Annotated in this window: 86 protein-coding genes and 1 pseudogene (1 of these 87 running past the window's edge); 38 read left to right on the top strand and 49 right to left on the bottom strand. The window is 66.1% G+C overall.

Translation table 11 applies throughout. From position 1 onward, the window contains the following. Window positions 1–865: 865 nt before the first annotated feature. The 3 genes from ACYZGB_RS02420 to ACYZGB_RS02410 form a co-directional block, all read right to left on the bottom strand. Window positions 866–1,066, bottom strand: a complete 201-nt coding sequence (locus ACYZGB_RS02420) for a hypothetical protein (protein ID WP_462386608.1) — start codon at window positions 1,064–1,066, stop codon at window positions 866–868. A 159-nt stretch (window positions 1,067–1,225) separates the two neighbouring features. Continuing rightward, complete coding sequence (locus ACYZGB_RS02415; RefSeq protein WP_462386607.1) at window positions 1,226–1,429, bottom strand: hypothetical protein; 204 nt, start codon at window positions 1,427–1,429, stop codon at window positions 1,226–1,228. Between the two features lie 538 nt (window positions 1,430–1,967). Continuing rightward, the gene (locus ACYZGB_RS02410) at window positions 1,968–2,711 is read right to left on the bottom strand and encodes a zf-TFIIB domain-containing protein (protein WP_462386606.1); all 744 of its coding nucleotides are present in this window, start codon (window positions 2,709–2,711) and stop codon (window positions 1,968–1,970) included. Window positions 2,712–2,862: 151 nt separating this feature from the next. Here ACYZGB_RS02410 and ACYZGB_RS02405 point away from each other — a divergent pair, with 151 nt between their 5' ends. The 3 genes from ACYZGB_RS02405 to ACYZGB_RS02395 all read left to right on the top strand — a co-directional run bounded on the left by ACYZGB_RS02405 (window position 2,863) and on the right by ACYZGB_RS02395 (window position 7,119). Continuing rightward, window positions 2,863–4,152 carry a solute carrier family 23 protein gene (locus ACYZGB_RS02405; protein ID WP_462386605.1) on the top strand — a complete coding sequence of 430 codons (1,290 nt, stop codon included), beginning with the start codon at window positions 2,863–2,865 and terminating at the stop codon, window positions 4,150–4,152. 114 nt (window positions 4,153–4,266) lie between these two features. Next, on the top strand, window positions 4,267–5,808 hold the full coding sequence (locus ACYZGB_RS02400) for an acetyl-CoA hydrolase/transferase family protein (RefSeq protein WP_462386604.1): 1,542 nt from the start codon (window positions 4,267–4,269) through the stop codon (window positions 5,806–5,808). Between the two features lie 159 nt (window positions 5,809–5,967). Beyond that, complete coding sequence (locus ACYZGB_RS02395; protein WP_462386603.1) at window positions 5,968–7,119, top strand: ABC transporter substrate-binding protein; 1,152 nt, start codon at window positions 5,968–5,970, stop codon at window positions 7,117–7,119. A 76-nt stretch (window positions 7,120–7,195) separates the two neighbouring features. Here ACYZGB_RS02395 and ACYZGB_RS02390 read toward each other — a convergent pair whose 3' ends face one another. Beyond that, window positions 7,196–8,350, bottom strand: coding sequence for an ABC transporter substrate-binding protein (locus tag ACYZGB_RS02390; protein ID WP_462386602.1), 1,155 nt, complete (start codon window positions 8,348–8,350; stop codon window positions 7,196–7,198). A gap of 175 nt (window positions 8,351–8,525) precedes the next feature. Between ACYZGB_RS02390 and ACYZGB_RS02385 the strand changes: the two genes are divergently transcribed. Further along, window positions 8,526–8,948, top strand: coding sequence for a hotdog fold thioesterase (locus ACYZGB_RS02385; protein WP_015011965.1), 423 nt, complete (start codon window positions 8,526–8,528; stop codon window positions 8,946–8,948). 201 nt (window positions 8,949–9,149) lie between these two features. Here ACYZGB_RS02385 and ACYZGB_RS02380 read toward each other — a convergent pair whose 3' ends face one another. Then, window positions 9,150–9,719, bottom strand: a complete 570-nt coding sequence (locus ACYZGB_RS02380) for a cob(I)yrinic acid a,c-diamide adenosyltransferase (protein ID WP_462386601.1) — start codon at window positions 9,717–9,719, stop codon at window positions 9,150–9,152. Window positions 9,720–9,958: 239 nt separating this feature from the next. Here ACYZGB_RS02380 and ACYZGB_RS02375 point away from each other — a divergent pair, with 239 nt between their 5' ends. Next, window positions 9,959–10,321 (top strand): EF-hand domain-containing protein, encoded by a 363-nt coding sequence (locus ACYZGB_RS02375; RefSeq protein WP_462386600.1) that lies wholly within the window; start codon window positions 9,959–9,961, stop codon window positions 10,319–10,321. A gap of 129 nt (window positions 10,322–10,450) precedes the next feature. On the opposite strand, the gene ACYZGB_RS02370 is transcribed toward ACYZGB_RS02375, so the two are convergent. The 11 genes and pseudogenes from ACYZGB_RS02370 to ACYZGB_RS02320 form a co-directional block, all read right to left on the bottom strand. Further along, window positions 10,451–11,248, bottom strand: coding sequence for an amino acid ABC transporter ATP-binding protein (locus ACYZGB_RS02370; protein WP_462386599.1), 798 nt, complete (start codon window positions 11,246–11,248; stop codon window positions 10,451–10,453). Then, on the bottom strand, window positions 11,232–11,885 hold the full coding sequence (locus ACYZGB_RS02365; RefSeq protein ID WP_462386598.1) for an amino acid ABC transporter permease: 654 nt from the start codon (window positions 11,883–11,885) through the stop codon (window positions 11,232–11,234). Before ACYZGB_RS02365 ends, ACYZGB_RS02370 begins: the two co-directional genes overlap by 17 nt. Before the next feature lie 6 nt (window positions 11,886–11,891). Further along, window positions 11,892–12,566, bottom strand: coding sequence for an amino acid ABC transporter permease (locus ACYZGB_RS02360; RefSeq protein WP_462386597.1), 675 nt, complete (start codon window positions 12,564–12,566; stop codon window positions 11,892–11,894). A 68-nt stretch (window positions 12,567–12,634) separates the two neighbouring features. After that, window positions 12,635–13,456, bottom strand: coding sequence for a transporter substrate-binding domain-containing protein (locus ACYZGB_RS02355; protein WP_462386596.1), 822 nt, complete (start codon window positions 13,454–13,456; stop codon window positions 12,635–12,637). Further along, complete coding sequence (locus ACYZGB_RS02350) at window positions 13,453–14,250, bottom strand: GntR family transcriptional regulator (RefSeq protein WP_462386595.1); 798 nt, start codon at window positions 14,248–14,250, stop codon at window positions 13,453–13,455. Before ACYZGB_RS02350 ends, ACYZGB_RS02355 begins: the two co-directional genes overlap by 4 nt. Window positions 14,251–14,476: 226 nt before the next feature. After that, complete coding sequence (locus ACYZGB_RS02345; RefSeq protein WP_462386594.1) at window positions 14,477–14,890, bottom strand: DUF2752 domain-containing protein; 414 nt, start codon at window positions 14,888–14,890, stop codon at window positions 14,477–14,479. A gap of 21 nt (window positions 14,891–14,911) precedes the next feature. Further along, window positions 14,912–15,484, bottom strand: a complete 573-nt coding sequence (locus ACYZGB_RS02340) for a hypothetical protein (RefSeq protein WP_055396165.1) — start codon at window positions 15,482–15,484, stop codon at window positions 14,912–14,914. A 100-nt stretch (window positions 15,485–15,584) separates the two neighbouring features. Then, window positions 15,585–16,223: a carboxylesterase family protein gene (locus ACYZGB_RS02335; RefSeq protein ID WP_462386593.1), complete on the bottom strand. Its 639-nt coding sequence runs from the start codon at window positions 16,221–16,223 to the stop codon at window positions 15,585–15,587. A 190-nt stretch (window positions 16,224–16,413) separates the two neighbouring features. Further along, a pseudogene (locus ACYZGB_RS02330) lies at window positions 16,414–17,094 on the bottom strand (carboxylesterase family protein); the annotation flags it as partial. Then, complete coding sequence (locus ACYZGB_RS02325; protein WP_462386592.1) at window positions 17,091–18,089, bottom strand: Bug family tripartite tricarboxylate transporter substrate binding protein; 999 nt, start codon at window positions 18,087–18,089, stop codon at window positions 17,091–17,093. The pseudogene ACYZGB_RS02330 and the gene ACYZGB_RS02325, both read right to left, overlap by 4 nt. Before the next feature lie 67 nt (window positions 18,090–18,156). Next, window positions 18,157–18,843 carry a TetR/AcrR family transcriptional regulator gene (locus tag ACYZGB_RS02320; protein WP_462386591.1) on the bottom strand — a complete coding sequence of 229 codons (687 nt, stop codon included), beginning with the start codon at window positions 18,841–18,843 and terminating at the stop codon, window positions 18,157–18,159. Window positions 18,844–19,013: 170 nt separating this feature from the next. Between ACYZGB_RS02320 and ACYZGB_RS02315 the strand changes: the two genes are divergently transcribed. From ACYZGB_RS02315 to ACYZGB_RS02300, 4 genes are all read left to right on the top strand, one after another. Then, complete coding sequence (locus ACYZGB_RS02315; RefSeq protein ID WP_462386590.1) at window positions 19,014–20,438, top strand: FAD-binding oxidoreductase; 1,425 nt, start codon at window positions 19,014–19,016, stop codon at window positions 20,436–20,438. A gap of 236 nt (window positions 20,439–20,674) precedes the next feature. After that, window positions 20,675–21,043, top strand: a complete 369-nt coding sequence (locus ACYZGB_RS02310; protein ID WP_462386589.1) for a DUF1801 domain-containing protein — start codon at window positions 20,675–20,677, stop codon at window positions 21,041–21,043. A gap of 305 nt (window positions 21,044–21,348) precedes the next feature. Beyond that, window positions 21,349–22,098: a hypothetical protein gene (locus ACYZGB_RS02305; protein ID WP_462386588.1), complete on the top strand. Its 750-nt coding sequence runs from the start codon at window positions 21,349–21,351 to the stop codon at window positions 22,096–22,098. A gap of 39 nt (window positions 22,099–22,137) precedes the next feature. Continuing rightward, window positions 22,138–22,878, top strand: coding sequence for a metallophosphoesterase family protein (locus tag ACYZGB_RS02300; RefSeq protein WP_462386587.1), 741 nt, complete (start codon window positions 22,138–22,140; stop codon window positions 22,876–22,878). A 27-nt stretch (window positions 22,879–22,905) separates the two neighbouring features. Here ACYZGB_RS02300 and ACYZGB_RS02295 read toward each other — a convergent pair whose 3' ends face one another. Both ACYZGB_RS02295 and ACYZGB_RS02290 read right to left on the bottom strand, forming a co-directional pair. Then, window positions 22,906–23,250, bottom strand: coding sequence for an antibiotic biosynthesis monooxygenase family protein (locus ACYZGB_RS02295; RefSeq protein WP_462386586.1), 345 nt, complete (start codon window positions 23,248–23,250; stop codon window positions 22,906–22,908). Further along, complete coding sequence (locus tag ACYZGB_RS02290; RefSeq protein ID WP_462386585.1) at window positions 23,247–23,591, bottom strand: NIPSNAP family protein; 345 nt, start codon at window positions 23,589–23,591, stop codon at window positions 23,247–23,249. The genes ACYZGB_RS02295 and ACYZGB_RS02290 overlap by 4 nt, the downstream gene beginning before the upstream one ends. 78 nt (window positions 23,592–23,669) lie before the next feature. Between ACYZGB_RS02290 and ACYZGB_RS02285 the strand changes: the two genes are divergently transcribed. Both ACYZGB_RS02285 and ACYZGB_RS02280 read left to right on the top strand, forming a co-directional pair. Beyond that, window positions 23,670–24,416, top strand: coding sequence for an ArsR/SmtB family transcription factor (locus ACYZGB_RS02285; protein ID WP_462386584.1), 747 nt, complete (start codon window positions 23,670–23,672; stop codon window positions 24,414–24,416). Beyond that, entirely contained in the window at window positions 24,413–24,736 is a 324-nt protein-coding gene (locus tag ACYZGB_RS02280; protein ID WP_462386583.1) for a YnfA family protein, read from the top strand. Before ACYZGB_RS02285 ends, ACYZGB_RS02280 begins: the two co-directional genes overlap by 4 nt. 125 nt (window positions 24,737–24,861) lie before the next feature. Here ACYZGB_RS02280 and ACYZGB_RS02275 read toward each other — a convergent pair whose 3' ends face one another. Next, the gene (locus tag ACYZGB_RS02275; RefSeq protein ID WP_462386582.1) at window positions 24,862–26,448 is read right to left on the bottom strand and encodes an ABC transporter substrate-binding protein; all 1,587 of its coding nucleotides are present in this window, start codon (window positions 26,446–26,448) and stop codon (window positions 24,862–24,864) included. A gap of 398 nt (window positions 26,449–26,846) precedes the next feature. Between ACYZGB_RS02275 and ACYZGB_RS02270 the strand changes: the two genes are divergently transcribed. Next, on the top strand, window positions 26,847–29,081 hold the full coding sequence (locus tag ACYZGB_RS02270) for an NADP-dependent isocitrate dehydrogenase (RefSeq protein WP_462386581.1): 2,235 nt from the start codon (window positions 26,847–26,849) through the stop codon (window positions 29,079–29,081). A gap of 251 nt (window positions 29,082–29,332) precedes the next feature. Here ACYZGB_RS02270 and ACYZGB_RS02265 read toward each other — a convergent pair whose 3' ends face one another. Then, complete coding sequence (locus tag ACYZGB_RS02265; protein ID WP_462386618.1) at window positions 29,333–30,652, bottom strand: hypothetical protein; 1,320 nt, start codon at window positions 30,650–30,652, stop codon at window positions 29,333–29,335. 243 nt (window positions 30,653–30,895) lie between these two features. Here ACYZGB_RS02265 and ACYZGB_RS02260 point away from each other — a divergent pair, with 243 nt between their 5' ends. Continuing rightward, entirely contained in the window at window positions 30,896–31,855 is a 960-nt protein-coding gene (locus ACYZGB_RS02260) for a LysR family transcriptional regulator (protein ID WP_462386580.1), read from the top strand. A 70-nt stretch (window positions 31,856–31,925) separates the two neighbouring features. On the opposite strand, the gene ggt is transcribed toward ACYZGB_RS02260, so the two are convergent. Further along, a complete protein-coding gene (ggt, locus tag ACYZGB_RS02255) occupies window positions 31,926–33,803 on the bottom strand; it encodes a gamma-glutamyltransferase (protein ID WP_462386579.1) in 1,878 nt (625 codons plus the stop codon). Between the two features lie 229 nt (window positions 33,804–34,032). Here ggt and ACYZGB_RS02250 point away from each other — a divergent pair, with 229 nt between their 5' ends. Then, window positions 34,033–34,494: an Lrp/AsnC family transcriptional regulator gene (locus ACYZGB_RS02250; protein WP_063462278.1), complete on the top strand. Its 462-nt coding sequence runs from the start codon at window positions 34,033–34,035 to the stop codon at window positions 34,492–34,494. Between the two features lie 37 nt (window positions 34,495–34,531). Here ACYZGB_RS02250 and ACYZGB_RS02245 read toward each other — a convergent pair whose 3' ends face one another. Further along, complete coding sequence (locus ACYZGB_RS02245; RefSeq protein WP_462386578.1) at window positions 34,532–35,044, bottom strand: DUF1993 domain-containing protein; 513 nt, start codon at window positions 35,042–35,044, stop codon at window positions 34,532–34,534. 188 nt (window positions 35,045–35,232) lie between these two features. Next, window positions 35,233–36,504 carry an MFS transporter gene (locus ACYZGB_RS02240; RefSeq protein WP_462386577.1) on the bottom strand — a complete coding sequence of 424 codons (1,272 nt, stop codon included), beginning with the start codon at window positions 36,502–36,504 and terminating at the stop codon, window positions 35,233–35,235. A gap of 64 nt (window positions 36,505–36,568) precedes the next feature. Here ACYZGB_RS02240 and ACYZGB_RS02235 point away from each other — a divergent pair, with 64 nt between their 5' ends. From ACYZGB_RS02235 to ACYZGB_RS02225, 3 genes are all read left to right on the top strand, one after another. Further along, window positions 36,569–37,519, top strand: a complete 951-nt coding sequence (locus tag ACYZGB_RS02235) for an AraC family transcriptional regulator (RefSeq protein WP_462386576.1) — start codon at window positions 36,569–36,571, stop codon at window positions 37,517–37,519. A gap of 38 nt (window positions 37,520–37,557) precedes the next feature. Beyond that, the gene (locus ACYZGB_RS02230; RefSeq protein ID WP_462386575.1) at window positions 37,558–39,141 is read left to right on the top strand and encodes a PilN domain-containing protein; all 1,584 of its coding nucleotides are present in this window, start codon (window positions 37,558–37,560) and stop codon (window positions 39,139–39,141) included. A gap of 156 nt (window positions 39,142–39,297) precedes the next feature. Next, the gene (locus ACYZGB_RS02225; protein ID WP_462386574.1) at window positions 39,298–39,933 is read left to right on the top strand and encodes a flavin reductase family protein; all 636 of its coding nucleotides are present in this window, start codon (window positions 39,298–39,300) and stop codon (window positions 39,931–39,933) included. Window positions 39,934–39,946: 13 nt separating this feature from the next. Here the strand turns inward: ACYZGB_RS02225 and ACYZGB_RS02220 are convergent, their stop codons facing one another. Continuing rightward, a complete protein-coding gene (locus tag ACYZGB_RS02220; protein WP_462386573.1) occupies window positions 39,947–40,351 on the bottom strand; it encodes a tautomerase family protein in 405 nt (134 codons plus the stop codon). A gap of 167 nt (window positions 40,352–40,518) precedes the next feature. Between ACYZGB_RS02220 and ACYZGB_RS02215 the strand changes: the two genes are divergently transcribed. Beyond that, entirely contained in the window at window positions 40,519–41,454 is a 936-nt protein-coding gene (locus ACYZGB_RS02215) for a LysR substrate-binding domain-containing protein (RefSeq protein WP_462386572.1), read from the top strand. 157 nt (window positions 41,455–41,611) lie between these two features. Here the strand turns inward: ACYZGB_RS02215 and ACYZGB_RS02210 are convergent, their stop codons facing one another. From ACYZGB_RS02210 to mnmG, 15 genes are all read right to left on the bottom strand, one after another. Next, on the bottom strand, window positions 41,612–42,673 hold the full coding sequence (locus ACYZGB_RS02210) for an alpha/beta hydrolase (RefSeq protein WP_462386571.1): 1,062 nt from the start codon (window positions 42,671–42,673) through the stop codon (window positions 41,612–41,614). Window positions 42,674–42,699: 26 nt separating this feature from the next. Further along, the gene (locus ACYZGB_RS02205; protein ID WP_462386570.1) at window positions 42,700–43,662 is read right to left on the bottom strand and encodes a hypothetical protein; all 963 of its coding nucleotides are present in this window, start codon (window positions 43,660–43,662) and stop codon (window positions 42,700–42,702) included. Window positions 43,663–43,682: 20 nt separating this feature from the next. After that, window positions 43,683–44,300 (bottom strand): penicillin-binding protein activator LpoB, encoded by a 618-nt coding sequence (gene lpoB / locus ACYZGB_RS02200; RefSeq protein WP_094289960.1) that lies wholly within the window; start codon window positions 44,298–44,300, stop codon window positions 43,683–43,685. 42 nt (window positions 44,301–44,342) lie between these two features. Continuing rightward, window positions 44,343–44,750, bottom strand: coding sequence for a YcfL family protein (locus ACYZGB_RS02195; protein WP_056056988.1), 408 nt, complete (start codon window positions 44,748–44,750; stop codon window positions 44,343–44,345). 36 nt (window positions 44,751–44,786) lie between these two features. Beyond that, the gene (locus ACYZGB_RS02190) at window positions 44,787–46,325 is read right to left on the bottom strand and encodes a COG3014 family protein (protein ID WP_462386569.1); all 1,539 of its coding nucleotides are present in this window, start codon (window positions 46,323–46,325) and stop codon (window positions 44,787–44,789) included. A gap of 343 nt (window positions 46,326–46,668) precedes the next feature. Continuing rightward, window positions 46,669–47,415 carry a class I SAM-dependent methyltransferase gene (locus tag ACYZGB_RS02185; RefSeq protein ID WP_462386568.1) on the bottom strand — a complete coding sequence of 249 codons (747 nt, stop codon included), beginning with the start codon at window positions 47,413–47,415 and terminating at the stop codon, window positions 46,669–46,671. Between the two features lie 20 nt (window positions 47,416–47,435). After that, window positions 47,436–48,794 carry a hypothetical protein gene (locus ACYZGB_RS02180; protein ID WP_462386567.1) on the bottom strand — a complete coding sequence of 453 codons (1,359 nt, stop codon included), beginning with the start codon at window positions 48,792–48,794 and terminating at the stop codon, window positions 47,436–47,438. Between the two features lie 235 nt (window positions 48,795–49,029). Further along, a complete protein-coding gene (locus ACYZGB_RS02175; RefSeq protein WP_094289955.1) occupies window positions 49,030–49,947 on the bottom strand; it encodes a ParB/RepB/Spo0J family partition protein in 918 nt (305 codons plus the stop codon). A 42-nt stretch (window positions 49,948–49,989) separates the two neighbouring features. Continuing rightward, window positions 49,990–50,286, bottom strand: coding sequence for a cupin domain-containing protein (locus ACYZGB_RS02170; RefSeq protein WP_462386566.1), 297 nt, complete (start codon window positions 50,284–50,286; stop codon window positions 49,990–49,992). 25 nt (window positions 50,287–50,311) lie between these two features. After that, window positions 50,312–50,482 (bottom strand): hypothetical protein, encoded by a 171-nt coding sequence (locus ACYZGB_RS02165; RefSeq protein WP_462386565.1) that lies wholly within the window; start codon window positions 50,480–50,482, stop codon window positions 50,312–50,314. Window positions 50,483–50,580: 98 nt separating this feature from the next. Next, window positions 50,581–51,126: an RBBP9/YdeN family alpha/beta hydrolase gene (locus ACYZGB_RS02160; protein ID WP_462386564.1), complete on the bottom strand. Its 546-nt coding sequence runs from the start codon at window positions 51,124–51,126 to the stop codon at window positions 50,581–50,583. A 34-nt stretch (window positions 51,127–51,160) separates the two neighbouring features. Beyond that, entirely contained in the window at window positions 51,161–51,973 is an 813-nt protein-coding gene (locus tag ACYZGB_RS02155) for a ParA family protein (protein WP_462386563.1), read from the bottom strand. A gap of 24 nt (window positions 51,974–51,997) precedes the next feature. After that, complete coding sequence (locus tag ACYZGB_RS02150) at window positions 51,998–52,612, bottom strand: LysE family transporter (RefSeq protein ID WP_462386562.1); 615 nt, start codon at window positions 52,610–52,612, stop codon at window positions 51,998–52,000. Window positions 52,613–52,729: 117 nt separating this feature from the next. Then, window positions 52,730–53,407, bottom strand: coding sequence for a 16S rRNA (guanine(527)-N(7))-methyltransferase RsmG (gene rsmG / locus ACYZGB_RS02145; RefSeq protein ID WP_462386561.1), 678 nt, complete (start codon window positions 53,405–53,407; stop codon window positions 52,730–52,732). Continuing rightward, complete coding sequence (gene mnmG, locus ACYZGB_RS02140; RefSeq protein ID WP_462386560.1) at window positions 53,404–55,389, bottom strand: tRNA uridine-5-carboxymethylaminomethyl(34) synthesis enzyme MnmG; 1,986 nt, start codon at window positions 55,387–55,389, stop codon at window positions 53,404–53,406. Before mnmG ends, rsmG begins: the two co-directional genes overlap by 4 nt. A gap of 150 nt (window positions 55,390–55,539) precedes the next feature. On the opposite strand from mnmG, the gene ACYZGB_RS02135 reads away from it, so the two are divergent. From ACYZGB_RS02135 to ACYZGB_RS02120, 4 genes are all read left to right on the top strand, one after another. Then, window positions 55,540–56,139: a Crp/Fnr family transcriptional regulator gene (locus tag ACYZGB_RS02135; RefSeq protein WP_462386559.1), complete on the top strand. Its 600-nt coding sequence runs from the start codon at window positions 55,540–55,542 to the stop codon at window positions 56,137–56,139. Window positions 56,140–56,195: 56 nt separating this feature from the next. Next, window positions 56,196–56,729 (top strand): anthrone oxygenase family protein, encoded by a 534-nt coding sequence (locus tag ACYZGB_RS02130; protein ID WP_462386558.1) that lies wholly within the window; start codon window positions 56,196–56,198, stop codon window positions 56,727–56,729. A gap of 113 nt (window positions 56,730–56,842) precedes the next feature. Next, window positions 56,843–57,454, top strand: a complete 612-nt coding sequence (locus ACYZGB_RS02125) for an NADPH-dependent FMN reductase (protein ID WP_462386557.1) — start codon at window positions 56,843–56,845, stop codon at window positions 57,452–57,454. A gap of 81 nt (window positions 57,455–57,535) precedes the next feature. Beyond that, window positions 57,536–57,814 carry a YkgJ family cysteine cluster protein gene (locus tag ACYZGB_RS02120; RefSeq protein ID WP_462386556.1) on the top strand — a complete coding sequence of 93 codons (279 nt, stop codon included), beginning with the start codon at window positions 57,536–57,538 and terminating at the stop codon, window positions 57,812–57,814. 37 nt (window positions 57,815–57,851) lie between these two features. On the opposite strand, the gene ACYZGB_RS02115 is transcribed toward ACYZGB_RS02120, so the two are convergent. The 4 genes from ACYZGB_RS02115 to ACYZGB_RS02100 form a co-directional block, all read right to left on the bottom strand. Beyond that, window positions 57,852–58,220, bottom strand: coding sequence for a VOC family protein (locus ACYZGB_RS02115; RefSeq protein WP_462386555.1), 369 nt, complete (start codon window positions 58,218–58,220; stop codon window positions 57,852–57,854). 75 nt (window positions 58,221–58,295) lie between these two features. Then, window positions 58,296–58,640, bottom strand: a complete 345-nt coding sequence (locus ACYZGB_RS02110; protein ID WP_108615758.1) for a hypothetical protein — start codon at window positions 58,638–58,640, stop codon at window positions 58,296–58,298. Window positions 58,641–58,647: 7 nt separating this feature from the next. Beyond that, the gene (locus ACYZGB_RS02105; RefSeq protein ID WP_462386554.1) at window positions 58,648–59,055 is read right to left on the bottom strand and encodes a VOC family protein; all 408 of its coding nucleotides are present in this window, start codon (window positions 59,053–59,055) and stop codon (window positions 58,648–58,650) included. 120 nt (window positions 59,056–59,175) lie between these two features. Then, entirely contained in the window at window positions 59,176–59,592 is a 417-nt protein-coding gene (locus tag ACYZGB_RS02100) for a DUF4087 domain-containing protein (protein WP_462386553.1), read from the bottom strand. A gap of 184 nt (window positions 59,593–59,776) precedes the next feature. Between ACYZGB_RS02100 and ACYZGB_RS02095 the strand changes: the two genes are divergently transcribed. Further along, window positions 59,777–60,688, top strand: a complete 912-nt coding sequence (locus ACYZGB_RS02095) for an RNA polymerase sigma-70 factor (RefSeq protein WP_462386552.1) — start codon at window positions 59,777–59,779, stop codon at window positions 60,686–60,688. Window positions 60,689–60,726: 38 nt separating this feature from the next. On the opposite strand, the gene ACYZGB_RS02090 is transcribed toward ACYZGB_RS02095, so the two are convergent. Beyond that, window positions 60,727–61,188, bottom strand: a complete 462-nt coding sequence (locus tag ACYZGB_RS02090) for a DUF4265 domain-containing protein (protein ID WP_462386551.1) — start codon at window positions 61,186–61,188, stop codon at window positions 60,727–60,729. A 193-nt stretch (window positions 61,189–61,381) separates the two neighbouring features. Between ACYZGB_RS02090 and ACYZGB_RS02085 the strand changes: the two genes are divergently transcribed. Both ACYZGB_RS02085 and ACYZGB_RS02080 read left to right on the top strand, forming a co-directional pair. Next, window positions 61,382–61,843: a carboxymuconolactone decarboxylase family protein gene (locus tag ACYZGB_RS02085; protein WP_462386550.1), complete on the top strand. Its 462-nt coding sequence runs from the start codon at window positions 61,382–61,384 to the stop codon at window positions 61,841–61,843. 169 nt (window positions 61,844–62,012) lie between these two features. Beyond that, window positions 62,013–62,783 carry a class II aldolase/adducin family protein gene (locus ACYZGB_RS02080; protein WP_462386549.1) on the top strand — a complete coding sequence of 257 codons (771 nt, stop codon included), beginning with the start codon at window positions 62,013–62,015 and terminating at the stop codon, window positions 62,781–62,783. Between the two features lie 9 nt (window positions 62,784–62,792). On the opposite strand, the gene ACYZGB_RS02075 is transcribed toward ACYZGB_RS02080, so the two are convergent. Then, on the bottom strand, window positions 62,793–64,031 hold the full coding sequence (locus ACYZGB_RS02075) for a YbfB/YjiJ family MFS transporter (protein ID WP_462386548.1): 1,239 nt from the start codon (window positions 64,029–64,031) through the stop codon (window positions 62,793–62,795). 197 nt (window positions 64,032–64,228) lie between these two features. On the opposite strand from ACYZGB_RS02075, the gene ACYZGB_RS02070 reads away from it, so the two are divergent. Then, entirely contained in the window at window positions 64,229–65,332 is a 1,104-nt protein-coding gene (locus tag ACYZGB_RS02070) for an alkene reductase (protein ID WP_462386547.1), read from the top strand. A 127-nt stretch (window positions 65,333–65,459) separates the two neighbouring features. Here ACYZGB_RS02070 and ACYZGB_RS02065 read toward each other — a convergent pair whose 3' ends face one another. The 3 genes from ACYZGB_RS02065 to ACYZGB_RS02055 form a co-directional block, all read right to left on the bottom strand. After that, window positions 65,460–66,047 (bottom strand): hemerythrin domain-containing protein, encoded by a 588-nt coding sequence (locus tag ACYZGB_RS02065; RefSeq protein ID WP_462386546.1) that lies wholly within the window; start codon window positions 66,045–66,047, stop codon window positions 65,460–65,462. Between the two features lie 207 nt (window positions 66,048–66,254). After that, window positions 66,255–67,925, bottom strand: a complete 1,671-nt coding sequence (locus ACYZGB_RS02060; protein WP_462386545.1) for a methyl-accepting chemotaxis protein — start codon at window positions 67,923–67,925, stop codon at window positions 66,255–66,257. 118 nt (window positions 67,926–68,043) lie between these two features. Then, a complete protein-coding gene (locus tag ACYZGB_RS02055; protein WP_462386544.1) occupies window positions 68,044–70,305 on the bottom strand; it encodes a heavy metal translocating P-type ATPase in 2,262 nt (753 codons plus the stop codon). 167 nt (window positions 70,306–70,472) lie between these two features. Between ACYZGB_RS02055 and ACYZGB_RS02050 the strand changes: the two genes are divergently transcribed. The 6 genes from ACYZGB_RS02050 to ACYZGB_RS02025 all read left to right on the top strand — a co-directional run bounded on the left by ACYZGB_RS02050 (window position 70,473) and on the right by ACYZGB_RS02025 (window position 74,274). Continuing rightward, the gene (locus ACYZGB_RS02050) at window positions 70,473–70,676 is read left to right on the top strand and encodes a heavy-metal-associated domain-containing protein (RefSeq protein WP_029414201.1); all 204 of its coding nucleotides are present in this window, start codon (window positions 70,473–70,475) and stop codon (window positions 70,674–70,676) included. A gap of 36 nt (window positions 70,677–70,712) precedes the next feature. Then, a complete protein-coding gene (cueR, locus tag ACYZGB_RS02045) occupies window positions 70,713–71,237 on the top strand; it encodes a Cu(I)-responsive transcriptional regulator (RefSeq protein WP_462386543.1) in 525 nt (174 codons plus the stop codon). A 325-nt stretch (window positions 71,238–71,562) separates the two neighbouring features. Beyond that, window positions 71,563–72,882, top strand: a complete 1,320-nt coding sequence (locus ACYZGB_RS02040) for an AAA family ATPase (protein WP_462386542.1) — start codon at window positions 71,563–71,565, stop codon at window positions 72,880–72,882. Then, window positions 72,879–73,448 (top strand): hypothetical protein, encoded by a 570-nt coding sequence (locus tag ACYZGB_RS02035; RefSeq protein ID WP_462386541.1) that lies wholly within the window; start codon window positions 72,879–72,881, stop codon window positions 73,446–73,448. The genes ACYZGB_RS02040 and ACYZGB_RS02035 overlap by 4 nt, the downstream gene beginning before the upstream one ends. Window positions 73,449–73,638: 190 nt before the next feature. Beyond that, on the top strand, window positions 73,639–73,797 hold the full coding sequence (locus tag ACYZGB_RS02030; protein ID WP_462386540.1) for a hypothetical protein: 159 nt from the start codon (window positions 73,639–73,641) through the stop codon (window positions 73,795–73,797). A 30-nt stretch (window positions 73,798–73,827) separates the two neighbouring features. After that, window positions 73,828–74,274, top strand: a complete 447-nt coding sequence (locus tag ACYZGB_RS02025) for a hypothetical protein (protein ID WP_462386539.1) — start codon at window positions 73,828–73,830, stop codon at window positions 74,272–74,274. Between the two features lie 69 nt (window positions 74,275–74,343). Here the strand turns inward: ACYZGB_RS02025 and ACYZGB_RS02020 are convergent, their stop codons facing one another. Then, a complete protein-coding gene (locus ACYZGB_RS02020; protein WP_462386538.1) occupies window positions 74,344–75,195 on the bottom strand; it encodes a TetR/AcrR family transcriptional regulator in 852 nt (283 codons plus the stop codon). 155 nt (window positions 75,196–75,350) lie between these two features. Here ACYZGB_RS02020 and ACYZGB_RS02015 point away from each other — a divergent pair, with 155 nt between their 5' ends. The 6 genes in view from ACYZGB_RS02015 to ACYZGB_RS01990 are tightly spaced (at most 17 nt apart) and all read left to right on the top strand, a layout consistent with a single transcriptional unit that may run on beyond the window. Further along, on the top strand, window positions 75,351–76,214 hold the full coding sequence (locus ACYZGB_RS02015; RefSeq protein WP_462386537.1) for an ABC transporter ATP-binding protein: 864 nt from the start codon (window positions 75,351–75,353) through the stop codon (window positions 76,212–76,214). Next, complete coding sequence (locus ACYZGB_RS02010) at window positions 76,211–77,092, top strand: branched-chain amino acid ABC transporter permease (protein ID WP_462386536.1); 882 nt, start codon at window positions 76,211–76,213, stop codon at window positions 77,090–77,092. Before ACYZGB_RS02015 ends, ACYZGB_RS02010 begins: the two co-directional genes overlap by 4 nt. Next, window positions 77,092–78,129 carry a branched-chain amino acid ABC transporter permease gene (locus tag ACYZGB_RS02005; protein WP_260665753.1) on the top strand — a complete coding sequence of 346 codons (1,038 nt, stop codon included), beginning with the start codon at window positions 77,092–77,094 and terminating at the stop codon, window positions 78,127–78,129. The genes ACYZGB_RS02010 and ACYZGB_RS02005 overlap by 1 nt, the downstream gene beginning before the upstream one ends. A 17-nt stretch (window positions 78,130–78,146) precedes the next feature. Further along, a complete protein-coding gene (locus tag ACYZGB_RS02000) occupies window positions 78,147–79,328 on the top strand; it encodes an ABC transporter substrate-binding protein (protein WP_462386535.1) in 1,182 nt (393 codons plus the stop codon). 13 nt (window positions 79,329–79,341) lie between these two features. Beyond that, complete coding sequence (locus ACYZGB_RS01995) at window positions 79,342–80,160, top strand: ABC transporter ATP-binding protein (protein ID WP_462386534.1); 819 nt, start codon at window positions 79,342–79,344, stop codon at window positions 80,158–80,160. Beyond that, a protein-coding gene (locus ACYZGB_RS01990) for an AMP-dependent synthetase/ligase (protein WP_462386533.1) crosses the window boundary here: on the top strand, window positions 80,157–81,378 show its 5' portion. It continues 578 nt past the right edge of the window; only the first 1,222 of its 1,800 coding nucleotides appear in the window; the start codon lies at window positions 80,157–80,159; the stop codon falls past the right edge of the window. Before ACYZGB_RS01995 ends, ACYZGB_RS01990 begins: the two co-directional genes overlap by 4 nt.

Raw genomic sequence — 81,378 nt, 5'->3', positions numbered from 1 at the left:
TGCAGGTCAATGGCTGCGTACAGTGTCATGTCGGTCTCCTTCGGGGGCTTGCCCGCTTGATCTGGAAACCAAACGGTAGGCCCGTGAACGGGGATCGACAACTCGGGCTAGATGATTCTTCAGGTCTCAATACTGTTTAGCTATGTGGATGGGAATCCCATGTCATTTATTGATCCGGAAGGATTGCAGGCATATATGTGTGCAGCCGGCTTACCTGCTTGGTGCCCGCCAGTTAAACCGCCATCACCATCGGCACCTCCAGAAAGCCCTTCCTGTGACTGTGATAATGCTCTTCGAATGTGCAAACGCATGGTGGACTTGCTGCCTGCTTGGTTTGTTCCAGCAGGGGCAGGATCTAAGATCGTCACCGTTGTTGGAGGAGCCGGAGCTGCAGGTGCGGCTGGACTTAATGAAGATCTAAAACGAGGCTGCGAGAACGGCTATAAGCAATGTAAGAGTCGGTGTGAACCAATTTGCAAACCATGATTCGATATATATTATTTCTAATTTTATGCACCATCTCTGTTATCAATATTGATATTGATAATATTGCCTCGATGATTGGAATATTTTTCCCGATAGCAATTTTGATGATTGCGTGGGATTTGAGCAAGCTGCAGAAGAAAGTAGATAGCATTAATGATGAGAATTTACTTATCAAGACTAGAATCGAGGCCCTGGAGCAGGGGGGGAGCCATCAAAATAAAAGGTAGCCTGAGTCTAAATCCGAGGCACGCGGGGCATAGGGATCAAGCCTTGACTTTTTTCTAATTCACGAAAGGGGGATTCAAGACTGAAATGCAACCCGCCCCGCACATGCTGGCTTGTAGCTGCCCAAGACTCCTAAATTGATAGCTATCCACACTTACTCATCAGGCGGAAACGCCCAATTTGACTCAAAGCCAGCAAGACCAACGGCCTGCTGGGCCTTGAGCAGTCCGCTGCCGCCGGAGGCAACAGCGCCGCAGGCAAACCCGCAAGCACCAAGAACCTGAACAACCTGCTGGCCGATGACGGCGACGACAACAAGCACACCCAGGGCGAACAGCCCGGCCTTATCCAGCAACTGCTCAACTTCTTCTTCAGCAAGCTCTGGAGCCCCGCCACCAGCGATGCCGAGAAGCTGGGCTGGACCTTCGGGTATTCGAGGCGCTGCTCAACCCGCGCTGCACTGCGAGGCCTTGAGCGCGCGCGCAGCGCCATGACACACCAGGGTGTACCGGCCTCAGCCACTCACTGAAGCCGTGGCTTGTTCAAACACAAACCCCAAAGCGCGGATCTCGTCCTCGCTCATATGCACCTCTATCAGCTCTGGCTGCCTCGCTTCGACTGCGCGGCGACGCTCATAGTTGGTGGGAGGGCCACTGTCGATCTGGCGGCGATCTTTGCCGCTGCGCCGCTCCGCGCTTCTTCTGTGTTCGACGGTCATGCTGCTGGTGGGTTGATTGGGATGAGTGTTTGGATGTGTCTTGGAGACTCCCCTTTGCGCCATTTGGCTGAGCCCCATGCAACGCCTTGTCGTTTCTTGGCGGCCTGCAACGGGTCGGGAAGTGCGATTTGAAAGATACCTCTGCCCAACACCTGTGAGAAGGAGGCATGACATTTGTTGACGATCTGCGCCGCCGGAACATGTCAACGATGTGAAGCTAGCTGTCGCATCCCGAAGCGGAGGATTCAAGCTGAATTGCAATGCGCCCTGCATCAGCAGGCAGCTGTTAAAAACTCCTAAATTGATAGCTATTGACGCTTATCCAGCAGGCGGCAACGCCCAATTTGGCGCTCAAAACGGCAAGGCCAGCCCGGCTGCTGGGCTTTGAACAGACCGCGCACACCACGGGGGAAGGGGCAGACGCCCCCCAAAGCAAACACGCCCACAACGCCCTGGGCCAGCGCGTATTCAAGACCGAGAGCCGCTGACCGCGCCACAGGCAAGCCCGCCAACGGCTTGGAAGGTCTGGGCGCCCGCGCTAGTTCTTCACCAACGCCCACACCAGCGCCACCCCCGCCGCCACCAGGTCGCCCGTGAATGAGCTGTCGTCGGCGCTGCTGGTGCTGGTGAATGCACGCTTTTGCCGCTCGCGTTCGGCGCGGCTGCGGTCGCGTTCCAGGGCCACCAGGGCGTCGCCGATGTCTACCGGGGTGGCGGGGTGGGCAGCGCGCTGGCTGCTGGCCTTGGCGTAGCCCTCCATGGCGCGCACCACGGCGTCGGGGTCGATGAGGGAGAACGCTGCGCGGCAGTAGGGGCAGGCGTGGTCCTTGCGGATGTCCACGGGGGCGCCGCAGCTGGTGCAGTAGATGGCGCCCACGCGTTTGGCCAGGTCGTCGATCTCGGGGCGCGTCATGTGGCGCACAAAGCCTTTTTCGACCATGAAAGACGAGAAGGTGCTGAAGCGGCCATGCAGGCGCCCGCAGCGGTAGATCATGTAGCGGCCGCTGCGCACCACGTCAAAACCTTTGGCCAGGCTGGTGTTGCAGCGCGGGCAGGCCATGCGTTCTGCCAGGGGCTGGTGCTGGTCGGTGCGGTGTTCATGCAGCAGACGGAACAGCTCGACCACCGACTGGGGCGCGAGCTTGAGGTTTTCGTGCCGGTCGAACCACAGGCCCTGGCAGGCAAAACAGATGTCCAGCTCCAGCGAGTGCCCCTGGTTGCTGGTGAAACGGTGTACCTCCATGGGTTGGCGGCAGGAGGGGCAGGAAGGCAGAGGGTGCATGGCGGCGGTGCCTGTAGGAGGCAGAGCGGGGATTGGTCCAAATGCTAACCCGGCGCAAGGCGGGCGGTCGCCTGGCGAATGACGCGCAGGCTCAAGGCAACGCCATGCCCATCCACTAGCATTCGCGCCTCAACAACAAGGAACCAACAACATGGGATTCATGAACTGGCGCGCAAAAAGCGCCGATGTGCTGCAACAAGGCGGGGTGATTGCGCCCGACGAGCGGCTGCCCTGGCCGCAGACGGCGGTGATGGGCGTGCAGCACGTGATTGCGATGTTTGGCGCCACGGTGCTGGCGCCCATCCTGATGGGCTTTGACCCGAACGTGGCGATCTTGATGAGCGGCGTGGGCACGCTGATCTTCTTCCTGGTCACGGGCGGCAAGGTGCCCAGCTACCTGGGGTCGAGCTTTGCGTTCATTGGCGTGGTGATTGCGGCCACAGGCTATGCGGGCCAGGGGCCCAATGCCAACATTGCCGTGGCGCTGGGCGGCATCATCGCCTGCGGTTTGCTCTACACGCTGATTGGCGTGCTGGTGCAGGCGGTGGGCACGGGCTGGATCGAGCGCTTCATGCCGCCCGTGGTCACGGGCTCGGTGGTGGCGGTGATCGGCCTGAACCTGGCGGGCATCCCCATCAAGAACATGGCGGCCAGCAACTTTGACAGCTGGATGCAGGTGGTGACCTTTGTGAGCGTGGGCCTGGTGGCCGTGCTCACGCGCGGCATGGTGCAGCGCCTGCTGATTCTGGTGGGCTTGATCGTGGCGAGCATCATCTATGCGGTGCTGACCAATGGCCTGGGCCTGGGCAAGCCGATGGACCTGGCCGCGCTGGCCAACGCCGCATGGTTTGGTTGGCCCAACTTTGCTGCGCCGGTGTTCGAAGCCAATGCCATGCTGCTGATTGCGCCCGTGGCCATCATCCTGGTGGCCGAGAACCTGGGCCACATCAAGGCCGTGACGGCCATGACGGGCCAGGACCTGGACCGCTACATGGGCCGCGCGTTCATTGGCGATGGTGTGGCCACCATGGTGAGCGGCGGCGCGGGCGGCACGGGCGTGACGACCTATGCCGAGAACATTGGTGTGATGGCGGCCACCAAGATCTATTCCACCGCCGTGTTTTTGCTGGCGGGCGTGTTTGCGCTGGTGCTGGGCTTCAGCCCCAAGTTCGGCGCGCTGATCCAGACGATTCCGCTGCCGGTGATGGGCGGCGTGTCCATCGTGGTGTTTGGCCTGATTGCGGTGGCGGGGGCCAAGATCTGGGTGGACAACAAGGTGGATTTTTCGCAGAACAAGAACCTGATCGTGGCGGCCATCACGCTGATCCTGGGCACGGGCGACTTCACGCTCAAGTTCGGCCAGTTTGCGCTGGGCGGCATTGGCACGGCCACGTTCGGGGCGATCCTGCTGTACGCCTTGCTCAATCGCAAAGCCCGATGAAGTTTGTAAGGGTTAACCCTTAATTTGTAAGCAACAAAGGCTAGCATCCTGGCTTTGTTCCGGGCCGTTCGCCTGCGAGGCGCACGGCCCTTTTCTTTTTGCGGAGCCTGTTCCATGTCCCTGGCCGATCGGGTGCTGTACCCCGACTTTCTCTCCCGCACGATGTCTGCCGACGAGGCGGCCGCGTTGATTCCTGCCGGTGCCCATGTGGGCATGAGCGGATTCACCGGCGCGGGCTACCCCAAGGCCGTGCCCGGCGCGCTGGCGCGCCGCATCGAGCGCCTGAACGCGCAGGGCCATGGCTTCAAGATCGGCCTGTGGACGGGCGCCAGCACCGCGCCCGAGCTGGACGGCGCGCTGGCCCAGGTGGACGGCATCGAGATGCGCTTGCCCTACCAGTCCGACCCCACGGTGCGCCGCCAGATCAATGCGGGGCACATGCAATACGTGGACATCCACCTGTCGCACGTGGCGCAGTTTGTGTGGTTTGGCTTTCTGGGCAAGCTCGATGTGGCGGTGGTCGAGGTGGCGGGCGTGTTGCCCGACGGGCGGCTGATTCCCTCGTCCTCGGTGGGCAACAACAAGACCTGGCTGGACCAGGCCGACAAGGTGATCCTGGAAGTGAATGCCTGGCACAACCCGGGGCTCGAAGGCATGCACGACATCTACTACGGCACCGATGTGCCGCCACACCGCAAGCCCATTCCGATGACGCGGCCCGACGAGCGCATTGGCGAGCCCTACCTGCGCTGCGACCCGTCCAAGGTGATCGCCGTGGTGGTGACGAACCAGCCCGACCGCAACAGTGTCTACGCCGCACCCGACGACACCTCCAACCGCATTGCGGGCCACATCATCGAATTTTTGCAGCACGAGGTGAAGAAGGGCCGCCTGCCCCAGGACCTGCTGCCGCTGCAGTCGGGCGTGGGCAACATCGCCAACGCGGTGCTGGCGGGGCTGAACAACGGCCCGTTCGAGAACCTCACGGCCTACACCGAGGTGCTGCAGGACGGCATGCTGGACATGCTGCGCTCGGGCACGCTCGCCAGCGCATCGGCCACCGCCCTGTCGCTGAGCCCGGCGGCCATGCAGGATTTCAACGAGCGCATCGACTTCTACAAGCAGCGCATCGTGCTGCGCCCGCAGGAGATCAGCAACCACCCCGAGCTGATCCGCCGCATGGGCCTGATCGCGATGAACGGCATGATCGAGGCCGACATCTACGGCAATGTGAACTCCACCCACATCATGGGCTCGGCCATCATGAACGGCATCGGCGGCTCGGGCGACTTTGCGCGCAACGCCTACCTGTCGATCTTCATGACACCCTCGCTGGCCAAGAACGGCAGCATCTCCTGCATCGTGCCCATGGCCTCGCATGTGGACCACACCGAGCACGATGTGCAGATCCTCGTGACCGAGCAGGGTTTGGCCGACCTGCGTGGGCACTCGCCCTCGCAACGGGCGCAGATCATCATCGACCGCTGCGCGCACCCGGACTTTCGCCCTGCGCTGCACGACTACGTGGCCCGGGCGAAGAGGGGCGCAGTGGGCCAGCACACGCCGCACCTGCTGAATGAAGCGTTGTCGTGGCACCAGCGGTATGTGGAGACGGGCGATATGCGTCTACCAGCAGCCCTTTCGAGCCCCGCGTAGAGGGCGCCGCCAGAGACGCCCCGTCCATGTGCAGCTGACAGCTAATTGGCAGTTTGGGCAGATAAAATTAGGGTTAACCCTGTATTCATCAACCTCCCTAGTCACCCTCCGCCATCCCCTGCCCGGGGCTGGTGAGTTTTTTTCTGCCCGTTTTTCACCATGCAACGCCGTCAATTCACCCAATCCCTCGTGGCCGCCAGCACCGGCCTGCTGCTTGCTACTTCATCGCGCGCCGTGGGCGTGCAAGACCCCATGGATGCCAAGAGCGTGACCATTGGCTGCTCGCTGGGCACCAGTGGCGCGCTGGCCAGCCTGGGCAAAGAGCTCAAGCAGGGGCTGGATGCAGGCATTGCACAGGCCAATGCCAAGGGCATCCACGGCCGCGAGATCAAGCTGCTGGCCATGGACGATGGCTACGACGCCGCGCGCTCTGAAGACAACGTGCGCAAGCTGATTGCCGATGCCAATGTGGTGTCGCTGATCTCCTGCATGGGCACGGCCAACAACCAGCGCATCCTGCCGCTGGTGGACGAGGCCCAGATCCCCTACGTGGCGCCCCAGAGCGGCGCCTCGTCGCTGCGCAAGGCCGAGTACCGCTCGGTGTTCCACGTGCGCGCCAGCTACGCCGACGAGGCCCAGCGCCTGGCGCAAAAGCTGGTGTCCATGGGCATCACCGAGCTGGCCGTGGTGTACCAGGACACGGCCTTTGGCCGCGAGTTTCTGGCCGACGTGAGCAAGGCCCTGGCTGCGGCCAAGCAGCCCGCGCCCAAGGCCTTCAAGCTCGATGCACAAGGCGCGCAGGTGGCCGACGTGGTGGGCAAGGCCGTGGCCGCCAAGCCCAATGCGGTGCTGCTGGGCACGGCTGGCGACATCACCGCCACGCTGGTCAATGAGTTCAAGAAGGTCTCGCCCAGCACGCCGCTGGCCGCCACCAGCGTGGCGCTGTCGGGTGACAACCTGCGCCAGCTGGGTGGCAAGGCCTCGGGCATTGCGCTGTCCATGGTGCTGCCCGACGCGGCCCGCACCAGCGTGGCCTTGGTGCGCGACTACCAAAAAGCCATGCGATCCCTGGGTTTCCAGGAGTTCTCTTCACGCAGCTTTGAAGGCTATGTGAACGCCCGCGTACTGACCGAAGGCCTGGAGCGCACTGGCCGCGACCTGACCCGCGCCAAGCTGCGCAACGCTCTCGCAGGCATCCGCAGCAATGACCTGGGCGGCCTGTCCATCGACTACGCAGGCGGCGCGCCCTATGTGGGATCGCGTTATCTGGACCTGGGCGTGATGGGCGCCAACGGCCGCTTTATCGGCTGATCGGCTGAACAACCTGGGCGGGGCCAACCCGCCGCAGCTTGCCGCGCCCGGCGCCGGGCGCGGCCGGGCAGAGAAATCAGCCTAGGAAGCGGCCCGCGCCGTTGAGCACCCCAAGGTCGATGAAGCGCGAGCCCACAAAAGGTGACTGGCCGCTGTAATCGACCACAAAACCGCCCATGTCCCAGTTGCGAATGCCCGCCAACGCATTGCGCAGCTTGGCGCGGCTGGGGTCCGAGCCCGCGCGCTCCAGACCCTCGGCCAGCACGCGCGTGTTGACGTAGGCCTCCAAGCTGCCGAGCGTCAAGTCCTGCTGGCCCTTGGCGCGCATGGCAGCCTGGTAGTCGCGTACCAGCTGGGTCTTGGCACGGTTGGGGTCGGGCATGACCATGGTCACGGCAATGCCGCTTCCTGCATCGCCCAGCTGCTTGAGGCCGTCGCTGGTCAGCGTAGCGCTCACCCCGGCCATCAGCACGCCCGGCACGGTTTTCTTGACGCCGCGCACCAGCTCCACCGAGGCCGCGCCCGCCGTGGCCAGCAGCACGGCGGCGGGGCGGGCCTCGGTCACCTTGGCCAGCACATCGGCCAGATTCTTGCCATCAGTGGCGAGTGCGGCCTGGACGGTGGGCTTGATGTTCTGCTCGGCCAGCGAGCGCGTGGCGTCTTCCAGCATCTCGCGGCCATAGCCGTTGTCCAGGTACACCACACCAATGCCTTTGAGCCCCATGCCCGCCAGGCGCTGCACCAGGCGGCGCACCTCGTCGGTGTAGCTGGCGCGCACATGGAACACGTTGCGCCCGCCCTTGCGCAGCGAAGACGCACCCGTGAGCGGCGCCACATAAGGGATGCCGGCCTCTTCGATCAGCGGCAGGATGGCCGTGTTGTTGGGCGTGCCCACGCAGGACAGCAGCGCAAAGGCGCTGCCCTGGCCAATCATCTGCTTGACGTTGTCGGTGGTGCGCTGGGGCACATAGCCGTCGTCCACCATGTTGAACTGCAGCGTGCGGCCATGCACGCCGCCCCGGCCGTTGATGTGCGCGAGCGCCGCTTCGGCGCCCTGCTTGATGTCCTGCCCAAAGCCCGCCAGCGGGCCGCTGAGCGCGGCCGAGCAGCCGATGGTCAGCGTCTTGCCGGTGATGCCGCCCTCTTGCGCCCATGCGTTGCGCATGAAGACGGGGGCAGCCAGGACGGCCGTGGTGTGGGAGGCAAGGGTGACAAACTGGCGACGCTGCATGATGGGAAACCGACTCCGGGAAAAAGCACAATGCACAACCCGGGCATGCAGATGAGACACTCAATGCATGCTGACCCGGCAAGCCGCCGACCCCCGGGGGAATCCGGCATTCTATGGAGCCGAAGCGCCGCGCAGTAGTGTGCTGCCTCTACCCCGCCCCCTTTTCGAGACCGCCATGCCCATCTGGAAAAAACCCATCGATCTGGCCCTGCTGAAGGCCGCCAACCGCAACACCGCCGTAGAGCACCTGGGCATCGAATTTGTCGAGGTGGGTGACGACTTTCTGCGCGCCCGGGTGCCGGTGGACCACCGCACCATCCAGCCTTTTGGCCTGCTGCACGGCGGCGTCAGTGTGGTGCTGGCCGAGTCCATGGGCTCCACAGGCGCCTACTATGCCCTGCCCGAAGGCTACCGCGCCGTGGGCCTGGACATCAACGCCAACCACCTGCGCTCTGCCACCAGCGGCTGGGTGACCGGCACAGCCAAGCCTGTGCACATCGGCCGCACCACGCATGTGTGGCACATCGATCTGCACAACGAAGCGGGCGAGCTGACCTGTGTGTCGCGGCTGACGATGGCGATCCTCGCGCCCCGGTAGAGGGCTTCCCCCTGAGCGGCTGCGCCGCTTCCCCCTTCTCTCGAATCGCTGGCGCGATTCGAGAGAAGGGGGACGATGCCCTCGCTGCGGGGCGGCCCTTGCTCGGCATCCCTGGCCCTGGGGCGCGCCGGTTTCAAACGGCTGGTGGAAATTTGAGTGAAATTGGCCGCTACCGCTCGACCATCATGCCTTGATAGCTATTTATTCAGTAGCATTCTGCTGTGCCAAGCGCTCGCTTTTCCAGTACACATCGTCGCCGCCGTCCATGCGGTTGAGCACGCGGGCGAGCACGAACATCAGGTCGGAAAGGCGGTTGAGGTACTGGCGCGGGGCGTCGTTCAGGGCCTCTTCGTTGCCCAGGGCGACCACGGCGCGTTCAGCGCGGCGGGCCACCGTGCGGCAGATGTGCGCCTGGGATGCAGCGCGTGTGCCTGCGGGCAGGATGAACTCCTGCAGACGCGGCAGCGCGGCGTTGTGGTGGGCCAGGGCGTCGTCCAATGCCAGCACCGCATTGGCCTTGAGCAATTCAAAGCCCGGAATTGACAGCTCGCCACCCAGGTTGAACAGCTGGTGCTGCACCTCGACCAGCAGGGTGCGGACGTCATCGGGCATGGGCTCGCACAGCAGCAGGCCGATGTGGGAATTGAGTTCATCCACATCCCCCATGGCGTGGATGCGCAAGCTGTTCTTGGAGACGCGCTGGTTGTTGCCCAGGCCCGTGGTGCCTGCGTCGCCGGTGCGTGTGGCGATCTGTGAGAGTCGGTTGGCCATGGCGGTGCCTTGCTGAAAACGTGGAAGAAAGAGAAGCGTGATTCTCCGCCAGCCGCGCCACATGGCTATTGTGCTACGTCTTGGCACATCCCGGCCACACAACAACACACAACGCGCCCCCACCGTTACATGGCGCAGGCAAATGTTGGCCCAGGCAACAGCAGGCAAGAGTGCTGGCGTGTGCGGCCTGGCTGCGGTGCAATGAAACCCTGTTCAACTTCGAAGGAGCTTCGCTTCCCATGAAAGCACTGCAACGACGCACTTATTCGTTCGACACCCGCAGCGTGATGCTTTTTGCGGCCCTCTCCCTGGGCGGCATGGGTGCATTGCATGCGCAGACCGCCGCGTCTTCGTCTCCCCCGCAGTTAGGCCCCCAAAGCAAGGGCACGACCCAGTCGGGCGCGGGTTTCACCGTCGGGCCCAGCGGCAACGCCACCACGGCTGCTGCGGCCTTTGAACGGGCCGACACCAACAAGGACGGCCAGTTGAGTGCGCAGGAAGCCGCCACCCTGCCTGCCATCAGCCAGCGCTTCAAGGAGCTGGACACCGACAAGAACGGTGCGCTGTCACGTGCCGAGTTCGACAAGGGCGTTCAATCCTGACCTCGTTCCACAGCCCGCGCTGAGCCTCGCACCAGCGCGGGTGCAACTACCCAACGCAAGGCCTGCCTGCGCCGGATCTCCAGGGCGTGGGCAGGCCTTTGCGCTTTTCTCGCGTTCTGCGCAGCCCGGTCAATCGTGCAGCGACGACAAGAACTGCTGCAGCTCCGGCGTCTGCGGATTGCCAAACAGCGCGGCGGGCGCTCCGGTCTCGTGCACCCGCCCCTGGTGCATGAAGATCACACGGTCGCTCACCTTGCGGGCAAACGCCATCTCGTGTGTGACCATCATCAGCGTCATGCCTTCTTGCGCCAGCGACTCCACCACGCGCAGCACTTCGCCCACCAGTTCGGGGTCCAGCGCCGAGGTGATCTCGTCGCACAGCAGCACCTGCGGCTCCATGGCCAGCGCGCGCGCAATGGCCACGCGCTGTTGCTGCCCGCCCGAGAGCTGGTCGGGCATGGCGTCAAACTTTTCAGCCAACCCCACGCGCGCCAAAAGCTGACGCGCCTGCGCCTCGGCCGCCTTGGCATCGCGCGCCTTCACCAGCGTGGGCGCCAGCATGATGTTGCGGCCCACAGAGAGGTGCGGAAACAGATTGAAGCTCTGGAAGATCATGCCCACCTGCTGGCGCAGCGCGCGCATGGCGGCGGGGCTGTCGTGCAGCAGCTTCTGGCCGTTGACGCTGAGGGCGCCTTCCTGGAACTCCTCCAGCCCGTTCACGCAGCGCAGCAACGTGCTCTTGCCCGAGCCACTCTTGCCGATGATGGCGATGACCTCGCCGCGCTGCACTTTCAGGTCAATGCCCTTGAGCACCTCGTTGCTGCCATAGGACTTGCGCAGGGCCGTGATGTCCACGATGGGCGGTTCGCCCACCGCAATGCCGTCGTGCGCAGCAGCGCGGGTTGTTGGATCAATGGCGGTTGCCATGGAGTTTCCTTTCAAGCGACTGCGCCACCAAACTCACTGGGAAGCACAAAACAAAGTACAGCAGGGCGACACAGGCGTAGACGAGGAAGGGCTGGTAGGTGGCGTTGGAGATCATGCTGCCCGCCTTGGTCAGCTCGACAAAACCAATCACCGAAGCCAGCGCCGTGCCCTTGATCACCTGCACCAGAAAACCCACCGTGGGCGGCACCGCAATGCGCAGTGCCTGCGGCAGCACCACATGGCGCAGCTGCTCGCCAAAGTTGAGCGCCAGGCTCTGCGCTGCCTCCCACTGGCCCTTGGGGATGGAGGCCACACAGCCGCGCCAGATCTCGGTGAGGTAGGCGCTGGTGTAGAGCGTCAGCGCCACGGCCGCGGCCGTCCATGGTGAGGTCTTGATGCCAAAAAGCGCAATGCCGAAGTACGCCAGGAACAGCTGCATGAGCAGCGGCGTGCCCTGGAACACCTGCACATAGGCGCTCACCGCGCGGTCCACGCCACGCACTTTGGACAGGCGCAGCACCAGCAGCACCAGACCTACCAGACCGCCACCGATGAACGCGATGAGAGACAGGGATACCGTCCAGCGCGCTGCCAGCAGCAGGTTGCGCAGGATGTCCCACAGAGAGAACTCGACCATGGCGGCTTACCTCCCGACCAGGAAACGTGCACCCGCCCACATCAGCAGGCGGCGGGTGAGCATGGACAGCACCAGGTACACGGCAGTGGTCAGGATGAAGGCCTCGAAAGCGCGGAAGGTGTTGCTGGAGATGAGGTTGGCGGCGTAGCTCAGCTCGGGTGTGGAGATCTGCCCGCACACGGCCGATCCCAGCATCACGATGATGATCTGGCTGACCATGGCGGGCCACACCTTTTGCAGCGCGGGCGGCAGCACCACGCGCCGGAAGGTCTGGCCCGGCGTCAGCGCCAGGCTGTGCGCGGCTTCGATCTGGCCGCGTGGCGTGGCCTCGATGCCCGCGCGGATGATCTCGGCCGAGTACGCGCCCAGGTTGATCACCATGGCCAGCACGGAGGCGAACTCGGGCGAGAGCTTGAGCCCCAGCGCGGGCAGCCCGAAGAACAGGAAGAACAGCTGCACGATGAAAGGCGTGTTGCGCACCAGCTCCACATAGCTGGCCACGGCCCAGCGCAGCGCAGTGGGCCGGTGGCCCAGGTTGCGCGCACGCGCCCAGGCGCAGACCGTGCCCAGCAGCAGGCCCAGCACGGTGCCCACAATGGTGAGGGCTATGGTCCAGGCCACGCCACGCACCAGCAAAGGCCACGACGCGAGGACGGCAGAAAAATCGAGCGCAATCAGCATGCTTGTGCCCTGCGCCGCTTGTCGCGCCGCAGGCCCTTGGGTTTCAGCAATTCATCCTGTACGCAGCATCACAGGGGCAGATCGCCCGCAGGGCGGCCCAGCCACTTGCTGGACATCTTGTCGATGTCGCCGGATTTGCGCGCCTCGGCAATGATTTCGTTCACACGCAGCCGCAGCTTGTCCTCGCCCTTGGCCACGCCGATGAAGTTGGGGCTGTCTTTCAGCAGCAGCTTGTATTCGGTCTGCAGGTTGGGGTTCTTGACCATGATGGTGCCGGCCGTGGAGGCGCTGGTGGCAATGGCCTGCGTCTGGCCCGACACGAAGGCCGAGATGCTGGCCGCGTGGTCTTCAAAACGCTTCACGTCCACGCCGGGAGGCGCGACCTTGGCCAGCTCCTGGTCTTCCATGGCGCCACGGGTCACGGCCACGCTCTTGCCCGTGAGGTCGGCAAAACTCTTGATGTTCAGGCTCTTGCTCGCAAACACGGCCTGGAAGAACGGTGCGTAGGCCGCAGTGAAGTCGATCACCTTCTCGCGCTCGGGGTTCTTGCCCAGCGTGGAGATCACAAGGTCTGCCTTCTGCGTTTGCAGGTACGGGATGCGGTTGGCGCTGGTCACGGGGATCAGCTCGACCTTCACGCCCAGCTTGGTGGCGATGTAGTTGGCCATCTCCACGTCCAGGCCCTGGGGCTTGAGGTCGGTGCCGACAAAGCCGTAGGGCGGGTAGTCGGTGGGAATGGCGATCTTGATTTCCTTGGCCTTGAGGATGTTGTCCAGCGCGTTCTGCGCGTGGGCGGCGGGCGCCATCACGGCCGCAGACAGGCCTGCGGCGGCGAACACGCCCAGGGTCAGGCGGCGGGTGGACGAGGTGACGGTGCGGACGGTGGTCATAGCAGGGCTCCTAGGTAGGTGGATGCGTCGGCAGGGGCGTCTGGGTCAGACGCTGGGGGGGTGGAACTCTTGGGGGTGGCGCGGGGCTTGCGCGCGCGAGCCGGTGGGGTGGCTTGTGCGGGGCTCTTGCGCACCGGTGCCAGCGCGTCGCGCAGCCCGGCCAGCGGATCGCTGCTGGCCTGCAGGCGCAGGGCCGACTGCACCGTGCCGATGTGCTCGGACATCAGCGCTTCGGCGCGGGCAATGTCGCCCGCCTCCAGCGCCTCGACGATGCGCACGTGGTCGGCGCAGCTCTGCGCCGCATCGTGCGACGACTGGTAGAGCATGGCGATGAGCGTGGTGCGCGCCGTGAAGTCGCGCAGCGTGTCGGCCAGCAGGCTGTTGCCCAGGCACTCGGCCAGGCACACGTGGAAGTCGCCCAATAGAAAGCTGCGCATGCCCACGTCGGTGCCCGCCAGCGCGGCCTTTTCGCGCTGCAGATGGCTTTTGAGCTGGCGCAACGCGGCCTTGTCCACCACCTTGAGCTGGTGCAGCAGGCCCAGTTCGATCACGCGGCGCGCCTCGAAAGCCTCGCGCGCTTCGTCTTGCGAAGGCTCGATCACGTACCAGCCACGCCGGGCGCTGACGGTGACGATGCCCCGCGTGGCCAGCCGCGTGAGCGCCTCGCGCACGATGGTGCGACTGCAGTCGAACAGCATGGCCAGTTGCTGCTCGCCCAAGCGGGAGCCGGGCGCGAGTTTTTGCGCCATCACGGCTTCGATGATGCGGTTGCTGATCTCGGTGGCGGTGGTCATTGCCTGCGGTTACGCAGGTTCCGTGCCAACTGGTATACAAGCCGAATGCACCAGTCTGGCGCACGGATGCTGTGCACCGGGCGGTTCCCTGGCACCACGGACACGCGCCTTTGCATGCAAGTGGTGCGCGCACATCACAAGCGGTGCACGCGCGTACCCGAAAAGCTGGAAGGGAATTGAGAGAGAGAGAGAGAGAAAAGAACGAGAAAGAAGGCTGCGCACCCGGCTACGCCAGACTCGTAAAGCGCAGCAGCCAGGGCAGCAGCAATCCACCGCCCACCGCCACCGGCACTGCCGGATGCCACCACGGCCAGCGCACCGTGCGGCGGTGGCCCAGCGTGCCTTCCACCACCGCCTGGCCCGCCAGCAGCACCAGCCACACCAGCAACAGCACCGCGCCCGGGTTGGCGGCCCAGGCGGCCGCCCAGTCGCCCTGCACCAGCGCCGCACACGCATGTGTGCCGCCACACAGCGGGCAGGGCACGCCCGTCAGCGCGCGAAACCCGCAGCCCAGGCCCAGCCCGCCCTGCCCCAGCCACCAGGGCGTGGCGGCCATGGCCAGTGGCCAGCCCAGGCCGAACGCCAGCCGCAGCCGCCGAGCGTTCCCGTCCAGCGGCAGCCAGGCGGGCGATCTGCTCACCGGCACCACTACAGGCCCGGGTCAGAGGGGAGGGAGTGCCACCGGTTCATCGCCCACCAGCTGGCGCGCCATGTAGTAGGAGCCGATGGTGGACAGCGGCAGCGTCAGCAACGCGCCCACCCCGCAGAGCAAAAAGCCCAGCGAACCCACGATGCCCAGCACCAGTGAACAGAAAAACGCCGAGCCCAGGTTCTTCGTCACGATGCTCCAGGCCTGGTTGAAGGCAGCCACACCATCGCGCTCGCCGCGCGCCACGAGGAACAGCGCCACCGGGGGCAGCGCCATGACCAGCAGGCCGGGGATGAAACACAGCATGAAGCCCAGCGACACCACCAGCGAGCTGATGAGCCCGGCCACGAACGCGGGCACAAAGTCGTCAAAGCCCCGGAAGATGTCGCCGATCTGCACCGCCTCGCCACGCGCCTCGCGCTCGATCATGCGCATGTAGCCCACCACCATGGGCCCGGCCAGCAGGCCCGCGCTGATGCTGGCCACCACCATCACCAGCAAGGTGCACACCACATGGGTGATGGCGTTGTTCTTGAAGATGCCCCAGGCACCCGACAGGCAATCCCCCACATTGGCTGAAGCCATGGCAACCCCCTCTGTTTGAAGTCGTCAGAAAGACGCCAAACCAGTGTAGCGAGCCGCCGCTCCGGCATCTACCTCTGCAGCCACCTCGGCGGCTACTTTGTCAAAGAAGACCGTCCCACAGCGAGAGCCGCACAGGCTCCGGGTGGGGGGCACACGCAGGCGACGCCGCATCGAACCGCTGGACCAGCGGTTGCACGCCCGCATGCGCCGCCCATCCAGGGTCGCCCCTTTGTGCAAACGCCACCCAGTGCCGGTGCATGGTTGCGGCCAGCGCGGCGGGTGGCCTGGGCCCTGTCAGTTCCTGCCCCGTGGCGGTGTGGAGGTTGCCGAACACAAACGGCAGCTCCACCCCATGCGCCGCCCCCAGGAGCCCCCGCCACTGCGGCGAAGGCCAGGCGAATTCGTAGGCATGGGCACCGCGGGCCCAGCGGCTGGCCAATGCGGCAATGCGCTGGGCGGGCACGCGGTAGTAGAAGTCAGACTGCAGGGCACACAACAGCTCGCCGGGCTTTTGGTGTGTGGGCGGCAATGTGGTGCGCAGGGCCTGCACCGCGTCCGCGCCCAACCCCACCTCCTGCGCAAAGGCCAGCACCTGCGCCTCGGTCACGCGGTCCATCGCGCCGCCCGGCACGTGGTACAGGCGCATCTCCTCGGCATTGCTGCCCACCAGCACCTGCAAGTCTGGCGGGTGCGCCGCCCACTGCTGCGCCAGCGCCTGCAGCGGCGATGCAACAAGCACCTGCCCGTCCACCACGGGCCGCAGGGGAAAGAAGTTGCGGATGCCCAGGCCGTGTTGCTGCCGCAGGGCCGGGTCTGCCGCGATGCGGTGCACCGCGTGCAGCACCCAGCGCAGCCAGAGAGGGCGCCACCCCCACCAGTGCGGCCACGGCGCGGCGTGCAGCGGCGGCCTCTTGCAGCGTCTGGCAGGCCACGCTCGGGCTTTGCAAGATGGCGCGCAACAAGAGCCCACGCGATGCGGGCATGCCCAGCACACAGGCCAGTGCGCCCGCACCGGCCGACTGGCCGAACACCGTGACCTGCGCCGGGTCGCCGCCCCAGGCGGAGATGTGCTCGCGCACCCATTGCAGCGCGGCCAACAGGTCCAGCAGGCCGCGATTGGCGGGCGCTGCACCGCCTGGCGAACCAGCCTCAGCCTCGTCCTCGAAATGCAGGAAACCGTCGATGCCCAAACGGTACTGCAGCGACACAAACACCACGCCCTGGCGCGCAAACGACGCCCCGTCGTACAACGGCTCGCTGGCCGCGCCGCGAAAGAACCCGCCGCCATGCACCCACACCATCACGGGCAGGCGGGCGCCGGGCTCTGCAGGCGGGGCCCATACGTTCACGGCCAGGCAGTCTTCGCCCCCCAGCATGGGCGCATCCGCACGCGCGGTGCGGGGCAGCTGCGGTGCCATCGGCGCAAACTCGGTGGCATCGCGCACGCCAAGCCACGGCGATGCAGGCACCGACGCCGCAAACCGCAGCGCGCCGCTCGGCGCCTGCGCATACCGCACACCCCGGAACACACGCACACCCTGCTCCCACAGGCCGCGCAGCTGCCCGCCATGGGGCAGCGTGACCAGCGGCGCCGCTGTGCTCGCATTCATTCCGTGGCCAGGCCCAGCTTGTCGATCAGCGGGCGCCACACGGCCGCATCGCGGGCCGCCCAGGTGCGGGCATCGCCGGGTGCGGAAGTGGTCAGCGTGACGTTCATGGCTTCCAGGCGGGACTTGTACTGCGCATCACCACCACGGCATTTTTCGGTGACGGCATTGAGCCGGTTCAGCAGCTCGGGCGGCGTGCCTGCCTTGGCCACCACCGCAATCCACGCGGGGCGCGCCAGATCGCTGGCGGCGGGCAGGGCCTCGGCGATGGTGGGCACATCGGGCAGCAGCGCCGAGCGCTGGGCACCGAACAGCGCCAGCGGCACCAGCTTGCCCGCCTTGACCTGCGCCGCCGCCGTGCCAATCACCAACGTCATCGCATGGATCTGCTGGCCCATGAGCGCAGTCAGGCCCGCACCCTCGCCCACAAAGGGCACATGGGTGCCGGGCACGCCCAGCTTGTCCACCAACGCCGAGGTGAGCAGGTGCGCAGGGCTGCCTTTGCCTGGTGAGCCAAAGTTGATCCCGCCGGGCGTGGACCGCGCCAGCTTCTGCAGGTCAGCCAGGCTGGCGATGCCCATGCCGGGCGGCACGGCCAGAACCAGGGGCGATGTGCCCAGCACGGCCACACCGTCAAAGTCGTGTTGCGGGTCATACGGCGGCTGCTTGTAGACATAGGGCGTGATCGTCATCTGCGACATGCCGATGCTCAGCAGGTTGTAGCCGTCCGCGGGCTGGGACTTGAGGTAGTTGATGGCCAGGATGCCATTAGCCCCGGGCTTGTTCTGCACCACCACGGCCTGGCCCAGCTCGCGCGCGGCGCAGTCGGCCCACACGCGCGTCATCGCGTCCGAGCCGCTGCCGGGCGGTTGCTGGGCGATGAGCTGGATGGGCTTGGTCGGATAGCCGCCCGGCTGCTGCGCCAGGGCGCCACCGGCCAGGCAAACGAGTGCGGCGAGCGCGAGGAGGCGCGGAGCGCGCGTGGAAGCCGAAGTCATGGTGTGTCTCCTGGTGATGTTTTAAGCGAGGGATGCCTGATCGGCGCGGCGTGCAGGCAAAGACGGGTCAGCGGCGGCGCGTGCGCACCTTCGCGGGCGTGGCCGCAGAGGCTGCTGCGGCCTCGCACCGGGTGGCGATCCAGTCGGCCAGGCAGGCCAGCTGCGCCTGCTGGACAGCATCGGGCGCTGATGGCTGTGCTGGCGCAAACAGTTGCAGCATCCCCAGCCCGCGCAACGACGACAACACCAGGCCCAGCAGACCATCGCGGTCGGGTTCTGCCGCCAGCTCGGGGAAGGCCGTGAAGAAGCCTTCGTGCATGCGCGCCTGCACACTCTGGCGCAGCTCGGCAATGTGGCCCAGCACCTCGGGCTGGTTGCGGCAGCCCAGGTAGATGTTCCAGGCCACGATGAAGCGCGGCTGCGCATAGACCAGGCTCCACACCGCCTGCACAAACTTCGCGGCCCGTTCGCGCGCGGGCAGCGCGGGGCTGGGCCAGAGTTCGCCCGAGCGCACGGTGGACTCGATCAGCTCGCTCAGCACATTCATCATCAGCACCGCCTTCGACTCGAAGTGGTGCTGCACCGCGCCCGAGGTCATGCCCGCCGACTTGGCCAGCTCGTGGATGGACATCTCCTCCAGGCTGCGGTGCTGGATCACGTCGATGGCCGTGGCGATCAGGTGCTGGCGGGTGGCGGCGCTGCGCTCGGCATGGGTGCGGCGCACCCCGGCCCTGGGGGAAACACGGTGGTTCATGGCGCTTTCACAATATACATTTCGAACGTAATGTATTTATGCAGACCCCGACCAACAAGCCCGTGAATACCCGCATCCCCGCACAGGCCCAAGTTGGATCACCCAGAGCCCTTGCACGGGGCCGAACCTAGAATGCTTCTCACTGATCGCACCCACCGGAGACAGACACCATGAACGCCCCCACCGCTGCCGCCCACCTGCTGCCCGAAATCAAACTGCGCGACGTGCCCCAGGCCCTCATCGATGCGCTGCAGGCCCGCTTTGGCGCGCAGTGCTCGCTGGCCCAAGCCGTGCGCGAGCAGCACGGGCGCGACGAAGGCTCGCTGCAGGCCCCGCCGCCCAGCGCCGTGGTGTTTGCCGAAAGCACGCAGGATGTGGCCGATGCGGTGAAGCTGGCCAGCCAGTACGAAGTGCCTGTGATCCCCTACGGCGTCGGCTCGTCGCTCGAAGGCCACCTGCTGGCCGTGCAGGGCGGCATCAGCATCGACGTGAGCCGCATGAACCAGGTGCTGAGCATCAACGCCGAAGACCTCACGGTGACGGTGCAACCCGGCATCACGCGCAAAGCGCTGAACGACGCCATCAAGGACACGGGCCTGTTCTTCCCCATCGACCCCGGCGCCGACGCCAGCATTGGCGGCATGTGCGCCACGCGCGCCAGCGGCACCAACGCCGTGCGCTACGGCACCATGCGCGAGAACGTGCTGGCGCTGGAGGTGGTGACCGCCAGCGGCGAAGTCATCCACACCGGCACCCGCGCCAAAAAGAGCAGCGCGGGCTACGACCTGACCCGCCTGATGGTGGGCAGCGAAGGCACGCTGGGCATCATGACCGAGATTACCGTGCGCCTGTACCCGCTGCCCGAGGCAGTAAGCGCCGCGATCTGCTCCTTCCCCAGCATCGAAGCGGCCGTGCGCACCACCATCCAGACCATCCAGATCGGCGTGCCGATTGCACGTGTGGAACTCATCGACCACCACACCGTGCGCATGGTGAACGCACACAGCAAGCTCAATCTGCGCGAAGAACCCATGCTGCTCATGGAGTTCCATGGCTCGCCCGCCAGCGTGAAGGAGCAGGCCGAAATGGTGCAGGACATCGCCAGCGAATTCGGCGGCCAGGCCTTCGAATGGGCCAGCACGCCCGAAGAACGCACCCGCCTGTGGACCGCGCGGCACAACGCCTACTTTGCGGCCGTGCAAAGCCGCCCCGGCTGCCGCGCCATCAGCACAGACACCTGCGTGCCCATCAGCCGCCTGGCCGACTGCCTGCTCGAATCGGTGGATGAGGTGGAAGCCAGCGGCATCCCCTACTTCCTCGTCGGCCACGTGGGCGACGGCAACTTCCACTTCGGCTACCTCATCGACCCCAACAGCGCCGAAGAACGCACCAAGGCCGAGGCCATGAACCACACCCTGGTTGCCCGCGCCCTCAGCATGGGCGGCACCTGCACCGGAGAGCATGGCGTGGGCATCCACAAGATGGGTTTTTTGCTGGACGAGACCGGCACGGGCGCGGTGGACATGATGCGCGCCATCAAGCGGGCACTGGACCCGAAGAACATCCTGAATCCGGGGAAAATCTTCGCCCTGTGATTGCTATTTTATTTATAGCTACAAACACAATACCATCAGGCGCAGAAGGCCATTTATTCTAATATTCTTGGCAGCGCATGGAGGGCCGCTGGATTTTCCTGCCAACCGGCTCTCCACGCTTAGGAGCTGCGGCGTCTCTCCCGCCCCTCGGATCGCGACGGGCGCCCCCTGCTGCCACCCCGTTGTCAGCAGCTTCGCCTAAGCTGCGCCCTGTCCGCAGCCCTCACACATGCTCCATGGCCACACGCTCTGTCTCCGCATTGCTTGAAGACATCCGCTTCCTCGGAGAAACCCAGTACGCCATCGTGCAGGCCGTGCGCGCCCTGGTGCTGCAGCCGCCTTTTGAAGCGCCCACCGAAGAGGTGAAGTACGGCGGCCTTCTGTTTGCCGCGCAGGGGGTGTCGTTCTGCGGCGTGTTCGCCTACCAGGCGCATGTGTCGGTGGAGTTCGGACAGGGCGCGCGCATCAGCGACCCCTTCGACCACCTGGAGGGCGCGGGCAAGGGGCGCAGGCACCTCAAACTGCGCTCCGTAGACGACCTGGCGCACAAGCAGCTGGCGCAGTACCTGCCGCTGGCGCTGGCGGCGGCGCAGGAAAACGCCTAGGGCCCCTCTGCACGAATCGAGTGGCAAGTGTGCGCTGCGGATCGGGATGGGCTGCAAGACGCAAAACGCAGCAATGGCCGTAGCTATTGCGAGTATTTGCAACGCCGCAGACCGCCCGGGGCCACAGATGCACACGGCGCGGTGATTCGTGCGGAGGGTCCCTAGGGGTCGCAGCCCGCCCCTGTTCCATTTTTCCATGCTGGATCGGCGGGCAAAAGTCACAAACTCCGCTGGAGTGGTACGGGCATCAGCACCCTTTCTGGCATAAGGTGGGCGACCCGGCCCCATTTATTGCTCCGCCTGCCATGCACACTGTCATCCGCCCTCTGGTCCTGTTTATCGCCCTCGCGGGCGGCTTGTTTTTTAGCGCACTGCTCACAGCGTCGCTGGCCCGGCCCGCATGGGTTGAGCAGACGGCCCGCACCATGATCCGGGTGCAGATCGAGAAAAAGACCGGCGAGCAGATCGCGGCGCTGGATGCTCGCTTTCTTGATGGCAAGGCCCGCGCACTGCTGCGCGAAGGTGAACGCGAGATCGCTGCCGCGCGCAGGGCGCTGACCGATGGCCTGCCCGCGCGCATCGCGGCCATCGCCGCCGAGATGGGCATCCCCGACTGTGAATGCCGCAAACGCCATGCCGAGCGCGCGCAACTGCGGTTGGGCAGCCTGCAGCAGATGCAGGCGCAACTCTCAGACCTCATCCGCACGCAGTACCTGGACACGGCCGACCAGCTGCTGCGCGAGCTGCGCATCTTCAGCGGCGCCAACGCGCTGGCCTTTGCCCTGCTGGGTGTGGCCGCCTTGCGCCGCCCCGACGCCCGCCTGCAGCTGCTGCCCGCCACGGCCACCCTGCTGCTGGCCACCCTGGCCACCAGCGGGATGTATCTGTTCGGCCAGAACTGGTTGCACACCATCGTCTTCGGCGACTACATGGGCTGGGCGCTGCTGGGCTACATTGCGCTGGTCTACGCATGGCTGTGCGACCTGCTCTTCAACCGGGCGCAGCTGACAGCGCACCTGCTCAGCAGCGCGGGCGGCGCCGTATCACCGTGTTGACCCCCCACCCGTAGCCCACCCACCCCCTCCTTTTTTCCCATGCGCATCGCTTTTGTCTCCGACATCCACGGCAACCTCGCGGCCCTTGAAGCCGTGGCGGCCGACATCGCCCGGCATGGTGCCGACCGCGTGGTGAACCTGGGCGACAACCTCTCGGGCCCGCTGCTGCCACGCGAGACGGCGCAGTGGCTCATGGCGTCAGACTGGCTCTCGCTGGCAGGCAACCACGAGCGCCAGGTGCTGCAGCTGCGCCCGGGCCACGGCGGCCCATCGGACCAGTACGCGCATGCGCAGCTCACCGAGGCGGAGTTCACCTGGATGCGCAGCCTGACGCACACCCTGCGCCTTAACGAAGACGTGCTGCTGTGCCACGGCTCGCCGCGCAGCGACCACGAATACCTGCTTGAAACGCTGGACGGCCCCACGCTGCGCGCCGCGACCCCGGCCGAGATCGATGAGCGCCTGTCAGGGCAATACGCACCGCTGATTGCTTGCGGCCACACCCATGTGCCACGCCAGGTGCGGCTGGGGGCGGGCATCTTGCTGGTCAACCCCGGCAGCGTGGGCCTGCAGGCCTATGGCGACGACCACCCTGTGGCGCACAAGGTAGAGAACGGCACGCCGGATGCGTGTTACGCCATCGCGGAGCGCACAGCCCAGGGCTGGCAGGTGGTGCACCACCGGGTGCCTTACGACCACGAGCCCATGGCGGTACTGGCGCAAAGGAACGGCAGGCCGGAGTGGGCCCACGCGCTGCGCACGGGCCTCATGCCGGTGTGAGAGCCTGTTCAAAGACACTGCGCGCGGTCAGCCGTGCACCGCGCGGGAATCGGCGGGCGCCTGCGCCCGGTCGTTCATGCCGTAGTCACGCACCACCGCCGCCACGCGCAGCCGGTAGTCGGCAAACACATGGTCGCGCCCGGACGCCTGGGTGCTGCGGTGCGCCTCCTGTTGGCGCCAGCGGGCCACTGCCTCCTCGTCGCGCCAAAAGGACAGCGACAGCAGCTTGCCAGGCGCGCTCAGGCTTTCGAAGCGCTCGATGGAAACAAAGCCGTCGATCTGCGCCAGCAGCGGCTTGAGCGCTGCGGCTGCATCCAGATAGGCTCCGCGCTGGCCCGGCGCGGGTGTCACCTCGAAGATCACCGCCATCATGTGGCGGCCCCCTGCGGGTGGGCGGGCAGGCCCAGCGTGCCTTCCACGCCCTGGGTGAAGGTGCGCTCCTCGCGCAGGATGAAGCGCTTGTCCTGCGCCATCGCAAAGTTGGCGCGGCCTTCGGGGTCGGCGCGCAGACGCGCGCGGTAGGCCTCGTAGGCGGCCAGCGAATCAAAGCCGATCAGGCCCCAGGCCTCGTAGTTGCTGCCCTCGTGTGGCAAAAAATAGCCCAACAGGTGGCCGCCGCAGCGGGGAATGATCTGGCCCCAGCGGCGCGCGTATTCGGCAAACGCCTCGCGCTGGAAGGGGTCGATGTCGTAGCGGATGAAGCAGGTGATCATGGCGTGCAGAAGTTGTTGGTGGACAGGGCTTCACGATAGGCGGTTGACGGGCAGAGATGGTTCGCCCAAGATCGAACCATGAAAGACGGCCCCCACATCGCGCGCATTGCCGCGCTCATCGGCGACAGTGCGCGCGCCGAAGTCCTCACCGCCCTGATGGCCGACCGCGCGCTCACGGCCACCGAGCTGGCCGACATCGCGGGCGTGACCAAACAGACCATCAGCGCCCACCTGGCCAAGCTGCTTGACGCCGGTTTGCTGGCGGTGGAAAACCAGGGTCGGCACCGCTACTTCCGGCTGGCGGACCGGGACGTGGCGCAGCTGCTGGAGTCGCTGATGAACGTGGCCTTCCGCGCCGGTGCTGTGCGCCTGCGTAGCAGCCCGCGCGAACCCGCTCTGCGGCGCGCCCGCGTGTGCTACGACCACCTGGCGGGCGAAGTGGGTGTGCAGTTGCACGAGGCACTGCTGCGCCAGGGTTACCTGCGCGCTGCCGATGACGGCCTGGCCGTGACGCAGGCGGGCGCCGAGTGGTTCGCCCACCAGGGTATCGACACCGCGGTGGTGGCACGCCAGCGGCGCATGCTGTGCCGCCCCTGCCTGGACTGGAGCGAGCGGCGCCACCACCTGGGCGGCGCCTTGGGCGCGGCACTGCTGCAGCGCCTGCTGGAACGCGGCTGGGCCCGGCGCGACAAGGATTCGCGGGTGCTGCATTTCTCCGCCGAGGGCGAACTGGCCCTGCGTGCCTGGCTTGCACCCGCTGCAGGCGAGGCCGCCAGCAATGATCCACCCCGCACCCTTGCGGCCCGGGGCCGGTCCGGCCGATGAAAACCTTGGCACTTTTTCTGGCCACCGCCTTGGCCGAGATCGTGGGCTGCTACCTGCCGTGGCTCTGGCTGCGCCAGGGCAAGCCGGTGTGGCTGCTGCTGCCTGCGGCCGTAAGCCTGGCGCTGTTTGCCTGGCTGCTCACGCTGCACGACACAGCGGGTGCAGGCCGCGTGTATGCCGCCTACGGCGGCGTCTACATTGGCGTGGCGCTGGCCTGGCTGTGGGCCGTAGACGGCATCCGACCCACGCCGTGGGATGTGGCGGGGGTGCTGGTGGCGCTGGCGGGCATGGCGATCATCATGCTGCAGCCAGGGGATTGAGTGCCCCCTGAGTCGCCTTCGGCGCCTTCCCCCGAGGGGGACGCACCCGGTGGCCCGGCAGAGCCGGTTCCACGGGTGCACTGGCCTGGGCCGCGTCAGTCTCAAGGACTGTGGCGCCCAAAACCTCAATTCACCTTGATGAGGCGCCAGTCGATGCGGTTGTCCGGCCGCTGCACCAGCTCCACGTTTTTCTTCATGGCCCAGGCCAGCATCTGGTTGTGCAGGGGGATGTTGGCCACGGTGTCGTTCTGCAGCTGCAGGCCTTCGGTGAGCAGGCGGTTGCGTACGGGCAGGTCGGTTTCGGTCTTCACGCGGTCCACGATGTAGTCCATGCGTTCGTTGCTGTAGCGGCCCAGGTTGTAGTTGCCGTCGCCGCCCGTGGTCTTGGTGCGGGTGAGCGACTGCAGGGTGTACAGCGCATCGAAGGTGGGCACGCCCCAGCTGAGCAGCGCAATGCTGGCCTCGTGCCGCTGGGCCATGGGGTAGTAGGTGACCGAGGGCAGCGTGCGCAGCTTGGCCTTCACGCCCACGCGCGCCCACATCGAGGTGATGGCCTGGCACAGCTCTTCGTCCTGGATGATGGCGTTGTTGCTGCAGGCAAAGTCCACCTCGAAGCCGTCCTTGTAGCCTGCCTCGGCCAGCAGCGCCTTGGCGGCGTTGGGGTCGTAGGGCAGGCGTTTGTCTGCGGCTTCCGTCCAGCCGTTGACCAGCGGCGACACGATGGCCCCCGTGGGTTTGGACATGCCGCGCATGGTCACGCGCTGCAGCGTTGCGCTGTCGATGGCCTGGTAGAGCGCCTTGCGCACGCGCAGGTCCTTGAGCGGGTTCTTACCCTTGACGTTGCTGCCCACCAGCTCGTCGCGGAACTGGTCCATGGCGAGGTACACGGTGCGGTTCTCCACCATCTCCATGACCTTGAGATTGGGGTTGGCCTTGATGCGGGCCAGGTCCTGGATGCTGGTGTCGCGCACCATGTCCACCTCGCCCGAGAGCAGTGCGGCAATGCGCGTGGCTTCGGACTTGATGGGGGTGAAGGTGATCTCCGTGACGTTGCCTTCGGCCTTGCCTGCGTTCCACCAGTGGGGGTTGGCCATGAACACGATCTTCTGGTCGGGCACCCATTCCTTGAGCACAAACGGCCCGGTGCCCATGGCATTGCGGTGGGAGAAGGTTTCTTCCTTGGCCTTGATGTCCTTGGGCTCGACCGAGTTGTGTTTCTCGGCCCAGGCCTTGCTCATCACGCGCAGCTCGGTGAGCTGGTTCAGGATCACCGGGTTGGGGTTCTTGAGGAAGATGTCGATGGTCTCGCCGTCCACCTTGGCAATGCGGTCCATGCCCTGGGTGTAGATGGAGTAAGTGGAGGTCTTGCTCATCGCGCGCTGCAGCGAATAGACCACGTCATCGGCCGTCATGGCCGAGCCGTCGCTGAACTTCACGCCCTGGCGCAGCTTCACGCGCAGCTGCGTGGGGCTGACCTGCTGCCACGAGGTGGCCAGCAGCGGCTCGACCTTGAGCGTGCGGCTGTTGAACATGACCAGCGACTCGTACACGGCCGCATGGATGCCGTTGCCCAGGGCGCTGTTCTGCGAATGGATATCCATGCTCTGGATATCGGTGGAGCCTGCCCACTTGAACGGTTTTGCCGACACAGCGGGAGCAACGGTTGCCAGGGCCAGGGTGGCGGCCGCAAGCAGGGAACGCTTGAATTGCATGGCGAAATTTCCTTGATGAAATAGGAGAACCGGCAATATGCAGCAGGAAACAGGCCAGCCCAAGTCCCTGCGGCACCGATGTGGTGCGCGGCAATCAGGGGCGCGTCACTGCCGATTGCGCAATCCCGGGGACTGCGCTATGAAGCCAGGTCTGTGGCGTCAGGCCCGCAGGGGCGCCAGGGCACCGCAGGGCAGGCCATGGGCCCGGCAGCCCCGTCAATCACGCCAGAGGCTAAAAAAAATGGACTTGCCTGGCAGAAAATTCCGCATCATGAGATTCGATTGCAAAAACGGCGCGCACAGACAGCCCCGAGCAAGGAGAATCAGAGAGCATCCGCGTTTGGCCCCGCTGTAACCCAGCCGGGGGCATTTACATACTCTGTTTCGTGAGACAAGCCATGACGACCCAGCAACCCACCATCATCTACACCCTGACCGACGAAGCCCCCCGTCTGGCCACGGCTTCCTTCCTGCCCCTGATCCGCACGTTCGCCGCGCCTGCGGGCATCAACGTGGTGGAGTCCGACATCTCGGTGGCCGCCCGTGTGCTGGGTGAGTTCCCCGAGTTCCTGAAGGAAGAGCAGCGCGCCCCCAACACCCTGGCCGAGCTGGGCAAGAAGACGCTGCAGCCCGATGCCAACATCATCAAGCTGCCCAACATCAGCGCATCTGTCTCGCAGCTCAAGGCAGCCATCGCCGAGCTGCAGTCCAAGGGCTACGCCCTGCCCGACTACCCCGACCAGCCCAAGGACGACAAGGAAAAAGAGATCAAGGCCCGCTACGGCAAGTGCATCGGCTCCGCCGTGAACCCCGTGCTGCGCGAAGGCAACTCTGACCGCCGCGCGCCCAAGGCCGTGAAGGAATACGCGCGCAAGAACCCGCACAGCATGGCCGAGTGGAGCCAGGCCTCGCGCTCGCATGTCTCGCACATGCACGCTGGCGACTTCTACCACGGTGAAAAGTCCATGACGCTGGACCGCGCCCGCGACGTGAAGATGGAGCTGATCACCAAGAGCGGCAAGACCATCATCCTCAAGCCCAAGGTCAGCCTGCTCGATCGCGAAGTGATCGACAGCATGTTCATGAGCAAGAAGGCGCTGCTGGAGTTCTACGAGAAGGAAATCGAAGACGCACGCAAGACCGGCGTGATGTTCTCGCTGCACGTGAAGGCCACGATGATGAAGGTGTCGCACCCCATCGTGTTCGGCCACTGCGTGCGCATCTTCTACAAGGACGCGTTCGAGAAACACGCCAAGACCTTTGAAGAGCTGGGCGTGAACGTGAACAACGGCATGGTCGATCTGTACAGCAAGATCGAGACGCTGCCACAAAGCCAGCGCGACGAGATCAAGCGCGACCTGCACGCCTGCCACGAGCACCGCCCCGAGCTGGCCATGGTCGATTCGGCCAAGGGCATCACCAACTTCCACTCACCCAACGACATCATCGTGGACGCCTCCATGCCCGCCATGATCCGCAACGGCGGCAAGATGTGGGACGCCAACGGCCGCCTGAAGGACGTGAAGGCCGTGATGCCTGAATCGACCTTCGCCCGCATCTACCAGGAGATCATCAACTTCTGCAAGTGGCACGGCGCGTTCGACCCCAAGACCATGGGCACGGTGCCCAACGTGGGCCTGATGGCCCAGCAGGCCGAGGAATACGGCAGCCACGACAAGACCTTCGAGATCGCCGAAGACGGCGTGGCCAACATCACCGACCTGGCCACGGGCGAAGTGCTGCTCTCGCAGAACGTGGAGCAAGGCGACATCTGGCGCATGTGCCAGGTCAAGGACGCCGCGATCCGCGACTGGGTGAAGCTGGCCGTGAACCGCGCCCGCAACTCCGGCATGCCCGTGGTGTTCTGGCTCGACTCGTACCGCCCGCACGAAAAGGAACTCATCACCAAGGTGAAGATGTACCTGCACGAGCACAACACCGTCGGCCTCGATATCCAGATCATGAGCCAGGTGCGTGCCATGCGCTACACGCTGGAGCGCGTGATCCGTGGCCTGGACACCATCAGCGCCACCGGCAACATCCTGCGCGACTACCTCACCGACCTGTTCCCCATCATGGAACTGGGCACCTCGGCCAAGATGCTGTCCATCGTTCCGCTGATGGCCGGTGGCGGCATGTACGAAACCGGTGCGGGCGGCTCTGCCCCCAAGCACGTGCAGCAGCTGGTGGAAGAAAACCACCTGCGCTGGGATTCGCTGGGTGAGTTCCTGGCGCTGGCCGTGTCGCTGGAAGACCTGGGCCTGAAGACCGGCAACGCCAAGGCCAAGATCCTGGCCCAGACGCTGGACGCCGCCACGGGCAAGCTGCTGGACAACAACAAGAACCCCAGCCCCAAGACCGGCCAGCTGGACAACCGTGGCAGCCAGTTCTACCTGGCCATGTACTGGGCGCAAGAGCTGGCCGCGCAGACCAGCGATGCCGACCTGGCCGCCAAGTTTGCGCCCCTGGCCAAGCTGCTTACCGCGAACGAGCAAAAGATCGTGGACGAGCTGAACGCCGTGCAGGGCCAGCCCACCGACATCGGCGGCTACTACATGCCCGACGTCGCCAAGCTGGACGCCGTGATGCGTCCCAGCAAGACGCTGAACGAGGCGCTCAACACGGTGAAGTAAACGGTGGTGGCGTGAGCCGCTGGGTTGCTGCGCGCCTGCGCTTGCGGGAGGCGCGCAGCAACTGCGCAAGGGGTGCGCTGGTGGGTTTAAGGCATCAAAATGGCCTCCACCGCGCGACCACATTGCCCACATAGCTATATATTTAATAGCAAATCAAAAAAAAGGGGCCCCGCCCAACGCGGGGCCCTTTTGTTTTGGGTGGCACCGTGGGGGTTGTTGGAGCCACGGGTCGGCCCTTCAGGCCTGGGGCATCACGGCCGGTCGCGGTCCACCACCCGGCTGGCCAGCGGCGCGGGCACATAGGCGGGCAAAAAGGCGCAGCCCTTGCCAAACTCGGCCTCGTAGGCAGGGCATTGCTGAGCGATGCCTGCAGGCGCGGGCTTGGCGCCCTCCCCCTCATTCACCCAGCGCAGCAGCGCCGCCATCAGCGTGGGATAGGTGGGGTCGCTCAGGTAGCTGTGGCCGCTGTGGCGCGTGAAGGTCTGCACCAGCCGCGCGCCGCTGCCCGCCTTGTCCATGGTGGTCTTGAACTGCGCATCCAGCTCGACAAAGGCCGTGGGGTCGTCCACGCCCTTCACGGTGAGCACGGGCACGGGGATCTGGCCGGTCGGGTCCGAGTCCTCGGCAAACCGTGCCACGGCCTGCGGGTCGGCCCGGTAGCGCAGCACGCCCGCATTGAGCGCCGCATCGTCCGGCGAGCCCTTGTAGACCGCGCCCCGGTTGCCAAACGGGCTCGCGCCCCCGGTGCGGTGCTGCACCACATCGCGGTAATGGAAGGTCGCCCAGTTCATGTGGCCCGGGATGGCGCTGGCCGGGATGCGCAGCACATCCACCAGCGTCTGCACCTTGCGCTGCTGCTCGGGCGTACGCTCGGCCACGGGCTTGTTCAGGGCCAGGCATTCGTTCAGGCGCGCCGCCAGGTCGGCCTGGGTCATCGCGGCATCGCGCGGCAGGCCGGTGTTCAGCGGGTACTGCGCCTCGGTGGGCCGGGGGTGGTTGTTGCAGAGGTACTGGTAGACCACGCGCAGGTCGGTGCGGAAGTCGTACGAGCGGCTGCCGCCCGCGAGCACGCCGCTGGTGAGCAACACGGCGTCGTACGGGCGCTTGCCATCGGCCGTGCGCTGGAACATCTCGGCCCCCTTGGCCGCCACGCTGGCGCCCCACGACTGGCCGTGCAAAACGGTGCGCTGCGGCTTGGCCACATGCTGCACAAAGATCTGCCGCAGGCGCTCGGTGTCCTCGGCCGCCGCACGCACCTCCACCCCGCCCTGGCGGAAGGTGCTGCCCGCCCAGGCATACCCCGCGCGGACCATGATGGACCAGCGCTCCAGGTCTTCCACCGCACGCTCGGCCTTGGGCGCGCCCAGCGTGGGCCCGCCGTGCGCATGCAGCACCAGGTGGCCGTTCCAATTCTGCGGGATGGCAATGAGGTAGTAGGCCCCGGCCGAGTCGCGGCCCGCCAGGCACCGGGCGATGGCGGCCAGGTCCTTGGGGCAGGCCGCCGCCACAGGCGCCGCCTCGGCCGTGGCGACAGGCGGGTGGGTGGTGGCCATGGGTGCGCAGGCCACCATCGCCAGGCAGGCCAGGCCCGCGAAGGCCCAGCGCGGCCCCCGGGGCAAAAGGTGCAGAAGGGGTGGCAGGGAATGGGGCTGCGGTGCAGTCATGGCGGGGGTGTCTCCTGAAAGGTTCTTGGGGGTGCGAGCCGGATGCCGCTGCATCGTAGAAACCGGCTTCCAATACGTCAAATAGGAAAAAATGGCCCTGGCGATACGATTTGCATATGACCACCCTCCCAGCCACCCGCAGGCACTGACATGGACATCCGCCAGTTGCGCTACTTTCTGGCCGTGGCCGAGGCCGGGCACATGACCCGCGCGGCCGAGCTGCTGGGCATGGCCCAGCCGCCGCTGAGCCAGCAGATCAAGGCCCTGGAAAACACAGTGGGCCTGGTGCTCTTCAAGCGCCACGCCAAGGGCGTCACCCTGACCAAGGCCGGGCACGCCTTGCAGGCCGATGCCGCCCGCCTGGTGCATGACTTCGACGCACTGCAAAGCCGCATGCAGCTGCTGGCCGAGGGCAAGACGGGGCGGCTGGTGATCGCCTTCACCAGCTCGGCCGCCGCGCACGAGTTCACCCCGTTTGCACTGCGCGCATGCCGCGCACGCCACCCCGGCCTAGTGCTGGAGATTGGCGAGAACAACGCCGCCGAAATCACCGAGGCCGTGGCCGATGGCCGCCTGCACTGCGGCCTGCTGCGCGTACCCGTGGCACGGCCTGCGGGCCTGGTGTTCGAAACCCTGCAGCACGAGCCGGCCATGGTGGCCCTGCCCATCGACCACCCGCTGGCACAACGCCAGCGGCGCGGCAAGCCGCTGCCCATCCAGATTGCCGACCTGGAAGGCGAGCCCATGATCCTGGTGCGCCGCCCGGGCGCGCCCGGCCTGTATGCCAACCTGCTAGCGCTGTGTGCCGAGCAGGGCGTGCGCCCCCGCGTGGTGGCCGAGGTGGCGCGCATGCTGACCAACCTCAACCTGGTGGCGGCAGGCACCGGCATTTCCGTGGTGCCGTCGTCCATGCTGGGCGTGCACCGGCATGCGATTGCCTACCGCCCGCTGGTGGATGGCGGGCGGCTGGATGTGCCGCTCACCCTGGTCTACCGAGCGGACGACAACGTGGGACCCACGGCCACGTTCACCACCCTGCTGCGCACGCTGGCAGACGAAGCACACCCGGCGGTGGCCACGGAGCCCCCACAAAAAAAGGCTGCCCGGTAGTCCACCCGGCAGCCTCTTCCTGTACCGGTGCGGGCCCTCTCGGACCGCAACCGATCAACCTCAGCACACTTCAGTTATTGCCCTGCGCAATCCCCTCACGGCGGGGGTCGGCACCCCCGGCGTAGGTACCCGCACCCGGGTTGCGCGCCAGCAGGCCCACATTGCCGTTGGACCGCACGCCGTTGAACACCGCGCCATGCAGGCCGCTGGTGAACGCGTCGGTCTGCGCCACGGTGTGGCCGCGCGCCTTGAGGCCGTCGCGGATCGCGGCGGTGTCGATCACCGAGCCCTTTTCGATGGACGTGGTGGCATTGGTCTGCGCGCCAAAGTTGGGCAGGTTGATGGCTTGCTGCACGTTCAGGCCCCAGTCCGTCATGCCCAGGATGGTCTTGGTGGTGTACTGGATGATGGCGCTGCCGCCGGGCGAGCCAACCACACCTTCCAGGTCACCCGTGGCGGCGTTGAAGACGATGGTGGGCGCCATGGAGCTGCGCGGGCGCTTGCCCGGCTGCACGCTGTTGGCAATGGGGTTGCCCGCCGCATCGGTGGCCGTGAACGAGAAGTCGGTGAGCTGGTTGTTCAGCAGGAAGCCGCGCACCATCTGCAGGCTGCCAAAGCCGTTCTCGATCGTGGTCGTCATGGACACCGCATTGCCTGCGCTATCGATGATGGACAGGTGGGTGGTCGATGGCAGGGCCAGCGAGTTGTCCCGCCCCTTGGCGCCACTCACACCCGGCGGTGTGCCCGCCACGGGCGTGCCGATGCTCTTGCTCAGGCTGATGAGCTTGGCGCGCTCCTTGAGGTAGTCGGCGTTGATCAGGCCGGCCTGGGGCACGCTCACGAAGTCGGGGTCGGCCACATACAGCGCGCGGTCGGCATAGGCCAGGCGGTAGGCCTCGGACACCACGTGCACCGAATCCAGCGTGTTGGGCTTCATGGCTGCCAGGTCAAAGCCCTGCAGCAGGCCCAGGGTCTGCAGCACGGCAATGCCGCCCGAGCTGGGCGCGGGCATGCCACACACGCGGTATTGCACGCGGTAGACGCCGCACACGGGCTCGCGCACCTTGGGGGTGTAGCCGCTCAGGTCATCCAGTGCGAGCTTGCCGGGGTTGGTGGGGTGGCTGCTGACCTTGGCCACGATGTCCTTGGCGATGTCGCCCTTGTAGAACGCGTCGGCACCGCCCGCTGCAATGGCCCGGAGGGTGGCCGCGAGTTCGGGGTTCTTGAGCAGCGTGCCCGCCGCCTTGGCCGTGCCGTCGGCGTTGAGGAAGTAGCTGGCGCCGGGCTCGCCCTGGGCCTTGATGCGCGCGGCCGATCCGGCAATCGACACGCTCATGCGCGGCGAGATCGCAAAGCCGTTTTCACTGAGCTGGATGGCGGGCTCGAACAGGTCCTTCCACGGCAGCTTGCCGTGGGCCTTGTGTGCGGCTTCGAGCATGCGCAGCACGCCCGGCGTGCCCACCGACAGGCCTCCATCCACCGCCGCCAGAAACGCCAGCGGCTTGCCATCGGCGCCGATGAAGAGGTTGGGCGTGGCGGCCTTGGGCGCGGTCTCGCGGCCATCGTAGGCCAGCAGCTTGTTGGCGCCCTTGTCAAAGTGCAGCATGAAGGCGCCGCCACCGATGCCCGACGACTGCGGCTCCACCAGGTTCAGCACCATCTGCACCGCAATGGCGGCATCGGTGGCCGTGCCGCCTTTGGCCAGGATGTCCACGCCCGCCTTCGCCGCCAACGGGTTGGCCGCCGCCACCATGTCCTTGTTGGCATAGCTGATGGACTTGGGCGTGTAGCCCGAGGGCGGCTCGGGCGGCACGTACTGCTCGACGGGTTCGGGGGTGGCCACCGGCGTGGTGGGGCCATCGCTGCCGCCACAGGCCGCCAGCACCGCCAGTGCGGCGATGCTCAGACCCAGGGCATAGGGTTTGCGTCGAAAAACAGAAGCCGTCATGGATGAAGTCCTTGGAAAAAAGCAAAGGAAGGGGAACGCGGGTCATCGGGCGCAAAGCACACTGCACCACGGTGGATGCAAGGCCCCGGAGCTGCAGGCACAGACCGCAGATTCCGTGCCAGAAACACCCGTCCAGTATGTGACACGGCCATGAAAATCATTTTGCTTTAATGCCCCATATATCGCCAAATACGAGAAACGATTTTTCTTATTTGCCGTGAAACAGAATCTGGATTCCATTGACCGCCAGTTGCTGGCGATGCTGCAGCAAAACGCCGAGACGCCGCTGGCCGAGCTGGCCGATGCCGTGCACCTTTCCAACACACCCTGCTGGCGGCGCATCCAGTGGCTGCGCGAGAAGGGCTACATCACCCGCCACGTGGCCCTGGTGGACCCGCGCAAGGTGAATGTGGGCGTGACGGTGTTCGTGGCCGTGAAAACCAGCCAGCACCACCAGCAGTGGTTCGACACCCTGCGCGACGTGGTGATGGGCATCCCCGAGATCGTGGAGTTCTACCGCATGAGCGGCGATGTGGACTACCTGCTGCGCGTGGTGGTGCCCGACATCCGCGCCTACGACGCGGTCTACAAGCGGCTCACGCAGGCGGTGGCGCTGTCGGACGTGAGTTCGAGTTTTGCGATGGAGGAGATCAAGTTCACCACCGCGCTGCCGCTGAACTACGCGCAGTAGCCACACCGGGTGGTGGCCGCCTGCGCGATGGCTCGGATCAATACTGGCCCATGTAGTCGCGCTTGCCCAGCTCCACGCCGTTGTGGCGCGCAATGGCGTAGGTCGCGTTCACGTGGAAGAAGAACTGCGGCAGGCCGTAGTGCAGCAGGTAGTGTTCGCCCACAAACTGCTTTTCGCGCGGCGTGCCGGGCTGGATGGTGATGGCGCGCGTGGCGGCATCGGCAAACGCGGCCTGTGGCAGGCCTTCGATGAACGCCAGCACGGTGGCGATGCGTTCGTTCAGATCGGCAAACCCGGGACGCTCGGCGTCGGGGAAGGACGGCACCTCCACCCCGGCCAGGCGTGCGGCCACGCCCTTGGCGAAGTCGCAGGCAATCAGCACCTGGCGCGCCAGCGGAAACATGTCGGGGAACAGGCGCGCCTGCAGCAAAGCGTCAGGTTCGATCTTGCGCGCCGCGGCATGGGCCTCGGTCTTGGCCAGCACGTCTTTCAGGGAACCCAGCATCTGGCGGAAAACGGGGATGCTGGCGTTGTAGATGGGGTGGGTCATGGGTTGTCCTCGGAGTGGTGTGGGGGCTGCGCGTTGCGGGCCATGCAAAGGCCCCTGCGCAGTCGCAGCGATTGCAACACAAGCCCGCCAAGCCTGTTGGCGGGCACGCAGAAGCCCCGGCGCACCCGGCCCATTGATGGATGCCCCGCCGACGATCCACCAACGAGAGAGCGCTTCGCCTCTCCCGATCAGGCAGCGGTTGCCAGGGGCCGAGCGGCCCGTGCTGCCACGCCCACCCCCACCAGCGCCGCCGACACCACACTCAGCACCAGCGTGAAGGCCGAGCCGTAGAAGATGCCCGAGGTCATGCCGTGGTCCAGCATCGCACCAAACACCGGGGCGGCCAGGCAAAAGCCCAGGTCCAGGCCCGAGTACACCGTGCCATACACCCGGCCCGTGGCTCCGGGCGGCGCAGCGCGCTTGATCAGCATGTCGCGCGAGGGGCCCGCCAGGCCTGTGCCCAGCCCCGCCACCGAAGCCACGGCCACCGCCGCCATGCCGGGCAAAAAGCCCATGCCCACCACCACCAGCAGCGCCGCCGAACCCAGCAGGCACACCGAGATGATCTTCTCCAGCCGCTGCACACGCCCCACCAGGAACCCACCCACCAGCATGCCTGCCGCGCCGCACAGCATGTAGCCCGTGACCACCATGGCCGTGATGCTGAGCGGCAGGCCGTACATGGACTGCAGCGCGGGGCTGGCGAAACTCTGGATGGCGCTCAGGGCGCAGGTGCTCCAGAAGAAGAACGAGAAACACAGCCACACCGAGGGCAGCTTGAGGAAGGCCATGGGGTGCTCGGGCTTGGTCGCCCCGGCCCCGCCCTTGGTCTGGTGCGCCCAGGCGCCCTGGCGGTCGTCCAGCGCATCGCGGTTCCAGGCCATGATGGCCAGCACCACCAGGGCGAACAGCCCACCGCACAGGCAGGCCGTGCGCCACGAGCCCGTGGCCGTGGCAATGCCCGCCATGAACACGGGCGCCGTGGCCCAGCCCAGGTTGCCGCTGATGCCGTGCACCGAAAAGCCATGCCCCAGGCGCTGCGGCGACACGCGTTTGTTCAGGATCGTGAAGTCCACCGGGTGGAACGGCGCATTGCCCAGACCGGCCAGCGCGGCCGCCAGCAACAGGCCCCAGTAGCCCTGCGCGGTGCCCGCCGCCAGGCCCGCTGCCGCAAAACTCGACAGCGCAAAAAACATCACCGGCCGCGCGCCCACGCGGTCCACGATGAAGCCCGACAGCGCCTGGCCCACGCCCGAGATCACAAAAAACACCGACACCAGCAGGCCCAGCTCGGAGTAGCTGAAGCCGAACTCGCCGATCAGCCACGGGAACAGCGGCGGCAGCAGCATGTGGAAGAAATGCGAGCTGCCATGGGCCAGGCCAACGAGGCCGATGGTGCGGGCGTCCTGCCGCAACGGGACAGGGTTGGCGAGGGTGCCAGAGGAAGAGGAAGCGGTCATGGGCTGATCATAGGCAGGGCAGCCCCGGCAGGTTTACGATAGGCAGACAACTTTTGTCGCAAACATGCCAAACCCGCGCACTCTGCCCGCCACGCCCACGGCGCCCACCGAACCGGTGGTGGAACACTTTGCCGCCCAGGTCGTGCCGCGCCCCCAGGCCGGCAAGCCACGCGGCCTGTCGTACGTGGACTCGCTCACGCCCGAGCTGTTTGTGCCCACCACCGCGCGCCCGGTGCGCGCCAAGCTGCGCTGGCTGGCCACCGACACCCAGGTGATGCCGCACAGCCACCCCTGGGCGCAGGTGGCGATATCGACCACGGGTGTGATCCGGCTCACGGTGGACCACGGCACCTACATCGTGCCGCCCTCGCGCGCGCTGTGGATTCCGCCCGGTGTGGAACATGCCGTGACCATGGTGGAAGACGCCGACCTGCGCACGCTGTACTTTCACCAGCCCCGGGGGCGCTGCGGCCCCGGTGTGCCGCGCGACCAGGAAGACGCCTGGCGCCAGTGCCGCGTGCTGGAGGTGTCCGACCTGCTGCGCGCCCTGGTGCGCGAGATGCCCACCGCACCCGATGGTGGCCCCGCGATCAGCCCCTCCGACCTGCGGCGTGAACAGCATTTGAGCGCCCTGGTGCGCGACGAACTGGCCCGCGCCGCCGCCGTGAAGCTGGGCGTGGACCTGCCCCAGGACAAGCGCCTGCGCCACCTGTGCGAAGCCGTTCTGGCCGACCCCACGCGCCACGACACCCTGGCCGACTGGGCGCAGGACACGGGCGCCAGCCCCCGCACCGTGGCGCGGCTGTTCCGCTCCGAATTGGGCAGCACCTTCACCCAATGGCGCCAGCAGGTGATCCTGGCCAAGGCCGTGTCGCTGGCCGCCGGGCGCATGCCCATGGGCCAGATCGCCGCCGAACTGGGCTACAGCGCCAGCGCCTTCAGCGCCATGGTGCGCAAGTCGGTGGGGCAGCCGCCGGGGCGGTTTCTGGGGCAGCAGCAGCCAGTGCCGCAGTGACGGAGGTGAGCGCAGGGTGTCAGTACCATGCGGACAGCATGAGCCACCTTCACACTCCACGCGCTCTTCGTTCTCTGCTCCTGGCGGCGTTGGCGTGCACCACCACCGCGCTGGCCCACGCCGCGCCGCTCGACGTCACACCCGACACGCTGATCGAACGTGCCAACCTGCTGCGCGACGCCCATGAGCGCCCGTGGGACCCTGTAACGGGCCGCCTGGGGAATCTGCGGCTGGTGCACATCATCGCCAACGACTGCACGGTGCGCGTGGTGTCGGGGGCCGAGAACCGGCTGTTTCTGGGGCGCGGGTCCTTCAGCGTGACGGAAGACACCCCGGCGGCCGACCGCCAGCGCCGCGCCCTGCCCCCGGTGCGCGACGTGACGATCACGGCCGGACCTGCTGCGTCGGCCATCCCCCGCGTGGGCACGGACAAAAGCGCCGTCTGCTTCACGCTGCAGCTGGCCACGGCGCACGAACTGCTCATCCGCGGCGACCGGTTGGCGCTGCTGTTCGATCGCGTGGACCTGCCCGCGCTGCGCATCTTCCTGAACCCCAGCGCCGACATGCGACTGTGGTTCCACGGTGTGCGCCTGGGCCTGCTCAGCCTGAGCTCGAATGCCTGGGCCAAGGCGGGTGGCACGGGGCAGATCGAATGGCTGAAGCTGCACAGCACACAAAGCAGCAGCGCACTGCTGCTCCATGACATGAACGCGCGCCATGTGGGCGTGAGCACCCTCACCACCGGGGCCCGGTTTTCGGTCCGCATCGGCCAGGACACCGACGCGGGCTACTACCAGCCCGCCCGCGCGCCGGGCGCCATTGCGCACCAGTACCCCATCTGGATCGACGGCCCGCTCAGCGCGCTGAAGGTGCCCGCAGGCAGCGTGCACCCCATGCCCCTGACCAGCGCCTTGCGCGATGAAACCCGCGCGCTGCAGCAAGACGTGATGGGCCGCGCGGGCCCCAGCCCGGTGCTGCCAGCACCCGACCCGGGCTCTCCACCGCCGCCTGGCGCGCAAGCAGCCAGCGGTGAGCCCGTCTCACCCCGCCAGCGGGTCAGCGATGCGCTGCAGCCGCTGCTGCCCCGTGGCGTGACCCTGGGCAAGATCGACCTGTGGAAGGACGGTGCAGCGCTGGAGGGCCGTGCGCCCGATGACGCGGCCGTGCGCGAGTGGGTGCAGGCGCTGGAGCGCTCGGGCGAGGTGCGCAACCCGCAGGTGGCCTGGGTCCGGCGCGAGGCTGACCAGGTGGCCTACCGCGTGCTCGTCAACTTTCTGTGCGCGGCGCCGGGCGAGCGCAGCGTGTGCCTGCCAGCAACGGGCAGCGCCTACACCCAACAGCAGGTGGAAGACGCTCTGCGCCCGGTGCTGGGCAACGGGGTGACACTGACCAAGCTGGCGCTGCGCGACGGCAAGCGCGGCCAGCTCGTCGAGCTGGAGGGAGGCGGCAGCGAGGCAGAGGTCCGCGCGGCGCTGGAGCGCGTGCGCCAGCAGATACCCTGGTTGACGGCGTCGAGCTACGGCATTGGCCAGGGCTCGTTCTCTGCCCTGCTGCGCATGGTGTGTACCGTACCGCCGCCCGCCAACCCCGGCATCTGCGCAGCGCCCGAACAGCGCCGCTGAGCCGTGGAACGGTGGCCCAGTGCTCCCGTAGCCCCTGTGCGCGCTAACCATATGCCCGGATAGCTATGAAAAAGTGAGCACCAAGATATCCTGGCGGCTGCAGCGCGCCGCGTCTGCCGCTAAGGTGTTGGCCTGTTCGCCCCCCTGCCGAGCCCCATGACCACTCCACAGACTCCACGCACCTTCCACAGCTACGAACCCCGCCAGGGCCATGGCCTGCCGCACGACCCTTTCAACGCCATCGTGGGACCGCGCCCCATCGGCTGGATTGCCACACAGAACGCAGAGGGCGCCACCAACCTCGCGCCCTACAGCTTCTTCAACGCCTTCAACTACGTGCCGCCCATCGTGGGCTTTGCCAGCATTGGCTACAAAGACACGGTGCGCAACGTGCAGGAGACCGGCGAGTTCGTGTGGAACCTGGCCACGCGCGAGCTGGCCGAGGCCATGAACCAGAGCTGCGCCGCCGTACCGCCCGAAGTCAGCGAGTTCGACCTGACCGGCCTCACCCCCCTGCCCTCTACCCGTGTGCGCCCGCCGCGCGTGGCAGAAAGCCCGGTCGCCTTTGAATGCCGCAGCACGCAGATCCTGCAGCTGCAAGGCGCGGACGGAATGCAGGTGGACACCTGGCTGGTGCTGGGCGAGGTGGTGGCCGTGCACATCGACAAGGCGCTGCTGAAAGACGGCGTGTACGACACAGCGAACGCCGGCCACATCCTGCGCGGCGGCGGCCCGGCGGACTATTTCACGGTGGGGCCGGAGCAGTTGTTCAGGATGTTCCGGCCTCGGTAGCGAACGCCACGGCTCAGGCTGCGGCCTTGTTCTGCACCAGGTCCATTGCAAACCGCCCGTGGCCCACGGACCAGTCGGAATAGTCGTTTTCGTGCATGAAGATGAACACGTCGGCCGGGGCCACGCCCGCCATGGCCTGCAGGTTGCGCGCAATGGCGGCGTAGAGGGTGCGCTTCATCGCGTCGCTGCGCCCGCGCCGCAGCGTGATCTCGACCACCACCACGCGGTCGGAGCGCGCCACGCCGTTGAAGGTGGGGCTGTAGGCAAATTCGCCTGGGGCATAGCCAGCCACCAAGTTGAACAGCTCGTCCGGCGGCATGCCGATGGCGTCTACCAGCGCTTGGTGGATGCCTTGCACGATGGCATTGCGCATAGCGGCTGGGGTGTCGTGCGGAACGTTGGTGCGGATGAATGGCATGGGTCTTTCTTATGTTCTCTTGAATCAAATAGAGAAGTTGAAATGAGCAGCGGTTGGCTTGTAAACAATTCAAGCCTCACCGCCTATCAGGCAAACGATTGTTGCTATCAGTTTGGTTTCTGAAAAGCGATGATTTGGCCGCTTTTATGTGTCTTAAAATCACATAGATGAGTCACCGGCTGCCCCCACTGAATGCCCTGCGTGCTTTTGAGGCGGCGGCCCGCCTCGGCCGCATGACGGCGGCAGCGGAAGAGTTGTCGGTCACGCCCGGCGCCATCAGCCGCCAGGTGCGCCAGCTGGAGCAGCACCTGGGCGTGGCCCTGTTCGACGGCAGCAAGGCCCGCCCCACCCTCACACCGGCAGCGCATGTGCTGCAGCCGGTGCTGACCACCGCCTTTGCCCACATCGCCGATGCGGTGCGCGAGGTCAGCGACACCCGCCGGGGGCCGCTGGACGTGGCCTGCTTCAGCACCTTCACCGTGAAGTGGCTGATCCCCCGGCTGTTCGACTTCCAGGCGCAGCACCCGGGCATCGAGGTGCGCCTGCGCACCACCGACGCAGGCACCGGTGCGGGCCGCATGCACGGCGACCTGGCCATCACCGCCGAAGAGGCCACCGGGGCGCGGGACACCAGCAAGGAACAACGGTTGTTCCCCGAACACCTGGGCCCGGTGCTGAGCCCCGAACTCGCGCAGCGGGTGGCGCTGCACCAGCCCGCCGATCTGGCCGACCCGGCCCTTGCGCCCCTGCGCCTGCACACCCGCACGCGGCGCAACGCCTGGGCCATGTGGGGCGCTGCGGCGGGCACTACCGTGCCCCCGCCCACGCCTGCACAGGCGGGGCCCGAGTTTGAGCACTACTACTTCACGCTGGAAGCCGCCGTGCGCGGGCTGGGCATTGCCGTGGCCCCCTGGCATCTGGTGATGGACGACGTGTTGGCAGGCCGGCTGGCGGCACCGCTGGGTTTTGTGGCCTCGGGGTATGACTACGTGGTGCGCCGCCGCACCAGCGGCCCCCTGCCCCGGCTCGATGTGTTCTGCGACTGGCTGCAGGCGCAGGCTGCGGCAACGCCGGCACCGCCTGGGTTGCAGCGCGGGGACTAGTGTCCCGATTTAGAAATTCGTCTTATAGGGATGCCGAAAATCGTTGCCGTGCTGCATTGCAAATCCTCGCGATAGCTGCGGCTATCGCTGTGGCTTGCGCCTTGCCTGACAAGATTTCGACATCTTTGGTTTTTCAGCAAACTTCTCACTCATGGCACTACGGCTGCGTTAACAGCGGCCCACACAGCCCGACGACCGGGTTGCGAGCCCATTGTTCTGTCCACGCCCACACCTGCTGCACACCGTCCACAGCCTCCCCACCGGCTGTGCGGCGCTGCAGGCCGTGGTCGGCGCCCTCCATGCGCCGCGCGCAGTAGGGCGCGGTGCGCAAGGCCGCCAGCGCTTCAAACCGCGTGTAGGCCACGGCGGGCACCATTGCGTCGTCACCACCCCACACCTGCAGCAGCGGCCAGGGGCTGCGCAGCAGGGGCAGGGTCAAGGGCCAGTTCCACAGGTCGCGCCAGTAGCCCAGGCTGCGCCCCTGCACCACCACGCTGTCGTGCGGCGCACCCGCCACGATCTGCGCGAGCGCAGCCCAGTCGTCCTGCACGCCCAGGCGGCGGGCCTGCAGGGCCCCGGCCTCTTGCGGGTCCAGCCCGCTGGAGCCGATGAGCACCAGGCCGGCGAGCTGTGGCACCTCGGGCGCCAGCGCGGGCAGCAGTTCTGCCCCTTCGGAGATGCCCACCAGCAGCTGCGGCAGCGCGGGCTGCCCCTGGCGCTGCAGGGCATCGGCACGCAGGGCCGCGCGGGCGTGCGCGAGCCAGGTGGAATGCCGGTCGCGCGACACAAAACTGTGCGGACAGTCGGCGGGGGCGGTGCGATCGCCAGGGCTCACCCCGGGCTTGTGCAATACCAGCACCTGAGCGTGCAGCAGTCCGGCAAAGTAGCGGTCAGCAAACGATCCCAGACCCGCACAGCCAGAGCCGGGCACCACGATCACCCGATAGCGCAGGGGCGGCACCCGTTCGCTGCGTTGCAGGGCCTGCAGCACCACGCCACGCTCGCCAGGCAAAACCAGGGGCTCAAAGCGGCCCGTGGGGGCCGCGTGTGGAGGCTCGGCCAGCACCGGAGACAGGGGCGAGGCCGTGGGCTGGGCCGCAACCGCCCCGACGGCAGCGGCCAGCACCGCCCCTGTGGCCCACCGCCGTGCGCCCAACAAAAAGGCCAGCACGCGGCTGGCCTGGCGCGATGGGGGTACAGCGACGAAGCAGTGCGCCACGGCGTATCACCCCCAAAGAGCTGTGTTTACTTGAGGATCAGCACCTGCTCGGGCTGCTGGGGCTGCGGCACGGGCATAGGCTGGCCACCCTGCTGGTACACCGGCGGCGGGCGCACGCCGCGCGCCAGGTTGGCGTCGGTGTAGCCCAGTTGCCCGGCGAGCTGCTGGTACACGTCCTGCGCCAGCGACAGCGAGGTCTCGCGCATCACCTTGGCGCGGTTGGGCGGCGCGATGTCACCACGGACCGACAGGATCTTGGTGTCGTTGCCTTCGCCCTGGGCGGAGAACGCGGCCTTGATCTCGTAGGTCTTGGTGTTGATGAGCGAGAAGTCGGCCAGCAGCTGCAGGCCGTACTGGCGCGTGGCGCTGGTCGTGCCTTGCAGCGGCGAGAGCGCGTCGGTGAAGTCGATGCTCGACACCACGCCAAACAGCACGTAGTCGGCGCCGTTGAACTCGCCCTTCTTGATGCGGCTGATCACGTCGGCCACCTGGGGCTGCGCCTGTGGCGTGGCCATCTTGCCGCCCTGCACCTGGTTGAGCACCTGCTCGGCCTTGCTGGGCTGGGGCTTGCCTGCGTCAAAGCCCTTGCCCTGGATCAGGCGGAAGTAGGTGCCCTGCAGGATGGCGCCCTTGATGTCGTTGGTGTAGCCACCCAGCTCGCGCTGCTCGATGTAGCTGTAGCGCCCGGCCACATAGGTGCCGCTGGCCTGCTCAGACGCCTGCATCGAGTGGCTGCCCGAGTGCGAGCCGCCGCCGCCATAGGGGCCGTGGCTGTAGCCGCCGCTGTGGCTGCCGCCCGCGCTCATCTGGCTGCTGCGCTGGTAGGTGCCAGCCATGAAGTATTCGGACACGCGCTGGGCGTAGGCCAGGTCGGTCACGGCGATCTTGGGGGCCGCGCCCGGCTGCTGCGCCTGCGCGCCCGTGCCCCAGGCCAGCGTGGTGGCCGCGATCACGGCCAGGGCCGTGTGGAGAGTGGTTCTGCGTTGCATGGTGTGCTCCTTGGGGCAGATCAGCGCTTGCTGGTCTTCCGGATTTCCTTTTCGTCCTGCCACTCGATCGTGCCTTCCTGCACATCAAACAGCTTGAGCGTGAACTTGTAGTACACGTCCTTGGTGTTGTTGTTCTGCTTGACGATGCTGGTCAGCTCGCCTTCCATGCTGTACTTGGCAGCCGTCATCTGGCCGACCTTGGCGGTGGTGCCTTGCTTGTACAGGCCGCTCTGGTTCTGGCGCTGCAGCTCGTCCACACCGGCCTGCATCTCGTTGATGGAGCGCACAAAACGCACCTTGCCCGACTTGACCAGCGCGGTCTGGATCGAGTTCATCACGTTGGTGGTGTCGATGTACTCGCTGGTCTTGTTCTTGACGGTGGAGATCGTCACCGTGGGGCGGCCCTGGAAGATGCCGGTTTCGAGCAAGCCGCCGGTCATCTTCTCGGCAATCATCTGCAGGTCGGTGGAGCCGAACTCGTTGGTCACCAGCTCGACGGCCTTGGCGTCGCCGTAGTTGACCTGGCGATCAAAACGCACGGTGGGCGAAGACAGGTTCTGGCAAGCCGACAAGGCCAGGGTGCTGGCCGCAAAGGCCAGGACCAGCGCACTGCGCTGGATGCGGTTCTTGGTGTTCATGTTGGTTTACTCCTCACTCAAACAGGGATTGGTGCGGCGCGATCAGCGCGGCTCCACATTCATTTCCAGGCGCAGGTCCACGGCGGCGCTGGTGGGCGCCACGCTTTTCACGGTCTGCTGGCCCAGGCCGAGCACACTCATCTGCTTCCAGGATTCGCCATCGCCCACCTGGTTGCCCACGTTGTCCAGCCACTTGAAGCGGTAGAACACGGTGCGGTCGGTGCGGCCCATGTTGGCCATGTCGGCCTGCACCACCAGGATGTCGTTCTTGCGCACGATGCGCATCTCGCGCACGGCGATGCTGTTGGCTTCGCCGCGCAGGGCGACCTTGGCGGCAACGGCCAGCGGGGTGGCAGGGTCGTGCAACTGGGCGCTGGCATTGCCAGCCAGGGTCATCAGGGCCGCGCACAGCACTGCAGGGATCGCGGCGGGGACAAAACGGGTTCTCATGCCAGAGGCTCCTTGAATGGGGTCAGAAACAGTGGGTCAGTTCTTGGCGGCCGCGGCGGGCTGGGCTGCCGTGGGCTTGACGGCGGACGAAGGCACGGTGCGAGCGCGGTTGTTGGTGGTGGTGCGCACTGGGGCAGCGGGTGCCACCGCTGCCGCGGGGGCCGGTTGCGGTGCAGCCGCCACGGTAGGCAGCTGGCCCAGCATGGCGACGTCACCGGTCAGCACGCTGTTGTCGTACATGCGCAGGGGCACCAGGGCGTACTGGCCATCGATCTTGATAGGCTGGGGCAGCTGGCGGCCGTTCACGCTCACGATGTGCTCACCGGGCGGCAGGTAGCCACGGGCCACGTACACGCGGCCGGGCAGCATGCGCCACATGCGGTCGTCAGCCTGCTCGGTGGCCACCGAGGCGGCCGCGCCGATGATGCCGCCGATCAGGCCGCCGCGCTTTTGCAGCTCGTTCTGCAGCACGCCCTTGGCCACGGCACGGGTGAAGCCGCGCAGCACCATGCCGGGCATTTCATCCTTGAGCGCGCGGCGCGCCATCACGTTCACGTCCACCACTTTTTCGAGCTTGAGGTCGGTGCCCGCAGCAGAAATGGTGGTCAGCAACGCGTCCTTGGACGGCTCGATCACGGGGTAGGAGATGCTGGCGGTGACCAGACCACGGCCTGTGGGCACGGGGATGGTGAAGGCCTTGGGCTTGCGTGCAGGGGCATCACCGGCTTCGACGATGAAGAGCACATCGGTCATGCGCTGGCGGCGCTTCCAGGTGAAGCCGGTGCGGTTGTCCAGGCCGCGCAGGCCTTCTTCCAGCACGGGGGTGTCGGGCTTGAGCTCGATGGCCTTGCGGTAGCCGGGCGCGGCCAGGCCGGGTTCGTTGAGCATTTCGTAGAGGAAGCCCGCCAGGTAGTGACTCAGGGCGTTGGAATAGCCGTTCTTGAGCGCCAGCACCTCGGGGTCGTTGAGGGTCTCGACGGGGTAGCCGTTCAGTTCCTTGCCGCCGGACGATGCGCCCTTGGACTTGGCTTCTTCCTCGGCCGCCAGGGTTTCCTTGGCGCGGAATTCGGCAATGATGGCTTCGCGTTCGTGCGTGCGCTTGATGTCCACGCGGGCATTTTCAAAATCGCCCACGGCCATGCGATTGAGCGCCAGGCGCGTGGTCACCCACACCTTTTCGTAATCCTGGCCTTCGTAGACCTTCAGGCGTTCGCTGATCAGCGCGGCGCCCACGGTGCCCATGAGCTTGCTGGGGTTGGTCTTGGCGGTTTCTTCCCATTCCTTGACCTTGTTGTCGGCCAGCAGGAAGGCGTTGGTGCTGTCGGGGTAGCGGCGGTCCATGCGCAGCAGCTCGCCGCGTTCCATGTTGTAGAGCAGCGCGGTTTTTTCTTCTTCGGTCTTGGCCGTGCTTTCGAGCTGGGCGATGGCGGCAGGAATGCCGCCACTGCGCCCGGCCGTCTGCATGTCGGTGGCCAGCTTGTCGTGGCTTTGCATGGTGGCGCAGCCGGTCAGGGCGGCGCTCAGCGTCAGCACCCACAGCAGGCGGGGACGGAAACGGGACAGGGGGGTGGTCATGGATGCTCCTTGCACGACGATCGGTTAGGCACCAGAAAAACCCCGGCGTGGCCCACGCACCCTGCGGCTGCCGGGCCTGTTGGCCAGCAGCAAGGCGACACACCGTGTCTGCAGCGCTGCAGGGTGTGGCGTAGGAAGTCCGGACAAGGAAGTTGCCGACAGCCCGCCTGCATCCCTCCCGATGCGCAGCGGCGCTCTGTGCGTCCCCCTCTGGCTGTGAGTTTCTTGGTTCTTGTGTATGGGGTTGTAGCCAGGGGCGCAATGTAGCAAAAGCTTGTATCTTTTCTGTAACCGTTCGGGGCCTCTGACACAAGCTGACACACAAAGCCGGGCGCGGTGCATGTCATGCCTCCACCCGGTTCAGCGGCATGCGGTACAGCCACACCACCCGCCCACCGGGCGCGCGCAGCTGGGCGCTGGGCAACCAGCCGGGCACGGCAAACTCCAGGCTCACCAGCCAGGCACCCGGGGCCAGCTCGGCCTGGGCCTTGGCAGCGGCGCGAGCCATGCTTTCGGGGCGCTGGAACAAATAGACCATGCGGTAGGGGCTCCAGTCGGCCTTCCACATGTCGGCGCGCCGCACTTGGGCCCAGGGGCACAGCGCAGCGCACGCCAGGCGCAGCGGCCAGCTCCACTCCAGCCCTTCGAGCTGGGCCGCAGGGTAGGCGTGGCGCAGGGCCTTGAGGCCATCGCCCAGGCCACAGCCCGCATCAAGCACGCGCGCGCCCAGCGGCAGCGGTGCCTGCACAGCCAGGGCCTGCAGCGCGTGGCGCGGTGTGGGGAACAGCGGCGCATCGCGCCAGGCGTTGAGCGGGTAGACCAGCAGCAGCAGCGCCAGCGGCACCAGCCACGCCCAGGTGGGCAGGCTGGCCGCGCCCAGCAGTGCCAACGACAAAGGGAACCCCGCTGCAATCAGCCCCCTCCGCCACCAGCTGCCGCCCAGCACACTGGCGGCCGTGCCCAGCAGGCAGGCGGCCAGCAAAGCCCCCACGGGCGGCACGGCGGCGCGTTGCAGCGCGACAAAAACCAGCCATGCACCCGCCCACGCCATCAACGCGGGCAAGGGCCAGGGCATGCGCAGGGCCAGCATGGGGTGTCTTTGCTTTCGGCTCAGCGCCCGAACAGGCCGCGCAGCAGGTTGACGGGATTCACCACCTCACCAGGGGTGCCCGCATCCGACGGCGTGCCGCCCGAAGACTGGCCGCTGTTGCCCATGCCACTCGAATACGCCCCGCCACCGGCGCCAGCGCCCGCCGGAGCCGTGGCGCCCATGCCCCCGCGCTGCCCCTGCATCTCTTCGCCCAGCATGGCCATGGTGTGCGACTTCACGCGCACGCGCACCGACCATTCGGGCTCCCATGCGGCCTGGGGGTCGGCCGGGCGCGGCGGGTGCACGATGTGGCTTTCACCGCCGTGGGCCATCATGCGCAGCATGGGCGTGGCATCGCGCCCGCCGCCCGCAAAAATGCCCTGGGGGATGGCGCACTGCGTGGTCTCGGGCTGCAGAAGCACCCGCTCCTTGAGCCAGCGGTCGATGGTGGCGGGCGACAGGTAGTCGAACAGGCCCATGCCCGTGTCGGGCGTTTCGGCGCTGGACCACATGATGAGGTCGTCCCCGCTCTGTGACATGGCATGCAGGTAGTAGGCACGCGCGTTGCGCACGGGCTGCCAGCTCGTGCCCATGCTGTCCTGCGACTTGCCGGTGGTGCGCAGGTCGATGGCGGGCATCAAATCTTGCGCGGCACCCAGCGTGAACTTCATGGAGGCGGGCACGCCGTCGCCGCGCACCTGGTGCTCGCCCACCACCGAGCTGTCCCGCGACAGGCTCACCTGGTTGCGTTCGTTGGGGTACAGCGCATAGGCCGGGCCCACACGCGGGCCCCGGTCGGGCACAGCACGGCCCGCAAAGGCCTGTGCGTAGTCGGAGGGCTTGGCACGCGCCAGGTCAATCACGCGGGGCTGACCTGCACGCACCGCGCTACTGCAGCCCCAGTACAGCAGGATGCGGCCCTTGGGCTGGTGCTGCTGGTATTCCTGGGGCACCTCGCCCGGCTCGGTCTGGGTGGGCTGCGCACGCGGCGGGATCAGCGGCAGGGATTCGCCCATGCGCATGCCAGCCGGAATGGCCTGGCTGGCCTCCACGCCGGGGCGCAGGCTGTTGTGCAAGGCGAGGTCGATGACACGCGGGGGCATGATGGACATGGCGCGGGCATGGCCATAGGCCGTGTTGCCGCTGCCCGCCCTGCCCTGCGCGGCGCCGCCACCCATACCGCCCATGAGGCCGCCGAGCATGCCACCGCCACCGGGCAGGCTGTCCATCTCGGGCATGCCCGCCATGGTGCCGGTGGACAGGTCCATCCACAGCTGGACCTTGGGGGTTTTGGTGTTCTGGGCCTGGGCGCCCAGGCTGGCGATGCTCAGGCCAACGGCCAGGCAGGCGGGGGTCAGGACAAAGCGCAAAGGAGTCATGGTGGTCTGTTCCGGGAGATACAGGAATCACCCGGCAAACCATCGTGGGCCGCAGCGTAGCAATACACGCTCGCTGCCAAGGCCTTGCGGTCAACCCGGGTGTGTTGAACGCAGCGCAGTGTAGGCCCCGCACTGACGCATTTTGCCTGCGCAAGTTACGGCTGGAAACCGTTTCTGTGCGCTATTTCACGCATGTTTGCGCGGGGACAGCGCCGCGCCCCGGACCAACGGCCGATCAGCCGCGCAGGCGGTCAATCAAGCCATTCAAAGCTTCGAGCGAGCCGAACTGAATCGCCAGCTCTCCCATGTCTTCCACGCGGCCATGGCGTTTGACGCGTTTTTTGACACGCACCTCGACCTCGGCCATGAGCAGGTCCGAGAGTTCTTCTTCCACGCGCTTCAGGTCGCGCGACTTTTCCTTTTTGGGCTTTTGCGGCACCAGGCTGAACTCGGCGCTGAGCTTTTTCACCAGCGCCTCAGCCTCGCGCACCGACAGCTTCTTGGCCGCAATCTGGTTGCCCGCCGTGATCTGCGCGGCGCGGTCCAGCGCAAGCAGGGCCCGCGCATGGCCCATGTCGATGTCACCCGCCATCAGCATGGTCTGCACGGGCTCGGCCAGGTTCAAGAGGCGCAGCAGGTTGCTGGCGGCGCTGCGCGAGCGGCCCACGGCCTGCGCGGCCAGCTCGTGCGTGAGGCCGAACTCGCGCACCAGACGCTGCAGGCCCTGGGCTTCTTCCAGCGGGTTCAGGTCTTCGCGCTGGATGTTCTCGATGAGCGCCATGGCAGCGGCGGACTCGTTGGGCACGTCGCGCACCAGCACCGGCACCTCGGCCAGGCCCGCCAGGCGCGACGCCCGAAAGCGCCGCTCGCCCGCAATGATTTCGTATTTGCCCGCGTGCTCGCCATCCACCAGGCGCCGCACCAGGATGGGTTGCATGATGCCCTGGGCCTTGATGGACTCGGCCAGCTCGTACAGCGCGCCTTCGTCCATGCGCGTGCGCGGCTGGTACACACCGGGCACCAGTTCGCTCAAGGGCAGGCTGCTGGGCAAGCCCGCCTCGGCGGCCTGGGCCTGCTCCACTTTGTCTTCTACCTTGGGGCCCAGCAGGGCTTCCAGGCCTCGGCCGAGGCCCTTGGGTTTTTTGGTGACCATGCGATGTCTTCTTCTCGAAAAGGAATGGGGAGAGGGAAATCTTCAGCGGTCGATGATGACCAGCGTGCCGTGGCTGCCAGGCGCCACGGCATGGGGCACACCTGCCGGGACGATGAACACCTCGCCCGCATTCACCTCGGTGACCTGGCCTTGCAGGTCCAGGCGCATGCAGCCGTCCAGCACCAGCAGCGCCTCGTCAAAGTCGTGCGATTCGTCGGGGTAGGCCGCGTCATCCATGCGCAGCACCTTGAGGTTGGCGCCTGCGGCCCGGCCCACCACCGTGGAGTTCCAGGCGCGGGGCAGTTGGTCGGCGATGGCGGCGAGAGCGATTTTGGACATGGATGCGAAACGGTACAGGGGGTTATCAACGCGGGGTACGGCCGCCCGCAGCGCGGCCCATGGCGCGGCGCTTCTTGCGGCTGCGCCACAGGCGCAACCACACACCGAACGCCACCATCAGCAGCACCAGGGCCAGCATGAACTGCCCCAGCGCGCCCACCACCACCGCACCGCCCGGCAGGAACCAGGAGAGCATGGTGAGCGGCGCCTCGATCCAGACGGGATCGAGCCTTCGCGGCGGTGGCGCTGCAAGCGGCTCAGCCGATGCGGGCTTGCGCCAGAACGCCCGCAGCTTCATGCGGCATCACCCGCCAGTTCGCGCAGCCAGGCGTGGCCTTCGACCCACTCGCCCAGACCAGATTCAGCGTTGATGTGGCCGCGCTCGCCGTAATCGATGAAGCGCGTGCCCCAGGCCTGCGCCAGCCCTTCGGCGCGCTCGAAGCTGCAGTACGGATCATTGCGGCTGCCCACCAGCAAGGCAGGGAACGGCAGCGGCTGGCGTGCAATGGGCGCCCAGCCATGGATCTGCGCGGCCAGGTCGGGCCGCTCCACATCGCCCGGTGCCACCAGCAGCGCGCCGCGCACCTTGGCCGCATGGCGGGTGTGCGCCGCCCACCAGGCGGTGAGGATGCAGCCCAGGCTGTGCGCTGCCAGCACCACCGGGCCATCGGCATCAGCCACGGTTTCTTCGAGGCGGGCCGACCAGTCGCCACGCAGCGGGCGCATCCAGTCGTGCTGCTCCACGCGGTGGTAGCCATGCGCGGCCTCCCACAGGCTTTGCCAGTGGTCGGGGCCGGAGTTCTGCCAGCCGGGCAGCAGCAAGACGTTGGAAGCCTTCATTACTATCAATTTAATAGCTATTGACGCTTACCCATCAGGCGGAAGCAGGCATTTTCGCCATGGGAGAGGCCGCAGCGGGCATGTTCTTCACACGCGCAACCATCTCCTCTGCAAACTCGACGAAAGCCTGGCTGCCCTTGGCGGCCGGGTCAAACACCACACCGGGCAGCCCGTAGCTGGGCGCCTCGGCCAGGCGCACGTTGCGCGGGATCACGCTGTTGAACACCTTGTCGCCAAAGTGGCCCTTGAGCTGGTCGCTCACCTGCTGCTGCAAGGTGATGCGTGGGTCAAACATCACGCGCAGCAGGCCGATGATCTGCAGGTCGGCATTGAGGTTGGCGTGCACCTGCTTGATGGTGTTGACCAGGTCGGTCAGGCCTTCCAGCGCAAAGTACTCGCACTGCATGGGCACGATCACGCCGTGGGCGCTGCACAGGCCGTTGAGGGTGAGCATGCTCAAGGACGGCGGGCAGTCGATGAGCACGAAGTCAAAATCGGCATCCGCCTCGGCCAGCGCGGCCTTGAGGCGCCTTTCGCGGTGCTCCAAAGTCACCAGCTCCACCTCAGCCCCGGCCAGTTCGCGGTTGGCGCCCAGCACCCAGTAGCCACATTTTTCCGACAGCACGGCCGCCTCTTTCACCGAGGCGGATTCGAGCAGCACGTCGTACACCGACAGCTGAAGACTGCGCTTGTCCACCCCCGAGCCCATGGTGGCGTTGCCCTGCGGGTCCAGGTCCACCATCAGCACGCGCTGGCCGATCTTGGCCAGGCCGGCAGCGAGGTTGACGGTGGTGGTGGTCTTGCCCACCCCACCCTTTTGATTGGCAACGCAAAAGATCTTGGCCATGTGGGTGCTGCAGTTCGTGTGGTGTTATTTGGAGATGGCCAGCTTGATGCCAAAGCCGATCAGGAAGACGCCCGCGATCTTTTCCAGCACGCGGCCGATGCGCGGGTTGGCGCGCATGCGCTCGGCCAGGTGGTGCGTGAGCAGCACGGCGACCAGGCCATAGAGAAACGTCAATGCCGCCACCGTCGCCGCCATCACGCCAAAAGTCAGCATGCCCAGGTGCCGGGCCGGGTCCACAAACAGCGGGAAGAACGCCATGTAGAACACGATGGCCTTGGGGTTGAGCAAGGTGATGAGCCCGGCCTGCTTGAAGTAGTGGCGCGGCTCGATGTTCAGGATGGGCTGGGCGCCCGGCTTGGCCGTGACCATCTTGAAGCCCAGCCACGCGAGGTAGGCCGCGCCCAGCCATTGCACCGCGTTGAAGGCTGCCGGGTAGGTGGCCAGCAGCGCGGCCACACCGGCCACCGCCGCCCACATCAGCACCTGGTCGCCCGCAATCACACCCATGGTGGCCGCCATGCCACCGCGCACGCCGCCCTTGCTGGTGGAGGTGATGAGCGCCAGATTGCCAGGGCCTGGGATGAGCAGGAACAACACAATGGCAGCGACAAAGGCGCCGTAGTCTGCGATGCCGAACATGGTTTCTCCTGGTGCGCGGGGAGGGTGCGAGGGGAAGATGCACCCGGGTGAGGAGCCGAGTTTACGCGAGCCCCCTGCCCCACCCGCCGAAAAGTCGGTGCACTGAGGACAGAGCCATCAGGCGGGCTTCATCCAAATGATGCAGCGCTCCGCGTCCAGACCCGGCACCGTGAGCTGTTCCACGTGAAACACTGCCACATCCCCAGGCAGCGCAGCGATTTCCTCCTGGGGATGTTTGCCCTTCATGGCCAGCCATACGCCATGGGGCGCGGCCAGTGCGCTGCGCGACCAGGTCACAAAGTCTGGCAACGAGGCAAACGCGCGGCAGCTGATGACATCGAACGGCGTGCTCAGCGTCTCGACCCGTGCGTGCACACCATGCAGGTTGCGCAGCTTGAGCGCGACCGCCGCCTGCTGGATGAAGGCGGCCTTCTTGCCCACGGTGTCCACGCAGCTCACGTCCACATCCGGGCAGCAAATGGCAAACACCACACCGGGGAGGCCGCCGCCCGACCCAACATCCAGCAGCTTCACCGCCGCCGCCCCACCCTGCTGCAGGCCCGCCACATGCCTGCGCAGCGGCGCCACGGCGGTCAGGCTGTCCAGCAAATGGTGCGTCATCATCTCCTGCGGGTCGCGCACGGCCGTCAGGTTGTAGACCTTGTTCCACTTCTGCAGCAGCGCCAGAAAATCCATCAACAGGGAGACCTGTGCGTCGCTCAGGCCCAGCGCCAGCGCGTCGGCCCCGGCTTGCAGTTGCTGGCGCAGGCTGTCGTTGCTCACGGTCATCGTCATGCTGCCACTTCGCCTTCTGACTTGGTGGGCGTTGCCGGTGCCACGGCGAACTCCTTGAACCCACCCTTCTTCAGATGCACCATCAGCAGCGAGATCGACGCAGGCGTGATGCCGGTGATGCGCGAGGCATGGCCCAACGTCTCCGGACGGTGGCGGTTCAGAACCTGGCGCGCCTCGATGCTCAGTGCCGTCACCTGCATGTAGTCCAGGTCGGGCGGCAGGCGCAGCTTCTCAAAGTGCGCAGCGCGCTCCACCTCACCCTTCTGGCGGTCGATATAGCCCGCGTACTTGGCCGCAATCTCCACCTGCTCCAGCACCGGTGCGCTCAGGTCGCCCAGGGTTTCACGTGAAACATCGGCCGATACGTACTTGCCACCGTCCATCGACATCAGGTTGGCGTAGTTCACATCGGGGCGGCGCAGCAGCTCGAACAGGTTGTATTCATGCTCGATGCTCTTGCCCAGCACGCGCTCGGATTCTGCCGCAGGCAGGTTGCGGGGGTTCACCCAGGTGGCCTTCAGGCGCTCTGTTTCACGTGAAACCGCATCGCGTTTGCGGCTGAAGGCACCCCAACGCGCGTCGTCTACCAGGCCCATCTGGCGCCCCACTTCCGTCAGGCGCATGTCTGCGTTGTCCTCGCGCAGCTGCAGGCGAAACTCGGCGCGGCTGGTGAACATGCGGTAGGGCTCGGTCACGCCCTTGGTGATCAGGTCGTCCACCAGCACGCCCAGATAAGCCTCATCGCGGCCGGGCAGCCAGGGCGCATCGCCCCGGCACTGCAACGCGGCGTTGATGCCGGCAAACAGGCCCTGCGCCGCCGCTTCTTCATAACCGGTGGTGCCGTTGATCTGCCCGGCAAAGAACAGGCCCTGGATCTGGCGGGTTTCAAAGCTGCTCTTGAGCGAGCGGGGGTCGAAGTAGTCGTATTCAATGGCGTAGCCAGGGCGCAGGATGTGGGCGTTTTCCAGCCCGGGCATGCTGCGCACCAGGTCGTACTGGATGTCGAACGGCAGGCTGGTGCTGATACCGTTGGGGTAGTACTCGTGCGTGGTCAGGCCTTCGGGCTCCAGAAAGATCTGGTGGCTGTCCTTGTCCGCAAAGCGGTTGATCTTGTCTTCCACACTCGGGCAGTAGCGCGGGCCCACGCCTTCGATCTTGCCGGTGAACATGGGGCTGCGGTCAAAGCCGCTGCGGATGATCTCGTGCGTGCGCTCGTTGGTGTGGGTGATCCAGCACGGCACCTGCTGGGGGTGCATGGCAGCGTTGCCCATAAAGCTGAACACGGGCACCGTGCCCTCGTTCACGCCGCCGGGCATGCCGTCGCCGGGCTGCTCCGTGCACTTGCCGAAGTCGATGCTGCGCCCGTCGATGCGCGGTGGCGTGCCCGTCTTCAGGCGCCCTTGCGGCAGCTTCAGCTCCTTGAGGCGCACCGACAGCGACACGGCGGGTGGGTCCCCTGCCCGGCCCGCTGCGTAGTTGTTCAGGCCCACATGGATCTTGCCGTCCAGAAAGGTGCCCGCCGTCAGCACCACGGTGCGGCTGCGGAAGCGGATGCCCACCTGGGTGACGGCGCCCACCACCCGGTCGCCTTCCACCATCAGGTCGTCCACCGCCTGCTGGAACAGCCACAGGTTGGGCTGGTTCTCCAGCATGCGGCGGATGGCGGCCTTGTACAGAATGCGGTCGGCCTGCGCCCGCGTGGCGCGCACCGCTGGGCCTTTGGAGCTGTTGAGAATGCGAAACTGGATGCCGCCCTCGTCCGTTGCCAGCGCCATGGCGCCACCCAGCGCATCCACCTCTTTCACCAGGTGGCCCTTGCCGATGCCACCGATGCTGGGGTTGCAGCTCATCTGCCCCAGCGTCTCGATGTTGTGGGTCAGCAGCAGCGTTTTGCTGCCCATGCGCGCAGCGGCCAGCGCGGCCTCGGTGCCTGCATGGCCACCGCCGACAACGATCACATCAAATTCCTGGGGATACAACATGGGGACACTCCGGGGCCTGGCGGGCCCGATAATCAAAACACCCGGTGCGCGCGGGCACCCTGTCAAAGGCGCCGCACACCGGCCCTGCTGGAGGTGGGCGCACTTGGCGCCCCAGCAGGCAACCCGCGATTTTCCCACTTTGCGCAGGCCGTGTCTGTTTCCAGCCCCCTCACCCTCTTCCTGACCGAGTTGCTTGGCGCCCCGCCTCCGGCCATAGAGGCCTGGTGGGCTCTCGCCGAACGGCGCTTGCTGGAGCGTGGCCAGCCCCTGCTGCGGGCGGGCGAACACTGGCGGCATCTGTGGTGGGTGGAGCGCGGCGCGCTGCGGCTGTACTACCTGGACCGCGACGGCGCAGAGTCCAACAAGAACTTCTTTCTGGACGGCGCCCTGTGCTGGCCCATCACCCCCACACTGCGCCAGCAGCCGGTGATGTTTCACGTGGAACCATTGGAAGACAGCGTGGTGTGGGCCCTGCCCTTCCCCGTCGATCCAGGTGAGCCGCTGCCCAGCGCGGGCTGGGCACCCTGGGCCGCGCTGGAGCACCGGGTGCTCGGCGCGCTCCTCGACGGCAAGATGCAACGCGAGCAGGAATTTCTGCAGCTCAGCGCCCGCCAGCGCTACACCCGCTTGCTGGAGCAACACCCGCAATGGGCCGAGCGCATCGCCCTCAAGCACCTGGCGTCGTACCTGGGCGTGACCGATGTGTCGCTGTCGCGCCTGCGCAGCGAGATGGGGCTTATCAAAGGATAAGGCGGGGGGCGCGGGCCTTCGGCAGAGTGCGGGCATCGCACCCACCAGTCCCGCCCATGACCCTCCACCCACACGCCCACAACACACCGCCCCTGCCACTCACCCTCCTGCCCCACGCCCTCGCCGTGGTGTGGCTGGGCCTCATGGCCGGGTTCTTCGGCACCTACAGCGCCAACGTCAATCTGGCCATGTTGCAGATGGACGGCGCGACCTATGCCACCGTGCAATCGGCCTTCAACCGCAACGTGCGGCACGCCCTGTTCTTTACGCTGTTCTTCGGCCCGCCGGTGTGGTGCGCCCTGACCCTCGCCATGGCCTGGCGTGAACACCGCACGCTGTGGTGGCGCCTGCTGGCCCTGGTCGGCGTGGCCTACCTGCTGGGCATCGTGTTCTTTACCCAGCAGGTCAACCTGCCCCTGAACTACACCACCGAAGCCTGGAACCCCCAGGCCCTGCCCGCCGACTGGGCCCAGGTGCGCGACCAGTGGAATGCCGCCAACCTGTGGCGGGCCTGGCTCAGCCTGGGGTGTTTTGCAGCGGCGCTGGGGACGCTGGTGGGGCGCCTGGCCGGTCGCCGCATGCCGGGCTGACGTGGGCAACGCTGGCCACCGGCATCCCCCGCATAGCATCGAGCCAAAAAACCGCAACGTGCTCCCCGCATGCAGGATTCCTGCCGCCCGCCTGTGATTCAATCGCAGGCACCATGCCCAACACCACCCCCTCCCTCCTCGTCTTTGCCGGCAGCACACGCCAGCAATCCTTCAACCGCAAACTGGCCCACGCCACCGCCGCCATCGCGCGCGATGCGGGTGCCACAGTCACGCTGCTGGAGCTGTCCGAGTTCGACATCCCGCTGTACAACGCCGACCTCGAAGCCCAGGGCACGCCCGCCGATGTGATCCGTCTGAAGGAAATCCTGTGGCAGCACCCGGCCTGGGTGATCTGCTCGCCCGAATACAACGGCAGCTACACCGCCCTGCTCAAGAACACCATCGACTGGGCCTCCAGCCCCGTCAAAGGCAACCCTGACTGGCAAGACGGCGGCAAGAGCTTTCGCGGCAAGGTTGTGGGCATGCTCAGCGCCTCGCCCGGCGCCCTGGGCGGCCTGCGCTCGCAAAGCCACCTGGCGCCCCTGCTGATCAACGCCGAATGCTGGCTCGCGCCCAAGGCGTTTGCACTGGGTTCGGCGGGCAGCGCGTTTGACGACAGCGGCGCCCTCATCCAGCCAGCCCACCGCGACCGCGTGCGCGCCGTGGTGGACCAGGTGCTGTGGGCATCCGCCCGGCTGAATGCTGAGGCCGCCACGGGCCAGTGAGCGCAAAAAACAAAGGCCAAAACAAGCCCTTGCGCGCGCCCCGTATGCCCTGACAGCTATACAAAAAAGAGCAACACACCCATGGACTGCCGCCCCGGCTGCGGCGCCTGCTGCACCGCCCCCTCCATCAGCTCGCCCATCCCGGGCATGCCCCTGGGCAAACCGGCGGGGGTGCGGTGTATTCAACTGGGGGACGATGCACGCTGCCGCATTTTTGGGCAGCCCGAGCGACCGGCGGTGTGCGGAGGGTTGATGCCGTCCACAGAAATGTGCGGCGCCACCAACGAGCAAGCGCTGGTGTATCTGATGCGGCTGGAGCAGCTGACGCAGCCGGGAAGTGTGGGCGAACCGGTGGCATAGCCGGTCTTCTTCCTCTTCCTGCCTGACCAGGTGACTGCTACTTCATCGAGTGCAGACCTACCTTGTTGCCCTCGGTGTCCACAAAGTGGGCAAAGAAGCCAAAGTCATTACCAATCTCCGTCTTGGGCACCACCACCTGGCCACCGGCCTGCGCCACACGCGCCAGCATGCTGGCCAGGTCGTCTCCGCCGTTGAGGTACACCATGGTCCCGTTCTGCGACGGCACACCGCCCTCACCCTGCACAATGGCGCCGCCCACGGCCTCGGGGTCGGTGGATAACATGCCCATCATGGTCGGGCCCATGGCCATGGGCGCAATGCTGATGCCCAGCACCGTCTCATAGAAGGCCTTGGCGCGGGTGAAGTCGGTCACGGGGATCTCGAACCAGTTCAAGGCATGGGGCATAGGGCTCTCCTTGGGGTTGGGAAACCAAAAACCAGCACTGTGAACTTGTACGCTGACCAGCGCAATGGTGGCGCGTCACCCGGCGCCGTTGGCATTTTGTAGTTTGTGCTTTTTGTATGCGACACCGGCCACCACCAGATTCGCAATCCCCAAGCCCAGAAAACCAAGCACTCCCGCACGCCAAAGGTTTGTGTGTGCAGCATTCAAAGCTTGAGTGTCGAAGCGAAGAACCCGCAAATGAGCGTCAAGACGCTCAGCTTCCGGCTGGCTCAGCTGGGAACGGTCCGCCAGAAGTTGATCTTCCAGATTTGAAATCACCGCTGCAATGGGGTCTTTGATGAGCGGGATCTGCACAAAACAATAGGCGGCTAGGGAGAGCGCCAATAGTGCAAGGCTCAGAGATACGAGGAATAGGCGCATGGTGAAGTTACTGGTGACGGACAAGCGGAGGGTTCCACGCAGCGCGCTGAATCACCACCCGGTAACCGTCCCCATCCTCAAACGTGCAGCCCTGCTGGCTCCAGTACGGATTGAACGATTCGACCTCCTTGAAGCCAGCGCCACGCATCGCCTGGCAACGTTCCGTCCACGCCTGATGATCGGGAACATAGAAGACAAACAGATCTTCGGGCGTTGGCTGCGGCATCACTGGGTGCCTGCGGCAGACGGTGAACTCGAAGTGGAAATCCGCCCCGCGAAACCCAAGCATGGCACCATCAAAGCCATCGTGGTCCGCAAAGCTTGCAAGCTCTTCCAGGCCAAGGCCCTGCTGGTACTGCGCGACAGCGTGATGCAGGTCGCGCGCAGGGCGTGCGATTCTCAGATGAATGCTCATAGCGCTTAGGGGGAGGGTGTAGCGGGTTGCCGCCTCACTATAGCCACCGCCGCACGCAGGCCCGGCCGAAATCGGCTGGACGGTCATGCCTATCCGTCGATCCGTTGCGCCTGTTGCTTTTCACGGCCTCGCCAACGCCCGATCCTCCCGGCACGCCTTCAGCGGCTTGGCCGTGGCCGAGGCGATGCGTAGCACCCGCTGCTCGCGGCGGTCCACCACCACCTTCATGCAGGCGCAGCCGTGGCCGTAGTGGCCGTTGGTCTTTGTCCATTGCGCGTCGGTGAACACGGGCCAGTCGCCCTCGGCGCTGGCGCCGCCCTGGGTGGCGATCACCCACTCGCCATCGCGGTCGGTCAGGGTGGCATTGCCGGGGGTGGGGTTGTGGAACCAGCCGCAGCGATTTTCCAGCGGGGCAGCGCGGCTGGTCGATGGCACAGCAGTGTTTTGGGCGCTGGCGGCCACGGCGCAGGCCAGCAACGCGGCGCCCAGCGCCAGGTGGCGGGCGTGGCGCCGCAGTGGGGTGGGGGCGGGTGGCATGGGTGGTCCTCTCTGGATTTGAAGAAAAATGGGCTCTTCGGCGCGTCCATCATGCCTCGATAGCTATCAAAACAGAAGCGCTTGATACTCTGGTGTCACACAGCGGCGGCCCCGCGCGTCTAAGCCCAGGCCCCGCCCGATCCGGTGCATTGGGCGCACACTCTACCTCCCCCGCTCCGCTGCCATGACGCTTTCTACCCCCACCCCCGCCGACCCCTTCACCACCCTGCGGCCGCGCCTGTTCGGCATTGCCTACCGCATGCTGGGCGTGCGCGCCGATGCCGAGGATGTGCTGCAGGACGCCTGGCTGCGCTGGAGCCGCCAGGACCCCACCACGCTGCAGTCGGCCGAGGCCTGGCTGGTGACGGTGGTCACGCGCCTGTCCATCGACCGGCTGCGCGCGCTCAAGACCGAGCGTGAGGCCTATGTGGGCTGGTGGCTGCCCGAGCCGCTGGTGCAGCTGCACGACCCCGCCACCGGCGATGCGCAGCACCACCAAACGCCCGAGGCGGCCGCCGAGCTGGCGGGCGAGCTGTCGGTGGCGTTTCTGTATGTGCTGGAGCGCCTGGGGCCCGAGGAGCGCGCGGCGTTTTTGCTGCGCCAGGTGTTCGACTACGACTACCCCGAGATCGCCGCCCAGCTGGGCAAAACCGAGGCCGCCTGCCGCCAGATGGTGCACCGCGCGAGCGAGCGCGTGCAGCAGGCGCGCACGCGTTTTGAGGTGCCGCGCAACGTGCACCACCAGTTGCTGCAGCGCTTCATGCAAGCCGCCCACAGCGGCGACCGCAACGCCATCGAGGCGCTGCTGAGCGAGGACGCGCAGCTCATTGGCGACGGTGGCGGCAAGGTGCCGTCCTTCCCCAAGCCGCTGGTGGGGCCGTTCCGCATTGCCAACCTGTACTGGGCGCTGTTCCGCCGCCTGGGCGCGCAGGTGGTCTACCGCATGGCGCTCATCAACGGCGAGCCCGGGCTGCTGCGCTATGTGGACGGCCGCATCGAGTCGGCCCAGGCGTTGGTGACGGACGGCGAGCGGATCGTGGCGATCTATGCGGTGCGCAACCCGGACAAGCTGGTGGGGGTGCCTGCGGTGCTGTGATGGCCAACACAGCCCGTCAGAGACATCACTCAACTGCTCTAATCGTCTTCGGATGGAGGATGGCCGTCATGCGCAACCTCGAAATGCAGCAATTGCGCATCATCGGCGGCTTTCAAGGCCTGGTAGCAACGGTCCGCAGAAGAATCCCTTGGAACATCAATCACCACAAATGGCATGTTGCCGATTTGCCCTGACTCGAATCTGCACCCTTCTTCCTTGAGCAACTCCAGCGTGACGTCCATGGGGACAAGCACACCATCCACACGCTGAGGAATGACACGGTAGGTGGAGTGTCCGCTGCGCGCGACGACATGCTGGAACATGCGAGCACCGCCACGAAGTTGAGTGGCCACGCGGTCGCCATACGAAACGCCACGCACAAAAAAAGGGGCGTTTTCAAGTACGAATTCATCCGGCACATCGGTGTGGCTGGCCCAAAGCGCTTCACTGGAGTGTCCATGCCAATCATCAGCATCCACTTCGAATCCAACTTTTATCATCGCCAACGCCTCCTTTGGCGGTCGATGTTAGCCAGGTCCCCTGGAACCTCACGGTGAGGTTTTTGACCTGCAAGGAGTTCAACTGTCACAACCGCACACAGCGCAACGTCTTGAAGGGTATGGAAGGCGGCAACAGCCCATTCGCGGAGCCTTCCAGCCCCTGCTTTTCTATCTACCCTTTCAGGAGTTTTCCATGTCCCAGCACACCGCCCGCCTCCCCTACCACCAGCTGTCGTCCAAGGCCTTCATGGGCCTGGTGAACCTGTCCGAAACCATCAAGAAGGGCCCGCTGGGCCTGCGCCTGAGCGAGCTGGTGTTTTTGCGCGTCTCGCAGATCAACGGCTGCGCCTACTGCATGGACATGCACTGGCATGTGCTGGTGAAGGACGGCGTGGCGCCGCGCCACCTGAACGCGGTGGCGGGCTGGCGCGAGGCGCCGTTTTTCAGCGACCGCGAGTGTGCCGCGCTGCGCTGGGCCGAGGTCATCACCGCCACGCCCCACAGCGATGCGAGCGACGAAGAGTTTGCCAAGCTGCAGGCCGTGTTCAGCGATGCGGAAATCTCCGACCTGGGTTTTGCCATTGCGGTCATCAACGGCTGGAACCTGATCAACGCGGGCATGCGCGCGCCGATTCCAGACACACCGGCTGCATAATTTCAAGCAAAACAGGCCGTTACCGCGCGACTGTATTGCCTCGATAGCTATTATTTTTATAGTACACCTATCCCAGGCCACGACCCGCGTGTGTAGCCTGGCTGACAGTCACCCGCGCGCTGGCGGCCTACAGTGGTGCCTCCCACACCCACTACAACGGAGACACCCCATGCTCACCATCCCCTCGCTGCAAGACAGCGTCAGCCCCGAAGAATGGCAGCTGCGCTGCGACCTGGCCGCCTGCTACCGGCTGGTGGCGCTGTATGGCTGGAGCGACCTGGTCTTCACCCACATCAGCGCCAAGCTGCCCGAGTCGGTGTCGGGGCCCGAGCACCATTTCCTCATCAACCCCTATGGCCTGATGTTCGACGAAATCACGGCATCGAGCCTGATCAAGGTGGACATGCAGTGCAACAAGCTGCACGACTCGCCCTTTCCGGTGAACCCGGCAGGTTTTGTGATCCACAGCGCCGTGCACGAGGCGCGGCCCGAAGCGGGCTGCGTGCTGCACACCCACACCCGCGCGGGCGTGGCGGTGAGCGCGCAAAAGGGCGGCGTGCGGCCCATCAGCCAGCAGAGCACCTTCGTGCTGGGCTCGCTGGCGTACCACGAGTACGAGGGCGTGGCCTTTCGCGACGAGGAAAAGCCGCGCCTGCAGGCCGACCTGGGCGAGGCCAACTTCCTCATGCTGCGCAACCACGGGCTGCTCACCGTGGGCAAGACGATTGCCGACGCGTTCCTGTCGATGTACACGTTCGAGAACACCTGCCGCATCCAGATCGACGCCCAGGCCGGTGGCGCGCTGACCAGCGTGAACCCCCAGATCGTGAGCGGCGTGGCCCAGGCCATGCGCGTGCAGACAGGCGGCCTGGGCGGTGCGTTTGCCTGGCCTGCGCTGCTGCGCAAGGTGCAGCGCGAGGCGCCTGGCTACAACACATGAAAAGCTGAACTACAGCGGCTTTTGCCGCCACGCCACCAGCGCCCCCACCCACAGCGCACAGGCCGAGAACACCAGCCCGCGCGCCAGGCCGCCGGGCCCGTCGGCGATCCAGCCCACCACCGTGGGCCCCACGATTTGCCCGGCCGCAAACACGATGGTGAACGCGCTGATGCCACTGGCCCACAGCGCCTGCGGCAGGTTGTGCCGCACCAGGGCGGTGGTGGATGCCACCACCGACAAAAATACCCCGCCAAACAGCAGCCCCGAGGCCAGGACCACCGGCCAGGCGCCCGTGAGCGCGGGCAGCACCGTGGCCACGCCCAGCAGCGCATTCAGCCGCGCCAGCGCCTCGCCGCCTTTGCTGCGGTCCAGCAGCCCGGCCCAGATGCGCGAGGACAGCACCACGGCCAGCCCCAGCAGCGCGTAGAAGGCCGTGATCGCCCCCCCGCTGGCGCCCTGCTCGCGCAGCAGCGCCACCACAAAGGTCATGTAGCCGATGTAGCCCACACCAAACAGCCCGTAGCCCAGCAGCGCCGGGGCCAAAGCCCGCCAGCGCAGCGTGGCGGGCGGCGGCGTGATGTTGAACGCCGTGGGGCTGGCCGGTGGCGGCGCCAGCACCTGCAGCGCCTGGGCAGGCCACCACAGCGCCGCAGTGGCCGCCGCGCAAGCCAGCGCCAGCGCCCACCAGGCCCACGCCCAGGGGTGCGGCACGGGCCCCGCTGCCGCCAGCACACCCGGCACCAGCAGCGCCGACAGGCTGATGCCCCAGCCCGTGCCCCCGTAGTACAGCCCCAGCAGCAGGCCGCTGCGCCCCGGCGCGTGCGCGCCCAGCCGCGCGGCCAGCAGCCCCCCGGCAATGAACACCAGCGCACTGGCCACCCCCGCCAGCAGACGCTGCAGCAGCAGCCACGGCGCGGCGGTAAAGAACCCGCTGAGCCCCATGAACACCGAGGCCAGCACCGCCCCAACCAGCAGCACCCGGCCCGGCGCCACCCGCCGCAGCAGCAGCGGCGTGGCCAGTGCACCCAGCAGATAGCCCAGCGCGTTGGCCGTGTTCATGCCCCCGGCCAGGGTGTACGACCAGTCCAGGTCCTCGCGCATCGGCGGCAACAGCAGGGCATAGGAAAACCGCGTGATGCCCAGCGAGATCGCCGCCCCCATGGACAGCGCCACAGCCAGCCACAGGGTTGGAAGGGGCGCTGCAGAGGAAGCAGCGGAAACGTCAACAGGGGCGGGGCGTGTGGGCATGGCGTTTTGATTCTGCCGCAGCCCGGCAGAGCGTGCCGGGGGCTGTGCCGGGCCCGCGAAACCGCCCGTGCGGATATCACAAAAACAGAAGCCTTGTTGACGCATGTGCGCTGCAAGTTTTGCGCTGCAGCATTACGCTTGCGCCCGTCCCATCGCTCATCGCTGGTCTACAACCCTTTTTCCGAAAGCCTCGACCCATGCCGCTTCTCTCTGACCCCGTCCAAGCCGGTGACCTGCAACTGGCCAACCGCGTCGCCATGGCGCCGCTCACGCGCAACCGCTCGCCCAACGCAGTGCCCACCGACCTGGTCGCCACCTACTACACCCAGCGTGCCAGTGCGGGCCTGATCATTTCAGAGGCCACGGCCATCAGCCACCAGGGCCAGGGCTATGCCGATGTGCCCGGCCTGTATGCGCCCGAGCAGATCGCGGGCTGGAAGAAGGTGACATCCTCCGTGCACGCTGCGGGCGGCAAGATCGTGGTGCAGCTATGGCATGTAGGCCGCGTCTCGCACACCGACCTGCAGCCCGGCAACGCTGCACCCGTGGCGCCGTCGGCCATCCAGGCCAACACCAAGACCGTGCTCATCCAGAACGGCGTGCCCACCTTCACGCCCACCTCCATGCCCCGCGCGCTGGAGCTGGCCGAGATCCCCGGCATCGTGGCCGACTACCGCCGCGCAGCGCGCGCCGCCATCGAGGCGGGTTTTGACGGCGTCGAGATCCACGCCGCCAACGGCTACCTCATCGACCAGTTCCTCAAGACCGGCGCCAACCAGCGCACCGACGCCTACGGCGGCAGCATCGAGAACCGCGCCCGCCTGCTGCTGGAAGTGACCCGCGCCATCACCGAAGAAATCGGCGGCGGCCGCACCGGCATCCGCCTCTCGCCCGTCACGCCCGCCAACGACATCGTCGATGCCGACCCGCAACCGCTGTTCGACTACGTGGTGCGCCAGCTCGGTCCCCTGGGCCTGTCCTACCTCCACCTCATCGAAGGCGCCACCGGCGGCCCACGCGAAGTGGAAGGCCGCCCGTTTGACTACACCGCCCTCAAGGCCGCCTACCGCGCATCGGGCGGCCAGGGCGCGTGGATGGTCAACAACGCCTACACCCGCGCGCTGGCCGACGCTGCTCTGGCCCAGGGTGCCGACATCGTGGCCTTTGGCCGCCCCTTCATCGCCAACCCCGACCTGGTGGCACGCCTGCACGCCAACGCACCGCTCAACGAGGTGAACCGGGCCACGCTGTATGGCGGTGGGGCGGAGGGGTATACGGACTATCCGGCGCTGAGCGCCTGAGTTCGCACCCAGCCCCGGCGGGGCGCGCTGGTGACAACTGGCGCTGAGCAAGCCAGCGGCCGCCGCGCAAGGGCCGCCCCGCCGCGCTGGCGGCGTCCCCCTTGAGGGGTAAGGCGCCGAAGGCGACTCAGGGGGGGCTTCCAAGCCCTATCGGGCTCGGCGCCCGCATCACGATGCGCGTGAACAGCCGGTCATAGGCCGCATCGCGCGGCTTGCCCGGGGCCAGCGGGTTGGTGTTGCTGGCAAAGGCCGCGTCAATGGCCACCCAGTCGCCCGGCAGCAGGTTTTCCTGGGCCGCTGGCAGCACCACGGTTTCTTCCAGCCGCATGTGGTCCAGGTAAAAGCGGATGTACTTCTGCAGCGCCTGGGCAAACACCTCGCGCCGCGCATCGCCCATCAACTCCCAGCCCAGCAGCAGGTGCTGCAGTTCGCGCACGGCCGCCTCGCCGCCCGCATGCTCGCGCTCCAGCTGCGCGATGGCCTCGGCGGCCTGGGGCGAGCGCTCAGCCACCCGGGGGAACAGCCACTGCGACTCCTTGGGGTGGTGCTGCCGCTCGGGAAACTCGTCGATGTAGAACAGCATCGCACGCATCACATCAAAAAACGCGGCGGGCTCGTCGCCCGGCCCCTGGTCCAGCATCAGGCGCAAGGAATGGAGCACCGCCGACAGCGACGCATGCTCCTCGCGAATGGTTCGCAGGCTGATCGATGGCATGGTGCACGCCCCCGCAGAATGAACAACAGGGCCAAGGGTGCCACGGCAGTGCGCTGCCGCCCATGACGCAAGTCAACAAACCGGGTGCAAGGGCGCGGCGATGCTCGGCTGCACAGCAGCAGCGCCCGCCAAAAACAAAGGCCCTGCAAGCCAAGCCTGCAGGGCCTTGTGCACGGTGCACGCGCAGTGCACCGGGGATAGATGGACTCAGCGCGTCAGCCGGGCCTGGGCGGGGCCTGCGGCCAGCGTCCGGGATTCCGATGGGTACGGCGCGGCCACGCTGCGGTAGGCGTGGTGCTGGCCATGCCCCATGGCCTCGGCCAGGCGGAACTGCTGCACCACCTGCGACAGGCGCGCGGCCTGCTCACGCAGAGACTCTGCGGCTGCGGCAGACTCTTCCACCAGCGCGGCGTTCTGCTGCGTCATGCGGTCGATCTCGCCCACCGAGCTGTTCACCTGGCCAATGCCGGCCGACTGCTCGGACGCCGCCGCCGTGATCTCGCCAATGATGTCGCCCACGCGCTGCACGCTGCCCACGATGTCCTTCATGGCCGTGCCCGCTTCTTCCACATGGCGCACGCCGCCGTCCACGGCTGTCACGCTGCTCTGGATCAGGCCCTTGATGTCGCTGGCCGCTGCGGCGCTGCGCTGCGCCAGGCTGCGCACCTCGCTGGCCACCACGGCAAAACCCCGGCCTTGTTCGCCTGCGCGGGCAGCCTCCACGGCCGCGTTAAGCGCCAGGATATTGGTCTGGAAGGCAATCGAGTCGATCAGGCCGATGATGTCGCCGATCTTGCGGCTCGATGCCGAAATCTCGTGCATGCTGGCCACGGCCTGCTGGACCACACCTCCACCGTGCGTGGCCATCTGTGAGGCGGAAGCCGCCAGCTGGTTCGCCATCTGCGAAGACGATGCCGTCTGTTGCACGGTGGACGTAAGCTGCGTCAGCGAAGACACGGCCTCCTGCGCATTGCTGGCGGTTTGCTCAGTGCGCTGAGACAGGTCCTGATTGCCAGAGGCAATTTCCTGGCTGGCTGTGGCGATGTTGCCGCTGGCATCGCGCACCTGCGCCACCAGCGCGCCCAGGCCCTGCTGCATGTCGCGCAGCGCGCGCTGCAGATCGGCAACTTCGTCCTTTCCCTCGGCCGCAATGTTCTGCGACAGGTCGCCCCCAGCAATCGCCTGCGCCATCTTTCGTGCATCTTCCAGGGGCCGGCAAATGGAGTTCATGTTCATCAGCGTTGTGGGCACCACCACCACCACTGTGATCAGCACGGCCAGCACAAACAGCCACTTGGTCTGATCTGAGACCTGGCCCTGCTGCGCCACCGACTGACTGACCTCGTTGCGCAGCACGGTGTCCAGCTCCATCATCAGCTTGTCGGCCATATCGAATTCGGCCACGGCCTTCCCGCTCATCCGGTTGGCAATGGTGGCGGTGTCGTAGCCGCTGGCTTCGAGCTGGCGCGCCACATGGGCAAACAGATCCTTGTAGCTGTCGAGCTTGGTGATGATGTTGCGCACCACCACGTTGTCGGCATCCTCGCCCCCTTCCAGGAACTTGCCCGCAATCTTCTTGGCTTTTTCGTGGCTGGCAAGCCACTTGGTATGGGCGGCCTTCACGGCTTCAGGCTTTTCGTAGCCGATGATCATGTCTTTCTCGTACTGGCGGATGGCACCCATCTCGCCACGCAGCTCGGCCATGTTGCTCACCTTGGCGAACGAGTTGTCCATGAAGTTCTGGCTCATGTCATGGATTCGGAACATGCCCAGCATGCCCGCGCCGCCCAGCAGCCCCAGCAGCCCCAGAACCACGCCGATGGCGCCCAGCATGCGCAAACGTATGGTGAACTGCCGCATGAGCGAGAAGAGATTCATGATCTGTCGTCCTTGATATAGCTATGCCGATGCGTTCGCCGCACCTCCCCCGAGGCCACGGACATGCAACAAAACGTTGCAGTTTGCCAGACATCGACGACCGCGCTGTACGTATTTATCACATGCGCCAACGCTTGAGTAAGAGGGCATTCGCCATGACGCTGACCGAGCTGAGCGCCATCGCCGCCCCTGCCACCACGGGGTTCAGATACCCCAGCGCCGCCAGCGGAATGCCCGCCACGTTGTATGCAAACGCCCAGAACAGGTTCTGGCGAATCTTCATCACCGTGCGGTGCGAAATGTCCAGCGCCGCCGCCACCAGCATCGGGTCGCCGCGCATCAGCGTGATGCCCGCTGCATGCATGGCCACGTCCGTTCCGTTGCCCATGGCCATGCCCACATCGGCAGCAGCGAGCGCCGGGGCATCGTTAACGCCGTCGCCCACCATCGCAACATGATGGTGCTTGCCGTCAGCGCCCTGCTGCAGCGCAGCCACCTTGGCCGCCTTGTCCCCCGGCAACACCTCGGCCATCACCTCGCCCGCGCCGGGGTCCAGCCCCAGGCGCCGGGCCATGGCCTCGGCCGCGCCCCGGTTGTCGCCCGACACCATCACCGTGCGGATGCCGCGTGCCTTCAGCGCCGCCAGCGCCTCGCGCGCGCCGGGCTTGGGTTCGTCGCCAAAAGCCATCACCGCACGCAATGCCAACCCCTCGGTGACCCGCTGGGCCACCGCCGACACGGTGGCGCCCTCGTTTTGCAGCTGCTGTGCCCGCACCGCAAGCGCCCCCAGGTCCACCCCCAGCTCCTGCATCCAGCGCAAGCTGCCCACCAGGTAGCTCTGGCCGTCCACCTCGCCCTCGGTGCCGCGCCCAGGCACGGCGCGCACATCCTGCGCGGTGGTCACGCTGATCTGCCGCTCGCCCGCAGCCGCCACCACCGCGCGCGCCAACGGGTGTTCGCTGCCGCTTTGCACCGCAGCCACGGCCGCCATCACGGCCGCATCGTCGAGGCCTGGCACCACCTCAAACGCTGTCAGCCGAGGCTGGCCCACGGTCAGCGTGCCGGTCTTGTCAAAGGCCACCACATCCACCTTGTGCGCCAGCTCCAGCGCCTGCACGTCCTTGATCAGGATGCCGTGCTTGGCCGCCACGCCCGTGCCAGCCATGATGGCCGCAGGCGTGGCCAGCCCCAGCGCACAGGGGCAGGCGATCACCATCACGGCCACAGCGTGGATCAGCGCCGCCTCCAGCCCCGCGCCCATGGCCAGCCAGCCCACGAGGGTCACCAACGCCACCACCAGCACCACCGGCACAAAAATGGCCGACACCTGGTCCACCAGCCGCTGGATGGGCGCCTTGGCTGCCTGCGCGTCTTCCACCAGCCGGATGATCTGGGCCAGCACCGTCTCGGCGCCCACGGCCGTCACCGCCATCACGATGCGGCCATCGCCGTTGATCGAGCCACCTGTCAGCGCCGCGCCCACATCACGCGCCACCGGCAGGGGCTCACCCGTCAGCATGGATTCGTCCACCTGCGTGTGGCCCGCGTGCACGGTGCCGTCCACCGGGATGCGCTCGCCGGGCCGCACCACCAGCTGATCGCCCACCAGCACCTCGGACACCGGCACATCCACCTCGCCCTGCTTGGTCAGCAAATGCACCACATCGGGCCGCAGCGCGTGCAGCGCACGGATGGCGGCCGTGGTCTGGCGCTTGGCGCGCGCCTCCAGCCACTTGCCCAGCAGCACCAGCGTGACCACCACGGCCGACGCCTCAAAGTACAGGTGCGGCACATGCCCCGGATGGTCCGTGGGCGCCGTCAGCCACAGCCACATCGACAGGCCCCAGCCCGCGCTGGTGCCCAGCGCCACCAGCAAGTCCATGTTGCCGCTCAGCGCCTTGGCCGCATGCCAGCCCGCCTTGTAAAAACGCGCCCCCAGGATGAACTGCACCGGCGTGGCCAGCACAAACTGCACCCAGGCGGGCAGCATCCAGTGCTGGCCGAACAGGTCACCGATCATGGGCAGCACCAGCGGTGCCGACAGCAGCAGCCCAATGCCCACGGGTAAAAAGCCGGCCCAGGGTGACAAGTCCTCCGGAGCATCCTCCTGCCCCGCCGCACGCGGCTCGTAGCCCGCATTGCGCACCGCGCGGCGCAGCACCGCCTCCATGGCGGCGGCGTCGGCGCCCACCTGCGTGACAAAGGCAATGCGCGCAGACTCGGTCGCCAGATTGACCGAGGCCTCCTGCACGCCCGGCACCTTGCGCAGCGCGCGCTCTACACGGCCCACGCAGCTTGCGCAGGTCATGCCAGAAATGCCCAGGTCCAGCGAGTGCACAGACCCGGGCGCGGTGTTGGGGGGGGTGGTGATGGTGTTCATGGCCGGGATGCTGATCCTTGACGTGATGGCAAGGTCAAGCATTGATATTGATCAACCCTCACATCATGAGTGTCTTGAGCGGCGTTTGACTCTGCCACGATGTCAAGCTTCAACATTCACTTCGGTCGCTTCAACGGCCCTCTTGAAAACCAACCCGAGGACACCCCATGACAACCACCACTACTTTCCAAGTTCAAGGCATGACCTGTGGCCACTGCGAACGCGCCGTCACCCAGGCCGTGCAGCAGATCGACCCCGACGCCCAGGTCCGCATCGACCGCGCCAGCGGCAAGGTGGACGTGGACAGCACCGCCCCGCGCGAAGCCCTGGCCGCCGCCATTGCCGAAGAAGGCTACACCGTCGCGGCCTGAGCGCCGCGCCACCATGCACCCAGCGAGGGCTACACCATGACCACGCCCCACTCTCCCCATGCCTCGCATGTGGAGCCAACCGCGCGCGCCAAGGCCGCTGCACCCCGCGCCACCACCTGGCCCGTGCCCATCGGCATCGCCGCCCGGCGCGCAGGCATCTCGGCGCGCATGGTGCGGCACTACGAATCGCTGGGCCTTGTCAAAGGCGTGGCGCGCACCGACAGCGGCTACCGCCAGTACACCGAGGCCGACGTGCACGCCCTGCACTTCATCCGCCGCAGCCGCGACCTGGGCTTTTCGATGGAAGAAATCGCCGAACTGCTGGGCCTGTGGCACGACCGCAGCCGCGCCAGCAGCCAGGTCAAGCTCATCGCCCAGCAACACATCGACGACCTGAGCGAACGCATCGCCCAGATGCAGGCCATGCAGCGCAGCCTGCAAACGCTGGTCTCCTGCTGCAAAGGCAACGACCGGCCCGACTGCCCCATCCTGGACGACCTGGCGGCGGGGCACAGCGAGCCCCGCAGCGCGGCACCGCGCAAGACGCTATCAAATAAATAGCTACCAAGGAAAAGCCATCGCGCGATGAGGGCCAAAAAACCTCAAAACTTCTGCCCACCGCGCGGCCCACATCTCTGCGGCAAGACCCCCATGGCAGACTCTCAGGCTTTGTCACAGCCTGATACTGCCTGCCCCCCATGCTCACCGGTGACCTGCGCAACAAAGTCGATCAAGTCTGGAACGCCTTCTGGTCCGGCGGCATCGCCAAGCCACCCACCGCCGCGCCCTGGCTGCGCTGGATGCGCCGTTTGCCTTGCTGCAGCAGCAGGCGTTTGCTAGGCAGTTGTAAAGTCTGCCCCACCAATCTCTTCACAACACCACACCTATGCTGAAGTACCTGCATTTGAACCACGTCGGGCTGGCCCCGGATGTCCAGGTGGAATGGGCAGACCGTTTGAACCTCATCGCAGGCGATAACGGGCTGGGCAAGAGCTTTTTGCTGGACTTGGCTTGGTGGGCTCTCACCCGCACCTGGGCGGGAGCAGTGGCCCTGCCCACAGGCACCAAAAAGGCCACGATCACCTACGGGGTGCAGGGCAAGACCTCCAGGGTCACCGAAGTGCAGTCAGTGTTTCACCGCCCCGACGCCAGTTGGACGCTGCCCGCCGCCCGACCCGTGATGCCGGGCATCGTGGTCTACATCCGCATCGATGGGGGCTTCTCGGTGTGGGACCCCGCGCGCAACTATTGGCGTACCGACCCCAACCGCCCTGCGGCGTATCACTTCAAGGCCGACGAAGTGTGGAACGGGTTGGAAGTGAACGGCCAGCGGGTGTGCGAAGGGCTGGAGCGCGATTGGGTGAACTGGCAGGAAGGCCGCAAGCCACAGTTCACCGCCCTGGCCAAGGTGCTGGAGGTCATGTCGCCCCTGCAAGAGCCCCTGCGGGCGGGGCCACCGCAACGCGTGTTCATCGGCGAGGGGCGTGACCGCCCCACCCTGCTGGTGGGCAACCAGACCGTACCTGTTGCTCTAGCATCGGCGGGGGTGAGGCGCATTTTGGCGCTGGTGTACTTTTTGGTGTGGGCCTGGCACGAGCATGCCGTGGCGGCCAAGCTGCTGGGCAAGAAGCCGGAGGATCGTTTCGTCATTCTGTTTGACGAGCCCGAAACCCACCTGCACCCCCGCTGGCAGCGCACGGTGTTGCCCAGTCTGTTCAAGGCGGTGGATGAACTGCGCGGCCAGGCCAGCACCTTGCCCCAGGTGTTGGTGGCCACGCATTCGCCCCTGGTGGCGGCTTCGGTCGAGCCAATCTTTGAAGAGTCACAAGATGATTTGGTGCACCTTTCACTGCAAAACGGCGCTGTCGCCATTGAGCAAGGTGGCTGGGCGGTGCAAGGGGACGTGACGAACTGGCTGGTGTCAGAAACCTTTGGCCTGGAGCAGGCGCGCTCTAAAGAGGCAGAAGAGGCCATTGAAGCGGCAGAGGCTTTCATGCGCGGTGAAGGCCATTTGCCCAAAGGACTTGGCACCAAAGCCGCCATTCATGCACGCTTGCAAAAGCTGCTGCCTGCGGGCGACGTGTTCTGGCCGCGCTGGATTGTGAACACGCAGCTGAACACCCAGACCGCAGCACGCAAGCGGGCCCAGAGCACCGAAGCACCCAAGGCCACCCGCAGCAAAAAGAAGCCCAAGGCCAAGCCATGATTCCGGTCGCCAAAGTAAAGAAGCCCAAACGGTTTGATGCCGAGGTGCAGACGCCTGGCAACCAATGGCTCAAAGCCAGCCCCCATGCCAAGCGCCCCAAAGCCCTTTGGCTACCGTACACAAAGGACCTCAGTGACGGCTTTGCAGGCCTGTGCGGCTACGCGGCCATGCACGACCCGACCGGCGGCACGGTAGACCACTACCTAAGCTACAAAAACCACCCCGAAAAAGCCTACGCGTGGGATAACTACCGGTTTGCCTCCGGCACGCTCAACTCCTCCAAGCGCACGCTGGACGACACCGTGCTCGACCCTTATGAGGTGGGCGCTGGCTGGTTCGAAATCGAGTTGCCATCCCTGCAAATGCGTGTGACCAACGCCGTACCGGCCAGCCACCGCGCCAAAGCGGAGTTCACGCTGAAAAAGCTGAAGCTGCGCGATGGTGAGCGCGTCATTCGCTGGCGGCAGTCGTGGTACCAGTTGTTTTTAGCTGGCGAGCTGAATCTGGAGGGCTTGCGAAAAATGGCACCGCTGATTGCGCAAGCCGTTGAGAAAGCTGGTGGGTAGCCGATGTCTCCCTCATTCATGAGGGAGACATCGGGACAAACCAAGGTTCAACACGCAACGATCAACTGCCAGTCAAATCGAGGGTGCTCGGTAACCTTTTATCAGCCAAAGACTTTTCTTGGTTCCTTTGACCGGAAAGCGTCTCCGATCAAATACCCATCAAACAAAGTCAATGCACTGGGAGAGGTGCATGAGCACGTTGCCATCGAACTTCAGCTTTCTACAACCCGACTGGCCCGACCTGTTGGCCGAAGCCCGCCGTGCCGAGGCCGCTGCCCATGTCGACCCGCGCACAGCCTGCTTCTACGCCCGCCGCACGCTGGAACTGGCGGTGGCCTGGCTCCACTAGGCAGAAGTGGGCCGGAGTGGCTGCCTGCGCATGCCGTACAAGGCGGATTTGTCAGCGTTTTTGTTTGAGCCGAGCTTTCAGCAACTGGTGCGTCCCCAGCGCCGCTGGGTAGAGGCCTGGGCTGGGTCGGATGCGTGGAAGCGACCCAGCCCCGAGCAGCTGACTGAGGTATCCACCCACCTTTCCGGCCTGCCCACCGCAGTACGCGATGACGACGAAGACGCCAAGCGCTTTGACGCCATGCTGCTCAACACCCAGCTAGCCCTACTACGCACCGAGCCCGCCCTGGCGCGGCTGCAAACCAAGGTGCAGCAAATTGCCAATGCTTTGCTGAAGAAAGCCAACATCCATATGCTGACAAACACAACTCACACTGCACACGCCAAGCACCACGTGAGGTTGTTACAAGCTCAACTTAGACGGGTGCACAAGCATCAGGGATGCAAACGCAACGCCCTGCAAAACGCTATTAAATAGATAGCAATCGAGACATACCCATCGCGCGGAAGAGGCCAAAAAGCCTTGAGATCCTAGCCCCTGGAGGCATCAGGCCTTGCCGGACCGCGCCGGGGTCTTGGCCTTGACACCCCCCACCTTGCGCTGGGCGGCAGAGCCAGGCACCACCTCCGGCACAGCAGCCTGGGCAGGCCGCCGCAGCACACCGTCACACAAAGTCGCAATGCACTGCTGCGCCACCTGCTCGGCTGTGTACTCGCCGCCGGGCTGGTACCAGCGGCCGATCCAGCTCAGCGCACCCGCAATCACAAAGGCCGTGATCTTGGGGTCGCAGGGCTGGATCGATCCTTCGGCCACGCCTTCGGCCACCAGGCGGCGGAACTCCTGGTCGATGGCGGACTTGAGGCGGCGCAGCTCCTTGCGGCTTTCGGGGGGCACCTGCTCGTCGCCCACGCGGATCAGGCACATGCCGAAGTCCATGGTGACGATGCGCGCGTACACCTGCATACAGGTCATGAGCTGGTCGATGGCCTTGCCACCGGCGGCACGCGATGCCTCTATGCCCTCCAGCATCATGTCCAGACCCTGGCGCACGCACTGCAGCAGGATCTCGTCCTTGTTCTTCACGTAGTAGTACAGCGTGGGCTTGGTCACGTTCAGGCGCGCAGCGATGTCGTCGAGCGAGGTGGCGTGAAAGCCGCGCTCGTTGAACAGCTGCGCCGCCGCCTGCAGCACGGCGTTGCGCTTGGCCTCACGCTGTCGCTCGCGGTGCGATACCGGAGCCCAGGGCGAAGCTGCGGCGGGCGACGCTTCGTCGGGTGCAGCAGCCTGGGCAGGGGGCAACGGGGCTGCGGATGAGGGCTTGAGGGCCGCGCGCTGGGGGCTGCTGCCGCTCGTGCTGCTTTTGCTGCGTCGGGTCGATGCCGCTTTGGCCTGGGGCATGGGGGGCGATTCCTCGGGAAAGTACGGATGCTGAATGGGGTGGCGGCTTCCAGAATCTACTCACGAGTAAACAGTTTACGCATAAGTAGGAAATTTCTGCAGGGTTCCAGAGAAATTTCTGTCAGAAGCTGCGAACAACCCGTATTAGAAAGCCAATGGAGACAACCCCTTCCGGCCCCTTTGCTGCCACGCCCCTGCTCCAGGTGCAGGGCGTGACCCTGGCGTTTGGCGGCGTGAAGGCGCTGACCGGTGTGGGGTTTGATGTGCAGCCGGGCTCCATCACCGCCGTCATCGGCCCCAACGGCGCGGGCAAGACCTCGCTGTTCAACACCATCTCGGGCTTTTACCGGCCCAGCCAGGGCTCCATCCGCTTTCAGGGGCAGGACATCACCCGCGTGCCCGCACCGCAGCGCGCCAAGCTGGGCCTGGGACGCAGCTTTCAGAACATTGCGCTGTTCCGTGGCATGACCGTGCTCGACAACATAAAGCTGGGCCGCCACGCGCACCTCAAAACCAACGTGCTCGACGCGCTGTTCTACCTGGGCCGCGCGCGCCGCGAAGAGGCCGAGCTGCGCCGCGACATCGAGGAGCGCATCATCGACTTCCTCGAAATCGACCACATCCGCCACGCACCCGTGTCGGCCCTGCCCTACGGCCTGCAAAAGCGCGTGGAGATGGCCCGGGCCCTCGCCATGCAGCCGCAGATCCTGATGCTGGACGAACCCGTGGCTGGCATGAACCGCGAAGAGACCGAAGACATGGCGCGCTTCATTCTCGACGTGCGCGAGGAGTGGGGCGTGACGGTGCTGATGGTGGAGCACGACATGGGCATGGTGATGGACTTGTCGGACCACGTGGTGGTGCTCAACTTCGGCCAGGTCATCGCGCAGGGCACGCCCGCCGTGGTGCAAGCCGACCCCGAGGTCATCCGCGCTTACCTGGGCGCGGGCGATGTGGGCGACCTGCGCGCCAGGCTGCGGGCCGGCAGCCACCTCACCACCCCGCAGGGAGCCGCATGATGGATTGGGCCTACCTGTTTGAAATCAGCCTCACCGGCATCGCAGGCGGCGGGCTCTACGCACTGGCGGCCCTGGCCTTCGTCATGGTCTACAAGGCCACGCGCGTCGTGAACATCGCCATTGGCGAGCTGCTCATGGTCGGCGCCTACCTGTTCTTCACCTTTGCAGCCACGTTTGCGCTGCCGCTGTGGCTGGCCATTCCGGCCGCCGTGCTGGGCACGGGCCTGCTGGGTGCCGTGATCGAGCGCACCATGATCCGCCCGCTGCTGGGCGAGCCACCCATCTCCGTCTTCATGGTCACCGTGGGCCTGGCCTCCGTGCTGGTCGGCCTGGTCGAGATGATCTGGACGGCCGACCAGCGCCGCCTGCCCGACTTCATGCCCACGCAGCCCATCATGGTCGGCGACGCGTTCCTCGCGCCCAAGGTGTTCTGGGGTGCGGTGATTGCCATCGTGTTCATCGCGGCGGTGCTGGTGGTGTTCCGCTTCTGGCGCGGTGGCGTAGCCCTGCGCGCCACGGCCAGCGACCAGGCTGCGGCCTATTCCGTCGGCATCAACGTGCCGCGTGTGTTCTCGCTGGCCTGGGTGGTGTCGGCCATGATCGCGGCGGTCTCCGGGATCATCGTCGGCTCGATTGGTGGCATCTCGTCCAGCATGGGCGTGTTCGGCCTGTCCGTGCTGGTCGTAGTCATCGTGGGCGGGCTCGACAGCGTGCTGGGCGCACTCATCGGGGGCGTGCTCATCGGTTTGATCGAAGCGCTGGCCGGGGCCTACCTGGGCGGCGAATACAAGCTGCTGGCCACCTTCATCGTGCTGGTCGCCGTGTTGCTGGTGCGGCCCTACGGCCTGTTCGGCACCCACGAGATAGAGAGACTCTGATGCGCATCGGAACCCTCAAGGAAACCTACATCGCCGACGCGGCGCTGTTCGACTCGCGCACGCAAAAAGTGTGGCTGGCCGTGGGCGCCGCGCTGCTGGTGCTGTTCCCGTTCATGGCCAGCGACTACTGGCTGTACCTGGCCTGCCTGGTCAGCATCAACGTGGCCAGCGCCACGGGCCTCAATATCCTCACCGGCTACACGGGGCTGGTGAGCCTGGGACAGGCCGCCTTCATGGGCCTGGGCGCCTACACCGTAGCCGTGCTGGAAACCAAGGTAGGAACGCCCTTTGTGCTCAACCTGCTGGCCGGTGGCTTTGTCGCCATGCTGGGCGGCATCGTCGTGGGCATCCCTTCGCTGCGCGTGAAGGGGCTGTACCTGGCGATTGCCACCATTGCCGCATCGTTCATTGCGCACTTCATCTTTGCCAACTGGAAGTTCACTGGCGGCACCGGTGGCCTGAGCGTGCCGCCCGCCAAGCTGTTTGGCATGGCGCTCGACACCTCGTTCCGCCTGTACTGGCTCATCGTGCCGGTCACCCTCCTCATGCTGCTGGGCGCGGCCAACCTGTTTCGCACGCGCGTGGGCCGTGCCTTCATCGCGATTCGCGACCGCGACATCTCGGCCGAGGTGCTGGGCATACCGCTGCTGCGCTACAAGCTGCTGTCGTTTGGCCTGTCGTCGTTCTACGCGGGCGTGGCGGGCGGACTGTGGGCCTACTTCTTTCGCGTGGTCACGCCCGAGAGTTTTCCGCTGCTCATGTCCATCTTCTTCCTCGCGGCCATCATCGTCGGCGGCATGGGCTCCATCCTGGGCGGCATCCTGGGCGCGGTGTTCATGACCATGGTGCCCGAGCTGCTCAAGCTCGTGGTGGGCCTGCTGCCCGGGGGTGCGGAACTCACCGTGTTCCTCTCGCCCGTGCGCACCGTCATTTTTGGCCTGCTCATCATCGGTTTCCTCGTCTTCGAGCCCCATGGCCTGGCCGAAGTGTGGCGGCGCATCCGCCGTTTTTTCCATCTCTGGCCTTTCCGCAACTAAACCATTCAGGAGACAACATGGACACACCACACACTTCCCTCCAGCGCCGCCACCTGCTGCTCGGTGCCGCTGGCGCCGCCGCGCTCACCAGCCCGCTGTCGGTGCTGGCGCAGTCGGGCGAAGACATCGTGATTGGCGGCTCCATCCCGCTCACGGGTGTGTTCGCGTTTGCGGGTGTGGGCATCAACGCGGGCATTGGCGACTACGTGAAGATGGTCAACGACGCAGGCGGCATCAAGGGCCGCAAGCTCAAGTACGTGCCCGAGGACACGGGCTACAAGGTCGATGTGTCCGTGGCGGCCTACAAGAAGATCACCAGCCAGAACAAGGTGAACCTGTACTACGGCGACTCCACCGGTTTCTCCAAGACCATCAACCCCGAGCTGGACCGTGCAGGCACCACGCTGATGGCCGGGGCCTCGTTCGCATCCGAACTCAACGACCCTGCCAAGTACCCGAACCAGTTCCTCGTGGGCCCCGACTACACGGAGATGTTCGGCATCCTGCTCAAGCACATCGCCAAAGAGAAGCCCGGCGCCAAGGTGGCCTTTGTGTACTCCGACTCCGAGTTCGGCCGCGACCCCATCGAGAAAAGCGAGGCTGCCGCCAAGGCGCTCGGCCTGTCGGTGCCCATCAAGATCATGACGCCCGCAGGCAGCGTGGACGTGTCCACCGAAGTCATCAAGCTGCGCCGCGCTGCGCCCGACTACACCATCTTCCACGGCTACATCCTCGCGCCCATCCCCGAGTTCATCACCCAGGGCAAGCAGCAGGGCATGACCAGCAAGTGGATGGGCACCTTCTGGACCATGGACAGCTCCACGGTGATGAAGATGGGCGAGGCCGCCGATGGCTTCATGGGCGTGATGCCCTACCGCTACTACTACGACACCGAGAAGGCGCCGATGCTGGAGAAGATCCGCGCGCTGCGCCCCGAGTACCAGAGCACGGCCTACATCCAGGGCTTCCTGGCTGCCATGCTGTTCACTGAATCGGCCAAGCGCACGCTGGATGCGGGCAAGCCACTCGATGGCAAAAACCTCAAAGCCGCGCTCAACAGCATCAAGGACTTCGACACCGGCGGCCTGATCGGCGTGCCGATCACCATCAGCGGCAACTCCATCCCCGTGGGACGCGTGTACCGCGCCGACATGAAGGCGCAAAAAATGGTGGCCGCGTCTGACTGGATCAAGCTCTGACCTCGCCTTTGCCATGACCCAGCCAACCCCGGCCAACGTCCTCGAAGTCAACAACATCGAGGTCATCTACAACAAGGTGGTGCAGGCCCTGCGTGGCCTGTCGCTGGCCGTGCCACGTGGGCAGATCGTGGCGCTGCTGGGCAGCAACGGGGCGGGCAAAAGCACCACCCTCAAAGCGGTGTCGGGGCTGCTGGCGCTCGAAGATGGCACGGTGGAGAGCGGCAGCATCCACTTCAATGGCCAGCCCACAGCAGCCCTGGCGCCGCAGCAACTGGTGCGCAACGGCCTTAGCCACGTGATGGAAGGCCGCCGCGTGTTTGAAGACCTGACGGTCGAAGAAAACCTGGTGGCCGCGACCTATGCGCTCACGGGCCGCAAGGATGCAAAACCGGATTTCGACCTGGTCTACAGCTACTTCCCGCGCCTGCACGAGCGGCGCAAGGGCCTGGCCGGGTACCTGTCGGGCGGCGAGCAGCAGATGCTGGCCATTGGCCGCGCGCTGATTGCGCAGCCCCAGCTCATCCTGCTCGACGAGCCCTCGCTGGGCCTTTCTCCGAAGCTGGTCGAAGACATCTTCACCATCATCGCGCGCATCAACGTCGAGCGGGGCACCAGCATGCTGCTGGTAGAGCAGAACGCCACCGTGGCCCTGGCCGTGGCGCACCGGGGCTACATCATGGAGAACGGAAAGATCGTGATCGACGGCACGGCCGAGCGCCTGGCCAACGACCCCGATGTGCGCGAGTTCTATCTGGGCATGGGCGGTGGCGGCGAGGCCAAGAGCTTCAAGGACATCAAACACTACAAGCGCCGCAAGAGATGGCTGTCATGACGCTCCCTGACCTCACCCTGCCCCAGATGCTGCGCGAACGCGCACGCACCGACGCGGACCGCATTGCGATCCGGCAAAAGGACTTCGGCATCTGGAAGCCCTTCACCTGGGCACAGTACCACCAGCGCGCCAGCCACTTCGGCCTGGGCCTCAAAGCACTGGGCCTGCCTGCGGGCGGGCATGTGGGCGTGATCTCCGAGAACCGCATCGAATGGGTGCTGGCCCAGATGGGCGCAGGCCTGGTGGGCGCCGTGACGGTGGGCGTGTACCCCACCAGCCCCACCAACGAAGTGGCCTATGTGGTGGGCCATGCCGACATCGAGATCATGGTCTGCGAAGACCAGGAGCAGACCGACAAGCTGCTGGCAGCGCTGCCCGAGCTGCCGCGCCTGAAAAAAATCGTGGTCATGGAGACCAAGGGCCTGCGCAGCTTTGCGCCCGAGGTGCGGCAGTTCATCACCACCTTTGACGAGGTCGAGCAGCTGGGCGCAGCGTCGGGCCAACAAGCCATCATCGACGATGCTCTGGCACGCCAGCGGCTGGATGACGTGGGCCTGATGATCTACACCTCAGGCTCCACCGGCAAGCCCAAGGGCGCGATGATTTCGTACCGCAACATCCGGGGCGTGGTGCCGGGCATCGTGGACCGGCTGGCGCTGTCGCAAGGCACCACGCACCTGTCGTACCTGCCCCTGTGCCATGTGGCCGAGCAGATGCTGACCAGCTTTGTGCCGGTGTACATCGGCTCGCAGGTGATTTTTGGCGAGTCCATACGCACCGTGCAGGAAGACCTGCGCGAAGTCGCGCCCACCATGTTCCTGGGCGTGCCGCGCATCTGGGAAAAGCTGCACGCGGCCATCCACATCAAGCTGCAGGAAACCGGTGGCCTGCGCCGCGCGCTGTTCCACAAGGCCTACAACGCCTGCAAGCCGCTGGCCGACAAGCCGCGCAGCGCCTGGAGCGTGGGCGACAAGCTCACTTATGCCGCGAGCTATTGGCTCGTCTTCCGCGCGCTGCAGAACTTCATCGGCCTGCGCAATGCCCATGTGGCGCTCACCGGCGCCGCGCCCATTCCGCCCGATGTGGTGCGCTTCTTCCGCGTGCTGGGCGTGCCGCTCATCGAGGTGTATGGCCTGACCGAATCCACCGGCATGGTCACGGGCCACCGGTTGGACCATGTAGTGGTGGGCACCGTGGGCGTGCCCACGCAGGGCGTGG

It is taken from the genome of Acidovorax sp. Q11, assembly GCF_054950075.1.
The sequence above is the reverse complement of the archived record's forward strand: the minus strand, read 5'-3'. Positions and strand labels throughout refer to the sequence as shown.

Coding starts and splice junctions, on each gene's coding strand:
- ACYZGB_RS02415 (WP_462386607.1), bottom strand. CDS start 1,429: ATGACCGTCGAACACAGAAGAAGCGCGGAGCGGCGCAGCGGCAAAGAT.
- ACYZGB_RS02410 (WP_462386606.1), bottom strand. CDS start 2,711: ATGCACCCTCTGCCTTCCTGCCCCTCCTGCCGCCAACCCATGGAGGTA.
- ACYZGB_RS02405 (WP_462386605.1), top strand. CDS start 2,863: ATGGGATTCATGAACTGGCGCGCAAAAAGCGCCGATGTGCTGCAACAA.
- ACYZGB_RS02400 (WP_462386604.1), top strand. CDS start 4,267: ATGTCCCTGGCCGATCGGGTGCTGTACCCCGACTTTCTCTCCCGCACG.
- ACYZGB_RS02395 (WP_462386603.1), top strand. CDS start 5,968: ATGCAACGCCGTCAATTCACCCAATCCCTCGTGGCCGCCAGCACCGGC.
- ACYZGB_RS02390 (WP_462386602.1), bottom strand. CDS start 8,350: ATGCAGCGTCGCCAGTTTGTCACCCTTGCCTCCCACACCACGGCCGTC.
- ACYZGB_RS02385 (WP_015011965.1), top strand. CDS start 8,526: ATGCCCATCTGGAAAAAACCCATCGATCTGGCCCTGCTGAAGGCCGCC.
- ACYZGB_RS02380 (WP_462386601.1), bottom strand. CDS start 9,719: ATGGCCAACCGACTCTCACAGATCGCCACACGCACCGGCGACGCAGGC.
- ACYZGB_RS02375 (WP_462386600.1), top strand. CDS start 9,959: ATGAAAGCACTGCAACGACGCACTTATTCGTTCGACACCCGCAGCGTG.
- ACYZGB_RS02370 (WP_462386599.1), bottom strand. CDS start 11,248: ATGGCAACCGCCATTGATCCAACAACCCGCGCTGCTGCGCACGACGGC.
- ACYZGB_RS02365 (WP_462386598.1), bottom strand. CDS start 11,885: ATGGTCGAGTTCTCTCTGTGGGACATCCTGCGCAACCTGCTGCTGGCA.
- ACYZGB_RS02360 (WP_462386597.1), bottom strand. CDS start 12,566: ATGCTGATTGCGCTCGATTTTTCTGCCGTCCTCGCGTCGTGGCCTTTG.
- ACYZGB_RS02355 (WP_462386596.1), bottom strand. CDS start 13,456: ATGACCACCGTCCGCACCGTCACCTCGTCCACCCGCCGCCTGACCCTG.
- ACYZGB_RS02350 (WP_462386595.1), bottom strand. CDS start 14,250: ATGACCACCGCCACCGAGATCAGCAACCGCATCATCGAAGCCGTGATG.
- ACYZGB_RS02340 (WP_055396165.1), bottom strand. CDS start 15,484: ATGGCTTCAGCCAATGTGGGGGATTGCCTGTCGGGTGCCTGGGGCATC.
- ACYZGB_RS02325 (WP_462386592.1), bottom strand. CDS start 18,089: ATGACTTCGGCTTCCACGCGCGCTCCGCGCCTCCTCGCGCTCGCCGCA.
- ACYZGB_RS02320 (WP_462386591.1), bottom strand. CDS start 18,843: ATGAACCACCGTGTTTCCCCCAGGGCCGGGGTGCGCCGCACCCATGCC.
- ACYZGB_RS02315 (WP_462386590.1), top strand. CDS start 19,014: ATGAACGCCCCCACCGCTGCCGCCCACCTGCTGCCCGAAATCAAACTG.
- ACYZGB_RS02310 (WP_462386589.1), top strand. CDS start 20,675: ATGGCCACACGCTCTGTCTCCGCATTGCTTGAAGACATCCGCTTCCTC.
- ACYZGB_RS02305 (WP_462386588.1), top strand. CDS start 21,349: ATGCACACTGTCATCCGCCCTCTGGTCCTGTTTATCGCCCTCGCGGGC.
- ACYZGB_RS02300 (WP_462386587.1), top strand. CDS start 22,138: ATGCGCATCGCTTTTGTCTCCGACATCCACGGCAACCTCGCGGCCCTT.
- ACYZGB_RS02295 (WP_462386586.1), bottom strand. CDS start 23,250: ATGATGGCGGTGATCTTCGAGGTGACACCCGCGCCGGGCCAGCGCGGA.
- ACYZGB_RS02290 (WP_462386585.1), bottom strand. CDS start 23,591: ATGATCACCTGCTTCATCCGCTACGACATCGACCCCTTCCAGCGCGAG.
- ACYZGB_RS02285 (WP_462386584.1), top strand. CDS start 23,670: ATGAAAGACGGCCCCCACATCGCGCGCATTGCCGCGCTCATCGGCGAC.
- ACYZGB_RS02280 (WP_462386583.1), top strand. CDS start 24,413: ATGAAAACCTTGGCACTTTTTCTGGCCACCGCCTTGGCCGAGATCGTG.
- ACYZGB_RS02275 (WP_462386582.1), bottom strand. CDS start 26,448: ATGCAATTCAAGCGTTCCCTGCTTGCGGCCGCCACCCTGGCCCTGGCA.
- ACYZGB_RS02270 (WP_462386581.1), top strand. CDS start 26,847: ATGACGACCCAGCAACCCACCATCATCTACACCCTGACCGACGAAGCC.
- ACYZGB_RS02265 (WP_462386618.1), bottom strand. CDS start 30,652: ATGGTGGCCTGCGCACCCATGGCCACCACCCACCCGCCTGTCGCCACG.
- ACYZGB_RS02260 (WP_462386580.1), top strand. CDS start 30,896: ATGGACATCCGCCAGTTGCGCTACTTTCTGGCCGTGGCCGAGGCCGGG.
- ggt (WP_462386579.1), bottom strand. CDS start 33,803: ATGACGGCTTCTGTTTTTCGACGCAAACCCTATGCCCTGGGTCTGAGC.
- ACYZGB_RS02245 (WP_462386578.1), bottom strand. CDS start 35,044: ATGACCCACCCCATCTACAACGCCAGCATCCCCGTTTTCCGCCAGATG.
- ACYZGB_RS02240 (WP_462386577.1), bottom strand. CDS start 36,504: ATGACCGCTTCCTCTTCCTCTGGCACCCTCGCCAACCCTGTCCCGTTG.
- ACYZGB_RS02235 (WP_462386576.1), top strand. CDS start 36,569: ATGCCAAACCCGCGCACTCTGCCCGCCACGCCCACGGCGCCCACCGAA.
- ACYZGB_RS02230 (WP_462386575.1), top strand. CDS start 37,558: ATGAGCCACCTTCACACTCCACGCGCTCTTCGTTCTCTGCTCCTGGCG.
- ACYZGB_RS02225 (WP_462386574.1), top strand. CDS start 39,298: ATGACCACTCCACAGACTCCACGCACCTTCCACAGCTACGAACCCCGC.
- ACYZGB_RS02220 (WP_462386573.1), bottom strand. CDS start 40,351: ATGCCATTCATCCGCACCAACGTTCCGCACGACACCCCAGCCGCTATG.
- ACYZGB_RS02215 (WP_462386572.1), top strand. CDS start 40,519: ATGAGTCACCGGCTGCCCCCACTGAATGCCCTGCGTGCTTTTGAGGCG.
- ACYZGB_RS02205 (WP_462386570.1), bottom strand. CDS start 43,662: ATGCAACGCAGAACCACTCTCCACACGGCCCTGGCCGTGATCGCGGCC.
- lpoB (WP_094289960.1), bottom strand. CDS start 44,300: ATGAACACCAAGAACCGCATCCAGCGCAGTGCGCTGGTCCTGGCCTTT.
- ACYZGB_RS02195 (WP_056056988.1), bottom strand. CDS start 44,750: ATGAGAACCCGTTTTGTCCCCGCCGCGATCCCTGCAGTGCTGTGCGCG.
- ACYZGB_RS02190 (WP_462386569.1), bottom strand. CDS start 46,325: ATGACCACCCCCCTGTCCCGTTTCCGTCCCCGCCTGCTGTGGGTGCTG.
- ACYZGB_RS02185 (WP_462386568.1), bottom strand. CDS start 47,415: ATGCTGGCCCTGCGCATGCCCTGGCCCTTGCCCGCGTTGATGGCGTGG.
- ACYZGB_RS02180 (WP_462386567.1), bottom strand. CDS start 48,794: ATGACTCCTTTGCGCTTTGTCCTGACCCCCGCCTGCCTGGCCGTTGGC.
- ACYZGB_RS02175 (WP_094289955.1), bottom strand. CDS start 49,947: ATGGTCACCAAAAAACCCAAGGGCCTCGGCCGAGGCCTGGAAGCCCTG.
- ACYZGB_RS02170 (WP_462386566.1), bottom strand. CDS start 50,286: ATGTCCAAAATCGCTCTCGCCGCCATCGCCGACCAACTGCCCCGCGCC.
- ACYZGB_RS02165 (WP_462386565.1), bottom strand. CDS start 50,482: ATGCTCTCCTGGTTCCTGCCGGGCGGTGCGGTGGTGGTGGGCGCGCTG.
- ACYZGB_RS02160 (WP_462386564.1), bottom strand. CDS start 51,126: ATGAAGGCTTCCAACGTCTTGCTGCTGCCCGGCTGGCAGAACTCCGGC.
- ACYZGB_RS02155 (WP_462386563.1), bottom strand. CDS start 51,973: ATGGCCAAGATCTTTTGCGTTGCCAATCAAAAGGGTGGGGTGGGCAAG.
- ACYZGB_RS02150 (WP_462386562.1), bottom strand. CDS start 52,612: ATGTTCGGCATCGCAGACTACGGCGCCTTTGTCGCTGCCATTGTGTTG.
- rsmG (WP_462386561.1), bottom strand. CDS start 53,407: ATGACGATGACCGTGAGCAACGACAGCCTGCGCCAGCAACTGCAAGCC.
- mnmG (WP_462386560.1), bottom strand. CDS start 55,389: ATGTTGTATCCCCAGGAATTTGATGTGATCGTTGTCGGCGGTGGCCAT.
- ACYZGB_RS02130 (WP_462386558.1), top strand. CDS start 56,196: ATGACCCTCCACCCACACGCCCACAACACACCGCCCCTGCCACTCACC.
- ACYZGB_RS02125 (WP_462386557.1), top strand. CDS start 56,843: ATGCCCAACACCACCCCCTCCCTCCTCGTCTTTGCCGGCAGCACACGC.
- ACYZGB_RS02120 (WP_462386556.1), top strand. CDS start 57,536: ATGGACTGCCGCCCCGGCTGCGGCGCCTGCTGCACCGCCCCCTCCATC.
- ACYZGB_RS02115 (WP_462386555.1), bottom strand. CDS start 58,220: ATGCCCCATGCCTTGAACTGGTTCGAGATCCCCGTGACCGACTTCACC.
- ACYZGB_RS02110 (WP_108615758.1), bottom strand. CDS start 58,640: ATGCGCCTATTCCTCGTATCTCTGAGCCTTGCACTATTGGCGCTCTCC.
- ACYZGB_RS02105 (WP_462386554.1), bottom strand. CDS start 59,055: ATGAGCATTCATCTGAGAATCGCACGCCCTGCGCGCGACCTGCATCAC.
- ACYZGB_RS02100 (WP_462386553.1), bottom strand. CDS start 59,592: ATGCCACCCGCCCCCACCCCACTGCGGCGCCACGCCCGCCACCTGGCG.
- ACYZGB_RS02095 (WP_462386552.1), top strand. CDS start 59,777: ATGACGCTTTCTACCCCCACCCCCGCCGACCCCTTCACCACCCTGCGG.
- ACYZGB_RS02090 (WP_462386551.1), bottom strand. CDS start 61,188: ATGATAAAAGTTGGATTCGAAGTGGATGCTGATGATTGGCATGGACAC.
- ACYZGB_RS02085 (WP_462386550.1), top strand. CDS start 61,382: ATGTCCCAGCACACCGCCCGCCTCCCCTACCACCAGCTGTCGTCCAAG.
- ACYZGB_RS02080 (WP_462386549.1), top strand. CDS start 62,013: ATGCTCACCATCCCCTCGCTGCAAGACAGCGTCAGCCCCGAAGAATGG.
- ACYZGB_RS02075 (WP_462386548.1), bottom strand. CDS start 64,031: ATGCCCACACGCCCCGCCCCTGTTGACGTTTCCGCTGCTTCCTCTGCA.
- ACYZGB_RS02070 (WP_462386547.1), top strand. CDS start 64,229: ATGCCGCTTCTCTCTGACCCCGTCCAAGCCGGTGACCTGCAACTGGCC.
- ACYZGB_RS02065 (WP_462386546.1), bottom strand. CDS start 66,047: ATGCCATCGATCAGCCTGCGAACCATTCGCGAGGAGCATGCGTCGCTG.
- ACYZGB_RS02060 (WP_462386545.1), bottom strand. CDS start 67,925: ATGAATCTCTTCTCGCTCATGCGGCAGTTCACCATACGTTTGCGCATG.
- ACYZGB_RS02055 (WP_462386544.1), bottom strand. CDS start 70,305: ATGAACACCATCACCACCCCCCCCAACACCGCGCCCGGGTCTGTGCAC.
- ACYZGB_RS02050 (WP_029414201.1), top strand. CDS start 70,473: ATGACAACCACCACTACTTTCCAAGTTCAAGGCATGACCTGTGGCCAC.
- cueR (WP_462386543.1), top strand. CDS start 70,713: ATGACCACGCCCCACTCTCCCCATGCCTCGCATGTGGAGCCAACCGCG.
- ACYZGB_RS02040 (WP_462386542.1), top strand. CDS start 71,563: ATGCTGAAGTACCTGCATTTGAACCACGTCGGGCTGGCCCCGGATGTC.
- ACYZGB_RS02035 (WP_462386541.1), top strand. CDS start 72,879: ATGATTCCGGTCGCCAAAGTAAAGAAGCCCAAACGGTTTGATGCCGAG.
- ACYZGB_RS02030 (WP_462386540.1), top strand. CDS start 73,639: ATGAGCACGTTGCCATCGAACTTCAGCTTTCTACAACCCGACTGGCCC.
- ACYZGB_RS02025 (WP_462386539.1), top strand. CDS start 73,828: ATGCCGTACAAGGCGGATTTGTCAGCGTTTTTGTTTGAGCCGAGCTTT.
- ACYZGB_RS02020 (WP_462386538.1), bottom strand. CDS start 75,195: ATGCCCCAGGCCAAAGCGGCATCGACCCGACGCAGCAAAAGCAGCACG.
- ACYZGB_RS02015 (WP_462386537.1), top strand. CDS start 75,351: ATGGAGACAACCCCTTCCGGCCCCTTTGCTGCCACGCCCCTGCTCCAG.
- ACYZGB_RS02010 (WP_462386536.1), top strand. CDS start 76,211: ATGATGGATTGGGCCTACCTGTTTGAAATCAGCCTCACCGGCATCGCA.
- ACYZGB_RS02005 (WP_260665753.1), top strand. CDS start 77,092: ATGCGCATCGGAACCCTCAAGGAAACCTACATCGCCGACGCGGCGCTG.
- ACYZGB_RS02000 (WP_462386535.1), top strand. CDS start 78,147: ATGGACACACCACACACTTCCCTCCAGCGCCGCCACCTGCTGCTCGGT.
- ACYZGB_RS01995 (WP_462386534.1), top strand. CDS start 79,342: ATGACCCAGCCAACCCCGGCCAACGTCCTCGAAGTCAACAACATCGAG.